This is a genomic window from Sodalis sp. RH20 (genome assembly GCF_047324205.1).
In the GTDB taxonomy this organism is placed as follows: Bacteria; Pseudomonadota; Gammaproteobacteria; order Enterobacterales; family Enterobacteriaceae; genus Acerihabitans.
The window spans coordinates 2,016,438-2,131,780 of record NZ_CP178733.1; the positions used below are offsets into that span (position 1 = coordinate 2,016,438).

The window sequence follows — 115,343 nt, forward strand, 5'->3', positions numbered from 1 at the left end:
CTGGAAACCCGCAGCGAAGTAGAGATCGTCGCCATCAACGATCTTACCTCGCCTAAGGTCCTGGCCTATCTGTTAAAGCATGATTCCAGCTATCGCCATTTTGACGGTACGGTGGATTATACCGACGACGCGATTATCGTTAACGATAAAAAAATCATCGTGTATGCCGAAAAAGACGCCAAGAATATCCCTTGGGGCACCCTTGGCGTGGAAATCGTGGTGGAATCCACCGGGTTTTATGCCTCCGCCGAAAAGTCGCAGGCCCACCTGGACGCGGGAGCGAAAAAAGTACTGATTTCCGCGCCGGCCGGAGATATGAAAACCATTGTTTTTAATGTCAACGGCGACACCATCACGGCGGAAGACCGGATTCTTTCCGTCGCGTCCTGCACCACCAACTGCCTGGCGCCGATGGCTAAAGTCCTGAGCGACAGTTTCGGCATCAAAGTGGGCACCATGACCACAATCCACGCGTATACCGGCACCCAGTCGTTGGTCGACGGCCCGCGCGGTAAAGACCTGCGCGCCTCGCGCGCGGCGGCGCAAAATATTATCCCGCATACCACCGGGGCGGCGAAGGCGATTGGCCTGGTGATCCCGGAATTAAAGGGCAAACTCAAAGGCCATGCCCAGCGAGTGCCGACCATTACCGGCTCGGTTACGGAACTGGTTTCGGTGCTGGAGAAAAAAGTCACCGTCGAGCAAGTCAATGACGCCATGAAAAAAGCGGCCGAGGGGAATGAATCTTTCGGTTATACCGACGAGGAGATTGTGTCTTCCGATATCGTCGGCACCCACTTCGGCTCGGTATTCGACGCGACCCAAACGGAAATCAGCGAGGCGGGCGATGTGCAGTTGGTGAAAACCGTCGCCTGGTACGATAATGAGTACGGCTTCGTCACCCAGTTGGTGCGGGTGCTGGATAAAGTGGCGGCGTACTGATTTTCGCCCTCTCCCCGCCGTCCCCCGCAGGAGAAGGTCAAGGAGAGGGTGAATCAAGCCAGACCGTCGGTTAGCGATTGAGGCTCGCCCCGCCGCCTTTTTTCATTACCGCGCGGATTTCAGATTCGTGCACCAGATTTAAATCGCCGCTGACGGTCAGTTTTAAGACGCTGGCGGCAATCGCAAAATCAATCCATTCCTGGGCTGCGAAGTTATGCAGCAGGCTATGCATTAAGCCGGCGCCAAACGCATCGCCCGCCGCGACGCCTTCCATGACATGCATCTTATAGGCGGTGGACTCGTAAAATGCGCCGTCTTTCAGCAACAGGCCCATCCATTGACTGTCTTCCACGGAATGAATGTTGCGCAAGACGCTGGCCACGATTTTACAGTCCGGGTATTTTTGCGTTACCGCCAGCATGCCCTCTTTGAAGGACTCTTTTTGATCGATGCCACGCGACATATCGCCGTCAAAAGCATCAATCCCGAGCGTTGCGGCGAAATCTTCATCATTGGCGATGCAAATCGCGACATAGGGCATCAGCGTCGACATGACGCGCTGGGCTTTTTCAGGCGACCACATTTTACCGCGGTAATTCATATCGCAAATAACCGGGATATCATGGGCCTGGCAATACTCACAGGCGGCGGTGACAATCCGCTCTAATTCGGCTGAAATGGCCGGGGTGATGCCGGAAAAATAAAAATAATCGATATCGCTGAAAATCGCGTCCCAGTCGAATTCCGCCTGTGTGACCTCGGCGAAAGCACTGCCCGCCCGGTCATAGACCACATTGGTGGACCGCACGCTGGCGCCTTTTTCCAGGAAATAAATGCCTAAACGATTGCCGCCGCGCAGGACTTTCGTGGTATCGACACCGTATTTGCGCAATGTCGACAGCGCGGTTTCCCCCAGCAAATTAGCCGGTAATTTGGTTAAGTAGGCCACCTCGTCGCCTAACAGGGCTAAGGACACGGCCACGTTGGCCTCGGCGCCGCCATAGGTTGCTTCCAGAACATCTGATTGCATAATGCGATTGTTGCCGACCGGCTTCAATCGCAACATCATTTCTCCCAACGTTAATACTTTCATGCTTTATTCCGTATCCTTAAATGATTTTTACAGACGACACTATGCAGATAAAAAGCGGTCGCAAGCTTGATTAAAGGTAAAAAAACGCTGTATTTGGCGAAAAATTAACCACGCCAGGGCGCCGTTCCCCTGGCCGCGGCGGCCTGAACGCCAGGGCGGGACGGCATTGAGTGGGTAAAATGAATAAAAGCCCCGCCTGAGGTGTTAACTCCCCAGTTGCCCTCGTTGAGGATTTACCCATGCCGCGCTTTCTATCGCTATTACCGTTATTGTTAGTCTGCGCCGCCGCCGCGGCGGCCCCGCTGCACTACGACATCAATACCGTACCCACCGCCGTGGTCTTATCGTGGAAAGTCCTGGGCGCGGGCAATTCCCATGCGGATATTACCGGCATAACCGGACGGCTGGACCTTAATCCCCGGCAGGACGGCAATGCCCGGGTGGAAGTGACTATCCCCGTGGGCAATATTGATGCCCATAACGGGATACTGTCCGCTGAGCTTAAAAGTCCGCTATTTTTCGATCAGGCCCGCTACCCCAACGCGACATTTACCAGCAGCCGGGTGGTGGCGGATGGCAAAGACCAGTATAAGGTGTTCGGCACCTTGCAAATCAAGACCATTAGCCACCCGGTTATCCTGGCGGCAAAATTGGTCTCCCTTAACGACCCCCGGTCCGGCGAACGCCATTTGACCTTTTATGCCGACACCGCCATTGCGCGGTCGGCCTTTGCCATGACGCGCTTTATTCCCATGGTCAGCGATCGGATCGCCATTCATATCATGGTCACCCTGCCCGACCCCTCGGTGCCATCCGGCACGCCCGCATCGGCCCTTGCCGTTGTCAACTGTCATCCTTTTCCTGTTTGCCCAGGCCAAGCCGGCCGATAAACGGCAGCCGCAGCGCCGGCGTCAGAATATCCACCCCCAGGTTTAATCCCAGGATATTGACTTCGACGCCCTCTTCCACGCCCAGGGTAAAGCCCAGCACGCCCAGCAACGATACCTGCAGGCCTTTGCCGGAAGGAGGCAACCCGACAGGATGGGTCAAGGAACGGAAATCCTTGCCGATGGCATTGGCCGGCAGGTCCAGCTTGAGCTCCGGCACTTCCCGGCCGATATGGGCCAGGAAGGTGTTGCTGTTTGGGCCGGGCCAACTGCGGTAGGTGCGGCCATAGGGATAGCGTTTGATAGCCGCTTCAATACGCGGGATCATGGCCTCGGCATGGGCGCCGCGATGATCCACCAGCAGCGTCGGACGCGCGCCGAACCAGTATCCGTCGGGAAGGGTGTAATTACGGCGCACCGCGTCAATGCCGCCCCAGCCGATGACCTCGTAGCGGCTGTATTGACTGGCTCCCGCCGGCTTAAAAATAATCCAGGGATGGACGGCCACGAGTCCACGCCAGCCAAAAGTGGGCGCGGCATAGATTTGCACGATGGCGGTGTCGCGCAGCTGTACCGGATCCGGCGCCATCCCGGTGGAATCGCGCCGTGCCGTCCGCCAATCGCCGCCGGAAAAAACGTCGCCCGCCAGCGCTGCCTTGGCCAGACTCTGCCCGAAAGACAGTAATAACACGCAGAGAAACCCAATACTGAGTAGTTTTAGAGAGCCCATATATCCTTTGTCAGCCGGCCGACCCCCGGTTAGGGGTAATAAGGGGCATGTCAGGAATAATATAAGCGCTTATGCGCGCGTGTACAAAATATACGCATCAGCGGGGCGGACAGGATGGCCCCGGCAGCGAGATGTTTTCGGCAACCGGGGCGAGAGGATAATTACGGTGGGTGTTTTCCCGGCGGCAAGGCGCCTCAGAAGTGATTAAAAATCCAGTACAGCCCGGCCGAAAGCAGGATTGACGCCGGCAGGGTCAATACCCAGGCCATCAGCAGGTTGCGCAGGGTGCCCATCTGCAGGCCGGATTTGTTGGCCGCCATGGTCCCGGCGACCCCGGATGACAGAACATGCGTGGTGGACACCGGCAGCCCGAAGGCATCCGCCGCGCCGATGGTGGTCATGGCCACCAGTTCGGCGCTGGCGCCCTGGGCGTAAGTAAGGTGCGTCTTGCCGATTTTTTCTCCCACCGTGACGACGATACGCCGCCATCCCACCAGGGTGCCCAGACCCAGGGCAATGGCCACCACCACCTTGACCCAGAACGGGATATAACGCGTTGCGCCGTCCAGCTCGTGTTTTAAGGCGTCCAGGTTTTGTCTGGAGCCAGGGGAGAGATTGAGCTGTTTTTCCGATTTCAGGCGCTTAATGGTTTCCGAAGCCAGGTACATATCGTTACGGGTATTGGATACCGACCGGGCCGGTATCTCGTTTACCGAACCATATTGTTTCAGTTCGGCGCCAATGGCCCCGGCCAGCCCGGCGAGCGCGGGAATGACGGCCGGCGTCAGGGTGTTGGTGCGGGCATAGCCGGTCAGGACGGCGCGGGCCGCCGGTTGGGGGCCGCCGGCGGGGAATTGGCGCAGCAGTTCGTGCTGCGTGGCCGTCGCCAGCGCGGCTACGCGCGGTATTTGTTCCGGCGGCATCGAGCGGTTTAACGCGTAGGCAATCGGCACGGTGCCGACCAGGATCAGCATAATCAGCCCCATCCCTTTCTGGCCGTCGTTGGAGCCGTGGGCAAACGACACCCCGGTGCAGGTTAAAATCAGCAGGCCGCGTATCCATAACGGCGGCGGCGAATTCCCCTGCGGCGCGGTATACAGCGCGCGATTTTTAACCAGCACTTTCATTACCAGCAGCAGCAGCGCGGCAAAGACAAAACCGATGACCGGCGATAAGAGCAGGGAATAGCCGATATTTATGGCCTGCGACCAATCCACGCCGCTGGTCCCGGTACGGCCGTGGATCAGCGCATTGGCGACCCCCACCCCGATAATGGAGCCAATCAGCGTATGGGACGAGGACGCCGGCAGGCCCAGCCACCAGGTGCCGAGATTCCAGATAATGGCCGAGAACAACAGGGCATAGACCATGGCGAAGCCGCTGCCGGTTCCCGCCTGCAGGATTAATTCCACCGGCAGCAAGGAAATGATGCCGAAGGCGACCACGCCGCTGGACAGCAACACTCCGAGGAAGTTGAAACACCCGGACCAGATCACGGCGACCATGGGCGAGAGCGAATGGGTATAAATCACGGTTGCCACGGCGTTGGCCGTGTCATGGAAGCCATTGACGAACTCGAAGCCCAGGGCGATTAACAGCGCCAGCCCCAGCAATAAGAACGGCACATAGCTGGTATAAGTGGCGCCGGCATCGGAAACATCGTTAAACAGATTGACGCCGGCAAAGGCGATGCCCAGCACCAGCAGCAAGACGAATAACACCACGGACGATCGGCTGTTTTTCTGGTAAATTTTGGGTTTGCCGCTGTCAAAGGAAAGGCTGGATCGGGCAGCGCTATTATCACTCATAATAATCCCCTGTCTCGCATTCTCGTGCTGGATGCCTGTCAACGACATGTTGAGCGTGTCGGGTCATTATTCAGGGTTAAGATGAATTTTTGATGACGGCCGATTTACCGGGCGGCCATTAAGCGCCGCGCCGCCGGCGCAACAGGCTGAACAGCCGGCGCCGGCCCCGCCTACACCAGGGTATTGGCTTTCAGGATGGGTTGTAATTCGGGTAACCGGCCTACGTGTTCTGCCATGGCGAACAGCCGCGGCGCATGCTGTTTAAACCAGGGTTTTCTCGGCCCCCAATGGACAAGCACCGGCCAGTAAGCGTCAATTAATGTTACAACGTCACCGAATAAATACGGCCCCGCCCCCAGCTGCGTTTCCAGCCACAGGTAAAGACGTTCGCGGTAGCGGTCGGTGCTGGCGACCAGTTCGCCGGGCTGCCCTGGCGCCCAGCGTTCCGGATAATCGCCATAGGTAAAGGTGGGATAGACATTCGCCACCAGCCAAACAAGCAACCGGTAGAATTGCCGGCGATCCGCGGTGCCGGCCGCCGGCGCCAGATGGGGGTGGCTATCGAGCAGCAGCAGCGCGATGGCGGCGCTTTCGGTCATGATGCCGCCGTCGTCCAGCACCAGCGTCGGCACCTGGCATAAAGGATTGAGCGCGGCCAGGGTATCCCGGGCCGCGCCCGGCCGATCATAGCCGTCGACATTTACCCATTGATAAGGCTCGCCCGCCAGGGCGAACATGATTTCAACAATTGCCGATCCCGCGCCCGGCGCGCCATACAGTGTGAACATGATCACCTCATGCCTGCTATAACGTGGTTGATGGTGATAACTGTAGCGCGAAATAAGCAAAATGGCCCGGCGCCGCGTACCCGATGGTCATCAGGCGGTGGGCACCGTCCCGCCGTCGATAACATACTCCGCGCCGGTAATCGACGCCGCCCGCGCGGAAGCCAGGAACGCGATCAGATCGGCCACTTCCCCGGGCTGCGCCGGGCGGCCCAACGGGATGCCGCCGAGCGACTTCATGATAATCTGTTTACCGCCGTCATAATCGGTTCCCGCCTGTGCGGCGAGCCTTTGCGCCATCGCCACCGCGGCCTCGGTTTCGACCCAGCCGGGGGAAACCCGCAGCACGCGTACGCCATGGGGGCTGACTTCCTTCGAGAGACTCTTGCTGTAGGTGGACAGCGCCGCCTTCGCCGCCGCGTAGGCGGTGGTGGACTCGGGCAGCGGCAGCTGGCGCTGGATAGACGTGACGTGGATAATCACCCCGCGGCCCTGGGCCAGCATACCGGGCAGCAGGGCGCGATCGAGCCGTACCGCCGGGAAAAGATTGAGATCAAGCGCCTGATGCCATTCATCATCTCCCAGCGCGGCAAAGCCGCCGCCCGGGGCCGTCGACCCCCCCAGGACATGAACGATAATATCCACCCCGCCCAGCCTGTCGTTAACGGCGGCGGCGACGGCGCCGCAGCCCGCGGGCGTCGTCACGTCGGCGGCGACGAACATCCCGTCGGGCAGCGACGGCGGGCGGGTACGCGCCGTGGTTATCACGTTAGCGCCGCTTTGGCGGAACAGCGCGACCACGGCGGCGCCGATACCCTTGGTGCCGCCGGTAACCAGCACGCGCTGGTCTTTCAGTGCTAAATCCATAAGTTGCTCTCCGGTGTATTAAGCGTGCCTGCGCGACGAAACGAGCTGTTTTCATCGTGACCGCACATCACGTTGCCGTAGCGCGAGTATCGCCATATACTTTCCTTACCGCAAGAACGCACGAAAAAGTAAGTGACTAACCAAATGGTAAAGCACACCTATACGCCCCTGACCGCCGCCGTCGGCGTGGAAAACGTACTGCGGCTGCTGGAAGGCCGCTGGAAGCTGGTGATCCTGTTTCATTTGTTCGGCGGACAGGTACGACGCTATTCCGATCTGGAGAAACTGATCCCGACCATATCGCAGAAAATGCTGGCCCAGCAGTTGCGTCAGCTGGAAGGCGACGGCATCGTGCTGCGCCACGTCTATCCCCAGGTACCCCCGAAGGTGGAATACCGCCTGTCGGCATGGGGGCAGGCGCTGTGTCCCGCCCTTGACGCGCTGCTGACCTGGACGGAGCAGCGCGAGCATTTATCAGCGCCGGCACAGGATGCGGCGGATGTCGGTTAAGGCGGGATCCGCGGCGTTGCACGCTTATCCCGCATTGTCGCGCGCCGTTGCACCCTTATCGCGCACCGCCCGCCCGCCTGCCTCATTTTAGTACACCCCCCTTTCCCTTAATGCCACTCCGGGCCGCTTGCGCAGCGGCGGCGCCCTGCGCGCGGCGAACATAACTGGCCTCGATCTTGCTTTGCAGTTGTACATGTATAGATAAGTTCATTCACTGCCGTTTAAGGATCGCTGTCATGCCGTTGCGCACTATCAATGAAGAGAAAGGGACCGTCGACAACGCGTTGTTGCATCAGATCTGGTCGTTAATTGATGAGAAAAAGACGATATTTTGCGATCTCAGCGATCGGATATGGGCCACGCCCGAGGTGAACTACACCGAAATAAAATCCTCGCGGGCGCATCTTGAGATCCTGAAAGCGCAGGGATTTCGCGTGACCGAGGGGGTCGCCGGCCTGCCGACCGCCATGATGGGCGAAGCGGGCGCGGGCGGCCCGGTCATTGCCATTCTCGGCGAATACGATGCCCTGCCCGGCCTGAGCCAGCAGGCGGATGCCACCCAGCCGCTGCCGCTGGAAGAAGGCGGCAACGGCCACGGCTGCGGTCATAATATGCTGGGTTCCGCCGCGCTGCTGGCGGCGACGGCGGTCAAGGATTACCTGGCCGCCCAGGGCATCGCCGGCCGGGTGCGCTTTTACGGATGTCCGGCGGAGGAAGGCGGCGCGGGCAAGGGTTTTATGGTCCGCGCCGGCCTGTTTGATGACGTGGATATCGCCATCTGCTGGCATCCCGGCGCGTTTAACTGCGTCAAGGAGCCCAATTCCCTGGCCTGCAATGAAATCAACTACCATTTTCACGGCCGCGCCTCCCACGCCTCGGCCACGCCCCACCTGGGCCGCAGCGCCCTGGACGCGGTTGAGCTGATGAACGTAGGCGTCAACTACCTGCGAGAACATATGCCGAACAGCGCGCGCATCCATTATGCCATTACCGATTCAGGCGGCTTTTCGCCGAACGTGGTGCAGGCGAAGGCGACCGTGCGTTATCTGGTGCGTACCCGTACCCTGCCCGAACTGCTGGAACTCCTGGCGCGGGTCGACAAAGTGGCCGCGGGCGCGGCGCTGATGACCGAAACCACCATGAAACGCAATATCCTCAGCGGCGATGCCAATCTGGTGGCGAACCCGGTGCTGGAAGAACTGATGCAGTCGCACCTTGAACTGCTCGGCGGACCGGGCTTTGATGAGGCCGATTACGCCTATGCGGCCCGGTTTCAGCAAACCATGTCCGCCGAGGAAATCCACAGCGCGTTTCACCGCGCGGGCAAGGCCATGGCGCCTGGGGAAACGCTGTGCGATTATGTGCTGCCCCTGGATCGGCCGGCCAGCACCATGATCGGCTCCACCGACGTGGGTTCGGTCAGTTGGGTGGTCCCGACCGTGCAGGCGCAAAGCGCCACCTATACCATCGGCACCCCCGGGCACTCGTGGCAGTTGGTGGCGCAGGGCAAATCCACGCTGGCCCACAAAGGCCTGACCCATGCGGCCAAAATCATGGCCAGCACGGCCATCAGCCTCATAAAGCAGCCGGCGCTTATCGCGGCGGCGAAACAAGAGCATCTGCGCCAGTTGAACGGTACGCCGTTTATCAATCCGATCCCCGACGATGTCATGCCTCCCTTTCCCGGCAGCCACTGATGAGCGCCATTGTGGCCGGCTGCCGATTAAACGCTAAGGAGATAGCATGGCGGAGCTAGGTTTTTTCCAGACCCTGAGTTTTGGCCCTGAGGGATGGGGGCCGATGCTGTTGTCCGGCGCGCTGATGACGGTAGCCCTGGCGGTGTCGGGTTTTTTGCTGGCGGGCGTTATCGGCGCGCTGTTCGCCTGGGCAAAGATTAGCGGCAACCGGCCGGTGCGCTGTGTCGCCGATATCTATACCACCGTTATCCGCGGCATCCCGGACCTGCTGATAATCTATCTGCTGTATTTTGGCGGCAGCCAGGCGCTGACATCGCTGGGCAGGCTGTTCGGCGATGGGCAGTTTATCAGTTTCCCCGGCTTTCTGGCGGGCATGCTGGCGGTAGGCATCGCCGCCGGCGCACAGCAGACCGAGGTCTTTCGCGGCGCGTTCCTGACCATTGCGCCTGGCGAGCTGGAGGCGGCCACGTCATTGGGCATGACCGCGTCCGTGCGCATGCGCCGCATTATTATCCCGCTGCTGCTGCGCCACGCCCTGCCGGGCATGGGCAACGTCTGGCAACTGGTGCTCAAGGCCGCGGCGCTGGTGTCGGTGACCGGCCTGGCCGAACTGATGAACAAAGCGCAAACCGGCGCCGGCTCCACCGGCAAGCCCTTTGATTTCTACTGTGCCGCGGCGCTGCTGTATCTGGTGATTTCCGCCTGTTCGGGCTGGTCACTAGGTAAAGCTGAAACCTACTACTCGCGCGGGGTAAGACGCTGATGGACGTGGCATTTCTTTGGGAGACCTTTTTGCAGCTGATCCCCGGCATCCCGCTGACGCTGAAATTGGCTTTTTACTCGGTGGCCATGGGCTTTTGCCTGGCTTTCCCGCTGGCGCTGGCCCGGCTCTCGCCCTTTATCTGGCTCAGCGCGCCGGCGCGGTTTTATGTTTTTTGCCTGCGGGGAACGCCGCTGCTGGTGCAGCTGTTTTTAATTTATTACGGCATGAGCCAGTTTGAGGCGGTGCGCAATAGCGTGCTGTGGCCCGTCCTGCGCGAACCTTATGGCTGCGCGCTGCTGTCGCTGTCGCTGTGTACCGCCGCCTACGGCAGCGAGATCCTGCGCGGCGGCCTGCTTTCGGTGCCCCATGGCGCGTTGGAGGCCGCGCGCGCCTGCGGCATGAGCCGCCTGCTGGTGGTACGGCGCATTCTGTTTCCAATGGCGATCCGCCAGGCGCTGCCGGCCTACGGCAACGAACTGATTTCGATGGTGCAATCCACCTCCCTCGCCTCGATCATCACCCTGATGGACATTACCGGCATCGCCGCGCAAATCATTTCCAACACCTACCGGGCGCTGGAGGTCTTCCTGGTGGCGGGGCTGATTTACCTGCTGATCAATCTGATCATTACCCGGCTGGTGATGTGGCTGGAATACCGACTGACCCCGCATCTGCGCGCGCGCGTCGCCACGGTCGATAAAAAGCCGCTGGAGAATGCGCATTGATTCATCCCGAACCTTTTTTTGCGCCGCAAGGCGAATTTTTCCCCATTGATACAGGAGTTAAACAATGAAATTGGTAAACCTGGTACGCGCGTTGTGCATTACCACCACTCTGGCGACCAGCTTCGGCGGTCATGCCGAAGAGGGGAAAAAATGGACGGTGGTGAAAATCGCCACCGAAGGGGCGTTCCGGCCATATAACTTTACCAAACCCGACGGTACCCTGGATGGATTTGAAATCGATCTCTACAAAGTGCTGTGCGCAAAAATGAAAGTGGAATGCCAGATTATCGTACAGCCCTTTGCCGGCGTCATCCCGGCGCTGAACGCCGGAAAATTCGATGCCATCATGGACGGTCTGTCCGCCACCGAGGCGCGTAAAAAAATCATTGATTTCTCTGCCTCCTACAGTAATGCGGGACAAACTTTCGCGGTGCTGAAAAACAGTCCGCTGGCCGCCTTGCCGGACCTGGGAACCCGGTTTTCGCTTACCAGCGATGAAGCGGGCGCAAAAGCCGAACTGGACAAACTGACCCCGCTGCTTAAAGGCAAAATCATCGGCGTGCAAGGCTCCTCCATCGGCCAGCAGTTCCTGGAAAAATATTTAAAAGGCGTGGTGACGGTGCGCGAATATAAAACCACCGAAGAGCACGATCTTGATCTTAAATCCGGCCGGGTGGATATGGTCTTCGCCTCGGTCACCTATCTGAACGGCGCCAAGACCAAGCCCGGCAACCAGGATATCGTCCTGGCCGGCCCGCAGTTTATCGGCGGTATCCTGGGCAGCGGATCGGCGGTAGGCATCCGCAAAACCGATCCGGAACTGAAAAAAATGTTTGACGACGCCATTGCCAGCGCCAAGCAGGACGGCACGCTGAAAACGCTGACCATGAAATGGTTCGGTATGGATACTACCCCGCAATAAAGCCCTTTCCCGGCCGCCGGGCCGGGACTCTCTTCTTTCGATACCCCGAATATTTGTCTTTTTTGCCGCCTATTCGGGCGTTTGATTTGCCTGCGTTCGATTTACAGTATCAGCTGATAGAAAAAAAATTTTATTCCCCGTCGGGTGTTACTTTTCATAGGTCCCTTTTGCGTGGCAAAAACATTTTTACGTAGCGGCGGTTTGCTTGATATTTATGCGTTGGGCGAACAGGGCCGGCCGGTGTATGCATCGGCGTTGGAAATAAGGGAAACGTTGCGTCTGCGGCAACGGCCGCGGATCGCCGACTGTCTGGCGATCCCCCAGCCCAACGAGGATGGCGATCGGATCGACTGGTATTCGCCGCGCGCGGGCAAGGTGTCCTCCTGGGCCGGCGCCAGCGATGCCGAACGCGCGTCCGCCCTTGCGGAATTGGAAGGCTGCCAGGCCGCCGCAGCGGGCCTTTGCCAGCGCGCCGCCGCGGCGGAAAAACCCTCACTCAGGCTGTTTGGCGCGCTGCTGTCGAAAGCCATGCGTTTTCCCGATCAGCATTATGTCTATCTGGTGGGCGGCAAACCGGTATTGACGTTCTGGGGTTTTGTCGGCACGGATAAAAAAACCGACGCCGATGCTTTTGCCAGCCTGCGTCCGCCCGTCGATAACACCGTCCTGGACCCGGCATTGGTTACCGACCTGGCGCGGGACGTTGACCGCGCTTCGCCTCGCATCGCGGCCACCGCCCCCGTGGAAAACGCGCCGGCTGCGGCTGCGGCGGCACCGGCGCTATCGTGGCGGCGCATGTGGTGGATCCCGCCGGCGCTTGCCCTGCTGGCCATATTGGCGCTGCAAATCCGCGGCTGCGTCTCCCGCCCGCCGCCTGTCCTGTCCGCCTCGGCGCTGACCGCCCTTGAGGCGGAAAAACGCGCCCTGCCCGCCGCCAGTCCCCTGACCGACGCCCCCCGGCCGCCGCTGGAAAAACAGTTTTCCAGCGCTGGGAACGGCGGGCTGAGGGCGTCAGACGCGGCCAATCCCGCCGATAAGGCGCTATCCTTAGATGCCGCCGCGGCGCAGCCAAAGCCCGCCGACGGCGCGGCGACGCAGCCGACGGCGCTGGCAATCGGCCCTGCCGACGCGGGCGATGGCCGGAACAGGGCGTCCGCCCCCGCCATAGCGCCATTGCCGGATGTGCAAGCCGCGCCGCTTCCCGCCGCCGCGGCGCCGGAGGCGCTGGTCCCGGCCGTCGCGCCGGCCGCCATCAGCAAGAACGCGCTGGTTCTGCCGCCCGAGACGGTAAAAATAGGCTCGACGGATTTTCTTAACGGCGGCTGGCGCGCCACGGTGGATATCAAGGAACCGCTGACCGGTAAGCCACCGAGCCTTAAATACCAGCTTAACCATGGCAAAGGCACGGTGAAAATCACCCATGGCGACGGGGTGACCTGCCGCACGGCGGTTGACGCCGGGCTGATGAAATCGGGCAATCTGATCATCAACAGCCGGGCCAAGGCCCGCTGCAGCGACGGCACCCGCTATCAAATGCCGGAAATCGTCTGCAGACAAGGCGCGAAGGGCGTCGCCGAGTGCAAAGGCCGTTATGACGCCAATACGGCTTTTCCGATAACGATGAAGCGCGAGAGTGAATAATAAATGCTGGCGACGATTACGGATTACCCAAAAAACATCACGCTGATTCGCGACAGCGGTATCCAGTTTCTGGATTTCGCCCTGACGCCCGGCTATAACGCCGAACTGCCCGGCAAGTTTGTCCGCCAGACCGCCAACGGACCCTTGCTGCGCCTGGATTACCACGCGCAGACCGGCAAATATTCCGTTCCGGTACCGGCGGGCGCGCCGCCGGAGGTGGTAAAGCCCGAGTTCAGTTTCAGCCTTGAGCAATCCCTGGCATTGCTGGACAAGCTCTGGCTACCGCTACCCGTGTTCCGCTTTATGCCCCCGCGCACCCTGCTGGGAGGACCGGATAATTGGGCGCGGGTGCGCATTTGCGCCCTGGATGCGCCGGACCGGCACGGCTTTACCCACCGGGTCAGCGTCGCCTTTGACACCCGGGTGTATCCGGCCGGCCATGCCGACGCCCCGGTAGCCCCCAACGAAAACGATATCCATAACGGCATCGGCTTTACCCTGGCGCACCGCAGCGACGAGCTGGGCGAATTTCTCGATCTTACCTGGGTCGACGGCTGGCTGCGCGAGGTGTTTACCCAGCAGGCATCGCGCCAGGACGATCGCAGCGCCCGGGAGATGGAGGTGGCGTTCCGTTCCTTTGAATATCAGGCCCATTATCTCAATTTGCTGGCGCTGCTGGGTGAACAGCTGCCTATGCCGGAAATAAAAATCAGCGCCGGCACGCTTCAGGAGCCGGTGGTAAAAGTGGATTTGATCCTGGATGTCGGCAATTCGCATACCTGCGGCGTCCTGGTGGAAGAACATACCGATGAGCCCAACGGCCTCAAGCTTGCCTATGAATTGCTGATCCGCGATCTGGGCGAGCCGCAGTTTTTATATAACGAACTGTTTGAAAGCCGTGTCGAGTTTGCCCAGGCGCCTTTCGGCAAACCCGGTTTCTCGCTCGAAAGCGGGCGCGACGACGCCTTTATCTGGCCCGCCATTACCCGCGTCGGCCGGGAGGCGGCGCGCCTGGCGCTGCAGCGCCGGGGCGTCGACGGATCCACCGGTCTTTCCAGTCCGCGGCGCTATTTGTGGGATGAGGAAAGTTATGCTCCCGGCTGGCGGTTCAGCCAGGGTGCTGGCGGACCGGCGCTTGAACCGCCGGCGGTGCAAGCGCCGTTTACCCACCTGATCAATGACGAGGGCCAGCCGCTGTACCTGCTGGCGCTGGACGACCGCCTGCCGGTCTTTTCGCCGCATTACAGCCGCAGCTCGCTGATGACGCTGATGCTGTCGGAACTGCTGGCGCAGGCGATAATGCAAATCAACAGCGTGGCGCAGCGGCTGAAGATGGGCCACGACGTGGCGCCGCGTCAACTGCGCACCATCGTCCTGACCCTGCCCTCGGCGATGCCGAAACCGGAGCGGGAAATCTTCCTCAGGCGGATGAACGAAGCGATTGGCCTGGTATGGAAAACGATGGGCTGGCATCGCGCGGACGAACCCTTCTCCTCCCCCAGCGACCGGGCCGGCAGCCGGGTACCGGCGCCCGAAGTGCGGATGGACTGGGACGAGGCCACCTGCGGCCAGATGGTCTATCTGTATAACGAAACCCAGGTTAACTTCGCCGGTCATACCAACGCATTTTTTGGCGCCATGGCGCGGCCGGATAAGGCATCCGCCGCCGGCAGCGCCGGCAAGACCCTACGCATCGCCTCCATTGATATCGGCGGAGGCACCACCGATTTAGCCATCACCCAGTACAGCCTGGACGACGGCAGCGGCAAAGATGTCAAAATCACCCCGCGGCTGCTGTTCCGCGAAGGTTTTAAAGTCGCGGGCGACGATATCCTACTGGAGGTGATCCAGCTGTTTGTCTTGCCCGCCCTGGAGGCGGCGCTGCTCAGCGCCGGCCTGGACAACCCCGGCATGCTGCTCGCCCGGCTGTTTGGCGGCGACGGGCGCATGGACGGGCACAGCACGCTGCGCCAGCAGACGACGCTGCAGCTGTTTATGCCCGTCGGCCGCGCGATCCTGGCGGCCTATGAGCAATTCGACCCCCTGGAAAACCGCACGGAAATCGATGCCGCCTTCGGCGAGTTGCTGACCCAGCCGCCCACGCCTGGCGTGTTGGCGTATATCCATGGCGAGGTGCAGCGCGGCCTGCCGGCGGATGCCGCGCCGTTCGATATTCTACGCGTCCCGCTCCAGATAAGGCTGGGCAAGCTGCATGATGAGTTTCTGGCCAACCGCATGACGATTACCCAACACCTGCGCTCGTTGTCTGAAGTCGTCTCGCTCCACGATTGCGACGTGCTGCTGCTTACCGGGCGGCCGGCGCGTTTCCCGGGTATCCAGGCCTTGTTCCGCCACCTGCAGCCGCTGCCCAATAACCGGATTCTGTCGCTGGACGGCTACCATACCAGCGCGTGGTATCCCTTTAACCAGCGGGGACGCATCGATAATCCCAAATCCACCGCGGCGGTTGGCGCGATGCTGTGCCTGTTGGCGCTTAGCCTGCGTTTGCCGGGGTTCTATTTCAAAGCCGGCGACTTCCAGCCCTACTCCACCCTGCGCTATCTGGGCATGCTGGACGGCAACCACACCCTGGCCGACGAGAATGTTTTTTACCGCGATATCGATCTTGACGCGCCGGATTGCGCGCTGGACGCCACCGCCAGCTTTCGCATGCGCGGCGCGTTATGCCTGGGCTTTCGCCAGCTGGATAATGAACGCTGGCCGGCCTCCGCGCTGTATACGCTGTCGATAGCCGATCCTGCGCTCGCCCGGCGCGTGGCCGGGGAAAGCGAACTGCGCATCAGGCTGGCGGTGGCGCAGGACACTTCCCGGGCGGGACCTGAGCGTTTCGAGATAGCGGAGGCGGTGCTGGAAGACGGTACGCCCGTGCCGCGGCACCATGTGCGCCTGACGTTAAATACCCTGGCCGACAGTGGTTCAGGCGCGACCGAATATTGGATCGATAGCGGGAGCATAGTGAAAAAATGAGTCAATTAATCTCTTCCCCGATACCGGCGCGGCGTAAATTAAACCCGGTTGCCAACCCGCTGGCTCCCCAATTGCAAAACCAGTTGCATAACCAGCTGCGCCAGGTACTGCAAGGCATCGACCAGGCGATCGACTGGATTGCGGCCACGCGCCGGCATGCGCCGCGCCTGGATATGGAAGCCGGCCGGCTGGGCATAAAACTGCGCCGCTGCCGCCTGCAGGCCAGCCATTTGTACAACGCGTCGCACACCGCCGGCGCCATTGGTTTTTTTGGGCAATCGGCGCGGGGAAAACTGCATCTGATCACGGCGCTGACCGTGGGGCAGGACGACCGGCTGTCCACCACGCTTGGCGGCAAACGGCTGGATGTCCTGTCCCTTATCGAGCCGCAGAGCCGGGCGTCAGGCCTGGTGCTGCGTTTCGCCCAGCGCGTACAGGCGGAAAACGCCGCCTATCCGGTCCAGCTGTCGCTGCTCAGTGAAGCGGATATCGCCATGCTGCTGTTTACCCTCTCCCTGCGTGAAGCCGGGGGCGAAAACACCGCCCGGGACCTGGACGATCGCGCGCTGGATGACCGCCTGGACCGGCTGCTCGCGCGGCGGCAGGGGGAACCGGTCGCCGGCATGAGCGGGGATGCCGTGGTGGCGATTTGGGATTATGTTTCCCGCCACGATCGGCGGCGGCAGAAACAGCTGGAGACGCGGTTCTGGCCGGCGGCGGTCGAGCTGGCGCCCTGCCTGAGCGTCGAGGATCGCGCCGAGCTGTTCTCGGTGCTGTGGCGAGGGCGCGCGGATTTGAGCGACGCCTACCGCCATTTTGCCGCTATCGCGCAGCATCTGGGCGGCGCGCAGCACGTGCTGGCGCCGCTTGGCGCGCTGGTGGACGATACGATGCGCCAGGCGGACGGCATCCTGGATATCGCGTCGCTGTCGCGCCTGCATAGCGCCGCCGACCCGCTGCTGCAGGTGATCCCCATGCTGAACGGCCGCGCGGGAAAGCCGGTTGAACTGACGATGGCCGAGCTGGCGATGCTGGCCGTTGAACTGTTGATGCCGCTGGATGCCGGCGTGAGCGGAAGCGGCGGCGCGCAGGTGGATTTTATCGATTTCGCCGGTATCGACGGCAGCCTTGAAACCACGGCGGCCACCGGCGCGGGCGGCGAGCCCGCCTACCCGCTGGCGCCGGCCCTGCTGCGCGCCCGCTGTGCTTATCTGCCCGAACGTTATACCGATGCCCAGACGGTGAATGTGCTGATGGTCTGTACCGCGGCGCAGGACCGCGCAGCGGTCGCCGAAGTCGGCAGGCTGCTGGATTATTGGGTCAGGCGCAGCCAGGGAGAAAACGCCGGGGTGCGCGGCCGGCGCAAACCCGCCCTGATCTGGGCGCTGACCCGCTTCGATCAACGTGTGGTCCACGGCACTAATTACGATGCCGCCGTGCAGCGCTATGTCGGCAATCCGGGCGATACCTGGGGCACGTTGCTGGCGCTGGATTCGCGGGGCGTCAACGCCCTGGCGGCCTACCTCGCCCCCGCGGCGCAGCGCGAGGCGGGCCTGGAGCGCCTGGGCGAACAGACGAAGGCGCTGCAGGCGGAACTGGCCGAAAACCTGCTCGGCGAATGGCAGCAGGCCGCGGCGGAGGACGCGGAGACATTACCCAAACAACACGTCGCGCACACACTGCTTAAAGCGCTGCAGGCGCGCGCCGGCATGCACGGAGAACTGCTCGAGCACCTGCTGCCCACGCGTGACGAAATGCGCCGCCTCTACCTGCAGCTACCACCGGACGCCGCCGGCCATACCGAACCGGCCGCGGACGGCGCCGGCCCCTTTGGCGTCGGCATCGCCTTCGATCTGCTCAGCGCCCCCGAGGCGCCGACCGGCCAGGTCATCAACACCGCAGACTTCACCGGCGCGACGGACGACAAAATGTTTGCCCGCAATGTGCAACGCTATTGGATAAATCATTTGCGCAACCTGCCGGAAAACGCGCCGCTGCTGGCCTTGCTCGGTATCGCCAGGCCGACCATGGCCATGTTGATGGCGGAATTGATTACCGCCGCCATCCGGCTCGATATCCTGGGGTCGCTTGAGCACATGCTGATGGATATGGCGCCGGCGGGCCTGCCGCCTGAGAGCAAGGCCGATCGGCAGGTGGCGCGGGCCTTGGCCGTATTGGGTGATTTCGTCGCCTGGCTGGGGTTTACGCGGCTAAGCGACGCGCAACGGCCCGACAGCCGCATCAATCCCGGCCATAAAATTTTTGCGCGCCCGGCGGCGCCCGCGCACGACATCGACGCGTCCCACCGTTTGACCCGGCTGAATGCCGCCCCGGTGAACAATACCGCCTTCTATGTCTACGACTGGCTGGTGGGCCTGAATATACTGATACGGCAAAATGCGGGATATGCGGGTGGAGCGGAAATCAGCCTTGAACAGCGCCAGCGCCTGGGCGCCATCATCAACCTGATCACAGCGGCCGAAGCCTAGAGCCGCTACCGGCTTGCCGGAGGCAATATCGGCCGCCGGCGGCCGGGTTGGTATTTCCGGGCGGCTAGCCGCGTCGTCGCCGGATTGTCAAATCTGCTTACTTAAAATACCGGCTGCGACGCATGAGCCGCGCGCTTAGCCGGGATATACTTATCCTCCATGGACTCTTCCGGATGGTAAGGATAAGCCATCCGCGAACGATAGGCCCCGGGCGTCTGGCTGAACTGGCGCTTGAACGCCCGGCTGAAGGACTGTTGCGAATCGAAGCCGCTTTGCAGGGCGATATCAAGGATGCTTTGGTCCTTAAGACACAGTTCCGACGCGGCGCGTGACAGCCGGCGGGTGCGAATATAGGTGCCCAGCGCATCGCCGGTCACATTGCGGAACATCCGCTGTAAATGCCATTTTGAATACCCGGATTTGGCGGCTACGTGATCCAGAGACAATGACTTATCCAGATTGTTTTCCAACCATTCCATCAAATCCTGAATAATGACCTTCTGATTCATATAGACATTCCCCGTAATTGATAACCTTGCACTTACAATATGACCGGTCGTATTTTTAGTCAACCTCTTTTTATTAACGAACGATAATTTTATCATAAGCCGTTTGCCGGCGGCACGTCAATGACAGGCGGGCGCGGGAGAAAGTGCCGATAGGACGGGGTTTGCCGCCTGCCAGCGCGGCAGGCGTGTTAACAGCCGGGGATGGATTATTGTGACGTTGTCACTGATTTTTTTCCACGCACCGTACCGCGAGGTGGGCGGCTTTCGGTACGGTCATAAAGACGGCAATCGCGCCGGTGATAAGACACAGCGAGGCAATCACCACCGCGCCCTGGTCGATGGCGAAGCCCAGCCCCCAACGACTGGCGCTGGCGCCCAGCAGCAGCGCAAACGCCCCCTGGATCAGGTAGGCCACCAAATACAGCGCGGACAGCGTGCCGCCGCGAAGACGGGCGGGCGCATACATATTGATAAGCCCCAGCCCGCCCATAAACAACAGGCTATAACCGCACCCGGCGGCGATTAAAAAGGCCAGGAACAGCAGCAGCGAATGCCAGGATACCGACATCACCAGGCATGCCATGCCCGCCACCGTGCACAGACCGCCCAGGGCAATCGCGGTACGCGACGGCATACTTTTGCAGGCCAGTCCCACCACGCCAAGCACGATGGCGAACACCGACATGGTGGCGCCGTTAAGCAGCACGTTGGCGGAACCGATCAGATCCCGCGCTATCTTGGCGCCCAGCGATAACCCCACGGTGCCGATAGAATAGGCGCATACCACCGCCGCCACCGCCGTCAGCACCACGCCGCCCAGGCCCGAGGGAACCGACGGCGTACGCGGACGCCAGCGTCCCTGCCCCGGCACCGCGCTATGGCGCGGCAAAAACCAGGCGGCGGCAAAAATAGCCAGGATGATAACCAGCAGCAGCCAGAAGTTCAGCCGCGTGGGAAAAGGCGCGTACTCTATCAGCGCGCCGCCCACCAACGTCGCCAGCGCCAGGCCCACCGCCTGCGACACCGTGGTAATGGCGCTGGCTTTTTTGGCCTGGCCCTCGGCGCTAAACTCAATCATGGCGGCGGTGGACGGCCCCGCCGACAACCCCACCCCGATGCCCATGAAGACCCGCCCGAGATAAATCCACCACAAACCCGGCGCGACCGCGAACAGCAATACCCCGATAAGCGACGCCGCCAATCCCAACAACATGGTGGTGCGCCGCCCGATATAATCGGAAATATCGCCGAAACACACCAGGATGGCCACCACCACGATGGGATAGATGGCAAAGATAGTCGACGTTTGGGTGGTGGTCAGGCCCCATTCCGAGGCATACAGCGGATAGGTCATGGCGGGCGCGGCGCTGGTCCAGATAGTATGGCCGACAACGGCGGCGGCCACCCAAAAACTGGCCCGGCGTCCGAGGGTCAAGGTCCTTCCGGTCATGATAGGCTCGCAGTCAGGAAAAGAAACGGGCGTCAGGCAAATAGCTGTGGCGATTATTCCGGCGTCGGACGGTTTAATAACGGAAAGGCCACGGCGAAAAAATCATCCAGCGGCTGCCGACAACGGGCTATTTTCATGCGCACAACCGCGCCTTCCCAGCTATTGATAACAAAACGGGCCACTTTTTCCGCATCCAGGCTGGCGATAATGGTGCCGTCCTTTTGCCCTTCGCGCAGGGTCGCGGTCACGGCGGCGGTCCATTTTTCCAGCGACTGGCAAATGGCCTGACGCAGCAGCGGCGTGTTATCCGTCATCTCGGCGGCCAGGTTGCCGATCAGGCACCCTTTTTCATAACCGAAGTCGGCGTAATAGGCGGCCATGTACTCGAAATGCGCGCGCAGACGCTCAATGGGCGGCAGGCTGGCGTCTTCAAGGATTTCACGGTTCGAGTCCTGGCCGTAAATGGAGAGCACTTCCAGCGCCAGTAATTCTTTAGCTTTGAAATAGTTATAAAAAGACCCTTTCGGCACGCCGGCGGTATCCACAATATCCTGCACGCTGCACGCGCTAAAACCGAGCGTATGAAAACGTTCCAGCGCGGCGTCGACAATTTTATCGCGTACGCTTGGTTTTGCCATAAAAAACAGAGCCTCCAGATAACGAATACCGCATGATTATATAGACGACCGGTCGTATTTTGCAAGCAAAGCGTCCCGGCGCCCCGCCCTTTACCGCCAGGGCGGCCCACGGCGCGGCGCGCTTTTCAGCCGCTGAAAAGCGCTCCTGTCATCATAGCCTATCCTGTCAGCCATCTTTGCCCGTTGGTGCGGCGGCCGCGTCCGTCCCTGGCGCGTCCTGTCCGCCCTTGAGCGTGCCGCCGGTGATGCGGCGAATCGTCCAGTAGAAGACCGGGGTAAGGATAAAACCGAACAACGTCACGCCCAGCATGCCGGCGAATACCGCGATGCCGATGGCATTGCGCATCTCCGCCCCCGCGCCCACCGACACCGCCAGCGGGGCCACCCCCATGATAAACGCCAGCGACGTCATCAGGATCGGCCGCAGCCGCAGCCGGCAGGCGCTCAGCACCGCCTGCAGCAGGCTGTCGTTTTCCAGCTCGCGGTCGCGGGCGAATTCGACGATTAAGATGGCGTTCTTGCATGCCAGCCCCACCAGCACCACCAGGCCAATCTGGGTAAAGACGTTGTTGTCGCCATGGGTCAACTGCACGCCGATCAGCGCGCACAGCAGGCACATGGGCACGGTCAGGATCACCACCAGCGGCAGCGTCCAGCTTTCGTATTGGGCCACCAGCACCAGAAACGCCAGCAGCACGCAGATGGGAAAGACATAAATGGCGGTATTGCCGGCCAGAATTTGCTGATAGGTCAGTTCCGTCCATTCAAAACTCATCCCATTAGGTAATTCCTGTTGCGCCAGGGCCTCAAGCCTGGCCTGGGCCTGGTCCGAACTGAAGCCCGGCGCCGGCGCGCCGTTGATTTCCGCCGTCAGGCTGCCGTTATAGTGGCTGATGCGATCCGGACCCGTGGTGTCGTAGGTGGTGACAAACGCGCCGATGGGAATCATCTGCCCGGCGGCGTTACGGGTCTGCAAATGGCCAATATCCTCGGCATGCATGCGAAAACGCTGGTCCGCCTGCACATTCACCTGGTAAGTGCGGCCGAAGCGGTTGAAATCATTGACATAGACCGAGCCGAGATACACCTGCATGGTCTCAAACAGATCGGTAAGCGAGACCCCTTGCGCCTTGGCCTTTTCCCGATCGACGTCGGCATGGATTTTCGGCACGCCAATCTGATAGGACGTGAACAATCCGGTCAGCGCGGGATCTTTGGCGGCGGCGGCGATGAGCCGTTGCGTTGCCTGGAACAAGGCGTCCGGCCCCCGATCGGCCTGATCCTCGATTTGCAGGCGAAAACCGCCGAGCGAGCCCAGCCCCAGGATCGGCGGCGGCGGGAACACCGCCACATTGGCTTCGGTTATGCCGGAAAGCTTTTGGTTAAGCGTCATGGCGATGGCCCCGGCCGAAAGCGACGGGTCGCGGCGGGCGCTAAAATCATCCAGCGGCAAAAAGACCACCGCCGAATTGGTGCTGCGCACAAATCCGTTAATCGACAGACCGGGAAACGCGACCGCGTGGCTGACGCCCGGCGTATGCAGCGCAATATCGCTGACCTGGCGCACCACCGCCTCGGTACGATCGAGCGTGGCGGCGTCCGGCAATTGGATCACCGACACCAGGTAAAGCTTGTCCTGCTGGGGCACAAATCCGCCAGGCGTGCGCATAAACAGCAGGACGGTCAGCGCCAGCAGCCCGCCGTAGATCAGCAGCGCCACCGACGACCGGTGCAGTACGCGCGACACCACCCCGACATAGCCATGGGACAAGCGCACAAACCCCAGGTTGAACGGCCGGAACAGCCAGCCGAACACCCGGTCGATAAAGCGCTGGAAGTTATCCCGGGCGGCGTGATGCGGGCGCAGCAGCAGCGCCGCCAGCGCCGGCGACAGCGTCAGGGAATTGAAGGCGGAGATCACCGTAGAAATGGCAATGGTCAGGGCAAACTGGCGATAAAATTCGCCGGTCAGACCGCTGAGGAAGGCGGTGGGGATAAAGACCGAACACAGCACCAGCGCGGTGGAGATAATGGGGCCGCTGACCTCGCTCATCGCCTTATGGGTGGCCTGCACCGGCGCTAATCCCAGGGCGATATTGCGCTCGACGTTCTCCACCACCACGATGGCGTCGTCGACCACGATGCCGATGGCCAGCACCAGGCCGAACATGGTCAGGGCATTCAGGCCAAAGCCCATCAGCAGCATGACCGCAAACGTGCCCACCAGGCTTACCGGCACGGCGACCAGCGGAATAATCGAGGCGCGCCAGCTTTGCAGGAATAAAATCACCACCAGCACCACCAGGATGACGGCCTCGAACAGGGTATGCACGACTTCATTGATGGACTGATGCACAAAGCCGGTGGTGTTGTAGACGATATGGTATTTAACGCCCTGGGGGAAATCCTTCGCCAGCCGGTCCATGGTGGACTGGACGTTATCCGCCATCTGCAGGGCGTTGGTGCCGGGACGCTGGAAAACGCCCAGCGCCACCGCGGGCTGGTTGTCGAGCAGGGTACGCAACGAATAGTTGTCCGAGCCCAGTTCCAGGCGCGCCACATCGCGCAAGTGGATAATCTTGCCCTGCCCGTCGGCGCGCAGGATGATATCGCCGAACTGCTCTTCGGTTTCCAGCCGTCCCTGGGTCACCACGGAAATCTGGAACTGCGCCTGGCTGGCGGCGGGCGACCCGCCTACCTGCCCCGCCGCCACCTGGATATTTTGCTCGCGCAGCGCCGCCACCACGTCGCCGGCGGTAAGGGAGCGCGCCGCCAGCTGTTCCGGATCGAGCCAGACGCGCATGGAATAGGGCCCGAGGCCGAAGACGCTGACATCACCCACGCCATACGCGCGCACCAGCGCATCCTTGACATGCAGTTGCGCATAGCTTGCCAGGTAAAGCATGTCATAACGGTTATCGTCCGAGGTCAGGTGCACCACTTCAATCAGCGTGGGCGAGGATTTATTGGTGGTCACGCCGACCCGCTGCACTTCGGGCGGCAACCTCGACAGCACCTGCGCCACGCGGTTTTGCACCAGCACCTGGGCCTTGTCGCCGTCGGTGCCCAGCGCAAAGGTGACCGTCACGGTCAGGGCGCCGTCGCTGGTGGCCTGCGAGGATTGATACAGCATGCCCTCGACGCCGTTAATCGCCTGTTCGATAGGCGAGGCCACCGTTTCGGCGATAACGGACGGATCCGCCCCGGCAAAGGTGGTATTGACCACAATGGTGGTCGGCACCACTTCCGGATATTCGGCAATGGGCAACAGCGGCAGCGCCACTAAGCCGGCGGCGAAAATCACCAGCGACAGCACCACCGCGAACCGGGGCCGGCTGACAAAAAACCGTGAAATATTCATAATAATCTCATAGATAGGTAACAGGCCATGGCGCCGCTGCCGCGGACGCCTTTAATCAGGTCACCGCTAATCATGGGGAAGCAAGGCGGCCAGCGCGGCCGGCGACGTATCCGCAGTGGCGGCGTGCGGCGCCACCACGTCTCCCGGCCGCACTTTTTGCAGCCCGTCCACCACCACCTGTTCGCCCTCGTTCAGCCCGCTTTTCACGATGCGCCACTCGCCCACCGCCTGTCCCAGGGTAATGGCCCGATATTGCACCCGCCGGTCCTTATCCAGCACCAGCACATAACGTTTGCCCAGATCGGTGCCCAGCGCCTGTTCCGGCAGCAGGGCGACCCGCTGCACCTCGGAGGACACCAGGCGCACCCGGCTGAACAGGCCCGGCGTCAGGCTGCCGTCGGCATTATCCAAGACCGCCCTGGCCGCCAGGGTGCCGCTGCGGGGATCCACCACGTTATCCAGGAAACGCAGGCGCGCGCGGTGGGGAAAACCGTTTTCGCCCATCAGGCCGATAAAGACCGCGTTATCCTTGCCGCGCTGGGCGGCGGCATATTTCAGGTAGGCCTGCTCGTCCACATTGAACGCCGCGTATATCGGGCTATCGGAGACAATGGTGGTCAGCAGGCTGTCGGTGGTCACCAGATTGCCCCGGGTGATCAGCGCCTTGGAAATGCGCCCGTCGATGGGCGCGCTCACCTGGGTAAACGACAGGTTAAGCCGCGCCGTGGCCAGCGCCGCCTGCGCGGCGGCCACATTGGCCACCGTGACTTTGGCGTTGGCCTCCTGGGCATCCAGCTCGCTGCTGGAAATCGCGTTCACCACGATCAGCCGCCGGCTGCGCTCGCGGTTGGTCCTGGCGAGCGCCGCGTTAGCCACCGCCTGCTGGAGCCCGGCCTCCAGCCGGTCCACCTCCGCCTGATAGGGCCTGGGATCAATTTGGTACAGCACCTGGCCCTTATGGACACGCGCGCCGTCGTCAAACGCGATAGCATCGATAAAACCCCCGACCCGCGGCCTGACGTCCACGCTTTGGATGGCTTCCAGCCGGCCGGTAAAATCGTCCCATTGGCGTACCGGCTGGAACATCACGGTGGTCACCGCCACCGGGATCGCCTGCTGTGTTTGCTGCGCCGGGGCGGCGGGCTTACAGCCGGCGGCCATCAGGGCAGCCAGCGCCGGCAGCAATAATAGCGGCGCAAGGCGCGCGCCGTACTTGGGTGTGCTCATGGAACATCCTCTGCCTGAAAAGATAAAAGACGATAAAAGAGAAAAAAATAATACGACCGGTCGTATTGCAGAGCATGCAGGGTAAGCGCGGGAGGGTCAATAGAGGGCGGCGGCAAAAGGCACGATATTGCCGCTGGCGCGGGTCAGCGCGGGTTAATGGCCGCCGGGGCGGGCGGCAACCGCCGGATAGGCACGTTGCCGCACGCGGTGGCGTTTAATGGGCGGGCAGGACGATAGCGCTGTCCGCCAGCGTGCCCATGTCGTTATAAACGGCGCAGGCGGCGTCCACCAGATTCATGGCAAGCGCGGCGCCGCTGCCCTCGCCCAGGCGCATTTCCAGATCAAAATAAGGCCGCAGATCCAGATGGTCCAGGGCGATCTTCGCCCCTTTTTCCGCGGAAAGGTGCGAGGGGATGAAATAAGGCCGCGCCTGCGGGGCGATGCGGCAGGCGACCAGCGCGGCGGCGTAGGACAGGAAACCGTCCAGTATCACCGGGACCCCCTCGGCGGCGGCGCCCAGCATGACGCCGGCCATGCCGCCGAGATCATAACCGCCCACTTTCGCCAGCACGTCGAGGCCATCCCGCGCATCCGGGCGGTTTACGGCGATGGCGCGCTCCACCACCTCGATTTTATGCGCCAGCATGGACTGCGGCAGGTTGGCGCCGCGGCCGACGACGTCCTGCGCCGGCGCGCCGGTTAACACGCTCACCAGCGCGGCGGCGGGCGTGGTGTTCGCCATGCCCAGCTCGCCGACGCCGAATAAGGTGATGCCCCGGCCAACCGCGTCGGCGACCAGCGCCGCGCCGGTTTCAAGTACGGTGCGCGCCTGGCCGGCGGTCATCGCCGGACCGGTGGCGATATTGCCGCAGCCGCGGCCCATGCGCCGGTCCAGCAGTCCGGGCAAAGGCTGCTCGCAGTCAATGCCCAGATCCACCACGGTGACGGCCGCGCCGGCGTTGGCCGCCAGCACGCAGATCCCGGTGGTGCCCTTGACCATATTCGCCGCCTGGATGGCGGTAACGATGCGCGGCGATACCGCCACCCCTTCTTCGTATACCCCGTGATCGGCCACCATCACCATCATCTCTTTACCCGCAAACGCCAGCGGCCGGTCGCCCATAATGCCCGACAGCTGGACGGCAAGCGTCTCCAGGCGGCCAAGACTTCCCGGCGGCTTAAGCAAGCCGTCGAGACGCTGTTCCGCCCGCGCCATGGCCTTCTCGTCCAAAGGCCGGATGGCGTCGATGACCTGTTGCAGTGTTTTCATTACCTTCTCCTGGAAAATGGGTTACGGTTTCAGCGTGCGGGCATCATGGCCCGGCCGCTGTCGTTTAACTGGTTGAGCACACAAAATCCGTCGTTAAGCGTGACCTGGGTAAAGGCGTCCTGGCGGAAGGGAAAATGCCACATGGCGGCGGGCGGCATTCCCAGCAGCGTGGCCAGCAGTACGCCGAGCACGCCCTGATGGGCCACCAGCAGGATGGCGTCCGCGCTGTCCTGTTCGCGCAGGCGCGCGGCCGCAAGCCCCACCCGCTGCGCAAACGCCTGGAACCCTTCGCCGCCGGGCGGGGCCACATGCTGCCAATCGTCGCACCAGGCCGCATAGCGCTGCGGATCCTGCGTAGCGAGATCGCGATGATGGCGTAGCTCCCAGGCGCCGAAATTCATTTCGTCCCATTCCTGCCAGGCCTCAGGCGGCATGCCGGGACGGATGATATCGGCCGTCTCCCGGCTGCGCCTGAGCCGGGAGGTCAGGACCCGCCCGAAGGGAATCTCCGCCAGTTGCCAGGCCACCCGGTGCGCCTGGAATCGTCCCTTCGGCGTCAGGACCACATCGCTGACGCCGCAGTAAACGCCGTCGCGGTTGGCCTGGGTTTCGCCGTGACGCACTAAATAGAGTCTCATAGCGGAACGGCCAGGGCCGCGAGCAAAAACAGCCATTCGAATACCTCCACGCCGCAGCCCAGGGTATCGCCGGTCTGGCCGCCCAGCACCGCGTTAATCCTGGCGCGGTAGCCGTAGGCCAGCGCCAGGACGATAAGCGCCGCAGCAAGGCCGCGCAGGCCGGCAATCGCCAGGGTCAGCAGCATGCCGGCGAGCAGCGTCACGGCAAAATGATGACCGCTGATTTTGCCGATATAGACGTTGCCGAGCCCCGTTTCGCGGGCATAGCGCTGGTGATACATCAGAATGCTTATCAGGGCGCGGCTGACCACCGGAGCGGCGATGATATAGGGCAGCGCGCCGCCGGGATGCAGGCTTAGCGCCGCCATGGCCGCCAGCCGCAGGCCGATGGCGAATACCATGGCCAGCGCGCCGTTGGTGCCGATGCGGCTGTCGCGCATGATCTCCAGCATCTGCTCGCGCTTGCGCGCCGAGAAAATACCGTCGCAGGTATCCGCCAACCCGTCGAGATGAAAGGCCCCGGTGACCATGGCATTGGCCAGCACCGCCAGCAGGGCGGCCAGCGGCGTGCCGAACGCCGGCTGCGCCAGGGCGAAGACCAGCGCGCAGCACCCGCCCACCACCAATCCCACCACCGGCATCCAGATCACGCCGCGCGCATAGGCGTCCAGCGGCAAATCCCGCGTCCAGCGCGCGGGCACAGGCAGGCGGGTCATAAATTGCAGGGTGGCCAGAAAAGACGTCATTGTGTTGCCCCGCCGCGGCGATGGTGAGTATTTACGCAGGGATTGCCGGCAGGCTGGTCCCTCTGGTCGCCGCCTTTGATCGGCACCGGAATGCCGGATATCACCAGCCAGACGTCGGTAGCGGCGGCGGCCAGCCGCTGGTTGACCCTGCCCGCGATATCGCGAAACCGCCGGGCCAGCAGATTTTCCGGTACGATGCCCATGCCAAGTTCGTTGGTGACCAGCACCACCCGGCAGCGCGCGTCGGCGCAGGCGGCGATCAGCGCGTCGATGTGCCCGGCGATATGGCGCTCGATGGCGTCGAAATCCATCGCATCGGGCGGCGTGGCGCCCGCCTGGTCAAACAGCAGGTTGGTGATAAGCGTGGTGACGCACTCCAGCAGTACCGCCTCGACCCGGCCGGCATGGGCGCGGATCACCCGGTCAAGATCGCGATGGCCCTCCCAGGTCAGCCAGTGCGCGGGACGATCGCGGCGATGTTTTTCCACCCGCTGCGCCATTTCTTCGTCGGTCACCACCGAGGTGGCGATATACAGCACCGCGCCGCCGTCGCGGGCGGCAAGGCTTTCGGCCAGGCGGCTTTTGCCGCTGCGCGCGCCGCCGGTCACCAGTATCATGCCGGTTCTCCCGTCGCCGCCTGCTCACGCATAATACGGTACAGCAGCGGGATATCGATATGGGCGCGCATCTGGCCTGCCAGCGCATCAAACGACAGCTCCTTGCGCTCGCGCCAGCCGGTCACCGGCGTATCCAGCGCATCAAGGCCGCGCCGCTCGCGCAGCGCGTCAAGCAGCGCCCGGGTAAACAACGGGCTGTCGAACAGCCCGTGAATATAGCTGCCGGCCACGTCGCCCGCGGCGTTAACCGCGCCGTCGTCCTGCCGGCAGGGGCGGCCGTTTTGCCGTAATAACGTGGCGAAGGGACGCGCGCCGGCGCCAAGCGTGGTCTGGCCCATATGGATTTCATAGCCGCTCAGCGCCAGGCCGCCCGCGGCGGCGAAGATGCCCGCCGGCAAGGCCTGTACGCCGGCCTCCACCTGGGTGGTGATTTTACGCGGCTCGAAGCGGGTGTCGCAATCAAGCAGCCCCAGGCCGTCGGTTTCGGCGATGCCCGACTCGATGCCGTCGGTGACCCGCCTGCCCAGCATCTGGAAACCGCCGCAGATGCCCAGAACCGGCACGCTCTGTCCATGGGCGCGATGGATAGCGGCATCGATGCCGTTTTCCCGCAGGTAGGCAAGATCGCCCAAGGTGTTTTTACTGCCGGGAATAATCAGCAGATCCGGCACGCCCAGCGCTTCGCCGCGCTTTACATAACGCAGCCGTACATCCGGCTGCACCGCCAGCGCGTTAAAATCGGAAAAGTTGGCGATATGCGGCAACTGCACCACGGCGATATCCAGTTCACGGGCGCCGCCCAGGCGGTATTTATCCCCTTGCAGGGCGACGCCGTCCTCATCTTCCAGCGGCTCGTCGAACCATGGCATCACGCCCACCACCGGCACGCCGGTCAGCGCCTCGATTTGCGCGATCCCGGGCTTGAGCAGCGCCAGGTCGCCGCGGAATTTATTGATAATCACCCCCTTGACCCGCGCTTTTTCATCCGGGCGCAGCAGCGCCAGGGTGCCGTAAATGGCGGCGAACACCCCGCCCTTGTCGATATCGGCCACCAGCAGCACCGGCGCGTTCGCCTGTTGCGCCATGCCCATATTGACGATATCGCGATCGCGCAGGTTGATCTCCGCCGGACTGCCGGCGCCCTCGAGCACGATAATATCGAAATCCGCCGCCAGGCTGCGGAATACTTCGCCGACCCGCGCGCGCAGCTGCGGCTTGTAGCGATGGTAATCCATGGCGTCCATGTGGCATAGCGCCTCGCCCATGACGATCACCTGCGATTTCCGATCGCTGGTCGGCTTGAGCAATACCGGGTTCATGCGCACGTCCGGCTCAATGCCCGCCGCCTCGGCCTGGAACACCTGCGCCCGGCCCATTTCAGCGCCATCGCGGGTGATCCAGGAATTCAGCGCCATATTCTGCGCTTTAAACGGCGCCGCGCGGTGGCCGTCCTGGGCAAAAATACGGCACAGCCCGGCTACCAGGACGCTTTTACCCACGTCGGACGCGGTGCCCTGCACCATGATTGACATCGTCATACTTTTGCCTCCCGGGATTGTTCGTAAAAAGCGAACAGTTCATCTTCCGTCTTCACCAGCGGCATGCCGAGCCGGGTATGCGCCTTGATGAGCCAAGGCTGGCTCAGCCCCGCGCGCGCCAGCATCGCCGCTTGCTGGAACACCTCCCGCTCGCTGCCCTCGGCCAGCAGGCGTCCCTGCGCCATGACATAGATGTAATCGCAGATATGATAAATCAGGTCGATATCATGGCTGGCGATGATGACGTGCCGGCCCTGGGCCGCGATGCGCTGGATAATGCCGATCATCGCCTCGCGGCCCTGCGGATCCAGCCCGGCGGTGGGTTCGTCCAGCAACAGGTAATCCGATTGCATCACCAGCGCCCCGGCGATGGCCACGCGTTTTTTCTGGCCATGGCTGAGGTACTGGATCGGCCGGTGGCGAAAGCCGTTGGCCCCCACCAGCGTCAACGCCTGCGCCAGGCGCGCCTGGATGACCGCTTCATCCACGCCGAGGTTGCGCAGGGCAAACGCGATATCGCTGTCGATATCGGTATAGAACAGTTGGTGATCCGGTTCCTGGAACACCATGACCACCTGCTGGCGCAGCGCCAGCAGGCTGCGTTTATCATAGTCCAGCGGCTTGCCCCGCCACAGCACCCTGCCGCTTTGCGGCTTTTGCAAACCCAGCAGGTTCATGAACAGCGTGGACTTGCCGCAGCCGTTGGCGCCAATCAAGCCGGTGACCCGGCCGCGGCTGAAATCCAGCGTTAAATCGCACAGCGCCGGCTGATCCTGTTGCCAGGAAAAACAGAGTGCTTCGGTCGCTAACATCGTCGATCCTTATAAATGGAATTCGCCCTGGTACAATTTCACCTCCAGCGCGACGGACATTTCCCGGTAGCGGGTGATGACCCGCAGCATCAGCATGCCCACCAGCATCGCCAGCGAATGATAGCCGGTACGCAGCGAACAGTAACCGAAGCGCAGCGACTGCGCCTGACGGATGGCGTTGGCCTCGTCAAGAAAGATAAAAATAAAGCGATAGCTTAGCAGGGTATGCTCGATCAAGAGCCGCGGCAGGCGGCAGCGTTTGAGGATCTGGATAATCTGGGTAAAGGGCGTGGTCAGCACGAATAAATAGGTGGCCGCCAGGGCGGTCATGCTGCGCCACATGGCCAGATTGGCCAACGCCAGGCCCTGTTTATCCAGCCCCAGGTACAGGCTTCCCAACCGCACGCTGTAGATCATACCGCCGCCGGACCAGGCAAAAGATACCGCGATGCTCAGCAGGCTGACCGCCAGAAATCCCAGCGGCACGCTGAGCCAGCGCAGATAGCGCGCCAGGTTCACACGCGCCACATAGCAGGTCAAGGGGATCAGCAGCAGCAGGGTGGCGCATTGATACAGCGGCGATGTCAGCAGCGCAATGCCCAGCAAGGCCGCATAGAGAACGAACTTGCGCATCGGATCCCGCGCCTGCCAGCGGTTTTGCCAGGACAGGCGATCGATTTCAAGCATGACGTCCGTCCCGGCCGGCGTCGTCTTCATCTTCGGGCTGGCGGCCGTCGCCGCGGCCTTCCCCACCGCGCTTGTTTTTGCCGCGGCTTTCCCTGCCGCGATAAAAACCGAGAATATAAAATACCACCCCGGTGCCGATCGAGCCTTGCAGGGTAAACAGCAGGCTTTCGATTTCACTGCTGGCGGGTTCATAAAGCGACGAAAACCAGGGTTTATAATTGGGCGCCAGGGTGCCTATCAGACCTTCCGCCTCGTTGTCCGATCCGCCGTAGCTGCCGCCATGGTTGATAAAAAACGGCATCACCATCAGCGCCACCACCAGGGAAAGCAATATCAGCATTTTTTTCATTTTAATGACTCCCGACGGTTAACAACTGCCGTTTGGTCAGTTGGTCGTAAATCATGACGGTTAACAGTCCTTCCGCGATGGCGATGGGGATTTGCGTCAGGCAGAACACGCCCATAAATTTCAGCGCCGAGCCGGTAAACCCAAACACCGGGTCGGGGAACGCCAGTCCCAGTTGCAGCGACGTCACCATATAGGTGGACAGATCGGCGAGCATGGCGCACAGGAACACCGCCACATCGCGCCGCAGGCCTAAGCGCAGCGACAGCCGCCAGACCACATACCCCACCATCGGGCCGACCACCGCCATGGAAATGGCATTGGCGCCCAGGGTGGTCAGGCCGCCGTGGGCCAGCAGCAGCGCCTGGAACAGCAGCACCACCGCCCCCAGCACCGACAGCACCCACGGCCCGAACATAATCACCGCCAGGCCCACCCCGGTGGGATGGGAACAGCTGCCGGTCACCGACGGGATTTTCAGCGCCGACAGCACAAAGATAAACGCGCCGCACAGCGCCAGCAGCACCTTGCGGTTGCTGTCCTCGGCCACAATCCGCCGCATGCGCGTCAGTCCGATCGCCAGACAGGGTAAAAACAGCAGCCACCAGGCCAGCGCCCACATCGGCGGCAGGAAACCCTCCATGATATGCATGGCGTACGCATCCTGCGGCACCACCAGCAATAACAGCGTCATGCCGGCGCCGAACGCGGACATCCCCTTGCCAATCTGTAGGTTCATCGGTTAACTCCTCGGTTATCCATTAAAATGCGCTGTTGCGGCGGCGGGCCAGCCTTTATTGACCACCACCGTGGAAAAATAAGGTAACGCCTGATCTGGCGCCAGGTCGCCCAGCGCGCGGAAGCACCTCTCCTGCGGCAACGATGCGTCCGCCATCAGCAGGGCGTGTTCCAGCAGGCCAAGGCGGCCCAGCAGCGCCTGGATGCGGGCAAAACGGCCATACACCTTCATCAGCACCACACAGTCATGGGACAGCAGCGCCTGTTCCAGCGCGCTTTCATCATCGGTGCAGGCCATCACCGCCAGCGACTGGCTTTCCATCGCCAGCGGCATTTGCGCCCGGGCGGCGATGCAGGCGAACGAGGTGACGCCGGGAATAATGTCGATGGGTATGCGCCCCTGCAGCCGCGCCAGTAAAAATACCCAGGTGCTGTACAGCATGGCGTCTCCCAGGGTAATAAAACCCACCTGCAGCCCCTGCTCCACATCAGCGGCCATTTCGCGGGCCACCGCGTCCCACACGGCATCCTTTTCCCCGGCGTCCAGGCTCATGGGAAAATGGCGCGTCCTGATATCGACCCGCGCGGCGAGATATTCGCGCACAATACTCAGCGACAGGCTGTCGCCGCCCTTGCGTCCCGCCGGCGCGTACAGCACATCCAGTTGGCCGAGCACGCGGGCGCCGCGCACCGTAATCAAATCGGCGGCGCCCGGCCCGGTGCCGATGGCATACAGCCGGCCGGTCATGGCATCACCTCTTCGGTGACGCGATCCAGGAGATGATCGACAAACAGCTGCTGGACCAGCGGGTTTTCCCCCAACCCCTGTACCCAGCACCGGCATGCGTAGCCGGCACGCTGTAGTTGGCTTTTCCAGGAATCGGGCTCCCCGGACGCCATATCGTTGATGGCGTGATCGCCCGCCACCAGCATCAGCGGCATTAAATGCACCTTGCGTACCTTCTGGGCGTTCAGCCGCGCGATGACCAACTGCAGATCGGGATAACTTTCCACCGCGCCGATAAGCGCGGGGATACCGCGCGCGGCCAGCATATGATCCAGGCATGCGTAGGCGGCAAACGCATGATGGCGGGTGCCGTGTCCCATAAACACCACCCGCTCGTCGTCGGCCAGCGCGGGCATTTGCGCCTGTAGCGCCGCCATCAGCCGCCCGTAATCGCGCTCGTCGTTAAGCAATGGCGCGCCGATATGCAGCCGGTCGAAACGTCCGCGCCAGGCCGCGGCGTGATGCAGGATTTTTTCGTACTCATCGCCGTTGATGATATGCAGCGACTGGATCGCCACATCCCGATAGCCCTGTTGCCAGAGTTTTTCCAGCGCCTGCTGCGGCGAATCGATAAACAGGCCGTCCCGCTGCGCCAGCTTGCGCATGACCATGCCGGAGGTGAAGGCGCGAAACGGGACGCGATCGGCGAATGCGGCGGCCAGCCGCCGTTCGCAGGCGTCGATATTGCGCTCGCGCGCCTCGGTGTAGGTGGTGCCGAAACTGATGGTCAACAGCGCTTTTTTCATGATGATTCCTTATTCGCCGTGCCGGCGGCGTTCAGCCACTGGTCCAGCCGGTGTGCAAACGCGTCCGGCGTGCTTATCACGTCATCCCACCGCATCAGCGGCCGGCGGATGACCACGCAGGGGATATTCAGCGCCAGGCAAGGCAAGACCTTTTCGGCGTAGCCTCCTTCCCGGCCGGATTCCTTGGTGATCATGACCTCTGGCCGGTACTGGCGGTACAGGGCCAGGTTCAGCTCGCGGTTGAAGGGACCGGTCATGGCGATCACCTGGCTGACGCCCAGGCCCAGCTCCGCGCACTGGGCCAGGATCGCGGCGGTGGGCAGCACGCGGGCTATCAGGGTTTTGCCCGGCAGCAGCCTGACGTAATCAGCCAGCTGTTTGCTGCCGGTGGTCAGCAGGATGCGCTGTCCCAGCGCCGCCGCCGTCCGGCACGCCTGCTCTATCGAATCCACCGGTAATAAACGGGGATGCGTGATGGCGTCGATATCGCTGGGACGTTCATAACGCGTCAACGGCAGCGCCAGCGCCCGGCACGCCGCCGCCAGATGTTGCGACGCCAGCTCGGCATAGGGATGGGACGCGTCGATAACCCAGCGCGCCCCCGAAAGCCACCCGGCCATGCCGGCGGCGTCCATGCGGCCCACCTGCCTGGCGCCGCCCACGCCCGCCGCCAGCGCCTCGCCGGTGGCGGTGGCCACCGACAGGCTATAGGACACCCCGCGCCGGGCCATCACCCGGCATAACGCCAGCGCGTCGGACGTGCCGCCGAGAATATGCACCTGGGGCGCCGGCGCGCGGACGGCATCCTGCGCGCAGCCCCTCCCCCCGCCGCCGTCAACCGGCTCCCGGGCTGCTGCAGGTGGGCATATCCGGCCCGCCGTCACTGCGCGTCCGCCTGGATTTGATAGCCGCGCGGCGTGATCATCAGGCCGTCACGGCAATAGGTCGCCTGGTTGCCGACAATCACCAGGCAGGTCATGTCCACCGGCGCGAAGTCCATATCCCCGAGCGTCGTCAGCCATTTTTCCTGTTTTTTACGCCCGGCGGCACGTACCACGCCCACCGGCGTGTGCGCCGATTTATAACGGCCCATCAGGGCAAAGGCGTTGGCCAGGTGATCCGGCCGGCCGTGGCTGCGCGGATTGTAAAAGCAGATCACGAAATCCGCCTGCGCCGCGCACAGGATGCGCCGTTCAATCACCGGCCAGGGGGTCATCAGATCGCTCAGGCTGATATGGCAAAAATCATGCATCAGCGGCGCGCCCAGCAGTGAGGCGGCGGCGGTGCTGGACGTGACGCCGGGGATAAGCTTCAGTTGCACATCCAGCCCCTGCGCCGTCACCAGTTCCAGGATCAGGCCCGCCATGCCGTAGATGCCGGCGTCCCCGCTACTGATCAGCGCCACCTTTTGGCCGGTGACCGCCAGATCGAGCGCGGCCTGGCAGCGTTCGATTTCCTTGCACATGCCGGTCTTGATCACCTGTTTGTCGCCGGTCAGGTGCTTGACCAGGTGGGTATAGGTTTTGTAGCCGACGATAATGTCGGCGTCGCGGATGGCGTCAAGCGCCTCCAGGGTCATCGCGGCCTGGCTGCCCGGGCCGATACCAATCACATACAGCATCAGCAGGAAACTCCTAAGGTTATGGTCACGCCCTGGGTACGCAACGTATCGCCCACCAGGCGGCCGTTGCTCATCAGCCAGGCGACGGGTTGGGAGACGCTGCCGATGCCCACCACGCGCTTCACGAAGTCCGAACCGGGGAATCGGGCGGCGGCCGGTTTCAGGGCATCGACGGAAAAAATCTCGAACGGCACGCAGCATTGATTGGCCAGATGGCGCAGCGCGGGTTCGTCGCGTTTAATCGCCACGCTGCCGATGGCGCGCAGCGCCAGCGGGTCGATATGCAGTCCCGCCAGTTGCCGCGCCAACAGGTTCGCCACGGTGGACGGCGGCGTGTCGCGGCGGCAGCCGATACCCGCCACCACACAGCGCGGCACCAGTTTGTACACCGGCACCGGCACCTCCGGCACGCTGTCGTGCAAACTGACGTACAGCAGCGCGTCCAGTTCGGGCAAATCGTCCAGATCGGTGACCAGCACCAGGCCGCGGGTATCGCAATACTCTTCCGGCCAGCGCATTTTTATCGTCGCCAGCGACGTCTGGTCCCAATACAGCCCGACGCGCCCGCCGCACACCAGCAACTGGTTGAGCTTTTTCACCGTCTGGCGAAAATCCGTCATGGTGGCGTTCAACTGCTGCGCCAGGATATCCACCGCGGCCAGCTGGTTGACATCGGTCGCGGTGGTGACAACGGGCGTGGCGCCGATCAGCCCGGCGATATAGCCGGTCAGCGCGTTGGCGCCCCCCATATGACCGGACAGCAGGCTGATGGCATGGTGGCCGCGATCGTCGATCACCACCACCGCCGGATCGCTGAACTTATCTTTAATCAGCGGCGCGATAACCCGCACCGTGAGACCGGTGGCGCAGATAAATATCAGCGCCGAATACGTATTGAACACTTCCGCCACCGTATGGGACAGCGTGCCGTGAAACGCATCAAATCCCGGCTCCAGCAAACTCTGGCTGGTAAAACAGGTCATCGGGATCAGCGCCGACAGCCGTTTGGCCAACTGAACGCCGCCGGGGGTCAGGCAAAACAGGGCGACCGACTCAGGCTTGACGATATTCATGGGTGAATTCCGCGTGATACAGTTTGGAGTAGTGGTATTCGTCGCCCAGGAAGGCGCCCACCAGGATAAGCGCCGTCTTGCCGATGCCTGCCGCGCGGACCTTGCCGGCGATATCCGCCAGCGTGCCGCGTACGGTTTTTTCCTCCGGCCAGGTGGCCTTGAAAATCACCGCCGCCGGCGTGTCGCTGGGATAACCGCCGTCCACCAGCCGCTGCGCCACGCGCTCTATAGCCTGTACCGACAGGAAAATGGCCATCGACGTGCGATGCGCGGCAAACGCTTCCAGCGCTTCCAGCGCCGGCGTCGGCGTGCGCCCCTCCATACGGGTGATAATCAGGCTTTGCGCCACTTCCGGCACGGTATACTCCACGCCAAGCTGCGCCGCAGCGCCGAGAAACGCGCTGACGCCGGGCACGGTGCTAAAACCGATATTCAGCAACGCCAGTTCTTCAATCTGTTCGCGGATCGAGCCGTACAGGGATAAATCGCCGGTTTGCAGGCGCACCACCAGCTTGCCGGCGGCGATACCCTCGCTCATATGGCCGATAATCTGCCGCAGGTTGAGACCGGCGCTGTCATAGCAGGCCGCGCCCGGCTTGCAATAGTCCAGCAGCGCGGGGTTAATCAGCGATCCGGCGTAGATCACCACGTCCGCCGCGCATAACAGCCGGTAGCCTTTCAGGGTGATCAGTTCCCGGTCGCCCGGTCCTGCGCCGACAAACCAGATCAGCCGGCGGTCAAAGGGCTCTGTCATGAGTGTTCTCCTTGAGACAGGAAATAATAAAAGCGGGATTGTTCGGTTTAAAAAAGTGTCCGCTGCCCAGCGGGGCCAGGCTGGCAACCTGCATCTGGACGCAGTCCGCGCGAACGAAGGGCGCCTGGCGCAGCGCGCCCAGCGCCTCGCCGAGGTTCTCCTGCAAAATCAGGTTAATCACCAGGCGTCCGCCCGGCACCAGCAGTTCACCGGCCCAGCCGATAATCGCCGCCAGGTTGCCGCCGCTGCCGCCGATAAAAACAGCATCGGCGCTTACCGCCAGCGGCAGCGGCGCGTCGCCGGCCACGATGTCCATACGCTCGTCCAGGGCGAATTTGGCGCTGTTGGCGCGAATCAGCGCCAGCGCGTCGGGATTGCGCTCCACCGCCATCACCCGCAGCTGGGGGTAGCGGCTGGCCGCCTCGATGCCGACGCTGCCGGTACCGGCGCCGACGTCAATCAGCAGCCGAGCCTGCGCCAGCTCCAGCCGGTCCACCGACGCCAGCCGGATTTCGCGTTTGGTCATCGGCACCGGGCCGCGGATAAATTCTTCATCTCTCATCGAGGATCACCACCACGTTCATTGCATAATGCCGCGCCACCTGCGCGGGCGGCAGCCGGTGGATACGTTCATCGGGGTAGGACAGGTTTTCGCCGATAATCATGACCCGCGGCCGCTCGCGCGCCAGGATCTCGCGGGCGATTTCATAAGGACCGATGCGTTCGTCGGTGACCATCGCCACCCTGGGGTGCAGCAGCAAAAAATCAAAATCAGGCGCGCGGCCATGGCTGCTGGTGAGATAGACATCGTTCATCGCCATGCGCAGGCGTGAAAACAGGTATTGCACCGCGCTGATCCCCGGCTCGATATGCAGGTTTTCCGCCCCCATGCGCCGGCTCAGGTAATCGCCGATGCCGTACAATAGCGGGTCGCCGGAAGCCAGCACCACCGTGTCCACGTCGGGATGGGCGTCCAGCCAGGCCGCAAGCGCCGCCAGGGACGGGCCGAACGGCCGCTTTTCGCCCTGGAACCCAGGAAAACACGCCAGCTGGCGCGGGCTGCCGATCAGCACCGAACACTGCTCGATCAGCCGCCGGGCGCCGGGCGTCAGGTAGCGGCCATCCCCCGGCCCCAGCCCGACCACGCTTAACCGGGGCGCGTGCCGGTGGCCGTTATCGTCAACCCTCCTGTTCATCGGAAGGCATCTCTCAGTTGCGCCGCCGGCCGGCTGCTGCCGAGGATCTGCTGATCGAAGGAGAACAGCAGCGCATCGCAGCGGGGCGGCGTAGAGGAAAAACGCAACAGCTCGGCCATGCGGGCGGCGACGCGCGCGGCAATGGCCGGGTATACCCGCTGCCAGCCGGCGGCGTCGATTAACGCCATCGCCTCCTCGGTGGTCACGCACGCCGCCACCTGATGCATTAGCGCGTGGGGGGCGTCGCACAAGGCCAGCCAGGCAATCAGCGTTTCCATGCGTCCGTCGGCGATATGGCTATGGGTATGGAAGATCCCCGCCGCCACCTTCACCAGTTTGCCGAAATGGCCGACCATCAGGATCTGGCGAAACCCCAGGCGCTCCGCCTCCTTAAGCATATAGCCGACAAAATTGCTCATAGTGACAACGTAACGTTTATCGATGCCCAGCCGTTCGCCGACGAAACGCTCGCCGTGGTTGCCCGGCACCAGGATCACCCGGTCCATGCCGTCGGCGCGCTTCATGCCCAGCTCAAGCGACAGGGATTTCTTCCAGCTTTCCTCCGACATCGGCGTCACGATGCCGCTGGTGCCGATAATGGAAATACCGCCCAGGATGCCCAGGCGCGCGTTATAGGTTTTCCGCGCCCGCGCTTCCCCTTCCGGGGCGAAAATCTCCACATCCGCGCCGCGATCCGGCCCGATGACCTCGCGCACCGCCGTCTCGATGGTATGACGGGGAGTGTTGTTAATCGCCGCCTGGCCGATAGCCAGGCCGATGCCGTTGCGGGTTACCCGGCCCACGCCGGCGCCGCCCTCAATGATAATGGCGGCATCGGCGCGCAGTCTTAAGCGGGCAAAAATCAGCATGCCGTCGGTGGCGTCCACGTCATCGCCGCCGTCCTTGCGAATGGCGGCGGTGGCCTCGCCGGGGCTTATCAACGGCAGCTCGACGTTCAGGCACAGCGTGACGCCGGACGGCGTCACGATGGAAACGGTATCTATCACCTGCTGGCGCAAAAGCATCTCGGCGGCGACTTTAGCCGCCGCGGTGGCGCAGGATCCGGTGGTATACCCCTTGCGCAGCGCCCGGCCATTGTGCCAGACCACGTCGTCCATCATGCCTCCCGCAGCTGATAAAGGAGGGCGTTGACGATGGCCGCGGCGATATTGCTGCCGCCTTTGCGGCCCAGCGCGGCGATGCAGGTCAACGGGCTGTCGGCCAGCGCCTGCTTGGATTCGCTGGCGCCGACAAACCCCACCGGCACGCCTATCACCCCCTGCGGCCGGTAATCCGACCGACCGACATGCTCCAGCAGGCGAAACAGCGCGGTGGGCGCGTTGCCGAACACAAACAGGCTGTTGTCCGGCTCCCGGCCGGCGCGCGCCACCACATAGTCCACCGCCGCCATTGAGCGCGTCATGCCCTGCGCCCGCGCCTGCTCGGCAATACCGGCATCGCCGATATAACAAGCCGCTTTACCGCCCAGCTGCGCCAGCGCGGTCTTATTGATGCCGGACAGCGCCATGGTGGTATCGGTATATATCGTGCAGCCCCGGCTCAGGGCGTCGGCCATGCGTTCAGCCGCGCCGGCCGAGAAATGCAGAATATCCAGCCAGTCGAAATCGGCGCTGGTGTGGATGGCGCGCAGGATGATTTTTTCCTGCCAGATATCCTGGAAACGGAAATCGGGACGCTCGCGGGCAATGATCTCCCGGATAATGGCAAAACTGGTGCGCTCGATTTGTTGCGGTTGTTTGATATAACTCATTCGCGTTACAGCTCCGGGCCTGCGCCCTGTTATACAGCCCTGTTAAGTCTCACCACCACCCTAATCCCGCGCCGCCGGCGCGGAGCAGGCACATCGTCGCCAGCATCAGCGCGGAGGCGACATACATCAAGCGGATACTGTGGATGATGTCGCCAAGGGCAATCTCGCGCCGCGCCTCGCCAATCCAGGGTTTTTCCACCCGGATGCTGAAATAATCATTGGGTCCGCCCAGCCGCACCCCCAGCGCGCCCGCCACCGTCGCCTCCGACCAGGCGCAGTTCGGGCTTTTATGCTGATAGCGATCGCGCCAGCCAATGCGCCAGGCGCCGCGCCCGTCCAGACGCAACAGGCCGGCGGCCAGCGCCAGCAGCAGCCAGCCCAATCGCGCCGGCAGCCAGTTGGCCGCGTCGTCCATTCGCGCCGATACGCAGCCGATGGCTTCGTACTGCGGCGTGCGGTACCCCACCATGGAATCCAGGGTATTGACCGCCTTATAGGCCATCGCCAGCGGCACGCCGCCGATAAACAGCCAGAACAGCGGCGCTATTACGCCGTCAACGCTGTTTTCCGCCACCGTTTCCACCACCGCGCGCATCATTTGCGGCCGCGTCAGGTGCTGGGTATCGCGGCCGACAATGTAGGACAGCTGCCGGCGCGACGCCGCCAGGTCGTCCGCGCGCAGCACGTAATAAACCGCCATGGCGGCATCGCGCAGGCAGCGGGTCGCCAGCAGGGTGTAGGTGAGCCAGGCGGTGGCCAGCCACTCCAGCGCGGGCGAAAAGGACAGCAGGCGCAGCAAGGCCCAGGTCAATCCCCCACTGCCGCCCACCACCAGCAGCCACAGCGCGCCGCCGCCGATATACAGCGCCCGGCGGCTACGGCAGCAACGGCGGATAACGCGTTGCAGGCCCGTGACGGCATGGCCTATCCAGCGCACCGGATGCGGCCAGTGCGGCGGATCCCCAAGCCACAGATCCAGCAGGTAGCCGGCGAGGTAGGCGCTCAAGGTCATAGCAGCTCGCATCCTTTATCCAGCCAGCGCCGCAGCAAGGCCGGGCGCTGGTAAAAATGCACATGCAGGTAGCTGGCGAGAAGCGTGGCGTCGCCATAACCGCCCGGCCACTGTTTTACCTCGCCGCCGGCGGCGCGTTTGGTAAGGGTAAACAGCGGCGGCTCATCGGTGATAAATTCGGAATGGTGAAATTCGTGACCGCGTAACGTTTCTCCCCTGGCGGTCAGCAGATTATCGGCCAGCGCCCGCCCCTCGCAATAGCCGAAACGCTTGAGTCCCTCGCTCATGCGGCTGACGCCGCGCAACAGGCCGACCATGGGGAAGACGCGGCCCTGCTGATCCTCCAGGGAGGTCCCCAGGTACATCAGCCCCCCGCATTCGGCGTAGATGGCCGTGCCCTGCAGACCGGCCCGCAGCAGCGCTGCCCGCATCACGCCGTTGGCCGTCAGCCGGTCGGCGAAGAGTTCCGGAAAACCGCCGCCGAGGTAAATCATCTGGCATGCCGGCAGTTCCCGATCGTTTAGCGGGCTGAACGGCACGATACGCACGCCGATATCGCGCAGGAGCTGCAGATTATCCGGATAATAGAAATGAAACGCCTCGTCCTCGGCCAGCGCCAGCGTCAGCTGCGCATAACGCGGCGCGGCGGGCGGCGCGGGCAGGCGGCCCGCCGCGGGCTGGCAGTCGGCAAGACGCAGAAGACAATCGATATCGATATGCTGTTCCACCGCATCCGCCAGTTGGTCCCATTGCGCCTCCAGGCGCGGGTTTTCCTGCGCCGGCACCAGGCCCAGATGCCGGGAGGGCAATGCCCAGTCGCTGAGCGGCGGCAGATACCCCAGCACCGGCAGATCGCAGTAGCGGGTAATGGCGGTTTTAATCAGGTTGAAATGATTGGCGGAGGATACCCGGTTTACGATAATGCCGGCGATGTTGACGGCGGGATCAAACAGTTGAAAGCCCAGTACGGTGGCGGCGGCCGAGGTGGATACCGCCTTGCCGTCGATAATAAGCACCACCGGCACGCCCAGCTGCTTGGCCAGCGCGGCGCTGCTGCAGTCGCCGCCGTCGCTGCCCAGGCCGTCGTAGAGTCCCATGACGCCTTCGATAACGCCCACGTCGGCAGTTTGCATATGCCGGTTAAACAGGCCGTTAAGCGTGTCAGCCCCCAGCATATAGGCGTCCAGGTTATGCGAGGCGATGCCGCTGACCGCCTCATGCCAGCCGGTATCGATATAATCCGGCCCGCACTTGAACGGCTGCGCCCTGAGGCCGAGCCTGGCCAGCACCCGCAGCAGGCCGAGCGTCAGCAATGTTTTCCCGGTCCCGCTTTGCGCGCCGCCAATCAGTATCGCTTTCATCCGTATCCCGTAATGCCAGGGCGGGCCGAACGGGATTGTCGTAAGCAACGGCGGCGGAAAGGCGCTATCCCGACGCAGTCGTTAGGACAACCCGCTTCCCACCGAAGGAGTTGTTACCGAGCCGGTACGGCTCTTGTTATCAGGCAGGTCTTCTGGCTTTGCGTCATCCTCCTCCGGCCCTTCCCAATCATTTTCGATCAGTGGTGACGCCGGATTCGTCGGCATTACAGCAGCGGGGGCTGCGGAGGATTCACACCTCCTTCCCTGACGGCCTTGCGGCGCGTGCAACCTGGTAACATTGGCATTGGCGCCGCGCGGAAATGGCAAATCGTTGCCGGCGGCGCCCCTGTCATCGTTAATCTAAAGTATCTGGGGAAAATATACCCCGGATTGGATCAAAAAAAATGTTCGCCGGCGGTGATTTGATTAAAATTTATTGTCGGGGGATAACACTTTTTAGCTATCGGCAATTAGCCATGCCACGGCATGGCGCGATGAGCGGCCATTTTCAGCGGCGAAAGCCATAGCATTAAATAGCGTTGTTTAAATTTAAAAAATGAGATCACGATCGGCTGGAAATAATAACGTCACAATAATTAAAGCGACAAAAGGGAAAAAGGATTAATTACGCGGCATGGCGATATTTTTCGCCGGGCTGTTATTCAGCGCGGATAAACGCTGCTCACGATACGCCTGGGGGGTAATGCGATAGGCCTGGCGAAATACTTTGCAAAAATAGCTGGCCTGGGAAAAACCGAGGTTGCGCGCAATGACGGCGATGGACCAGTCGCTTTGCTCCAGCATCTGGCGCGCGCTTTCCATACGCTGCTGGTTCACGTAGGCGTTAAAACCCACGCCTTGGTATTTTTTGAATAATTTGCTGAAATAATAAGGGCTGAGATAGACCATCGCCGCCACGTCCTCAAGACGCAGGTCCTCGGAGTAATGACTGTCGATATAACGCAGCACCTTTTTCATTTTGCCGTCATGCGCGCTTGGGATCGCCGCCCGGTGCCCGGCGCTCGCCGGCGCGTGTTCTTTAATCACCACGAAATCAAGCTGTTGCTTAAGGTAATTATCAACGATGATTTTCAGCAGATCGGCGGAAGACAGCAGCCGGTCGTAATCGATAACCGGAATGTTCTCGAAATGCTCGGCCAGCACGCCGTTCTGGCGCCAGGTGAAGGAACTGCTCTCCTGCACTTCGGGCAGCTTGACGGTATCATTGATGCGCACTTGGCCGCACAGCACAAATCCCACCAAATGGCCGCCGATGACCAGGGGAATGGAAAAATCGGTCAACCCGGCGTGACAGCGGTAGATACAGGGCTGATTGGATTTAGAGGCTTCAAGTCCGCCGCAGCGGTCGCTCATGCGGCAGCGGCGGCCCATTTCCGGATCCTGGCGCAATGATTGGCAAAACGGGGTGAAATGATATAAATCCGAAACTTCCTCGCCGTGGATATTGACTACCACTACAGCCAAATTGGTGGCATTAGCGAAATCATGCGCGATTTTATTTATCAGTTCTGAATCCATAAAACTACCGGAATTCATATTATGCCCTCTCGCGCTTTACTTATTTTTAATAAACCAGTAACAAAAAAGATATATTTCGCCTGATTGTTACGTTTTAATGAAAGATGCAGCGATTACGACGCAATATCTTAAAGCCGTTTGGGATTTAATCATTTTTTCCTTATTCAAAACCGTGCTCTATCACACAATTATAGGATTGCGCCGGCACCCGGTCCTGAAGCCGGGTGCCGGCCGGGTTGCCCGGGGTTTAAGATTGCAGCGGCGGTTGTCCCGCCGCGTCCTGTTTAATATTGCCGGGCAAATGGGGCGCTATCAGGAAGCGGTATACCGCAGCGCCCAGGATCGCCCCGACGATGGGGGCGGCGATGGGCACGATAAAGTAGGGAATCTCGCGGCCTCCGGTCATCGCCACCTCGCCCCAGCCGGCAAAAAAGGTGAACAGCTTGGGGCCGAAGTCACGCGCCGGATTCATGGCGAAACCGGTCAATGGCGCGGTGGACGCACCGATCACCGCCACCAGGATACCGATCAGCAACGGCGCCAGCGGACCTTTGGGCACGCCGTTGCCGTCATCGGTCAGCGCCATGATAAGCCCCATCAGGATGGAGGTGATGACGGTTTCCACCAGCGCGGCCAGCCCGACGCTGATGGCGCTTGCCGGATAAGTGGAAAAGATGCTGGCCAGGAACAGGCTCTCCTGGCTGCCGCGCACCATCTGGTGGGCCTGCTCGTAGAGGCCGAACATATTATGGTACAGCAGATAGGTCAGCGCCGCGCCAAAGAAGGCCCCCGCCACCTGGGCCAGGATATAGGGCAGCACTTTCCTGCCCTCGAAATTAGCCAGCAGCCACAGGGCAATGGTTATCGCCGGATTCAGATGGGCGCCGGAAATACCCGCGGTCAGATACACCGCCAGCGCAATGCCCAGCCCCCACACCACGCAAATCTCCCACAGGCCGAAGCTGGCGCCGGCAAGCTTGGCCGCGCACAGCACGCTGGTGCCGAAAAACATAAACAGCCCGGTACCGAGCAATTCGGCAACACATTGCCCTTTTACCGTTCGTAGAGTGTCGCTCATCGTAATTTTCCTGTATGAGGTCGAAATGAAATAATTATTAGCGTGAAATCGCATTGCTTCCGACTGACATTTTGTCTATTTTTAAAAAATGTTTTAATGAACATAAGGCCTTCAAGGCAATACGCTATATGCCCCCATGGCGTTTAGCAAAGTTATTTATCAATCAAATGAGATCTCGCCTGCAATTATCTTTTTACGTAACAAAAACAAGACATAAAATTTCGTTTTTTAAAATATAAAATAATCGCCACAGTCGATAATTTTTATGGGTCATAGGCGCTGCAAGCCTTGCCGTGCAAGGCATTGCCGTTTTTTCGCCATACTACATTATTGCTCTGGCATTATTTTTTACCGTTAACGTGTCGCCGGCAAAATCACAGCCTGGCCTGAATTTCAAGATCAATTATTGAATTATGGAAGGTAAAAAATTAATTGGTGTTATTGCACAAGTCGATAAAAACCAGCCAGGGCGCCGCATTTTCAAACTGAAATGACAATTTTTTGCTATGCCACCGCCAATCATTTCTTCTATTTTCACCCTAATCAAGCCACTATTTTTTATCGCTTATGCGTATATTTTACCTCGGACATCCTCAGAATTTTAATGATTGGTCGAGGTAATAAAAATGCAACAAGAAGCCCTGGGCATGGTGGAAACCAAAGGTCTGACCGCCGCGATTGAGGCGGCCGATACCATGGTGAAATCGGCCAATGTGTTATTGGTCGGTTATGAAAAAATCGGTTCCGGTCTGGTGACGGTTATCGTGCGCGGCGACGTCGGCGCGGTGAAAGCCGCCACCGATGCCGGCGCCATGGCGGCGGCCAACGTCGGTGAAGTGATCGCCACCCATGTCATCCCACGTCCCCACGCGGATGTGGAGAAATTTTTGCCTAAAGGTACCCGCGAATGAACACCGATAAGGTCATCGAGGCGATCCTGGCCCAGGTGATGGCGAAAATCGGTGACGACGCCCCCGCGGCGCCCCCTTCTCTCTCCCCATTGGAACGAGGTCCGGATATGTCGGAAAACACCTGTAACCTGACGGAATTCGTCGGCACGGCCATGGGCGACACCATCGGTTTGGTGATCGCCAATGTCGACAGCGCAGTGCTGACGGCGATGAAACTGGAAAAACGCTACCGCTCGATCGGTATTCTCGGCACGCGCATCGGCGCGGGTCCGCACATTATGGCGGCGGACGAGGCGGTCAAGGCGACCAATACCGAAGTGGTCAGCATCGAATTACCCCGCGACACCAAAGGCGGCGCGGGACACGGCTCGCTGATCATTTTCGGCGGCGAGGACGTGTCCGATGTGAAACGGGCGGTGGAAGTGGCGCTCAAGGAACTGGACCGGACGTTCGGCGACGTCTACAGCAATGAGGCGGGCCATATCGAGCTGCAGTATAGCGCCCGCGCCAGCTACGCGCTGGAAAAAGCCTTCGGCGCGCCGATCGGCAAAGCCTGCGGCGTGATAGTCGGCGCCCCCGCCGCCATCGGCGTGGTGATGGCCGATACGGCGGTGAAATCCGCCAACGTCGATGTGGTTTCCTACAGCTCCCCGTCCAACGGCACCAGCTTCAGCAACGAAGTGATCCTAGTGGTCTCCGGCGATTCCGGCGCGGTGCGCCAGGCGGTGACCTCCGCCCGTGAAATCGGCAAGACCCTGCTCGGCACGCTCGGCGCGGTGCCGCATAACGATCGTCCGTCTTATATTTAACTCCTTGTGGGGGATGGCATGAAATCCAAGCGATTTGAAGCGCTGGCGAAACGGCCGGTTAACCAGGACGGTTTCGTCAAAGAGTGGGTCGAGGAAGGCTTTATAGCCATGGAAAGTCCCAACGACCCCAAGCCGTCGATCAAAATCGTCGACGGCAAGGTTACCGAACTCGACGGCAAGGCCCGCGCCGACTTCGATCTGATCGATCACTTTATCGCCAACTACGGCATTAACCTGGCGCGGTCGGAAGAAGTCATGGCGATGGATTCGGTACAACTGGCAAAAATGCTGTGCGACCCCAACGTGTCGCGCGCCGATATCATCCCGCTGACCACCGCCATGACGCCGGCGAAAATCGTCGAAGTGATGTCGCAGATGAACGTGGTGGAGATGATGATGTCGATGCAGAAGATGCGCGCCCGGCGCACTCCCTCGCAGCAGGCGCACGTCACCAATATCCAAGACAATCCGGTGCAGATTGCCGCCGACGCCGCCGAAGGGGCCTTCCGCGGCTTTGACGAACAGGAAACCACCGTGGCGGTGGCGCGCTACGCGCCGTTTAACGCCATCGCGTTGCTTATCGGCTCGCAGGTCGGCCGGCCGGGCGTGCTGACGCAATGCTCGCTGGAGGAAGCCACCGAACTGAAACTCGGCATGCTGGGCCATACCTGCTATGCCGAAACCATTTCGGTTTACGGCACGGAACCGGTGTTTACCGACGGCGACGATACGCCCTGGTCGAAAGGATTTCTCGCCTCCTCCTACGCCTCGCGCGGCCTGAAGATGCGCTTTACCTCCGGTTCCGGCTCGGAAGTGCAGATGGGCTACGCCGAAGGTAAATCCATGCTGTACCTGGAAGCCCGCTGTATTTTTATTACCCGCGCCGCCGGGGTGCAGGGGCTGCAAAACGGGTCGGTAAGCTGTATCGGCATCCCGTCGGCGGTCCCCTCGGGCATCCGCGCGGTGCTGGCGGAAAACCTGATCTGCTCGTCACTGGATCTGGAGTGCGCCTCCAGCAACGACCAGACCTTCACCCATTCCGATATGCGCCGTACCGCGCGTTTGCTGATGCAATTCCTGCCCGGCACCGACTTTATCTCCTCCGGTTATTCGGCGGTGCCGAACTACGACAATATGTTCGCCGGCTCCAATGAAGACGCCGAGGACTTCGATGACTACAACATCCTGCAGCGGGATCTGAAAGTGGACGGCGGGCTGCGCCCGGTGCGCGAGGAAGACGTGGTGGCCATTCGTAATAAAGCGGCGCGCGCGCTGCAGGCCACGTTCGCCGGCATGGGCCTGCCGCCCATTAGCGACGAGGAGGTCACCGCCGCCACCTATGCCCACGGTTCGAAGGATATGCCGGCGCGCAATAAGGTGGAGGACATGAAGTTCGCCCAGGAGATTATCGAGAAGAACCGTACCGGACTGGAAGTGGTCAAGGCATTGGCCGAAGGCGGTTTCACGGACGTGGCGCAAAGCGTGCTGGATATCCAGAAAGCCAAGATTGCCGGCGATTACCTGCATACCTCGGCCATTATCGTTGGCAACGGCCAGGTCCTGTCGGCGGTGAACGACGTGAATGATTACGCGGGTCCGGCCACCGGATACCGTTTGCAGGGCGCACGCTGGGAAGAAATCAAAAACATTCCCAACGCGCTCGATCCCAGTGAGTTGGGTTAACCAAGGCGGCCATGATGGAAATTAACGAAACACTATTACGGCAAATCATAGGCGACGTGCTCAGCCAGATGCAGCCGCTGGATAACCAGGTCTCCTTCGCCCCCGCGCAGGCGGCCAAACCCGCCGCCGCGGCGCCCACCGGCGACGGCAAGACCTGCGATTTTCTCAAGGTGGTGGACGACGCCCGGCCCGGCACCCATAAAGACGAGGTGATTATCGCGGTCGGCCCCGCGTTCGGCCTGTCGCAGACCGTCAATATCATCGGCCTGCCCCATAAGCAGATCCTGCGCGAACTGATTGCCGGCATCGAGGAGGAAGGCGTGCGCGCCCGGGTGATCCGCTGCTTTAAATCCTCCGACGTGGCGTTTGTGGCGGTGGAAGGCAACCGGCTGAGCGGGTCGGGCATTTCCATCGGCATCCAGTCCAAAGGGACGACGGTTATCCACCAGCGCGGCCTGCCGCCGCTGTCCAACCTGGAGCTGTTCCCCCAGGCGCCGCTGCTGACGCTTGAGACCTACCGGCATATTGGTAAAAACGCCGCGCGCTACGCCAAGGGCGAATCGCCGGATCCTGTGCCGACGCTCAACGATCAGATGGCCCGGCCGAAATACCAGGCCAAATCCGCGGTGCTGCATATCAAGGAAACCAAGTATGTGGTGACCGGCAAGCAGCCGCAGGAACTGAGCGTCGCCCTCTGAACGCCACGACTTTAACCTCTACGCGCCCGCCGCGGGCGATGCGCGAATTAAGGTAACGACGATGAATGCTGAAGCAATTGAAACCATGGTGCGTGACGTGCTGGCACGCATGAACAATCCGGACGCGGTGCAAACGCCGGCCCCGGCGTCCAGCGCGCCCAAGGCCTTCACGGCCGGCGTGGCGGATTATCCGCTGACCAATAAGCACCCGGACTGGGTCAAGACCGCCACCGGCAAAACCCTGGACGACCTGACGCTGGCCAACGTGCTTAACGGCCGCGTCACCGCCCAGGACGTGCGGATCACCCCGGAAATCCTGCGCATCCAGGCGGATATCGCCCGCTCCGCCGGACGTTCCCTGCTGGCGATGAACTTCGAGCGCGCCGCCGAACTGACGGCGGTGCCGGATGAGCGGGTCCTGGAAATCTATAACGCCTTGCGTCCGTTCCGCTCAAGCCAGGAAGAATTACTGGCGATAGCCGGTGAGCTTGAGTCGCGCTACAACGCGACGATTTGCGCCGGTTTTGTCCGCGAGGCCGCGGGGTATTACCTGCAGCGTAAAAAGCTCAAGGGCGATGATTAACACCGGGGAACCGGCGGGCGGGAGCAACAGATGGGTTATATCGTAGGGGTGGATATCGGTAATGCCTCCACCGAGGCGGCGCTGGCGCAGGCCTCCGCCAGCGGGGCATTGACATTTATCGCCAGTTCGCTGGCGGAAACCACCGGTATCAAAGGCACCAAACGTAACGTGTTCGGGATTATGCAGGCCCTGAACGCGGTGGTGGCGCGGGCCGGCATCAGCATTGCCGACCTGACGCTGATACGGCTCAACGAAGCAACGCCGGTCATCGGCGACGTGGCGATGGAAACCATCACCGAAACCGTGATTACCGAGTCCACCATGATCGGCCATAACCCCAAAACGCCGGGCGGTCTGGGGCTGGGAGCCGGTATTACCATCGGCTTCGACGAACTGCTGACGCGCTCCGTGGAGGAGCCCTATATCGTCATAGCCCCCGCCGCGCTCGATTTTGCCGATATCGCCGCGATGATCAACGCGGCGGTCAAGGCCGGTTTTCGTATTACGGCGGCTATTTTGCAGCGCGACGACGGCGTGTTGGTCAGCAACCGGCTGGACCAGCCCATCCCCATCGTCGACGAGGTGCGTCATATCGAGCGCATCCCGCTCGGCATGCCCGCGGCGGTGGAAGTGGCCGCCCCCGGCAAGGTGATTACCCAGTTGGCCAATCCTTACGGCATCGCCACCGTGTTCAAGCTGAACGCCGACGAAACCCGCGCCATCGTGCCGGTGGCCCGTTCGCTTATCGGCACCCGCTCCGCGGTGGTGGTGAAAACGCCCAAAGGCGACGTCAAGGCGCGCACCATCCCGGCCGGACATCTGGAGCTGTATGCCGGTAACCGGGTAACGCGCATCGATGTGCACCAGGGAGCGGAAAAAATCATGGCGGCGGTGTCCGCCCTCGGCCGGCTCGACAACGCCGGCGGCGAATCCGGCACCCATATCGGCGGCATGCTGGAGCAGGTGCGCCAGACCATGGCGGAACTGACCAATAAGGATCCGTCCGCCATCGCCATCCAGGATCTGCTGGCGGTGGATACCTTCGTGCCGGTAAACGTTAAAGGCGGCCTGGCCGGGGAATTCTTTATGGAACAGGCGGTGGGCATCGCCGCGATGGTGAAATCCGATCGGCTGCAGATGATGGACATCGCCGACGCGCTGCAACAGCAGACCGGGGTCAGGGTCGCCATCGGCGGCGCCGAGGCGGAGGCCGCCATCCTCGGCGCGCTGACCACGCCGGGCACGCAGCGGCCGCTGGCGATCCTCGATCTGGGTGCCGGCTCCACCGACGCCTCGATCATCGACGGCAACGGCCGCATCGTCGCCACGCACCTGGCGGGCGCCGGCGATATGGTGACGCTGCTGATCAATTCCGAACTGGGGCTTGAACAGCGCCAACTGGCGGAGGACATCAAAAAGTATCCCCTGGCCAAGGTGGAGAGCCTGTTCCATATCCGCCATGAGGACGGCAGCGTGCAGTTTTTCGACCACCCCCTGCCGGCCGACGTGTTTGCCCGGGTGGTGGTGGTCAAGGAGGACGGCATGGTGCCCCTGCCGGCCGATCTGGCGCTGGAAAAAGTGCGCGTGGTGCGGCGCAGCGCCAAGCAACGGGTGTTTGTCGCCAATGCCCTGCGCGCGCTGGCCCAGGTCAGCCCGACCGGCAGCATTCGCGATATTCCCTTCGTCGTGCTGGTGGGCGGCTCCGCGCTGGACTTTGAAATACCGCAGCTGGTGACGGACGCGCTGGCCCATTTCCACCTGGTGGCCGGCCAGGGCAACGTGCGCGGCTGCGAAGGCCCGCGCAACGCCGTTGCCACGGGACTGGTGCTGTCATGGACCGGGGAGGCGGCGCATGAGCCTGCCTGATATCAGCCATCCGGCCATCATCGTCAGCCTGTGCGGCGGCGGGCGTCCCGGCTGGCAACAGTTGCTGCTGGGCATGGAAGAGGAAGGCATCCCGTATGCGCTGCATGACGCCGGCGATGACGCCACCCCGCTGGCCCTCCTGGCGCACCAGGCCTCGAACGCATCGCCGCTGGCGGTGGGCGTGGCGGTCGGCGCGCAGGATATCGCGGTGCACGATCCGCATTTACCCGCCGACCGCCCGCTGTTTGTCCTCAGGGACTATACGCGGCTGCCGGCGCAAGAAATCCGCCGGCTGGGCTGCAACGCGGCACGGCTGGTGAAAGGGTTACCGTTTAAATAATGCCGGGCAATCAACCACATCACGTCGCCCACAACAGGAGAGAAAGCATGAACAACGCATTGGGATTAATTGAAACTAAAGGGCTGGTCGGCGCCATTATCGCCGCGGACGCCATGGTCAAATCGGCCAACGTCCAACTGGTGGGCTATGAAAAAATAGGCTCGGGTCTGGTAACGGTCATGGTGCGCGGCGACGTCGGGGCGGTCAAGGCGGCGGTGGATGCCGGCGCGGCGGCGGCCCAGGGCATCGGCAACGTGGTCTCCACGCACGTTATTCCCCGTCCGCATTCGGATGTCGAGGGCTTTTTGCCCACCGCCACCCCGGTACTGGGTGAATAACCTGAAGGTGACCGCGTGAAAACCTCACTGGGTTTGCTTGAAGTCGCCGGTCTGGCGCTGGCCGTCAAGGCGGCCGACACCATGGCCAAGGCGGCGAACGTTGCCCTGACCGGCATCGAAAGGACCAACGGCTCGGGCTGGATGCTGATCACCATTACCGGTGACGTGGCGGCGGTCAATTCGGCCATTGCCAACGGCGCGGCGCTGGCGCGCCGGGAAAACGGCTGGGTGGCGCAACGGGTTATCGCCCGTCCCGCGGACGGTCTGGACGGCTGGCTGGACGGCGCGATAAAAACCCGGCCCGCCGACGGCGGCAACAATGCCCTGGACCGGCATGACGATATCGCGTCCGGCGCGCCGGCGGAATCAGGCGCGGTTGCGCTCGCAAGCCGCGCGGCGCCACCCGCGGCCAGTATCCCGGCAGCGGCGGATATCGCCCCGGCCGGCGCGATCGCGGCGGGAGAGGAACTCGCCGCACCGCCGGCGGCGATCCTCACCGCCCCGCCGGTAAAACCGGCGGCGGAAGTACGCGGCGAACCGGCAATGTTGCCGGACCTGCCTGGGCTGGTGCCGGGCGAATGTAATTTATGTCACGACCCGGCATGTCCGCGCCGCAAAGGCGACCCCCGCGCGACATGTATTCATGACGGAGAAAGAGGCTAAGTCAGATGGAAACATTGGAGTTGCAGTCCCTGGTGGAAAACGTACTGCTCGATATGCGGCGGCGCCCCGTGCCGCTTGGCGTATCGAACCGGCATTTGCATCTGTCCCTTGAGGATTATGAACATCTGTTTCCCGGCCGGCCGCTGATCTTCAAAAAGGATTTGTATCAGCCCGGACAGTTCGCCTCCGAGCAGGTGGTCAACCTCGTCGGTCCGAAAGGCACGCTGAAAAACGTGCGCATCCTCGGCCCGCTGCGCGGCCGGTCCCAGGTGGAAATTTCCCGGACCGACGCCCGGCTGCTGGGTATTGCCGCGCCGCTGCGCCTGTCAGGCAACCTGGACGCCACGCCGGGCATCCGGCTGGTCAGCGCCAGCGGCGAGCTGGAATTACCCCATGGCGTGATCGTGGCGCAACGGCATATCCATATGTCGCCCCTTGATGCGTTGCTGTTCGGCGTTAAGCCGGGCGATGTGGTGCGCGTAGCCCTGAACGGCACCGGCCGCCGGCTGATCTTTGACGATGTGGTGATCCGGGTGGGCGAGCATATGCGCCTGGAAATGCATATTGATACCGACGAGGCCAACGCGGCCGACGCCGGTGACAAAGGCGCCACCGCGGTTTTGCTGGGGCGCTGAGGATGGTTTGGGAAGGCGGGCGCGAACAATGGCTGGCGGAATGCGTCGTCCGGGTACTGCAGCGACTACAACAGCGCCAGCGGGCTGAGCTGGTGCTGCCGCTGCCGCGCTTAATCCGCGACTGGCCCGCGAACGCCGCGCTGAACCATGCGCGTCTGCGGGTGACGCACACCACGCCGGCTTTTTGGCAACGGCTGGCCAGCGGCGGGGACGAAGATGCGGCGTTTGACGCGCTGAGGCGGGCCTGGCGCGACGGCATGCAGGTATGGCTTGAAATCGATAACGCCTGCTTCGGCCTGCTGCCGGTCGCCGGGCTGCTACGGCTGCCGCTGCGTTTTTGCGCGCCGGACGGCAGGCCGGTTCACCTGCTGGCGCGCCGGGTGGCGGGCTACGCCGATGTCCGACCGCTGCCGCCGGGATATCTCGTCGTGGCGCGCCATGTCCTGCTGACCGCATTGGCCAGGGATGAAATTGTTAAACGTCGTCTTCAACTTTACAGGCAGGACTAGAACATGCAACTGGCTCGCGTAATCGGTTCGGTGGTGTCGACGCAGAAAGCGCCTTCGCTGCTGGGTAAAAAATTGATGGTGGTGGAACCGGTCAATGTCGACGGTTCGGCCCCCAGCGGCTTCACGCAGCAGGAGGTGGCGGTGGATTCCGTCGGCGCGGGCGAAGGCGAAATCGTGCTGCTGGCGCGGGGGGCGTCGGCGCGCTGGGTATTCGCCGAGCCCAACCAGGCCATCGACCTGGCGATTGTCGGCATCGTCGACACCATTGTTCCTTAACAGAGGCCGGATCGGGAGCGGGTTATGAGCATCTATACCAAAACCGGCGATAAAGGCACCACCTCGCTTATCGGCGGCCAACGCATTAAAAAATACCACCCGCGCGTCGACGCCTACGGCACGGTGGATGAACTGAACGCCTGCCTGGCGGTGGCCGCCCATCAGGTGCGCGACGCGCAAAACCGACGTCTGCTGCGCGCCATCCAACAGCAGTTGTTCTGGCTGGGCGCGGAATTGGCCGACGAACGGCCCGGCCTGCGATCCGATAGCGTCCAGCGCCTGGGCGCCGAACAGATAACGCAGCTGGAGCAGGCCATCGATCGCTGCATGGCGGCGCTGCCGCCGGTCACGGGCTTTGTACTGCCCGGCGACAGCCCGGCCGGCAGTCAACTGCATTTGGCGCGCACCGTGGCCAGGCGCGCCGAGCGGCTGCTGGTGCATTTGGCGGACGAGACGCCGGTGCGCGGCGAGGTGCTCGGTTTTATCAACCGGTTATCGGACTGCCTGTATGCGCTGGCCCGCTTTGAGGATCGCTGTGCCGAAACCGACGCCGTGGTCGGCGAGGTGCTACGGCGCTATCAGGCAAGCGCGGGGTCCACCGCCGGCCAGGCCGGGGCGGACCCCGCCCCGCCTGACGGCGAAACGCCCGGCGCGCCGGAGGACCTTGACTTTCTGCTGGTCCATCGCCTGTTGCGCGCGGCGATGGCGGCGGCCGGCGAACTGGCGGTGGCGGTGGTGATGGCCGTTGTGGATCGGCACGGCAATCCGGTCATCACCTATCGCATGAGCGGCGCGCTGCTGGCCGCCATCGATCTGGCGCCGAAAAAGGCCTGGTCCGCCGTGGCGCTGAAAACCGCCACCCATGAACTTGGCCCGGACATCCAGCCCGGCGCCGCACTGTATCAATTAGAAGCCTCATCGGGCGGCAGGATTGTCACCTTTGGCGGCGGATATCCGCTTTACCGCGCGGGCCTTCTTATCGGCGGGCTGGGCATCAGCGGCGGCACCGTCGACCAGGACCGGCACATCGCCCAATGGGCTATCACTCAATGTCATGTGGGGAAAGAGTCATGAATACAAATGAACTGGAAACGCTGATCCGCACCATAGTGCGCGAAAAACTCGAGCCGGCGCGGCGGGAAAAAACCACCTCGGCCCTGTTCGACCAGGTCGATGAGGCGATCGATGCGGCCCACGCGGCGTTCCTGGCCTATCAGCAGTGCCCGCTGAAAACGCGCAACGCCGTGATCGCCGCCATTCGCCATGACCTGGTGCCGCATCTGCAGGTGCTGGCCGAGCGCGGCGCCGAGGAAACCGGCATGGGGCGGGTAGAGGATAAGCTGCTGAAAAACCGCGTGGCGCTGGAAAAAACGCCCGGCGTGGAAGACCTGGTCACCGAGGCCATCACCGGCGACGAAGGCATGGTCTTATTCGAGTACTCGCCGTTCGGCGTGATCGGATCGGTGGCGCCCAGCACCAATCCCACCGAGACCATTATCAATAACTGTATCAGCATGCTGGCCGCCGGCAACGCCATCTTCTTCAGTCCGCATCCCGGGGCCAAAAATGTGTCGCTGTGGCTTATCGAGCAGATCGAAGCCATTATTTTCACCGCCTGCGGCATCCATAACCTGGTGACCTGCCTGCGCGAGCCAAGCTTCGAGTCCACCCAACAGATGATGAAACACCCTCTGATTGCCCTGCTGGCCATCACCGGCGGTCCCGGCATTGTCAACATGGCGCTGAAAAGCGGCAAAAAAACCATCGGCGCCGGCGCCGGCAACCCGCCGAGCCTGGTGGATGAAACCGCCGTGCTGGATAAAGCGGCGCAGGATATCGTCAGCGGCGCCTCCTTTGACTACAACCTGCCCTGCACCGCCGAAAAAAGCCTGATCGTGGTGGAAAGCGTGGCCGACGCCCTGCTGTCCGAAATGCAAAAATGCGGCGCGCTGATGGTCGCCGGCGGCGATATCGACAAGCTGCGCAACGTCGCCATTATCGACGGCCACGCCAATAAGGCGCTGGTGGGCAAAAGCCCGCTGGCGCTGCTGCAGGCCGCCGGCCTGCCGCGGCCCGACAAGGCGCCGCGCCTGCTGCTGGTCGAGGTCGGCGCCGAAGACCTGTTTGTCTCGGTGGAACAGCTGATGCCAATCCTCCCGGTGGTGCGCGTACGTGATTTCGACAGCGGCCTGCAGCTGGCGCTCAAGGTCGAAGGCGGCCTGCACCACACCGCCACCATGCATTCGCAAAATGTCTCGCGGCTCAATAAGGCGGCCAGGCTGCTGCAAACCTCCATTTTTGTCAAAAACGGCCCGTCCTATGCCGGGATCGGCGTGGGCGCCGAAGGGTTTGCCACCTTCACCATCGCCACCCCCACCGGCGAAGGCACCACGTCGGCGCGCACCTTCGCCCGCCATCGTCGCTGTGTGTTGACGAATGCGTTCTCCATCCGTTGAACAAATTGCGTTGAGGTAAAGGAAAGACGATGAAACGTTTTGTCATCCCGACCCGCGTCTACAGCGGCATCGACAGCCTGGAGCGCCTAGAGCGCTACCGCGGCAAGAAAATCTGGGTGGTCTGCGACGGCTTCCTGGCCAAGGGCGGCGCCATCGCGCGCCTGCTGGCGCATCTGGACGCCGACCGGGTCAGCCTGTTCAGCGAGATCATGCCGGATCCGCCCATCGCCACCGTGGTGGCCGGTATCGCACAGCTGCAATCGGTCAGGCCGGACGTGGTAATAGGGTTCGGCGGCGGGTCCGCCATCGACGCCGCCAAGGCCATGGTGTTTTTCGGCCGCCGGGTGGGCATCGCCATCGACACCTTTATCGCTATTCCCACCACCAGCGGCACCGGCTCGGAAGTGACCAGCGCCAGCGTGATAAGCGATCCGGTGCAGGGCATCAAATATCCCCTGTTCGACGATGCCATTTATCCCGATATCGCCCTGCTCGATCCGCAGCTGGTGGTATCGGTGCCGCCGGCGGTCACGGCCAATACCGGGATGGACGTATTGACCCATGCCATTGAGGCGTATGTGTCCACCGGCGCCAGCGATTTCAGCGACGCGCTGGCGGAGAAGGCCGCGCAGCTGGTGTTCCGCTACCTGCCGGCCGCGTATGCCACGGGAGACTGCCTGCGCACGCGGGAAAAAATGCACAACGCCGCGACCCTGGCCGGCATGGCCTTCAGCCAGGCCGGGCTGGGTTTAAACCACGCCATCGCCCATCAGTTCGGCGGGCAGCTGCATGTGGCGCACGGTCTGGCCAACGCGCTGCTGCTGACCGAAGTGATCCGCTTTAACAGCGCGGACGCGCGGGCGACGAAAAAATATGCCCGCCTGGCAAGGCTCTGTGGCCTGGCCGCCCGGCAAAACGACGATCGGGCCGGGCTAAATCAGTTGCTCAACCATATCAGCCAGTTAAAACGCACCATCGGCATCCCCGCCGGCCTGGGCGCGCTGGGCCTTGGCGCGGAAAAAATACGCCTCGCCACGCCCCCTATGATCCGGGCGGCGTTAAGCGACGCCACGTTAACCACCAATCCGCGCCCGGCATCGGATAACGATATCGGGGCGATTATCGGCGCCGTGATATAGCGAAAAACAGGACATTATGAATAGCGAGATAAAAACCGAGCGGGTCATTCAGGAATATGTTCCCGGCAAACAAATTACGCTGGCGCATTTAATTGCCAATCCCAATAAGGATATTTATAAAAAACTGGGGCTGAATGAGGATGACAATGCCATCGGCATTCTCACCATCACGCCCAGCGAAGCCTCGATTATCGCCAGCGATATCGCCACGAAATCCGGCGCGATAAAGATTGGCTTTATCGACCGTTTTACCGGCGCGGTAATTATTTGCGGCGATGTGTCCTCGGTGGAATATGCCCTGAAACAGGTGCTGTATACCCTGGGTGAGATGATGAAATTCACCCCCTGCGCGCTGACCCGGACCTGAGCCATGAAACGGTTGATGCTGCTCGGACCCAGTCAGTCGGGGAAAACCACGCTGTTGCAATGCCTGCGGGGCGATCCGCTGGTCTACCGCAAAACGCAGTCCATGGTTTACCTGGCCGACGCCATTGACAGCCCGGGGGAATATATCGAGAACCGCCATTTTTACAGCGCGCTGCTCTCAAGTTCCTATGAAGCGGATATCGTCGCTTTGGTACAAAGCCTCGACAGTGAAAACAGCTATTTTTCACCCATGTTCGCCACCCTGTTTAATAAACCGGTTATCGGCATTATCACCAAGGGCGACATTGCGGTCGATGAAAGACAAAAAGCCTTCGTTATTCATCAATTAAAGCAGGCCGGCGCGGATCCGCTGTTTCTGGTATCGGCCACCCGGCGGGAAGGTATTGCGCCACTGCTGACGTATCTGGAATAACAGTTTCGGAGTAACAGATGACACACCTAATTATGGCGGTGAATGCCGGCAGCTCGTCCCTTAAGTTCGAATTATTTGCCATGCCGGAGGAAATCACCCTGGCCAAGGGGCTGTTTGAAAGGCTGGGCAGCGGCAGCGCGCGCTTTACCCTGCGCGCGGACGGGGGCACACATCAGGCCGACGTAGCGCTTAACGATCACCAGCAGGCGGCGGAGTATTTACTGGATACCCTGCTGCAACGCGGCATCGTCGACTCCCTGGCGCATATCGACGGCGTCGGCCACCGGGTGGCCCACGGCGGCGAATATTTCAAGGATTCCGCACCTATCGACGCCGCCGCGCTGGAGGAAATCGACGCACTCGGCGCCCTGGCGCCGATCCATAACCCGGTTAACGCCAAGGGTATCCGCGCGTTCCAGCGGCGTCTGCCGCACGCGGTCTGCGTGGGGGTGTTCGATACCTCTTTTCACCAGACCATCAGCGAGGCCGGCTATCTTTATCCGCTGCCCTACCGTTATTACCGTGATTACGGCATCCGCCGCTACGGTTTTCACGGTACCAGCCATAAATACATCGCCGAAACCTGCGCCGGTCTGCTGGGGCGGAGGGACCTGCGCATCATCTCCTGCCATCTGGGCAACGGGGCCAGCATCTGCGCCATTAACGGCGGCCGGTCGGTCGCCACCTCCATGGGATTTACGCCGCTGGCCGGACTGATGATGGGCACGCGCTGCGGCGATATCGATCCGTCGATAGTGCCGTTTATCGCCTTGCGCGAAAATAAATCTGCACAACAATTGCTTGAGATCATGAATAACGCGTCCGGGCTGCTGGGCGTCTCTGGGATCTCCAATGACTGTCGTGATATCGTAAGCGCCGCCGAGTCGGGCAATCACCGCGCGACGCTGGCGTTGGCCATGTTCACCGATCGCATCCGCAGCGCTATCGGCGCGTACGCAACCGAAATGGACGGCGTGGATGTGGTGATTTTTACCGCCGGCATCGGCGAGAACGCCGCCGGCATCCGCCGGCAAATCTGCCGTAATCTCGGGTTCCTGGGCATCCGTGTCGACGAAAACAAAAACAAGCGTCACGCCACGTTTATCCAGCAGGACGGCGCGCCGGTTATCGTCGCGGTGATCCCCACCAATGAAGAATTGATGATCGCCCGCGATGTCATGCGTGTCGGTCTGGCGCAACCAAAAGAGGTGCAACATGTCGGGTAAGGTATGGCTGGTGGGCGCCGGTCCGGGCGATCCCGGGCTGATAACCGTGATGGGGCTGGACTGCCTGAAGCGCGCCGACGCGGTGGTCTACGATCGCCTGGTCAATCCCCTGCTGCTGAAAGAAGCCGCCGCGCACTGCGTGCTGATCGACGTGGGCAAACGCGCCGATCACCATCCGATCCCGCAGGATCGGATTAACGCCATTCTGATCGAACAGGCGAATATGGGCCGCGAGGTGGTGCGGCTGAAAGGCGGCGATCCTTTTGTCTTCGGCCGCGGCGGCGAAGAGGCCGAGGCGCTGGTGCGCGCCGGCGTTACCTGCGAGGTGGTGCCGGGTATTACCTCGGCCATCGGCGGGCTGGCGCGCGCCGGCATCCCGGTGACCCATCGTGACTTCGCCTCCTCGTTTCATGTTATTACCGGGCACCTGCGCGACGGCAAGGATCCGCATAACTGGCGGGTGCTGGCGCAGCTGGACGGCACGCTGATTATCCTGATGGGTATGTCGCGGCTGGCGGATATCTGCCGGCAGCTTATCCTCCATGGCCGGGACGCGGATACACCTGCGGCGGTGGTAATGAACGCCAGCCATCCGGAACAGCGCACCGTGCTGGCCACCCTCGGCACGCTTGCGCAAGAAAGCGCGCGGGCGGGAATGGCGGCGCCGTCGCTGATTGTCATCGGCGACGTGGCCGCGCTGACCTTGCTGCAATCGTTATGATGACGGCGGCGCGGCCGCCTGTTATATAATATTGGCGATATCATTGGCTGCGCGGCGTCCATGGCCTTGCCGCCAACCCGATAGATCTGCAGGGAGTTATTTATGGCGCAAGCCAATCAGCACGGCGGCAACGTACTGGACATGGCGTTAGCCTCGGGGGTGGATGAAGCCTCGATCGTGGATTTCAGCGCCAATATCAATCCGCTCGGCATGCCGCCTAGCCTCAGGCGGGCGCTGGCCGAAACGTGGGCGCTGGCGGAGCGCTATCCCGATCCGCTCTATCGCCGGCTGCACGCCAGGCTTGCCGCGCACCATGGCTGCCCGGCATCCTGGATCCTGGCGGGCAACGGCGCCACCGAGCTGATTTATGATCTCGCGTTCCTGCTGCGCGGCAAAACCGTGCTGCTGTTAAGCCCGGGTTTCGCCGAATATCGGCTCGCCCTGGAGGGCATGGACTGCCGCATCAGGGAATATCGGCTGGCGGAGCACGATGATTTTCGCCCCGACCCTCGCCTGTTGGCGGCGCTCGGCCCCGGCATCGACTGCCTGTTTCTCTGCACGCCCAATAATCCCACCGGCCAGCTGATTGAACCTGATCTTATGCAGGCCATCACCCTGCGCTGCCGCGAACTGGCGATTACGCTGGTGGTGGATGAGGCTTTTATGGATTTCATCCCCGGCGGCGTCAGTATGATTGATAGCCTGTCCGGTTTGCCTGCGGTATTTGTTCTGCGTTCGCTGACCAAATTTTACGCCATCCCCGGCCTGAGGCTGGGCTATATGGTCAGCAGCGACGGGCAGGCGGTGGCGCGGTTGCGCGAACGCCGCCCCCCCTGGACCATAAACGCCTTCGCCGCGCTGGCCGGTGAAGTGGTACTGGACGATGCGGATTATCAGCGTGATTCAAGGCAATGGCTGCAAGAGCAGCAGGCATACCTGTTTACAGGACTTAACGCCCTGCCCGCGCTCAAGGTCTGGCGGCCGGCGGCCAATTTTCTCTTTTTTCGCTGCCTGCGCCCCGGCCTTGATTTACAGGGTCTGCTGCTGCGACAGGGCTTGTTGATCCGCAGCTGCGCCAACTATGCCGGCCTGTCCGGCGAGTATTATCGTGTGGCTATCAAGGATAAGGCGGATAATCGCCGCTTGCTCGACGCCTTGCGCAAGGTGTTTGCCCATGATTAAACAATGCTGTCATTCCAGCGGCCCGTGGTATACCCATGGCTGAGGCACGCTGCCCCGCTTCCTGCGGCGAGCTGCTGCAGGGCTGGATTAACGGCGGCGAAAAGCTGGTGTCCTGCCCTATCGACTGGTTTAGCGAGGTGGAAGTGCGCGCGGGGCCGCCTATGGCGGATGAACGCCCGCTCAGCCGGCGCATGCTCGATCAGGTTATCAAGCATTTTGGTGTCAATCCCGGTGACGTGCCGCCGCTGCGCATCGAGCGCCGGTCCACCATTCCCATCGCCAAGGGGCTGGCGAGCAGCACCGCCGATATTGCCGCCACGGCGGTGGCCACCGCGCGCTGGCTTGGGCGGGAGCTTGATGAAATGACCCTGGCGCGGCTTTGCCTGCGGCTGGAGCCCACCGACAGCACGGTATTTAAAGCGCTGACGCTGTTTGACCACCGCCGGGGCACCTGCCATATTTCCCATCACTGGTTGCCCCAGCTCGATATCCTTATCCTGGAAAGCCCGCATACGCTTACCACCGCCGCGTCACATCAGCAAATTCACGATGATCAGCTTCGCGCGCAGGCGCAGCCGCTGCAAAATGCCTGGCTATTGTTCCAGCAAAGCTGCGTCGCGCACTCTCACGGCCAGCTGGGCGCCGCCGCCACCCTCAGCGCCCGGGCGCGTAATGCGCTGTTGCCGAAACCCGGGTTCGAGACGCTGCTGCGCATTGTGGAACAGCAGGATCTCTACGGCCTGAACGTCGCCCACAGCGGCACCGTGGTGGGCCTGCTGCTCAATGCGAGGACACATGACACCGACAGGCTTATGGCCGCCCTGGCGGAAACCGGCCTCCTGCGCCACTACACCCGCCAGCATATTACGCGCCTGGTAGCGGGCGGCGTGCGTTAGCCCTATCAAAAAACAACATGCCCTATTAGGCAATTGACTACTTCATACCAGGCAATATACTTAGTATTACTTCCTATGTGATTATATTTTACTGGCTTTGATAAAATGTTTATTAATTTTATTTTTCAACCTATAACGAAGGGCTGACCTGCCGATATTTCTTGAAAGATATAAGGTCATCGCCCTCATTTATAAGATTCAAATATAATTTTGAGATAGCAATATAAGGAAGTGATTATTCCCGTTGCAGTTAATAAGCCAGAATATGACAGGGACACCGGGCAGCATCCCTGGAGGCGACGCCAGTGAAATAAATTTTTTTCAGGTTTTTTTACTATCGCAATTTTTATATTGATAAATTGATTATCCCATCCATTTCAACAACGACGAGATATTAATTGAAAAATACTCATATTTTATGAAATCGCACATATTATAACGAGGAATTATACATGAAAAATTCATTTGTAAGTAATTGCAATCAACCCACTCTAGCCCCCCCATCAACAGCGGTAAATATACATTTAGAAAACGTTACGTCAACCACCGTCACGATACTCTGGGATATTAGCGAAGGCGCGCCAGTTCAATATTGGCAGATTTTCGACAGTGAGAGAAATGTGGTCATAAAATACATTCCGGGATTTCCCCATAGACTTTTTCTTACCGATTTATACCCCTATACCTTCTATACTATATTTATTGTTGGCATAGGCTACGACGGCACACCGAGCAGGCTCAACCGGCCTTTTCACTTTTTCACGAATGCGTTACCGGGTTCGTCGCGCCCGGGATGCGACCCGCACCGACATTGCCAGCCGCCGCGCCCGCCCTATAATCCGCCGCATCAGCACTGCGAGCCGCCGCGTCCGCCCTATAATCCGCCGCATCAGCACTGCGAGCCGCCGCGTCCGCCTTATTATCCGCCGCATCAGCATTGCGAGCCGCCGCGCCCGCCCTATTATCCGCCGCATCAGCATTGCGAGCCGCCGCGCCCGCCCTATTATCCACAGTATCAGCCTTGCAAGCCGCCGCGCCCGCCCTATAATCCGCCGCATCAGCACTGCGAGCCGCCGCGTCCGCCTTATTATCCGCCGCATCAGCATTGCGAGCCGCCGAGCCCGCCCTATTATCCACAGTATCAGCCTTGCAAGCCGCCGCGCCCGCCCTATTATCCGCCGCATCAGCATTGCCAGCCGCCGCGCCCGCCCTATTATCCGCCGCATCAGCCTTGCAAGCCACCGCGCCCGCCTTATTATCCGCCGCATCAGCATTGCGAGCCGCCGCGCCCGCCCTATTATCCGCCGCATCAGCCCTGCGAGCCGCCGCGCCCGCCTTATTATCCGCCGTATCAGCATTGCGAGCCGCCGCGCCCGCCTTATTATCCGCCGCATCAGCCCTGCGAGCCGCCGCGCCCGCCTTATTATCCGCCGCGTCCGTCTGGTGAACATCAACGATATTAATTTACTACTAAATAACACCCTCCCAGCTGCCCGTTTAACGGGCAGCAAAAACAGGCAAACCAATAATGGGTTTTTTTTATTAATTTTATACTTTATCAATAAATAAAGATTATTAATTGAAATTGATGACAGGGGGAAAAACTCAATCCAGCATTTTAGCTATAATCATAATGATAAGCCAACATTTAAATAGTGAACATTGAGGGTATTATAATGCAAAATCAATTTTCCCTGGACCGCAATGCCCCTGTATTTTTGCGCCCGGCGGTTCCCGTAAACCTGAATCTCGCCATACTTACCGCGACCACCGCTATTTTAACCTGGGACGCTGGCCAGGGCGGCGCGCCCACCGCCTATTACCGCGCATTGCACGCGGGGTTTCCCGGGGGTTGGATAGCACAGACCCGCGGCGATGAGACATCCGTATCAATTTGTTATCTATCCCCGAATACACGCCATGATTTTTATATTTTTGCCGTGAGCTTTGACAATATATTAAGCGTAGCATCGGAACCGCTTAACTGTTTTACGCCGGAACAGGTTTATTCGTGGCCATCTGACGCCTGCGGCGCGGATTAATGTTACCCGCCAACGATGCCTTTACACCCACGCCGTTACCTCAGCGCCTGGGTGGACACAATGCGATCTATTTTAGCGATCCGTTTACCGTCCCAGATAAACTCATAATGCGCGCTTTGCTGGACGCTTTTCACTCCTTTCGGGGTAAACAGTCCCCAGCAGACCGCGCCCGGCCGGCGGACCGAACGATAGCGCAGCGCAGCACATCCATTGGCTTTCAAAGAGCGCCCCAGCTCCCTGGCGGCGGTATAGCTAAGCGGATCATAGACCACGTTGGCAAGCGGCAGCACCAGCGCGTCGTAAGCCGGCGCCGGATCGAAAATAAACACCAGGCCGCGCATCACCAGGCGATCATATTTCAGTCCATCGATAAACTGCCAGTAGCGCTCCTGGTGATAGGCCACCTCCGCCAGGGCGGTGGCCATCTCATCGGCAAGATACAACATGCCGAACGTGCCGTCGGAAAAACGGCTGCCCAGCGGATTAACATGGGTAAACGGCGCTACCGCGTAGGAACAGCCCGCAATGCCGAACGGAATTTCCCCGGCGGCCAAAAACGCCAGGTCGCCGGTTTCATTTTGCAGCCTGGGGTTGGTCAATGCCTGTAGCGCATAAAGGATGTCGAACTCTGCCTCGTCGGCCACATCCTCAAATAACGCGATCGGCGGATATTTAGAAGTAATCAGCCGGTAGCCGCGCTGTTGCGCGATCTCCAGGGCGGGCAGTCTGGGTGGGGCCGTAACTACCATTGCCCCCCCCGCAGCGCGTCCAGCTGTTTATGGACTTCGTATAACGTGCCGAAATGGCCGGTGCTGAGCATATCCAGCGGCCTGCGCCCGCTAAAATAAGGATTATGGTTGTTCAGCGCCATAAAACCATACACGTTTTCGGGGTTTTCGAATAACGTGCGCAGCGAGGCGTGGATATTGAGCAGGTAGCTCAAACGCTCCAATTGATCGTTGGTCAGCTGGGCTGCGGCCGGATCTTTCCTGAATTTATAAAAGGACGCTTTTGAGATCTGCAAAATGGCCTGCGCCTGTTCAGGGGTGCACCCCCATTTATCAAGGATAGCCATCACCGTTTTAAGCCCAACGGCGGCGACATGCCGTTTCTCGTCGTTAAACGGTAATTTGTGCGGCAATACCATTACTGAGCCCTCCGCTGTCGTCTTGGTCTTATTATGGACCAATTATCAATATTAGTCTACCTAAAGACTATGACGGGCGCTGAAACCACAGATCGGGCAGGATATCCAGCGATAGGGTTAAGCTATGAGGAAATACCTCTTTATCGCGGTACATAAACCTGATGGTGCCAAGCGAGGCGGTATAGGTTAATTCATTTCTGGCGGCCACATTCAGTAAGGTACAAGGCACGGTGCCGACACGCGATGCCAGCGTATTCTGCCTGACCAATTGGATATCATTAAGCTGGAAGAGCGGATTGGTCCCCGCGTTCTGCAGGCTGCAGCTATCGGCAAGATGCTCCAGCCGCTTGAGGGCCGGATCGTAGCTTTTATCGGCCGCCAGCGCCGACATCATCTGATTGAGCGCAATGATAAATTCATCATAAATCTGCCGGAGCACCTTCTTTTGGATTGTATAAGTCGCGATTGCCCTCACCGCGGAACGTTTATCTAAACTGTCGCTGTTGCTTCGGGCGGCATAGTCCTCGACGGCGTGAATAATATCGTATAGATGGAGTTGTTGTCCCTGCCCTTGGCCCGCATTGCAGCCCGGGTCTTTCTTTTTAACGAGCAAATATTCGCCAAGCGTGGTATTCATGGTCCAGGGTCGCAAGGACTTATTCAGCCGCAGGTAAAAGGGCTTTTGCGCAGGGGGATAGATAATAACTTCCGCGGTTTTTTGCTGATTAAATAACCGCAGATTCTGTTTATAGTCCCCCGGGGATACAATAAACGTACTGATCTCCTCCCCCGCTTTTATCCTTTGATAACCGTGGAAGCGATCGACGGCATTCTTGAGGATTTTGCTTAGCGATTCCACTTGGTCGCCGACGTGTTTCGGCAATCGTTTCAAAAAGCCGGCAATCACGTAGTTAAGCTCGTTGGCTATCAGGTTAAACGCCGGCTCCGCTTCCTGCCCCCGCCCTGTTTCAGCGTTGCCTGCGGGCAATGTAATCAGGGGGGACGACTCAATTTTCAACGTCGCCCCGTCCAGGCGATAATGTCTGGCCGCGGCATTGCGGGTGACGGGCAGCGTCTGCTTGAGCTCCTCGGTTAACGGCAAGGGAAAACACAGCAGGGTATTACCCGGTGCCGGTGTCATGGCAATGGGCATAATTTTGCTCTCCTGATAAGAAAATAAGGAGAAGCCGAGGTATTTTTGCTGCAGGTTAACCTGCCTGTCGTTGACGGGTTGCCCGGAAAAATGGGTTGTGACCTCATCCGTCTGCTTATTGATATCAAAAATATTTACCGCGCCGCCTGCCCCCAAGGCGGTGCGCGGCAGCACCATAAAGGTGTTTGGATCGGCCATAAAACCCACCTGTGCCCGCAGCTCGCTTTTGGCTTCCAGCAGCAGGGTTGCCCCCTGGCCGCGGCAGGTTTTGGTTATCGCTTGCCGGATCAATTTCGCGAAATAAGGTGCGAGATGCTGTTCGCGATGCAGGGCTGCGCTTTGCGGAATAAAAATAGCGTCAAGCAGCAGGCCGATTTCCTGTTCGCAGACATCGATACTAAAATTGAATTGCGCGTTTTTGTTAGCCACCAGTATGGCATTCGCTTCTAAGGGCAATACCGTAGAGAAATCAATATTATTATAATTTAATAATTTACCATTCTCTTCTAAACCTTGGCCGGTTCCTAGAATAGCAATTAATGTCTTATAATTAATTTTGTTATAATTTAATTTGATACTTCCGTTGTCATTTTTGGTCAACGTTAACGATTGCCCCCGGCTATACCGGACCATGGCGCCGGTAAACCAGCCGGGCATAAAGGGCAGTCCGGCCGCGGCGATACCGAGAAAAAAAGAAGCATCGAACAATTTGTTCAGGGAAATCGATTCATTTTTTCCCAGCAAGGATAAGGTGTATCTTATTTTGTCGCTGATATCCTCCTTAGCGCTGAGATAAGAGGAAGCAGAAGCAAATAATTTGTTCATTTCTTTATTATTTACGAACTTATTTATTTCGCCGAACTCACGGGTGAAGGCATGAGTCCCGGTTTGTGGCGCGGCGACGCGTGGGGGCTGGGCGATTTTTCTGGTCAGGGTTTGCGCCAGGCATCGTACCCCGGGGTCCACCGCTTGCGCCAGTGCGATACCGGCACGTCTGCGATCGCCACGGTAGTTCAATGCTCTGGCGCGCTTTAGTCTCACCCTGAAATTATCAATGGTTTTAGCCAATAACGGGATCCGCCGGCTGCTGAATTTTCCCCAGCGGTAGTTGGTAAAAGGCTGGCCTGAAAATACCTTATCATAGGGGTTGTTTCCGGAGCCTGACGAAAAATTCTGCGGCGGTTTTTGGCTTAAATGCCTGATAGTGGCCTTCACGGCATCCACATGGTCGGCATCCAGGTAAAAAACGTTTAATTTCCCGTTGTGATTCACCGTTAGCTTAACCCTATTGAGTATTTGGCAAGCGGATAAAATGTTAACTGCCCCGGATAGGGGTAACCGGAGTTTTATCTCCCGGCGGCCCCGGGTGTGATCGTAACCCTGTGCCGGGATCGCCAGAAAAAGGCTGCCCTCTTTAAAGACCAATTCTACCGTCTTCCCATCATGGCTGTATAAGCATAGATCATCCGGCATCCGTCCCGCTTGCGGCAATTTTTTCAGTAAAATGCTGATATTGAAACAGGCATCGAATCCGGCATTGACGTCGAGGGTAGTCGTGGTGCTGTCGGTATTCAGCGTTAATTTATAATAATCGGCCGCGCCTTTTTTTTTCCCTATCAGGCTGCCCTTATCATTGACGATTAATCGATCAAAGCGCAGGTCGTCATGGTCTTTAAAATCAACCGTGGCAATATAAAATTTTTTCGTCCCCTTGACCTTCTGCCAGGCGCCTTTGAAAAAATCCTTTTGCTTGCCTTTTACCAGTACTATCCTCCCTTCCTGGTCAAGGGTTATGCCTTGCTGCAAAAAGAAACCATCGCGCAGGGAACCGCTATAAACATACTGGGCGGCATCAAGCGCATAATCCGCGCCGGCGAGATCATAACGCAACGTGCTTTTTATAAGCACAAGATCAGACTCACTGTTTATATCAGGTAACGCTTTCGTACGACGTAGCATAAATGTCGCTAAGGGGGGATCGTTCTCCTTTGTTCCGCTTACGGCATTTAAAGCATCAGGAATCGATGCATATTGCAATGATAATTTTTCACCGTCATTTCTCGCGGTTTGAAAATTACGCCGCAACGTAGAATTTTTAGACAGGCAGAATTTTATGGCAAATGATTCAGATATATCATCCACATTATCCTTATAACAAGGATATGTATTATCTACATATTTCATAACCCTCCCTATGTTAGAGATTATTATTAACCGACTCTATTATTAGCGCAAGGAAACTGCATATTGACTGCGCCAGAATTCGCGCCGGTAATTATCAGCGTTAGCATTGGCAAGTGCTAATGAAATAATTTGATCAATATCTCAATTTTTTGCTAATTTCTGTATTTATCGGTCTCGATGCGCATATAACAGACAATAAATAGGCGCTGCGGAATAGGAGGAAGAGACGGATACCAGGAGCGGGAATGCCGCCGGCAACGGCAACGGCCATGTTGCGGCGCGGGAAGGGCCGCCGCACGTCCGGTTTGCAGGGGCTTAAACCCGCTTCATGGCGACGATAAACAGGCGCGGGAACGCCAGCAATACCTTGCCGTCGGCGCGCGCCGGATAAGCGTTAACCAGCGCCTGTTGATAGCGTGCGATAAACGACGCCTGCAGCGCATCGTCCAGCCGCTCCAAGAACGGGCGCAGGCCGGTGGCGCGCAGCCATTCCACGATCGCCCCCGCCGACGGCATGACATGGAAATAGGTGGTGCGCCAGATATCCACCGATAGCGCATCGGGCGCCAGCAGATCATAATAATCCCGCGCGCTTACTATCTTTACCCGGATACCCGCCGCATCGCCGATATGCTGCCGCCAGGGCGCTTCCTGAGCGATACGCCGCATTTCGCTGTGACTGGGCTCCTCACGGTTATCCGGCATTTGCACCGCCAGGCAGCCGCCCGGCGCCGTCATGGAAAACAGCCGGGGAAACAGGGTCTCATGGTCCGGCACCCATTGCAGCGAAGCGTTGGCGTAAATAATGTCCTGAGCGGCGTCCGGCCGCCAGGCGGTGATATCCTCCTGGCTGAACCGGCACTGCGGCAGGCGCGCGCGCGCGTTGCCCAGCATGGCGGCCGAACTGTCGATACCGGTTATCACCGCCTGCGGAAAGCGCTCATGCAGCCCCTGGGTGGAGTTGCCGGGGCCGCAGCCGAGATCCGTTATCCGCGCAGGCGACGTCAGCGGAATGCGCGACAGCAGTTCAAGCGCCGGGCGGGTTCTCTCCGCCTCGAATTGTCGGTAAAGGGTGGGATTCCAATCTGTCATGGCGCGGTCCTCATCAATTAACGCCCCCGGCGGGCAAAACGCTCACGGTTCTCGCTACGGGCAATGTCGGATTTTTTCAGCGCTACGTAGCAGGCGCCGGCGCCGCCGTGGCAGGCCTGCGCGCTGCAAAACGCCTGTACTTGGTCAAACTGCGCCAGCCAGCGCGCCACGAAGCTGCGCACAATATTGGCATGACTGTCGTGATTACGCCCTTTCCCGTGAATAATCAATACCGTGCGCACGCCCGCGCGTTGCAGGCGCAGCATAAAGGCAAACAGATTCAGCCGGCAGGTCTCCACGGGCGCGCGGGTCAGGTTCAGGGTGGCCTCGATGGGATAGCGGCCGCCGCGCAGCTTATCAAGCACACCTTGCTGAATGCCGTCCCGCTTATAACTCAGGGGAAGATCGAGCGGGATGACGTCATGCAGGGCGGTGACAAGGAAATTATCGACAGCGTCGTCTGGCCGGCGCCTCGCCACCGGGGGTTTATGCCGCAGGAAAACCACGTTGGCCGGATCCTTTAGCGGTTTGACATCGTCCATGGCCTCTTTAAACAGATCTTCATCATTACAGGTCATTGTTGTCACTCGCGCTTACCGGGGCGACCGGTTTCGCCCTGGTGTTAATCAGTCACACATCACTTGCAGTACCGGTTTACTATAGACCGGCGGCGGCGTAATTTCACGGCCGGTCTATTTTCCTCCCCGACGGCGGCGGCCGCTCAGAGAGACGCGAAGGCGCGGCCGATCATCCTGGCCGACGCGGCGTAGGCCCGCTGTTCCTCAGGCGCCAGCGTCACCGGCAGCGTGCGCTCAATGCCCCCGGCCCCGACGATGGCCGGTTGGCCGATATACACCCCTTCCCGCTCATCCCACGCCGACACCGGGAATACGGTCTGCCCGTCGGACAGCACCGCGTCCACCAGCCGCGCCGTGGCGGTGCCGATGCCGAAACTGGTCCAGCCCTTGCCCTGCAGAATTTCCCAGCCCCCTGCGCGCACCTGATCTTTCATTGCCGCCAGATCGGGCTGTTTATCGCCGGCCCATTCGCTGACCGGCAGCCCGCCGATGCGCACGGTGCTCCAGGCGACAAATTGGGATTCGCCGTGTTCGCCCATCACGTAGCCGCTGACGCTTTTGGGATCCACCGCGAAAAACTCGCCGACCACCCTTTTCATACGCGCGGTATCCAGCGACGTGCCGGTGCCGAACACCCGTGATGCCGGCAGGCCGCTTTCCCGCTGGATGACGGCGGCAATCACGTCGCAGGGATTGGTGATACTGATAATGACGCCGCTAAAACCGCTCGCCATGATGCGCGGCACCACCTGCGAGACCGTGGCGCTGGTTTCCACCAGCTCTTCCATCCGGTCTTCACGCAAAAGGGTCGTCGGCCCGATCGCCATGACCACCACCCGCGCCCGCTGCAGCGCGGCATAATCATTAACGACGATATGCACCCTGGACGCGACCAGGGACGCCATATCGCGCAGTTCCAGCCCCTGGCTGCGCGCCTTGGCCTCATTAGTGTCGATTAAGACGATTTCGTCGCACAGTCCCTGGGTCACCAGGGAAAATGCCGTATCGGCCCCCACATGGCCCGCGCCGATAATGCCTACTGTCCGCCCCATAGCTGTTATCCCCTGATGTTAAAGGTGTTTCATCCCCGTGTTTTTTTTTACCTTACACCTTTTAAAACGCAAAACCCACCGGCAAAATGTCCCCCGCGCCCGGGATATTTTAGCTAAATGTGCACCAGGGTCGCTGGACACTTTATCATCGACACCAATTGATGGTAAAATTGACCCAAATCAAGTAATGCATGAGCGGCGAGATATGATCATCCAGGAAAAGCGTATTATCAGACGAATCCAGTCTGGCGGTTGTGCGATCCACTGTCAGGATTGTAGTATCAGCCAATTATGTATTCCTTTTACCCTCAATGAGCACGAGCTGGACCAGCTCGACAATATCATCGAGCGCAAAAAACCCATTCAGAAGGGCCAGGCGCTGTTCAAGGCCGGCGACGAGCTTAAATCGCTCTACGCCATCCGTTCCGGCACCATCAAAAGCTACACCATCACCGAGCAGGGCGACGAGCAGATTACCGGCTTTCATCTGGCGGGCGATCTGGTGGGCTTCGACGCCATCGGCGCCGGCCAGCATCCCAGCTTCGCCCAGGCGCTGGAAACCTCGATGGTATGCGAGATCCCCTTTGAAACCCTCGACGACCTGTCCGGCAAGATGCCCAACCTGCGCCAGCAGATGATGCGGCTCATGAGCGGCGAAATTAAGGGCGATCAGGATATGATCCTGCTGCTGTCTAAAAAGAACGCCGAGGAACGGCTGGCGGCTTTTGTCTATAATCTGTCGCGGCGTTTTGCCCAGCGCGGCTTCTCACCCCGTGAATTTCGCCTGACCATGACCCGGGGCGATATCGGCAACTATCTCGGCCTGACCGTCGAGACCATCAGCCGCCTGCTGGGCCGGTTCCAGAAAAGCGGCATGCTGGCGGTGAAAGGTAAATACATCACCATTGAAGACGGCGAAGCGTTGTCGGAGCTGGCCGGCACGCCGCAAAAGGTAAGTTGATAACAAGCATTTAGCCTCCGGCCGGGGACATAATTTTCTATTTTATTGATCCGGCTTCACTTCTCTTCTGTCCGTGATTGTTCCAATGAGTTACTCTTATTTTAACATTCTGTGGCATTACAGAAATGAAGGAGTCTCTTAATGGCCAAGTATCGCAATTTATTAGTCGCAATCGATCCTAACCAGGATGATCAGCCCGCCCTGCGCCGGGCCGTGTATCTGGTGCATCAATTGGGCGGTTCCATCAAAGCCTTCCTGCCCATCTATGATTTTTCCTACGAAATGACCACGCTGCTCTCCCCCGACGAACGCACCGCGATGCGCCAGGGCGTCATCAGCCAGCGTACCGCCTGGATAGAGGAGCAGTGCCAGCACTACTTGAGCAGCGGCGTGCCCATCGAAATCAAGGTGGTGTGGCATAACCGTCCGTTCGAAGCCATTATCCAGGAAGTCATCGCCCATAAACACGACCTGGTGCTGAAAATGGCCCATCAGCACGACAGGTTTGAATCAGTGATATTTACCCCGACAGACTGGCATTTGCTGCGCAAATGCCCCTGCCCGGTCTGGATGGTGAAGGATCAGCCGTGGCCGGAAGGCGGCAAGGCGCTGGTGGCGGTCAATCTCTCCGGCGAGGAGCCGTATCACGATCCCCTGAACATCAAGCTGGTCACCGAAACCCTGGCCCTGGCGAAACAGGTGAACCAGACCGAGGTTCATTTGGTGGGCGCCTACCCGGTCACGCCCATTAATATCGCCATTGAACTGCCGGATTTTGATCCCAGCGTCTATAACGACGCCATTCGCGGCCAGCATTTGATCGCGATGAAAAGCCTGCGCCAGAAATTCCAGCTGGATGAAAAATTCACCCATGTGGAAAAAGGCCTGCCGGAGGAAGTCATTCCCGATCTGGCCGAGCATCTGGATGCCGGTGTGGTGGTGCTGGGCAGCATCGGCCGCACCGGGTTTTCCGCCGCGTTCATCGGCAATACCACCGAATTGGTGATCGATCATCTGAAATGCGATTTGCTGGCTATCAAGCCGGACGACTATGTCTCGCCGGTGACGCTGGAAGGCGGCGATAAGTACGAATAAAGATCGGCGTGGGTTATTGGCTTATGCCGCCAATGCTCCCGTTATGCACCGGCCCGGTTATGCGCTCCAGGCGCAACCGGGCCTCGATCCGCTCCCGGCGGCTCGTGCCGGGGTCATTGGCGCCGTCAGCGCGCTTTATGCCGGGTTAAATGTCGCTTTACGCATTGCATTTATGCAGAAATTGCGTTGCTGTTGCCTTGGTGGACGGGACGTTGCATCAAGATACCGACAGTCGATAGTTTCCCCGAAACATGCCTGCTTCCATAAATAAAAAACACCATGTCATGCAGACTATGGTGTTGACGTTGATCCGGCATAGAGTGCGCTGGCTTTGCAAATCACGGCTGGATGAGCCGCCGGGAGCGGCGAAAGGACGGGCTGCGCCTGGAGCGCATCCCGTACGGTCCAAAGCTGTGATGCAGTGAAGCCAGGGACCGCGCAGCGGCGCGCGATCTGCCGGACGCACGGAGGTTAAGGAGGGCCAGGCGTATGGCCCTCCTTATCGCTTGCCTGCGCCCGGCTAAGCATATAGTCACCCAACGGATGGCAAGCGAAACCTTCACTGGCGCACCATAAAACACCGAGCAAGCGAAACCTTCTCGGCACTATCCCATCACATCATAACGCGCGCAAGATCGCCTCGACGCTGGCCTTGGCATCGCCAAACAGCATCTGGGTGTTTTCCTTGAAGAACAGCGGATTCTGCACCCCGGCGTAGCCGGTGTTCATGGAGCGCTTAAACACGATCACATTCTGCGCTTTCCACACTTCCAGTACCGGCATCCCCGCAATCGGACTGCGCGGATCTTCCTGCGCCGCCGGGTTAACGGTATCGTTGGCGCCGATCACCAGCACGGTGTCGGTGCTGCTGAAATCCTCGTTGATCTCATCCATTTCCAGCACCACATCGTAAGGCACCTTGGCTTCCGCCAGCAGCACATTCATATGCCCGGGCAAACGCCCCGCCACCGGATGGATGCCGAAGCGGACCTTGATGCCGCGGGCAATCAGCTTGGCGGTGATATCATGCACCGGATACTGGGCCTGCGCTACCGCCATGCCGTAGCCGGGGGTGATAATGACGGTACTCGAGCCTTTTAACAGCTCGGCCACTTCTTCCGCCGTGGTTTCGCGATATTCGCCCATCTCGGTTTCTTCGCCGCCGCCGGAGCCGTCGGTGCCGAACCCGCCGGCAATCACGCTCAGGAACGAGCGGTTCATGGCTTTACACATGATATAGGACAGGATCGCCCCCGATGACCCTACCAGGGCGCCGGTCACGATCAGCAAGTCGTTGCTGAGCATAAAACCCGCCGCCGCCGCCGCCCACCCCGAATAGGAGTTCAGCATCGACACGACCACCGGCATATCGGCCCCGCCGATGGAAGCCACCAGGTGCCAGCCGAACACCAGCGCGATAATGGTCATCAGCAGCAGCGCGATGGATTGCAGGGCGACGCTTTCGGTCCTGACAAACAGCACCAGCAGCAGGAACGACACGACCAATGCCGCCAGGTTCATATGATGGCGGTACGGCAACATCAGCGGGCGCGAGGAAATTTTACCGCGCAGTTTGCCAAACGCCACAATCGAACCGGTAAAGGTGACCGCACCGATAAAGATGCCTAAAAACACTTCGGTCAGATGGATATTTTCCATCACCGCATTGATGATATCGCCATGATCGAGATAGCTGTTAAAGCCCACCAGGACAGCGGCCAGGCCGACAAAGCTGTGGAGGATGGCCACCAGTTCGGGCATTTCGGTCATTTCGACCTTACGCGCCAGGTAAACCCCGATGCTGCCGCCTATCACCATGGCGACGATGATCCAGCCGACATTGCCGGCATGGGGGCCAAAAATGGTGGCGATAAGCGCAATCGCCATCCCGCTGACACCAAACAGATTGCCCTGCCGTGAGCTTTCGTGTTTGGACAACCCCGCCAGGCTGAAAATAAATAAAATAGCGGCAACTATATACGCCGCCGTCACTAATCCTTCAGACATGGGTTTACCCCTTAATTTTTACGGAACATTTTCAGCATGCGCTGAGTCACGGTGAAGCCACCGAAAATATTGATACTGGCAATCAGCACGGCGATAAAGGAAAGGAAAGACACCCATCCGCCATGGCCGATTTGCAGCAGCGCACCAACAACAATTATCCCGGAAATAGCGTTGGTTACCGACATCAGCGGCGTGTGCAACGCGTGACTCACGTTCCAAACAACGTAATAACCCACGATACAGGCCAGGGCAAACACGGTGAAATGCGACAGGAAATCACGCGGCGCCACGTTGGCCAGCCAGCCGAATAAAATAATCGCCAGCGCAATCAGGCCATATTTCAGGGCCGGCGAACTGGGTTTGGCAACCGGTTTCGGCAGCGGAGCGGCGGTCGGCTTCTGCGGCTGGGCGGAAACCTGGATCGGTGGAGCCGGCCAGGTCAGTTCGCCGTCTTTGACTACCGTGACGCCGCGAATGACCGTATCGTCGAAGTCCACCAGGATCTCGCCGTTTTTTTCTTTGCACAGCAGTTTCAGCAGGTTGACCAGGTTGGTGCCGTAGAGCTGGGAGGACTGGGTCGGCAAACGGCTCGGCAGATCGGTATAACCGATAATCCGCACGCCGTTATCGGTAACGGTGATGGTATCGGCCACGGTCAGCTCGCAGTTGCCGCCGGTTTGCGCGGCCAGGTCGACAATCACGCTGCCCGGTTTCATCGAGGCGACCATCTCTTTGGTGATAAGCTTCGGCGCCGGCCGGCCGGGGATCAGCGCGGTGGTGACAATGATATCCACATCCTGCGCCTGGGCGGCGAACAACGCCATTTCGGCCTTGATAAACGCCTCAGACATCACTTTGGCATAACCGTCGCCGCTGCCCGCCTCTTCTTCAAAATCCAGCTCAAGGAATTCCGCGCCCATGCTCTGGACCTGCTCCTTGACTTCGGGACGGGTATCGAAGGCGCGCACTATGGCGCCCATGCTGCCCGCCGCGCCGATGGCGGCAAGCCCGGCGACGCCCGCGCCGATAATCATCACTTTGGCCGGCGGTACTTTACCCGCCGCCGTAATCTGGCCGGTGAAAAAACGGCCGAATTCATGGGCGGCTTCCACTATGGCGCGGTAACCGGCGATATTGGCCATGGAGCTCAGGGCGTCCAGGGACTGCGCGCGGGAAATGCGCGGCACCGAATCCATCGCCATTGCGGTGATCTTGCTGGCGCTGAGTTTTTCCAGCAGCGCAGGATTCTGCGCCGGCCAGATAAAACTGACCAGTGTGCTGCCCGGTTTGATGAGCGGGATTTCATCATCCAGCGGCGCATTGACCTTGAGGATGATATCGGATTGCCAGACATCGGCGGTATCTGTAACAGAGGCGCCGGCCGCCAGAAAGGCCGCGTCTTCAAAACTGGCCAGTTTGCCTGCGCCGCTTTCAATCGCCACGGTAAAGCCGAGTTTGAGCAACTGCTCTACCGTTTTGGGCGTTGCGGCAACGCGGGCCTCATTGGCCAGGCGTTCTTTTGGTACACCAATACGCATAGCTTTCCCTTTTTTAACCGTTTTTTTTGAAGATAACCGTCATCCTGACCCAAAAGTCAAATGTGTCATACGGTAGACCCTGGGATCACCCTACAAGAGCCACACAATAACCTACTGAAAATAGTTTCAGCGGTCTATATTTTGTGCGGACAAACAGCATTTTCCCCTAAAATTGGCGTACTGTTTGCCCCTGCTCAAGCAATTGTTATTCACAGTGACATAAATTGCTGAGACACTCACCATTATTACATGCCATAATCGCCAGCTAATCTGTTATACATCAACAGTTCAGCATGTTTAGCCTGAAAGCGTTTGTCGAAAGGATTTTTTATGAAGCTGAAGAACACATTTTTGGTCTCTGCGTTACTCACTTTGACGGCGTTATCCGCGCAGGCAGCCCAAGAGCTGACGCCGGAAAAAGCCGCCAGTCTGCAGCCGTTTGACCGGATTACGATTACCGGGCGGTTTAACGCCATTGGCGACGCCAACGATGAGATTTCGCGCCGCGCCGATGCCAAAGGCGCCTACGCCTATTATATCCAGGGCATTAACGACGCCAACAACAGCGGCAACTGGCGCGTCACCGCGGACCTGTATCATAAGGACGCCCCCGCCGCCTCGCAGGAAACCCAATACCGCTATTTTAACGGCGTAAAAGAACTGCCGCGCCAGGAAGCCAACCTGCTGGAACCGTATGACACCGTCAGCGTAAAAGGCTTTTTCCATAGCCAGCCTGATATCAACGACGCCATTTCCAAAGCCGCCCAGGCCAAGGGCGCGGCCTCATTCTTTATCGTGCGCCAAATTGACGCCAACGAAGGCGGCAATCAGTTTGTTACCGCCTACGTGTACAAAGCCGACGCCGCCAAGCGCGTAGTACAAAGCCCGGACGCCATCCCCGCCGATTCGCAGGCGGGTAAAGCCGCGCTGGCCGCCGGCGGCGCCGCCGCCGCCAAGGTCGAAATTCCCGGGGTGGCTTCCTCCGAGTCACCGAGTCGTACCGTCGGCCGGTTCTATGAAACGCAATCCACCACCGGCGGTCGTTACACTGTAACGCTACCCGACGGCACCAAAGTGCAGGAAGTCAATAAAATCACCGCGGCGCAGATGGTGCCTTTCGATTCCGTGACCTTCACCGGGCATTACAACAGTTCAACCGACGTGGCGCATGAAGTCGCCCGGCTCGGCGCGAAAAAAGGCGCCAAATATTATCATATTACCCGGCAATGGGAACAAAACCAGAGCGGCGGCAACCTGACCGTCAGCGCCGATTTGTTTAAATAGCGAATCCGCCGTCCGGCGTGTCGTTGGCAGGCCGGAATGCAGGACAATGAGAATGACGCGCAGCGCGATGGGCAAGGAAACTTGCCCATTTTTATTGGCTGCCGTCAGGCGGCGGGATTTTCGCTTACCAGCGGCAGCACCACGGACAATCGCTCGTCATGCTGGTTAAGCAACAGCTGCTCGCCAAATTCCTGCTGGATTGCGCCGAGCTGCGCGCGATCCAAGGAATACGGCAGCTTGATATCAAAGCGTCCGATACCCTGCTGCTGCGCCAGGGCAATCAGCCTGATGACATTGGTTTCATCATTGACCTGGGTGGACAGGACTTGCAGCGCCAGGGCCTTCAACTGCTCCTGCCGGGTTTGGACATGTTTCTGCGGGGTTTTAGTGACAATGCCGAAGATGGGCATTACGCCATAAATCGCGTCGATGAAACTCCAGCGTTTTTTGCAACTAGCCGAAAGATAATTCGTATAATCAAAGCAGAGTTTTTCGCCTTGACCGGCCGTCGCACGCAGATGATTAGCCATCTAGCCCGTTCCTCTCGTGACCAACCGAAGTTGAATGCCCGTGTTCGAAAAAGTGGCGATTATTATAGCATATCGCGATCAATAATAGGCGAATCAGCGCCAGATGCGCCCATCACTTAATGGTAAAATTTTGTGCCGCCGGTCCTCCCTTATCGCCGCCGCGGTTCGGCCGCCGGTAAATCGCACCGGTAAAAACCATTAACGCTTATCCGATGGCGCAACATCAATACAGGCGGTATGCTCATGGCGGCTACCGATAACCTTCACCTATTTTGAGCAGATTACTGGCGTTATGAACACGATCGTTTTTGTTGAAGATGATACCGAGGTCGGCAACCTGATTGCCGCGTGGCTAGGCAAACATGACTTCGAGGTAACCATAGAACCCCGCGGCGACCGGGCGCAGGAGGTGATAACCCGGCTTAACCCCGACCTGGTGCTACTGGATATCCTGTTGCCGGGCAAGGACGGCATGACCATCTGCCGCGATCTACGCCCGGTATACGAAGGTCCGATCGTGCTGCTGACCTCCCTGGACAGCGATATGAATCATATTCTGGCGCTGGAGATGGGCGCCAACGACTATATCCTTAAAACGACGCCGCCGGCGGTACTGCTGGCGCGCCTGCGCCTGCACCTGCGGCAGAATACGCTTATCCCGCGCCCCGCCGCGCAGACGCCGGCCACGACCGGCAGCGTGCTGCACTTCGGCCAGTTGAGCATCGATCTGATTAATCGCGAGGTGATTTTAGGGACCGAAACCATCCTGCTCTCGACCTCGGATTTCGAGTTGCTATGGGAGTTGGCCACCCACGCCGGCCATATTATGGACCGCGAGGCTTTGCTCAAAAACCTGCGCGGCGTCAGCTATGACGGTTTGGACCGCAGCATCGACGTGGCTATTTCCCGATTGCGGAAAAAACTTCATGACAACGCGCTGGAGCCGTTCCGGATTAAAACCGTGCGTAATAAAGGCTACCTGTTCGCACCGAATGCGTGGGAGAACGCCGGGTCATGAGGAAACTGTTCATTCAATTTTATCTGCTGCTGTTCGTCTGTTTTCTGGTCATGACCTTACTGGTCGGGCTGGTGTATAAGGTGACGGCCGAACGCGCCGGCAGGAAATCAATGGACGACCTGATGAAAAGCTCGATTTATCTGCTGCGCAACGAGCTGCGCGCCACGCCGCCGCGCGATTGGAATAAAACCATCAATAAGCTGGATCTTAACCTGTCGTTTCAATTGCATATTGAACCGCTGAAAAAGTACCAGTTGAATCCCCATGATGATCTGCGCCTTAGACGTGGCGAAATCGTCGCCCTGGACGATGAATACACTTTTATCCAGCGCATACCGCGCAGTAATTATGTGCTGGCGGTCGGCCCCATACCCTATCTGTTTTTTATTCATGAAATGCGGTTACTGGATTTGGCGCTGCTGGTCTTTATCGGACTCTCCCTGGCGTTTCCGGTATTTATCTGGATGCGGCCGCACTGGCAGGACATGCTGCGGTTAGAAACGGCGGCGCAGCGCCTGGGCGCAGGGTTCCTGGAAGAACGCATCCATTTCGACAGCGCATCAAGCCTGCTGCGTCTCGGCGTAGCTTTCAACCAGATGGCGGATAATGTTAATACCCTGATCGCCAGTAAAAAACAGCTTATCGATAATATCGCCCACGAGTTGCGCACCCCGCTGGTGCGGCTACGCTATCGATTGGCCATGAGCGAAGGACTGTCCACCGCGGAGCAGGAACGGCTGAATCATGATGTCAGCCAGCTGGAAGGCTTGATCGATGAGCTGTTAACCTTCGCCCGGCTCGACCGGCCCCAGGTCACGCTTAACCTGGCGCCCATGAACCTGCCCGCCTGGCTTACGGAAAAACTCAAGGACATCAGGTTATTGCATCCGGAACGTATTATCGGCCAGGAAATCACCGCCTCCGGCGATTTCGGCCAGGTCGATGCGCGGCTAATGGAACGGGTGCTGGATAATCTGGTGAATAATGCGCTGCGCTACAGCCGGGAAGCCGTTATGGTCCGGCTCGGCATCGAGCGAGGTTACGGCTTCCTGCAGGTTGACGACGACGGGCCGGGCATTCCCCAGGATGAGCGCCTGCGCGTGTTCGAGCCTTTCGTCCGTCTCGACCCCAGCCGCGACCGCAGCACCGGCGGCTGCGGGCTGGGTCTGGCGATCGTACGCTCCATCGCCCTGGCGCATGAAGGCCAGGTGGCGGTGAACGAGAGCCCGCTCGGCGGGGCCAGCTTTTTATACCGCTGGCCGGTTAACCAGGGCGCGCGCGACCCGCTGGCGCTGAAAAGCCTGCTGTAACCTGCGTGGCCGCGGGATGTCAGAAGATATCCGTGGTCGAGGTGGTGGATGGATATACGGAATTGTATGTTGTAACTAAAATACAGCGGCGAGGGTGGTACCTCTTTGTTTCTCCGCCTGTACATTCGGTTACACGCCGAAACCAAACACTCACGGACAACGCGGCTTTAAATCCTTATTGTGTCTTCACCGGCCCCGAATCGGGGTTGTAAATAGAAACCGCAATTCTGAGGATTTGACAATGAAGAAAGTACTTGCACTGGTTATTGCTGCCGCCATGGGATTGTCCACCGCTGCGTTTGCCGCCGATACCACTACGACTACCGCTCCTGCCGCGACGACCACCACCACGACTACCGCTGCACCGGCTAAAACCACCACGACTACTCACAAGAAACACGTGAAGAAAGTGAAAAAAGCAGCCCCTGCGCAAACTGCCCAGGCCGCTAAAAAACACGTGAAGAAAGTGAAGAAAGCCGCTCCGGCGCAGACTGCCCAGGCCGCTAAAAAACACGTGAAAAAAGTGCAGCATAAGAAAGCCGCTCCGGCCGCTGCCGCTGCCACCACGACCCCTGCATCATAAGATGCGCCGCGCCTGAACCTGGTTTAACGCCGTTCAGGCCGGAGTCGGAATATCATGGCTGTCAGAGCTGATGAAATAGTCATTTTAGCGCATTATTATTGACTCACCGACACCCGGTTCGCCGGGTGTCGGTTTCTTAAGGCTTCGTCTATGCTGCGCCGATATAGGTATGAAATCATCCTGGGTTGCCTGATTATTTGCGCCGTTGTCAGCACCTTCTTTTTTATTTAAGTCCCTTCCCTTGCCCAGCGCCTGCGTATTTTCCGCCTTAACGGCGATCTGTTTTAGCGTGCTGAAACACAACGATTTTTCTCTGTATTCCCCTATTTATAAGCTATATTGAGATAATATTTTTTCATGGATGATATCAGCACTTATCATAAGGCAAGCTTGTATATGCGTATTGTTCCGCTGTTGCTGTGGTGTTTGTTGCCTCTCGCTACCTTTAACGCCGCATCGGCCGGACTGAGTAAAGAACAGAAGGCGCTGTTTTTCGGCCATGACCACCGCCAGGCCATCACCCAGCCGGATGAATGGCCGTGGCAGGCCATCGGACAGGTGGAAACCGCCAGCGGCAATCTCTGCACCGCCACTCTGATTTCGCCGCACCTGGCGCTGACAGCCGGTCATTGCGTGCTGACCGCGGGCGGCGTTATTGATAAAGCGGTGATGTTGCGTTTCGTGGCGGAAAACCAGCTCTGGCGTTATCAGACCAGCGCCATTGATACATTGGTCGATAAACAGCTGGGTCAACGCCTGAAACCCTCCGGCGACGGCTGGATCGTGCCGCCCGATGCGGCCGCATTGGATTTCGCCCTTATCCGCCTGACCAAAACATTTAAAAAAATCAAACCACTGCCGCTGTGGCAGGGCGACCATCAGGAACTGACCCTGCAGCTAAAGCAGGCCAATCACCAGGTCACCCAGGCCGGATATCCCGAGGATCACCTGGATACGCTCTATCGTCATCAGGATTGCCTGGTGACCGGCTGGGCGCAGTCGGAGGTGTTATCCCATCGCTGCAACACCCTGCCGGGCGACAGCGGTTCGCCGTTGATGCTGTATACCCTTACCGGCTGGCGTTTAATCGCAATCCAGAGTTCCGCCCCGCTGGGCAAGGACCGTTATCGGGCGGATAACCGCGCGCTGGCGGTGACCGCCATTCAGGATGGCCTGTCGGCATTGGCCGACAAACCGGGGAAAACCTTGGCGAAGTGAAGGATTTTCAGCGTAGCCCGTTACATTTCCCGATTAACCCGCTATCTGTTCCATCGCCTGCAAGATGCGTTTTTCCGAGACGGGATAAGGCGTGCCGAGCTGCTGGGCAAAATAGCTGACCCGCAGTTCCTCAATCATCCAGCGGATTTCCCTGACATCCTCATCTTCGCGCCGCAGCGGCGGCAGCTTGTCCAGCCACTGACGCCAGGCTTGCTGCACCTGCTCGACTTTCAACATCTGGGCGCGATCGCGATGCACATCGTTGGGCAGTTTTTCCAGGCGGCGTTCCAGGGCCTGCAGATAACGCAGCGTATCGGGCAGCCGTCGCCAGCCGTTGCCGGTGACGAAACCGCGATAAACCAGGCCGCCCAGCTGCGCCTTGATGTCCGACAGCGCCAGGGCCAGACTGATATCCACCCGTCCTTTCAGGCGTTTATTGATGGCGAACACCGCCGTCAGGATTTGCTCCACCTGCCCGGCAATCTCCACCACCGTCGGGTTCAGGTTGGCGCGCACGTATTCCTGCAGTTCGGCAAACTGCTCCTCGCGCCAGACCAGGCCGCCGCGCTGCTCGATAAGCTTGTCGACGCCGCAGGTAATGCAGTCGTCAATCAGCTCCATCACCTTGCCGAATGGATTGAAATACAGCCCCAGCTTGGCTTTGTTAGGCAATTTTTCATGCAGGTATTTTATCGGCGAGGGGATATTGATCAGCAACAGGCGCCGGATGCCCTGCCACATCGCCCGGCGCTGATCGTGCTCGGTTTCAAACAGGCGGATAGCCACGCTGTCTTTTTCATCCACCAGCGCCGGATAAGCCTTGAGCGAATAGCCGCCTCTTTTTTGCTCATAGCGCTCGGGTAAATCGCCAAAGCTCCACAGATGTAAATCACGCTGCTCCAGGCCGTCGTCGGCCACGGCGGAAAGGGTTTGCTGCACATTGTCTTTTAGCTGCAGCTTCAGCGCGTCGAGATCCCGGCTTTCTGCCAGCGTCTTATGTTTATCATCCACCACCCGGAACGAGATTTTCAGATGATCCGGCACCTGATCCCACTGCCAGGCGTCGCGATAGATGCCCACCCCGGTCATGCGCTTGAGCTCGCGCTCCAGCGTATCGAGCAGCGGCCCGTCGGCGGGCGTGGCCCTGCCGAGAAAGGCTTCGGCGTAATTGGGCGCCGGCACAAAGTTACGCCGTAACGGCTTAGGCAGCGATTTAATCAGCGCAATGATAAGCTCCCGCCGCACGCCCGGGATCTGCCAGTCAAAACCGGCGGCGGTGACCTGGTTAAGTACCGGCAGCGGGATATGCACAGTGACGCCGTCCGCGTCCGCGCCGGGTTCGAACTGATAGCTGAGTTTTAATTTCAGATTGCCCTGGTGCCAAACGTTGGGGTAATCCAGGGCGCTTATCGCATCCGCGCCCGGATTGATCAGCATGCTTTTTTCAAAGTTAAGCAGATCAGGGTCCTGTTTGGCCGCGTCTCGCCACCAGCTGTCAAAATGCCGCGCCGAGACCACCTCCGCGCCGATGCGCCGATCGTAAAAGGCAAACAGCGTCTCGTCATCCACCAGGATATCGCGGCGGCGTGATTTATGCTCCAGCTCCTCCACCTCCGTCAACAGCTTGCGGTTGGCATGGAAAAACGCGTGCCGGGTCTGCCACTCGCCGGCCACCAGCGCGAAACGAATAAACAGTTCACGGCACAGCGCCGGATCGATAGCGCTGTAATTGACCTTGCGGCCGGCCACGATGGGCAGCCCCAGCAAGGTGACTTTCTCCACCGCCATCACCGATCCGGCCGCCTTTTCCCAATGCGGCTCGCTGTAGCTGCTTTTAACCAGATGCGGGGCCAGCGGCTCTATCCATTCCGGATCGATGCGCGCGGCAATGCGCCCCCACAGCCGGGTGGTCTCCACCAGTTCGGCCACCATGGTCCATTTAGGCGGTTTTTTAAACAGCCCCGAACCGGGGTAAATGGCAAAACGGGCGTTGCGCGCGCCGGTGTATTCTTGTTTTTCAGCGTCCTTTTGCCCGATATGGGACAGCAGGCCCGACAACAGGGCGCAGTGCAGGCCGCGATAATCCGCGGGCTGGGTATTGACCGGCAGCCCGAGGGTTTTTACCGTCTGTCGCAGCTGGGTATAGACATCCTGCCATTCGCGTACCCGCAGGTAGCTGAGGAAATCGACCCGGCACTGACGGCGAAACTGGCTGGAGGACAGCGTCTTCTGCTGTTCCTGCACATAATCCCACAATTTGACGAAGGCGATAAAATCCGATTCTTTATCGGCGAAACGGCGGTGTTTTTCGTCGGCGGCCTGTTTTTTATCCATCGGCCGCTCGCGCGGATCCTGGATGGACAACGCGGCGGCGATCACCATCACCTCGCGCACGCAGGCATTATTACGCGCTTCAAGCACCATCCTGGCCAGCCTGGGGTCGAGCGGCAGCTGCGCCAGCTGGCGGCCCAGCGGGCTAAGCCGGTAGCCGCGCGCGGATTCTGCCTCCAGCGCCCCCAGCTCCTCCAATAACCGCACGCCGTCCTGGATTTGCCGCTTGTCCGGCGCTTCCACAAACGGGAAGGCGGCGATATCGCCAAGGCCGAGCGCGGTCATCTGCAGGATGACCGAGGCCAGATGGGTGCGCAGGATTTCAGGATCGGTAAATTCCGGCCGGGAGAGAAAATCCTGTTCTGAATACAACCGGATGCAGATACCGTCGGATATGCGGCCGCAGCGCCCTTTGCGCTGGTTGGCGGAGGCCTGCGACACCGCCTCGATGGGCAGCCGTTGCACCTTGGTGCGGAAACTGTAGCGGCTGATGCGCGCGGTGCCGGGGTCGATAACATATTTAATGCCGGGCACGGTCAACGAGGTTTCCGCCACATTGGTCGCCAGCACGATACGCCGGCCGCTGTGGGACTGGAATACCCGGTTCTGTTCGCTATTGGACAGGCGGGCGTACAGCGGCAGCACCTCGGTATGGGGCAGGTTGAGCTTGCTCAGGCCATCGGCGGTATCGCGGATTTCACGCTCGCCGCTCATAAAGATCAGAATATCCCCCGGCGCCTCGTGGCTGAGTTCATCCACCGCGTCGAAAATGGCCTGGGACACATCACGGTCGCCGTCCTCCTCGCTCTCCACCACCGGACGGTAGCGCACCTCCACCGGATAAGTGCGTCCGGAAACCTCGATAATCGGCGCGTTGTTAAAATGGCGCGAAAAGCGCTGCGGGTCGATGGTCGCGGATGTGATAATCACCTTTAAGTCCGGACGTTTCGGCAATAGCTGATGCAGATACCCGAGGATAAAATCGATATTCAGGCTGCGTTCATGCGCTTCGTCGATAATCAGGGTGTCGTACTGCAGCAGTTGCCGATCCTGCTGTATTTCCGCCAGCAGGATACCGTCGGTCATCAGCTTGACCAGCGTGTTGTCGCTTATCTGATCGTTAAAACGCACCTTATACCCCACCGCCCCGCCCAACGGCACCGCCAGCTCCTGGGCGATGCGATCGGCCACGCTGCGCGCCGCCAGGCGCCGGGGCTGGGTATGGCCGATGAGACCGGTGATGCCGCGCCCCAGCTCCAGGCAGATCTTGGGGATCTGGGTGGTCTTGCCGGAGCCGGTTTCACCGGCGACAATCACCACCTGGTTATCGCGGATGGCCTGGAGAATATCCTGGCGTTTCTGGCTGACCGGCAGATTTTCCGGATAGGTTATGGCCGGGCGGGCGGCCAGGCGGTTTGCCGCGCGCTGCGCGGACGCCTGGATATCGGCGGCGATTTGCTCGGCGATAGCGGTCTGCGCCTCGGGCCGGGTGACTTTTTGCGCCCCCTGCAGACGGCGACGTAAAACTGTTTTATCGCGGAGCATAACCGACTCCAGCGAAGCGGACAGTGCCGCCAGCGATGACTTCACGATACCTTTCCTTATACTGCGACCGGATACAGGCGCTGTTCCGGCCCGAATAGAATGTGCTTATGCCGTTAGTTTACCATATCCCCGGCGCCGGCTTTAGCCGCCTTTCCCATCGTTCAGGAAATTCGAACAAACAGCTCGAAATATTGCGCTATCACTGCGGGAGGATAATCAATAGAGTGTTTCTCAACGCCTAAGGGTTAATGACCTATTGAATTATAAGGAACATCTGATGAGCAAAGTATTAATTCTTAAATCGAGTATTCTTGCCACGTTTTCCCAGTCCAACCAGCTGGCCGACTTCTTTATCGAACAATGGCAAAAAAACCACAGCGGCGACGAGATTACGGTACGCGACCTGGCCGCGCAGCCGGTACCGGTGCTGGACGGCGAGCTGGTCGGCGCCCTGCGCCCGGCCGACGCGACCCTGACGCCCCGCCAGCAGGAAGCGTTGGATTTATCCGATGAATTGATCAATGAGCTGCAGGCCAACGACGTGATCGTCATTGCCGCGCCGATGTACAACTTCAACATCCCTACCCAGTTAAAGAATTATATTGACCTGATTGCGCGCGCCGGCGTGACCTTTCGCTACAGCGAACAAGGCCCTGAAGGCCTGGTAAAAAACAAAAAAGCGGTGGTGCTGACCACCCGCGGCGGTATCCATAAAGACACCCCCAGCGATCTGGTGACGTCCTATCTGCGCCTGATGCTGGGCTTCCTCGGCATCACCGACGTGGAATTCGTGTTTGCCGAAGGCGTGGCCTACGGTCCGGAAGTGGCGGGCAAAGCCCAGGAAGACGCTAAAGCCGCCATCAGCCAGTTTATCGCCGCCTGATGCCGTGACGGCGGCCATGATGGGTAAGGTCTTCAAGACACCCTGCATCCCGACGTCCCTGGAATACAATCCGCGCGCGGCGCCCTGGCCATCAGTGACGCTGCACGCTTACAGAGTGCAAAAGCGCATCCCGGATGCGCTTTTTTATTTGGCCGGCACGCAAGGCTGCGTCTGCGTGTCCTGGCACAGCGTCGGCTGCAGCAGCGCCACGCTCTGTTTGTCCGCCTTGATGGTAATGTCGTGTTCGATTTTCACGTTCATGTTAATGGTAATCGGTTCGCTGGGCATCGCCAGCTCAATGCGCGGCACGCAGGCGGCGGCGCCCAGCGTCAACAGCAGGCCGGCCAGCTTATATCCTGTGTTCATCTCTCTCTCCTTGCTGCCCCGGCGGGGACGGTGCCGGCCTGTTTTTCCAGGGCCTGCTCCACGTTGGTGCCAAAGCGCAGGCTGCGCCACAGCATGAAAATATTTTCCTGATGATGGTAATTCAACCTGACCTCGCGCTGGGCATTGATTTGCGGATTGGTGCCGATAAAATGCGCCAGTAAATCCAGCTCGCCGTCGCGGTTCACGTTGACATCCGCCCGCAGACGGCTGATTTCCATATAACGCAGCCAGTTGATGGCCGCGCCTGTGGCCAGGTTGCGGCTGCCGATGGCGTCGGCGAATTGTTTATCCAGTCGCAAAGCCATCCGGTTGTCGCCGGCGACCCAGCCGCCGCGGATATACCCCGCCCGATCGCTAAAATGCAGCGGCAGCTCGCCGCTGACACGGCCGGAGAGGGCAAACTGTTTAGGTTTAAGCGCGGTAATCAGTTCGCTCATCTCAATGGATTTGACGCTGAGCACCGCGGCGTCGCGCTGAGGCAGGCTTAGCGGCGTAAGGTGGATCTTGCCGCCCAGCGCGTCCACATCCACGCCGGTGAGCGTCAGCGGACGACGTTCATCATAAGGGTAATACCCCTGTAGTCCTATCGCCAGGTTATTCAGCGTCACCGGGGTGATAATCGTCGCGACACGCAGGCTGACCGGCTGTTTTACGCCCAGTTGCCAGCGCTGGTCCTGCAAACGATAAGAAAGCCCGAGCGCAACGCCCGACAGATGATTTTCGCCCACCCACACCTCTCCCTGGCCGACGGTGGCATGTCCGCCGGCCAGGAAGCCTTGGCCGATAGCGGCGGAAAACGCGCTTTGCGCGTTGAATTGCCCGTCGCGCAGGGTAATGCGCAAATCCGGCGCCAGTAAGGTCTGAAAGACCTTCAGCGGCTGTTTCGGCCACCAGGCCTGCCCGCGCAGTCGGTTGCCGTCCCAGCGGCCGTTCAGGCGCACCGGCCCGGTAACGCCGGCCTGAAGCTGGCCTTGCCACAGAAAATCCTGCGGCGTGGTGCCGGTGAAACGCAGCGTCATCACCGGCCGGGGCAAATAGCCGCCGCGGGCAATATCGATCCGGCGGGCATTGACCCGCAGCGCGCCGCTGAAGGCCGGATTATGCTCCCCACGGCGCCAGCGCAGCGGCGCCGTAAGCGCCAGGCGCGGGACGGCAACGCTGACCAGACCGTAGTGGATTTGATCGAGGCCGCTGGACAACTCCGTCAGTTCAATCTGGTCCGCCAGCCAGGATCCGCGTCCCGCGATATCCCACCGCGCCTCGAACGGCGTCAGGTTGCCCCCGCCCCAATAACGCCAGCGCCACTCGCCCTTATCGGGCAGGAAATCCAGCGCGCGGCCGTCCATATGCAGGGTGAAGTGCCCGTAATCCGGCACGTTAGCCTGTAAGATGGCCTGCAATCGCCCGCTGAGGCCCCGGGATGACACCTGCACGCCGGCCAGGGGCAGACGCGCGCTGTTAATGCTCAGCGCCTCGGAAATCAGTCCGGTGACGCGCAATAACGCCCCGGGCAGCAGCGCCAGGGTCGGATCGGTCAGCAATCCACGCAACTGGCCGGGAATCGACGCGCTTAACGAGAGCCCCCCCTGGTTAGCCGTGCCGGTAAAACGGAAATCCAGCGCATTGTCACTCAGGCGCAGCGGGCCGGGGCCGACGGTCAATACGGCATTGGCCCTGCCGCGCAGGCCCTGGGTCAGCATATTCATGCGCGCCGTTAATCCCAGCGCGTCGGGACCGTCCAGCCAATGCGCCAGGGTCAGGGCGATATTGCCCGATAGGGGCTGGGTGGCATAGGGCCAGCGCCACTCGCCGTCGGTAATCTGTAGGTCATCGCCGGCGATGCGCCAGGGCAAGCGCGCCAGCCTGATATCGGTTTGACCGTCGGTCACCAATAACGCCCCCTGCCGCTGCCGCCAGCTGATATCGGCGTTCACCGGCCTGCCGTCGGGCAAAACCAGGCCGGCGGTCAGTTCGCCCTGTTCCGGCGGCATCATCACCTGGGGCGACAACGTCATATCCCCGGTTAACCCGATGCGCAGCGCCCCGGATAATACCGCCGGTCGCGCGGGAAATAGCGGTGCCGGCTGGGGCGGCGCGGCTAACGACGCCGGCGCGGGGTTCTGTAAGCCGAAGGGCGCGTTGAAGACCGGCAGCGCCGGTAAGGCCCGCGGGGGCTGCGGCTGCGCGCCGGTAAACGTCAAGTCGCTTATCGACAGTTGACGATCGCGCAACGACAAGGCCAGGCGCAGATGTTCATTGTGGTAATATGCCCGGGTGCCGGCGGCAAGATGCTCCAGTTCCAGTCCGCCGGCATAGGCCTGCCAGGGCGCCACCGTCAGGCGGCCGATGCCGAGCGTAAAGCGCGGCAGAACCTGCTCGACGGCCGCCCAGGTCAGCGGCTCGCCGCTTTCTTCACGCGCGCGGGGCGCATTACAGGTGCTGTCCACCGTTACCTGGCCGGCGAGGATGCGCCATGCGCCGTCCTGGCGCCGGGCGCTGATATTCTGGCCGGTTATCCAGACGCAGGACGGACGGTTTAACGCAAAGCCGGGCAAAATCACCGTCCCCTGATGCCAGCGCGGCCGGCCGGTCAGGGTAATATCGACATCGGCGGGCAGCACCAACCGCGCCGCCACCGGCAGCCAGAGCGGTAAAAAAAACCACCCCACTGCCACCGACAGCCCAAGAAGCGCCAGCAGCAACAGGGCAACCGCTCCGGAACGGCTTAGAAAAAGGCCTGTGCGCCTGTATGCGCCTGATGCGTCGGTCATGACATTCCTTATTGTCCCTAAGCCTGCAAGATACCATAATTATATTCCACGCAACATTTTAGGTGATACGGCACAAACGCGTACTTTTATCCGTCTGAGAAGGATACATTGAATGATACCGCGCCACCTGCCGGCCGATCTTATGGAGTAGGACTGATGAAACTAGCCGTCTACAGCACTAAAAATTACGATCATAAATTTTTGTCACAGGTAAATGAACATGTTGGCTTTGAAATAGAATTTTTCGAATTTCAATTGACGCCGCGTACGGCCAAGACCGCTGAAGGCTGCGATGCGGTGTGTATTTTTGTCAATGACGACGGCGGGCGCGACGTACTGGAGGCCTTGGCCGAAATGGGCGTAAAGCTGCTGGCGCTGCGCTGCGCCGGCTTCGACAATGTCGATCTGGCGGCGGCCAAAGAGCTTGGCATTCAGGTGGTGCGGGTACCCGCCTATTCGCCCGAAGCGGTGGCGGAACATGCCATCGGCCTGATGATGTGCCTGAACCGGCGCATTCACCGCGCCTACCAGCGCACCCGCGACGCCAATTTTTCCCTTGAGGGCTTAATCGGCTTTAATATGCACAACCGCACCGCCGGGGTGATCGGCACCGGTAAAATCGGTGTCGCCACCATGCGCATCCTGAAAGGCTTCGGCATGCGCCTGCTGGCGTTTGATCCCTACCCCAGCGCCCAGGCCCTGGCGCTGGGCGCCGAATATGTGGATTTAAAGACCCTGTTCGCGCAATCGGATGTGATCACCCTGCACTGCCCGCTGACGCCGGAAAACCACCATCTGCTTGACCGGGAAGCCTTCGCGCAAATGAAGGACGGCGTGATGATTATCAACACCAGCCGCGGCGGCCTGATCGATTCGCAGGCGGCCATAGAAGCGCTGAAGCTGCAGAAAATCGGCGCGTTGGGCATGGACGTTTATGAAAATGAGCGCGATCTGTTTTTTGAGGATAACTCCAACGACGTAATCCAGGATGATGTGTTCCGCCGCCTCTCCGCCTGTCACAACGTGCTGTTCACCGGCCACCAGGCGTTCCTGACCGAAGAAGCGCTGACCAGCATCGGCGAGGTTACGCTGGAAAACCTGCGCCAGCTAAGCCAGGGCGAGCACTGCCCGAATCTGGTTACCGCCTGATACCCGGCCGGCCCCGCCTGATGATACGCGGGGCCGGCCTAAACGCGGCTGGGGGTTACCTGGCGTCAGTGATTAAGCCCATTCTCTCGATTAGCAGGCTCATTTTATCGATATAAGGACCCAGCCGGGTCAAATTCTCCTGTACCTCGGCTCTTATTGCCTCCAGCGGATAAGCGTCATTATTCAGTTCCCGCAGCCATTGCACATATCGGTCCATTACGTCCATCAGACGGTCGAACTGCCTCGGGCAGTTGATCTGTGTCGCGCCCCCATCCTCCCTCGCGCCGGCATTGATATCCTGTAGCAGGGCCTGCACATCCCGGCATAGCGCCTCGATACTTTCGCCAAACGCGCCGCATGCGGCAAGAAAATGGCTGGCAGACCATGAGCTCCCGGCAGCCAAGGCGGCGCCCGGTTCGCAGCACCTGATTTTTACCGGCACGACAGCGCCGGCGTCTTGCCCGGCGACAGCGGCGTCGCGCTTGCGCTGCCGGCCGATGCCGGCAGGCGCGAGGCTGATGTCGGCGGGCGCGTGGCTGACGGCCCGCGGCCAAGGCGCCCGCCGCCGGGCAGCATCATCTCCCGCCGGGGATAAACCGGCGGCATCAGGCATGGCGGGAGGGGAGAGTTTATTCAGAAATGGGTTCATAATAGCGTTTTATCCTTGATGGACGGGTAGCGATCCTGGCCCCTGTCAACGGCAGTTGCCAGCAGGACCACGATGTTATGCCATCAGGGGGCTCCCCGTAACGCTATCGGACCGGCGTTGCCCGAGGGTTCAGGCAAGAACGTATTGCCTGGCTGGGGATGGGAGCGGGATGCTTAAAAACGCTTGCCGTTGGCCAGTTGGCACATGCCCACCGTGGTGCCGTCAAGCTGGCGCGCCAGGGTCATTGTGCCGCCCGCGTTCATGCAGCGGGGGGTATTGGGCACGTCCACGCGCTGCGGCAGGCTGGCGGTGGTAGCCTGCTGGCCCATCTGCTCGGGCTCGTCATTATTGGAACTGCTGCAGGCGACTAATAATAGCGCGGATGTTGCCATCAACCACCGTGAAAACGTCATTAATCAGCTCCGTAATAATTGTACTAGGAATAGTCTGAAGCTTGCATTCTAGTCGCACAGCGTCTTGACGTCGAGTCTTGCGGGGCCGGTTTTACAATTATCCGCGCGCTTCATCGCACAAAAGCAAAAATCCCCTAGGGTTGCTACTGGTATACTGGCGCCCATAAGGGGTAACCCAATGATTTATGGGTTATCAACCGTGAACAGAAAAGGTACAGCATGATCACCACAGACGGGAATAACGCAGTCGCTTCGGTGGCCTATCGCATTAATGAAGTTATCGCCATTTATCCGATTACGCCCAGTTCCACCATGGCGGAGCAAGCCGACGCCTGGTCCGAGGCGGGCACCGCCAATATCTGGGGCGATGTTCCCCGCGTCGTGGAGATGCAGTCCGAAGGTGGCGCCATCGCCACGGTGCACGGCGCGCTGCAGACCGGCGCATTATCCACGTCCTTTACCTCGTCGCAGGGTTTGCTGCTGATGATCCCGACGCTGTATAAACTGGCGGGTCAGCTGACGCCGTTTGTCCTGCATGTGGCGGCCCGTACCGTGGCCACCCACGCGCTGTCGATTTTCGGCGACCATTCGGACGTGATGGCGGTACGCCAGACCGGCTGCGCGATGCTCTGCGCCGCCAGCGTACAGGAAGCGCAGGATTTCGCCCTGATATCACAGATCGCCAGTCTCAATAGCCGGCTGCCGTTTATCCATTTCTTCGACGGTTTCCGCACCTCGCATGAAATCAATAAAATCGCGCCGCTGGCGGACGCGACGCTGAAAAGCCTGCTGCCGCAGGAGGCCATCGACGCCCATCGCGCCCGCGCGCTGACGCCGGATCGCCCGGTGATTCGCGGCACTTCGGCCAATCCGGATACCTATTTCCAGTCGCGCGAAGCCACCAACCCCTGGTACCACCAGGCTTACGACCATGTGCGCCAGGCCATGGACGCCTTCGCCGGCGCCACCGGCCGCCAGTATCGTCCTTTTGAATATTACGGCCATCCCGAGGCCGAGCGCGTGATTATCCTGATGGGGTCGGCCATCGGCACCTGTGAAGAAGTTATTGATACCCTGCTCGCCCGGGGTGAAAAGGTCGGCATCGTCAAGGTGCGGCTCTATCGCCCGTTTCGCGCCGATGCGTTGCTGGCCGAGATCCCGCCGGGCGTCAAGGCCGTCGCGGTACTCGACCGCACCAAGGAACCGGGGGCGCTGGCCGAACCGCTTTACCTGGACGTGATGACCGCGCTGGCGGAAGCCTACAGCCAGGGACAGCGGGATAGCCTGCCGCGTACCATAGGCGGGCGCTACGGCCTGTCGTCGAAAGAGTTCGATCCGGCCTGCGTGCTGGCGATTTTCAACGAGCTGTCCCTGCCGCGGCCCAAGCCGCGCTTTACCGTGGGCATCTATGACGACGTCACCAACCTGTCCCTCCCCCTGCCGCAAGCGGATTTGCCGCGCCTGGCAAAGCTGGAGGCGCTGTTCTACGGACTCGGCAGCGACGGCACGGTGTCCGCCACCAAAAATAATATTAAAATTATCGGCAACAGCACCCCGCTGTTCGCCCAGGGCTATTTTGTGTATGACTCGAAAAAAGCGGGCGGCCTGACGGTTTCCCACCTGCGGGTCAGCGAAAAACCGATTAACTCCGCCTACCTTATCAGCCACGCCGACTTTATCGGCTGCCACCAGTCGCAGTTTATCGATAAATACCAGATGGTGGAGCGGCTGCGCCCCGGCGGTATCTTCCTGCTGAATACCCCCTATGGCGCCGATGAGATCTGGGCGCGCCTGCCGCAAGAAGTGCAGGCGCTGCTGAAGGCGCGCCAGGCGCGGTTTTATATCATCAACGCGGCGCAGATTGCCCGCGAATGCCAACTGGGCGCGCGCATCAATACCGTAATGCAAATGGCGTTCTTCCAGCTGGCCGCGATTCTACCTGCGGACAGCGCGCTGGCGGAGCTGCAGTCGGCCATTGCCCGCAGCTACCGCAGCAAAGGCCAGGAACTGGTGGAGCGTAACTGGCAGGCGCTGGCCGCCACGCGCGAAGCCCTGTTCGCCGTGCCGCTGGAAGACGTTAACGATCGCAGCCCCATGCGTCCGCCGGTGGTCTCCGACGCCGCGCCGGACTTTGTCAAAACCGTGACCGCCGCCATGCTGGCGGGCCTGGGGGACGCCTTGCCGGTCTCCGCGCTGCCGCCCGACGGCACCTGGCCGGTCGGCACCACCCGCTGGGAGAAACGCAATATCGCCGAACAAATCCCGCTCTGGAAGCCGGATTTGTGTACCCAGTGCAACCATTGCGTCGCCGCCTGTCCCCATGCCGCCATCCGCGCCAAGGTCGTGGCGCCGCAGGCCATGGCCGCCGCCCCCGCCGGCCTGGCTTCGCTGGACGTGAAATCCCGTGATATGCGCGGCCAGAAATATGTGCTGCAGGTGGCGCCCGAGGACTGTACCGGCTGTAACCTGTGCGTCGAGGTGTGCCCGGCCAAGGATCGGCAGGATCCCGCCATCAAGGCCATTAACATGGCCTCGCGGCTGGAGCATGTGGAGGAGGAAAAAATCCATTATGACTTTTTCCTGGATCTGCCCGAGATGGCCGTGTCCCAGCTGGAACGCATCGATATCCGCACCTCACAGCTGATTACACCGCTGTTCGAATACTCCGGCGCCTGTTCCGGATGCGGCGAAACCCCCTATATCAAGCTGCTGACCCAACTGTACGGCGACCGGCTGTTAATCGCCAACGCCACCGGCTGTTCCTCCATTTACGGCGGCAACCTGCCGTCCACCCCCTACACCACCAATGCGGAAGGCCGCGGTCCGGCGTGGGCCAATTCGTTATTCGAGGATAACGCCGAGTTCGGCCTGGGCTTTCGCCTGACGGTGGATCACCATCGCCGGCGCGTGCTGCGTTTGCTTGAAGAGCACGCGCCCCGGTTGCCGGCGGATCTGGTCGGCGAACTGCGGGCGGACGGCGTGGCGGTGGAAACGCGGCGCGGGCAGATAACGCGGCTTCGCGCCGAACTGCGCCCGCTGCTGCAAACGCAGAGCGTCGACGCCGGCTTGCGCCAGCTGGCGCAAGACGCCGATTACCTGGTGGATAAATCCATCTGGCTTATCGGCGGCGACGGCTGGGCCTATGATATTGGTTTCGGCGGGCTGGATCACGTTATGAGCCTGACGGAAAACGTCAATATACTGGTGCTGGATACCCAATGTTATTCCAATACCGGCGGCCAGCAGTCGAAGGCCACGCCGCTGGGCGCGGTGACCAAATTCGGTGAACAGGGCAAACGCAAAACCCGCAAGGATCTGGGCGTCAGCATGATGATGTACGGCCATGTCTACGTGGCGCAGATTTCACTCGGCGCCCAGCTTAACCAGACGGTGAAAGCCATCCAGGAAGCGGAAGCCTATCCGGGCCCGTCGCTGATCATCGCCTATAGCCCGTGCGAGGAGCATGGGTATGATCTGGCGCTAAGCCACGATCAGATGCGCCAGCTTACCGCCACCGGCTTTTGGCCGCTGTACCGGTTCGACCCCCGCCGCGGCGACGAAGGCAAATTGCCGCTGGCGCTGGACTCGCGCCCGCCCAGCAGCGATTTGAGCGCCACACTGCTTAACGAGCAGCGCTTCCGGCGGCTGAATACCCAGCAGCCGGAGGTGGCCGCGGCCCTCTACCAGGCGGCGGAAAAAGACCTAAAGGCGAAATATGACTTCCTGGCCCGCATGGCGGGTAAAACCGACGCGGCGGAATAGCCGACCGCCGGCGTTACGTTATCAACGCTGCGGGCCGGCAGGCGGTGAATATCGACGCCATGAGGCGGCATGGACTTTCCAGTCGCCGCCCCAGGGGTTATTATTAAGCATAATTTAGCGATTATTCAGGTACGCAATGGATCAGGGCGACGTGACCTTCGCGGTGCAACAGCCGGCGCAGGACGTTTTTTATCTCTCATGGGTGGCCTATATTCGCCCCGTGGTGCTGTTTCTGGTAATGGGCGCCATCGGCCTTATCGTGTCGCAGTCTGCGCGCGACGCCAATTTCATCCTGGTGGGCTACGGCATCCTGTTTGTGGCTATTATCAAGGTAATCTACGATTTTGCCTGGCGCAGGCGTTTCGTATTTTATTATGATGATGACGGCGTCTGGGTGTTCCGCGGCCTATTGCCGTGGAAAAAAGGCGTCGGCGGCGTCAAATGGCGCGATATTGACGAGGCCACGTTTGACACCGGGTTTTTCAGCTGGCTGACCAAGTCGTACCGGGTCCGCGTCGGCCACCGCTTTACCCAATCGAACGAAATCCTGGTAACCCACATCAAGCGCGGCAACCAGGCGGCGGCGGTCATCAACCAAAAGCTGATGCAGGATTTCCCCAACTGAAAGTGTTCAACGTCGCCGCCATAATCGCGTACAATCCCCGACAAGAGTCCTAACATCGCGGCGCCGCGGGCTTGGCGGCGCGCCGGTAACAGTCAAAGGCATAACCACCGTGGTCGACCAAAAAGAGCAGTACAACCTGAACAAGTTACAAAAACGCCTGCGCCGCAACGTCGGGCAGGCCATTGCCGATTTTAATATGATCGAAGACGGCGATCGCATCATGGTATGCCTTTCCGGCGGCAAGGACAGCTACACCATGCTGGAAATCCTGCGCAATCTACAGCAAAGCGCGCCGATCAGCTTCTCGCTGGTGGCGGTCAACCTGGATCAAAAGCAGCCGGGCTTTCCCGCTGATATCCTGCCCGCCTATCTCGATGCCTTGGGCGCCGAGTATAAAATCGTTGAAGAAAATACCTACGGTATCGTCAAAGATAAGATCCCCGAGGGTAAAACCACCTGCTCCCTGTGTTCGCGCCTGCGGCGCGGCATTTTATACCGTACCGCCACCGAGCTTGGCGCCAATAAAATTGCCCTGGGGCATCATCGCGACGATATCCTGCAGACACTCTTCCTGAATATGTTCTACGGCGGCAAGTTAAAAGGCATGCCGCCGAAATTGATGAGCGACGACGGTAAACATATCGTCATCCGCCCGCTGGCCTATTGCCGCGAAAAGGATATCGAGCGCTTTGCCGAGGCGCGCGCCTTTCCCATTATCCCCTGCAACCTGTGCGGTTCGCAGCCCAACCTGCAGCGGCAGGTGATAGGCAATATGCTCAGGGACTGGGATAAACACTACCCGGGGCGCCTGGAGACCATGTTCCGCGCGATGCAAAACGTGGTGCCGTCCCATCTCGCCGACGGCAGGTTGTTTGATTTCAGGCAATTGCATGCCGGAGGCGACATCATCGACGGCGGCGATATGGCGTTTGACCCGCTGGAACTGCCGGCGCAGCCCGCGGGCTGGCTGGCGGAGGATGACGTTGATGCCCTGCCGCCTGTCGGCGCGCGCCTCGACGTCGTGGAAATAAAATAGCGCGGCTACCACATATGCGGCGGCGGGTCCTGTATCGGCTTGGGGTCGGGATTATAGGGCGGCTCCAGGGGCGGATCCGGCAGTGGGTTCGGGATCGGCGGCGGATCGGTCGGGATGGGTTCTTCCGGTATCGGATCGCCTGGAATGCTCATTCGATACGGAACCGGTGCCTGGCGCACCCGGGGTGTCATAGTCATAGGCATACTGTCCACCTCTTTAAAGGGTCTTATCAAAGCAGCGCGTTTGCTGCGGACTCACTTTAAGGATAGTGGGCAATTGGGGTAAGGACAAATCCCCGCCCTGCCGCCCGGTTAATATGCCCGCCGGGGAAAAACCAAAAAAAAATGCCAGGTTAATAAACCCGGCATCGTATGAATTAAATATGCTATGCAATAATTCAAAAAAGGAAGTAAGACAATATGGAGCGCAACGCCCATCGCTTGACGTTGCATTCACCTGCGGGATCGATAGTGCCCCATCCCGCGCCCCTGCTTTTTGATATTGCTCAATATTAGCCGGCTTTTTTGCGTTTTTTACGTAAATTTTGCCGCGCATCGCCGCCACGCTATGCATATGGCTATAACCATTTACGCCGTTTTAACCATAGCGCCACACAAAGCACCAAGATAATTAACGCCAGGCAGAAGATACTGAAACCATAACGCATATTGCCGCCGGGGATGCCGCCCAGGTTGACGCCAAACAAACCGGTAAGAAAGGTGGTCGGCAGGAAAACCATGGCCATCAGCGACATGGTATAACCGCGGCGGTTTATCGACTCGGCGGTAATCCAGTTAATTTCATCGGCAATCACCGCCGTGCGGGCAATACCGCCGTCGATATCGTCGATGCCGCGCCCCAGGCGATCGGCGATATCCTGCATGCGCCTGCGGTCGTCATCCCCCATCCAGGGCAAATGCTCGCTGGCCAGGCGGGCGAAGACATCGCGCTGCGGCGCCATATAGCGCCGCAGGACAATCAGCTGCTTGCGCAGTTTCGACAGCTGGCCGCGCGGCGGGATCTGCTGGTCCAGCAGATCGTTTTCCAATACGATGATACGGTCATGCATATCTTCAATAAACTCGCTGGTGTGATCGGTCAGGGTATCGCACATATCCACCAGCCAGTTGCCGCTGTCCACCGGCCCCTGTTTTTTCTGCAATTCGTCAAGCATCTCCTCCACCGCCTGGATCGGCTGGTTACGGGTGGTGACGATCAGTTTTTCCGTGATATAGATACGCAGGACAATCAGCTCTTCCGGGTATTCCTCGGTATTGAAGTTAATGCTGCGCAAAATTATCAGCGCGCCTTCGGGTATGCGGTTAACCCGCGGCCGCGTGCTGTTGCCGGCCAGCGATTCGCGCACCGGATCGGGTATCAGCGGCGACGTGGCCAGCCATTCCATGCTGGCCTGGTGTTCCGTATCCAGGTGCAGCCAGCAGGGATGGAGGCAATGCGCAATGTCCGAGGCCTCGATAGGCGTAATGCCGCCCTGGCCGTCTAATTGTCCGGCGTAGACTACGCCGTTGATATGCAAGGCTTCACGATCGAGTACTTCCAACTTTTTTTCCTTATTCGGCACGATTCGGCACGGCTTGATGTCAAGTCTAGCGCCAAACGGGAAGATATAAAGAATTATAAAACATCGAGGTTACGGCACGTGATGCCGGCACCCCCGCTATGCGCGCGGATTGACGTCGCAAACGCGGTTTTTGCCCCGGCTTTTGGCCGCGTACAGCGCGGCATCGGCGCTGCGGATAAATGCGGCGGGCGTATCTTCCGGTCTCACCGGCATGGCGGCGTGGGCACCGGCGCTGATTGTCACCACGCCAAAGGGGCTGGCGTCATGGGGGATTTGCAATTCATGCACCGCCCTGACCACCGTCTCGGCAAACGTACGCGCGCCGGCGAGATCCGTGCCGGGCAGAATAACGGCGAACTCTTCCCCGCCGTAACGCGCCACCAGATCGTTCACCCGGCGCGGCAGCGCCAGCAGCGTTTGTCCTACCCGCTGCAAACATTCATCCCCCGAGACGTGGCCGTAGATATCGTTATATTTTTTAAATAAGTCGATATCGAGCAGGATCAGCCCCAACGGCGTCAGGTCGCGACAGGCGCGCTGCATCTCATTTTGCAGCACGATATCAAACTGGCGCCTATTGGCCAGGCCGGTAAGACCGTCATGCAGGGCCTGGACAGCCAGCTTTTGATTTAATTCCGTCAATAAGTCCCGGGCGATAAGCAAGTCTTTTTCCGAGCGCAGGCTGAAGGTAATTTGCCGCAGCAGCGCCCATGCCAGCAGGGTTAAAATGATCAGGATCCCCGCCCCGCCCGCCGCAAAAATAATACTGTCGGTACGCCAGCCGCGCAAAACTTCATTTTTAGACAAACCCGCCGCGATGACCAGCGGATACTGATCCAGCTTGGAATAGCCGAAAATGCGTTCCACCTTATCGTAATAAGAAATAAGCGTCGCATTGCCGGATTTGGCCCGCGGCAGCACATCGGTAAACAACGGGCTTTTGGCCATGCTCCGGCCGATGGCGCTTTCCTCATAGGGCCGGCGATATAAAATGGTGCCATCGGCCAGCATTAATACCAGGGCGGTGTCATTGTCGATGGCGAAATGATTGTAATACTCCTGGAAATAGCTGACATAGACCGTCGCCAGCGCCACGCCGCCGAAGCTGCCGTCCTGGTTATTTATCCGGTGCGACACCGGAATGACCAGATCCCCGGTGGACCGGCTGCGGATCACCTTGCCTATATATAAGCTATTGTCATTATGAGCTTGGTGATATTTGAAATATTCGCGATCCGCATTATTGGCATGAGGCGGAATAATACCCGAAGCCGTCACCAGCCAGTGCCCCTGGGCGTCATAAATAAACCCGCCGTGCAGCTGAGGCAGGAGTTTAATCTGCTCACTCATGACTTTTTGCAGGCGCGGCAGGCGCGCCTGCGACAGGCCGTCCGTGTCCAGGCGTTCCATCAAATCCTGCAGCGTAATATCCACCTGCAAAAAGGTGTCTTCCGCATGCTGGGAAAGGGCGCGCGACAGATTGGCGGAATCTTGTTCGGCATTCAGCAGATCGCGCCCATGCGCATTCCAGATTTGCCAGGTATCAAGGAAAATAATGGCGCAGGCCACCACCACAATAAAAATAGCGGCGTGGATCAGCAGCGAAGCATGGTTGACGACCTTATGCAGCAGGCGTAAGGCACCATTCGGCGAATAATCCATCTATTCCTTGATTTTACGGGTTTTACATCAGCTGCGACGGCGTACTGTTATGCGCAGGAGGCAGGGAATTTCAGTTAAGTATTAAACTAATTAATGTAATTTGCAATTAATAACCCCACCCGGACAAGCCGGAGGAATAGACCGCGGAATTTCCAGGCCATGCGCGACAAGCGGAGTCCGCAAAACCCGTCAGAAACGCCGCTCGCGTATTTGCCCCAGAAAGGCGTTGACGGCGACGGCAGATGCCGTCCAGCAAAATAATAAAGCGCGACGAAGAGCAATAACCCGCAGAACTTCAGCGGGTTAACAGGGCTATGCGCCAAGCGGCGGACAGTGATAAAGCAACGGCGCGGACTTAGTGCCTGAGGATATACATCGTCTGGCTATAAGCCACATCTTCCGGATTGGTTATCGGATATCCCTGCACCCAGGGTTTGATCAAACGGCCGTTGGTATATTGGTAAATGGGCGCAATCGGCGCTTGCTCGGCTATCATATCTTCCGCTTTATTGTAATCCGCGCTGAGGCGCTGCGGATTGGTTTGCCGGCTGGCCTCGGCGAGCAGGCGATCATAGGCGGGATCATTAAACTTGGCGATATTGCCGCTATGGGTGGCGGTCAATAATGACAGGAAGGTGGAAGGCTCGTTGTAATCCCCTACCCAGGAAGCGCGCACCACGTCAAAGTTACCGGTATTGCGGCTGTCGATATAGGTTTTCCATTCCTGGTTCTCCAGCTTGACGTTTACCCCCAGCTTTTTCTTCCACATCGAGGCCACGGCGATAGCGATTTTTTCGTGACTTTCCGACGTGTTATACAGCAGGCTCAGGGTCAGCGGTTTCTCCGGGCCGTAGCCTGCCGCTTTCATCAGCACTTTTGCCTCGGCGTCCAGCTCTTCCTGGGAATGCCGCTGCAGGAAATTCTGCTGCGGCGTGAAACCCGCGGTGACATCCGGGGTAAAATGCCAGGCGGGTTTTTCGCCGGTGCCGACCACTTTTTCGGCGATAATTTTACGATCAATGGCATAGGACAGCGCCTTGCGCACCCGCACATCGTCGGTGGGCGCGCGCCGGGTGTTGAACGCGTAATAGTAGGTGCCCAACTGGTCCGGGGTATAAACCTGGCCGGGAATATCCTTTAGCAACTGCTGGTAGCGGTTTTTGGGGAAGGATTCGGTGATATCAATATCGTTGGCCAGGTAGCGATTCAGGGCGGACGATTCCTGATTGAGCGGAATAAAGGTTACCTGGGTTAATACCGTATGCTGATGATCCCAGTAATGTTCATTGGGCGTGAGGACGATTTTTTCATTTACGACCCTCTCGTGCAGGGCGAAGGCGCCGTTGCCCACCAGGTTGCCGACCTTGGTCCAGTCGTTGCCGTATTTTTCCACCGTGGCGCGATGCACCGGGAACAGGCTGAAATTGGCAGTCAGGCTGGCAAAATACGGCACCGGTTTGCTGAGTTGCACCTTCAGGGTGTAATCATCCGGCGCGCTGACCCCAAGCCGTTCTGCGGGAAGTTTCCCGGCGGTGATGTCTGCTGCGTTTTCCAGGCCGGCCAGTTCGGCGAACCAGGCGAAGGAGGACAGGTTTTTCGGGTCGGCGAGACGCCGCCAGCTGTAGACAAAATCATTTGCCGTGACAGGGTCACCGTTTGACCAGCGCGCGTCGTGGCGCAGGTGGAAAATAAAGGTGCGGTTATCGTTGGTTTGCCAGCGGGTCGCCACCCCCGGGATAAGATTGCCCTTGGCGTCCTCATTGACCAGTCCTTCAAACAGATCACGCACCACTTGGGCTTCGGGCAGGCCGACCACTTTGATCGGATCGAGGGAAGCCGGTTCATCTTTGATATGGCGCACGATGTGCTGCTGTTCGGCCAGCTGCGTGCCTTCGGGTACCGTGGCGGCCCAGAGATTGCCGCTCAGGGCGATAATAAACGACGCACATAAGGTAGGGTTGAAACGCGGCATGGCATTATCCTTGTTATCGTAACCGGTGCAGAGCGGCCCGGCGCTTTCCCGGTGTTTTTCCTGCCAGGGATAATAACGCCGGACGTTTTGCGCTAAAGTAGATGAATCAATGTAACGTATTATTTTCGGTCAGGAAACAGTATGGAGTTATTTCAACCACGCGCGCGGCGGGGAAAGCTGCCTTCCCTGGGCGAGCCCTACGGCCGGTCGGTGCTGGGCGCGCCGTTGCTTTTTTTCCCGGCCGCCGCCCCGGCCCCGGATACCGGGTTGATTATCGCCGGTACCCATGGCGACGAAACCGCAAGCGTGGTGGCGCTGTCGTGCGCGCTGCGCACGCTTGGCCATCCTGCGCGTCATCATGTGATCCTGGCGGTAAATCCGGACGGCTGCCAATTGGGATTGCGGGCTAATGCTAACGGCGTGGACCTGAACCGCAATTTTCCCGCCGCCAACTGGCGGCCGGAGGAGACGGTGTACCGTTGGACCAGCAGCGCGGCGGAGCGGGATGTCTTGCTGTCCACCGGCGCCGGACCGGGCTCGGAGCCGGAAACGGCGGCGTTATGCCGATTGGTGGCGCGACTCGCCCCCGCCTGGGTGGCGTCTTTTCATGAGCCGCTGGCCTGCGTGGAAGAGGCCGTGCCATCGCCTTTGGGCGCCTGGCTGGCGGCGCGGCTGGCGCTGCCCTTGGTGACAAGCGTGGGCTACGAGACGCCGGGTTCGTTCGGGAGTTGGTGCTCAGATCGTGGTCTGTCCTGTATTACCGCCGAGCTTCCCGCCGTGTCGGCCGACGCCGCCACCGATCGTTACCTGGCGGCGCTGGTTGAGCTGCTGAACTACGATGGGAATGCCGGGCGCGAGACGCTTATCCTTTAACCAGCCGGTTTTAAGTCCGGTATCGGCGGCCATACCCTGCCATGGGTGTTCGGGTGGACGGGAAAACCACGCCCGATTCGACCCCATCGGCACGGTGTCCCTTTAACACGTCTTGTGTAGGTTTGGCGATCGCCGTCCTGGTAATATTGGGCTTTCGCGAAGATGAATGTCGCCATGGTGATGTCGCTGCGGCGGGGGTTTCGCTTGCTGTGCGTGAGGGTGCCATGCGTTAGGGCGCGCCAGGGCATATGTCGCTTTGGCGAAGGTTTCGCTTGCCGTGCGTGAGGGTGCCAGCGTTAGGGCGCGCCAGGGCATATGTCGCTTTGGCGAAGGTTTCGCTTGCCGTGCGTGAGGGTGCCAGCGTTAGGGCGCGCCAGGGCATATGTCGCTTTGGCGAAGGTTTCGCTTGCCGTGCGTGAGGGTGCCATGCGTTAGGGCGCGCCAGGGCATATGTCGCCTTGGCGAAGGTTTCGCTTGCCGTGCGTGAGGGTGCCATGCGTTAGGGTGCGCCAGGGCATATGTCGCTTTGGCGAAGGTTTCGCTTGCCGTGCGTGAGGGTGCCAGCGTTAGGGCGCGCCAGGGCATATGTCGCCTTGGCGAAGGTTTCGCTTGCCGTGCGTGAGGGTGCCAGCGTTAGGGCGCGCCAGGGCATATGTCGCCTTGGCGAAGGTTTCGCTTGCCGTGCGTGAGGGTGCCAGCGTCAGGGTGCGCCAGGGCATATGTCGCCTTGGCGAAGGTTTCGCTTGCCGTGCGTGAGGGTGCCAGCGTCAGGGTGCGCCAGGGCATATGTCGCCTTGGCGAAAGTTTCGCTTGCCGTGCGTGAGGTGTTCATATGTAGTGCCGGGCGCCGGCAAGCGACAAAGAGGCCGTACCGCGACGGCCTCCTTGACCTCCGCGCGCCCGGCAGATCGCGCGTCGCTACGCGATGCCTTCCGCCGCCAGTTCCCCCGTTATGCACCGGCCCGGTTAGCGCTCCCGGCGCAACCGGGCCTTTCGCCGCTCCCGGCGGCTCATGCCGGGGTCACAGGCGCCGTCAGCGCGCTTTATGCCGGTCCACATGTCGCTGTTGGCCATGCGTTTTATGAAGTGACTGCGGCGCTGTTGCTTAGGATAGGGACTGGCGTCGGGATAGGATTGACCATCATGGGATGCAATTGCTGTGGAATGCAGCTGACACAACGAAATGTTGGACATGCAGTCTTGCAGTCTTGCAGTCTTGCAGTCTTGCAGTCTTGCAGTCTTGCAGTCTTGCAGTCTTGCAGTCATCATTCAACTTTAAGCTTAAGTTTTAACAGTAAGCATTACGCTTTCAACCATTAGCCATTAGCCATTAACCATCAGGCTGTACACTTTAGCGCAAAATGAATACTGAGACCTTTCCCGGTAAGCACATACCGCTAAGAACCCCAAAACGCGGTTTTACTCACAGGCGATGGTGTTGACGTGGTGCCGGCATAGAGTGCGCCGGCAGCGCGCATCACGGCTGGATGAGCCGCCGGGAGCGGCGAAAGTCCGGTTTGCGCCGGGAGCGCATACCGGGCGGTCCACAAGCCGGGATGGGTGATGCCGGGCACCGCGCAGCGGCGCACGACCTGCCGGACGCGCGGAGGTCAAGGAGGCCGTCGCGGTACGGCCTCTTTGTCGCTTGCCGGCGCCCGGCACTACATATGAACACCTCACGCACGGCAAGCGAAACCCCCACTGGTGCAACATAAGCCATTTTGCCTTCCGCAAATGACCCCCCGCCGCGGCAACATAAGCCATTTTGCCATCCGCAAATGAAACCCCTGCCGCGGCCACATAAGCCGTTTTGCCATCCGCATATGAAACCCCCACCGCGGCAACATAGGCCATTTTGCCATCCGCAAATGAAACCCCCGCCGCGGCCACATAAGCCATTTTGCCATCCGCAAATGCGCCCCCGCCGCGACAAAATAAGCCTCCCCGCCAGCCGCCAGCGCCCCCGCCACGATTGGTGACTTCACTTACAAAGTTTGGCGAAAAGAGCGGCGGACGGCAGACGAAGCCATTTTAGTCCAGGGTGATGGAGCCGCAGCCGAAATTGAGGTGCGGTTCGGCATCCAGCGCCAGCCAGGTCGGACCGTCGAGATCGATAAACCGCGCCCCGGGCGTCAGCGGCAGCGCGGCGGCGATAGCGCGCGAGGTGCACAGCATGCAGCCGAGCATAATGCCGAAACCCTGTTCCCGCGCCTGTTGCGCCAGCAGCAGGGCTTCGGTAAGGCCGCCGGTTTTATCCAGCTTGATATTGATCATCTCGTAATTATCCCGTAATGCGGGCAACTGCTGGCGGGTGTGGCAGCTTTCGTCGGCGCAGATGGGCAGCGGATGGATAAAATGCTGCAGCGCGGCATCCTGCTCTGCGGGCAGCGGCTGTTCAAGCATGGCCACGCCCAAATCCGCCAGCAGCTGGCAGCGGGACGCCAGCCCTTCCGGTTGCCAGGCCTCGTTGGCGTCGACAATCAGCGTGGCGTCCGGCACCGCGGCGCGGATGGCCACCATGCGCTCGGTGATAAGCCGGTCGTCAAGTTTGATTTTCAGCAGCCGGGCCCCCGCCTGCCAGTAACCCAGCGCCGCCTCGGCCATGCGCTCCGGATCGTTGATGCTCAGCGTTTGCGCCATGGCGATGGTTGCCGGCAGCGCCACGCCCGCCCTTTGCGCCAGGGTTTGGCCGGCCAGCTGGCGTTCCAGGTCCCAGAGCGCGCAATCGACGGCGTTGCGCGCCGCGCCGGCCGGTAACAGCTGCTGTAATACGTCGCGGGTGATATCCTGTTCCACCGGATGAACCACGGCGGCGAGCTGTTCCATGACCGACTGCTCAGTTTCGCCATAGCGGGGATAAGGCGTGCATTCGCCAATGCCCCGGACGCCGTCCTGTTCTATCTCCACCACCACTACCCGGGCTTCGGTACGGCTGCCGCGCGCAATAACAAACGGCGTATGCAGCGGCCATGCCTCCGGATAGAAACGCATTACTCTCATTGTGACCCCTTAGATAAGCAATAATAAATCAAAACTAAACAACCCTGCCGGCAAACACAAGGTCATGAAGATATTTACGCGGCGCGGCGCGGGCGTCAGCTTTCACCCTCTTCGCCGGATTTTTTGGCGCTAAGGCCGTATTCGCGCAGCTTATTGGCAATGGCGGTATGGGAAACGCCCAGGCGTTTGGCCAGTTTGCGCGTGCTGGGATAGGTTCGGTAAAGGCGGGTCAGCACGGAACGTTCGAAGCGTTTGCTGATCTCATCCAGGGACCCGTCGAGGATTTCCTCCGCCATGGGCTGCGTCAGGTCGAAATCCGGCAGATCAATATCGGCGACGCGCAGTTCGTCCCCGTCCAGCTGGGCCATGGCGCGGGTTAAAACATTTTTCAGCTGGCGTACATTGCCCGGCCAGGCATAGCGGTTAAGCATAGCGGCCAGGTCGGGCGCGACCCGCGGGCGGGGGATGCCCTGCTCATCGCAGAACTGGGCGATAAACAGCGCGGCCAGCGGCATGATATCGTCCGGCCGGTCGCGCAGCGGCGGCAGGCTGAGCGTCAGCACGTTCAGGCGATAATAAAGATCTTCGCGAAACTGTCCTTTATGGACCAGTTCCAGCAGGTTTTTCTGGGTGGCGCAGTAGACGCGCACATCCACGTGCATTTCACGATCCTCGCCCACGCGGCGGAACGTGCCGTCATTAAGAAAGCGCAGCAGTTTGTTTTGCATGCTCGGCGACATCTCGCCAATTTCGTCGAGCAAGACCGAGCCGCCGCCGGCCTGTTCAAAAAAGCCTTTTTTGCCCTCAAGGGCGTTGGGATAGGCGCCGGCGGCGTGGCCGAACAATTCGCTCTCCGCCACATCATCCGGCAACGCGGCGCAGTTCAGCGCCAGGAACGGGTGTTTGCCGCGCCGGCTGCGCAGGTGGCAGGCATGGGCCAGCAAATCCTTGCCGGTGCCGGTCTCGCCGGTAATCAACAGCGGCGCATCCAGCATCGCCAGCCGTCTGGCGCGATCGAGGGTTTGGCGCATGGCCTGGCTGACGGCGATGATATGGCTGAATTCGCTATCATCGTTCGGCGCGTGTTCCTGCAGTTGGCGTCCCATGCGCACGGCGGATTTCAGCAATATCACCCCGCCCACCGTGGCGGGCTGTCCGTCTTCGCCGGTCAGCTGAACGGGGGTGATTTCCAGCAGATAGTCCTGGCCCTGGATCACCACCCGCAGGCTTTCGGCGGCCTGCCGGCCGCCCTCAAGCCAGCGCACGACGTTAAAACCGCCGATCAGCTGGTTTACCGGCTGTTGGTGCAGTTGATCGGCGCGTTGGCCGAACAGGGCCAGCGTGGCCGGGTTAGCCAGTTCCACCCGGCCTTTGAGGTCGATGGACAACACCGGCTCCGGCATGGCGGCCAGGATGGCTTCCAGCGCGCGGTGCTCGCGCTCGGAGGGCATAAACGCGACGGTATGCACGTCGCAGACGCCGGGGATGCGGCGGATTTCCGCCATCAGCGCCCGAAAGGTGTCGATTTCAAGCGTAGTCAGATTAAGATGGATCCGCCCGCTGGGGTCGATTTCAATACCGCGCAAATCGATACCGCGCGCTACCAGTAAATCCAGCAATTCCCTGGCCAGACCGAGGCGGTCCTGACAAATAACTTCCAAACGCATGTACGCCTCTTACCCGTGATGACAATATTGGCTACATAATACGTGGCGACGCGTCCGGGATGAAGTCATCTGTCACAAAAAGTTGCCAGGATGGAAAATTTTCCGCCCGGCGCGGGCCACGGCGCAGCGGACGGGAGCATCAGGGGGCGGGTTTACGCTCCATCAGGCTTTTCAACTGGCCGATAATTTCCCGCCTATAGTCCCCCAGGCGCGGTTTGTCGCCCTCTATCCAGGGCAGCGGACGACACAGTTCCATGGCCTTGATGCCCAGGCGCGCGGTCAGCAGGCCCGCGCCCATGCCCTGGGCAACACGGGCGGAGAGGCGCGCGGTCAGGTCCTGCGACATCCAGTCCAGTCCCACTTCGCGCACCCATTCGCTGACGCCGGCAAAGGCGATGTTCAGCAATACCAGCCGGAATAACCGGATGCGGCTGAAATACCCCACTTCAATGCCATACAGCGCCGCCACCCGGTTGATAAGCCGCAGATTGCGCCAGGCGATAAACCCCATGTCTACGATGGCCAGCGGACTGACCGCGATCATCAGCGCGGACTCGGCCGCGGAACGGCTGATTTCCGCCCGCACCCGGCCATCGATGACCGGCTGCACTATTTTGGCGTACAGCATAACCACTTCACGATCGCTGTGGGTATCGTGCAGCATCGCCTGCCAGCGCCGCAATGCAGGATGGGCATCGTCAATTCCGGCCTGGCTGGCCAGGCGCAGGCAGAACGCGCGACCCTGGCCCAGCGCGTGGCTGCGCAGCAGCTCCCCGGCCCGGTCGCGTTCCCCGGCCCGTTGGCGCAGGCGATATAACCGCCGCCATTCGGTGGCCAGCGACCCGGCGCCCGCCAGGACAAACAGGGCGCCGGCGCCCAGCCCGCCCAGCGCCAGCCAGTCGTGCTGCTGCCAGGCGCGCGCGGCCCACAGCGCCCCCTGCGCCCCCGCGCTGACGACCAGCAGCCCGGTGCCGGCAATGACCATGCGGCGCCAGATACTGCGTTTCGGCCGCAGGGCGTTGACCAGCAGTTGCTCCGCCCGCCCTTCCTCATCCTGCTCCTGCTCCGGCGGCGTCAGCGGATGAAACTGCGCATCCTGTAACTGCTCAAAGGTGAGCTTGGCGCGCAGCGCGGGCTCCGCCGGCGGCGCCAGCGGCTTGTCCGGCTGTGGTGGAAAATCGATACGGGGCTTTACGGGATCGTTCATCGTAGTTTATCTCCCAATAAAAACTCCATCACCGCATCCAGGCGGATGTGCGGCAGCGGCCGGTCGGGGTCCATGGCGCGCGGACGGAAATTTTCGAAGGCGAATCCCTGTTCGCGCCAGAAGGCGGCGCCCGGCAAACGGGCCGGCACGTCGCCCGGATAAAAGGTCAGCGGCTGGTTGTCCTCCAGACGATGTCCGTTCAGGGCGGTAATGGCGCCGCCCTGATGATCGACCAGGCCGTTTTGCGTGGCCTGCACCGAGGCCAGTCCCGCACAGTCCATGGTGATGCCTTCGAACGCGGCATTTTGCCAGGCGTCCTGTACCAGTTGCTGCAATAGCGACACCAGGTTGGCCTGCTGATCGGTGGTGACGTGATCGGCCTTGCTGGCGGCAAACATCAGCCTGTCGATACAAGGCGAAAACAGACGGCGGTACAGGCTGCGCTTGCCGTAATGAAAGCTTCTCATCAATTGGGTCAGGGCCAGGCGCATATCGTTAAAGGCATGGGGGCCGCTGTTTAGCGGCTGCAGGCAGTCGACCAGCACGATTTGCCGATCGAACCCGGTAAAGTGCTGCTTATAAAAGCCCTTGACCACTTCCTGGCAGTAATAGTGATATCGCGCGCGCAGCATGCCGAGATTGGACGTTTTTGCCGCCTGTGCCAGCCGTGCCTCGCCGTCGTCCGTCACATCGGGCCAGGGGAAAAACTGCAGCGCCGGCGCGCCGGCCATATCGCCCGGCAGGACAAAACGCCCGGGCTGGATAAAGTGCAGGCCCTGGCGCTTGCAGTGCAGCAGGTAATCGGTATAGGCGCCGGCGATATCCGCCAGCGCGCGCTCATCGGCCGGCGCCAGTGGGTCAAGCGCGGCGCACTTCGCCAGCCACGGCGCCGCCCATTGCGCCCTATCGCCCTGCAGCAGGCCGTGCATCTGCCGCGACCAGGACAGGAAGTCCTGCTCCAGCATCGGCAAATCCAGCAGCCATTCGCCGGGGTAATCGACAATTTCCAGATACAGCGTGCCGGTATCCTTGATATGGCGCCAGAGGGAATCGCGTGAACGATAGCGCAGCGCCAGGCGCATTTCGCTTACGCCGCGCGTCGGCACCGGCCAGGCGGGCGGCGTGCCGTACAACGCGGCGATGCCCTCGTCATAGGCAAAGCGCGAAATGCCCAGATGGCGCTGGGGCACCCGCTTGGCCCCGAGCAAACGGCCGTCGCGCACGGCCGAAAACATCGGCAGGCGCGCGCCGTTATTGACCATCAGCAATTGATTGACAAAGGAGGTGATAAACGCGGTTTTGCCGCTGCGGCTCAGTCCGGTAACCGCCAGGCGCAAATGGCGGTCCAGGCCGCGGTTCAGCAACGCGCCGAGATCATTTTGCAGCCGGCTCATAACGCTTTCAATGGGTAAGGGGCATAAAAAAAGCAAAAAAACCGCACCGTGGCCTGAGCGAACATATATTCCTCCTGGTTGAAAGAAGTCTATTATGTCGCCCAATGGCCTAACAAACAAATTTCCGCCGCCGATGCCGGACGGGCGAGCTCACCTCCGGGCCGGCGCCGCGCCAACCGAGTAGTCCATGTGCTGCAAATCCGCCATAAGCGACGGGCCGGTCGGCTCCCACCCGAGCTGCCGGCGCGTCCAAACGCCTGAAGCCCGCAGATCCATGCCGGCGAACATGGCGAACCAGCCGAAATGCGGTGCCGCGTCCCCGCCCGACAGCGAAACCACGGGCACGCCAAGTCCCGCGCCGACCCATTGCGCGATGTCGCGCGCCGGTATCCCTTCTTCGGCCACGGCATGATAGCGCGCGCCCCTGCTGCCCTTGTCCAGGGCGAGCACATAGAGCTTCGCCACATCAAGCACATGGGCCGCCGGCCAGCAGTTGGCGCCGTCGCCGACATAGGCCGCCACGCCCTTTTCACGCGAGATGGCGATAAAGGGCGTAATCAGCCCCTGTTTAACGGTGTCGTGGACCTGAGGAAGCCGCACCACGCGCACGTCTATCCCATCCTCGAGCAGCGCATGGCCCGCCAGCTCGGACGCCACGCGCGGATTGGGATGGTTGGCGTTAAAGACATCCTCCGTCGCGGGCTGGCCGTGGCCGGCATCGCCCATGCCGGTACCGGAGGTAATGATAAGGGGGCGATCGGTGCCTTTAAGCGCGGAGCCCAAGGCGGCGATGGCACGCCGGTCCTTTTCGCAGTTCGCCGCGAAGTGGGCGAAATCATGATCGAATGCGGTATGGATAACGGCGTCGGCCGCGGCTGCCCCGGCGCGCAGGCTGTCGAGATCTTCCAGGGCGCCGCGATGGGCTTGCGCGCCGGCCGCCTCCAGGGCTTGGGCGCCGGCGTCGGATCTTGTCAAGCCGAGGACATGATGTCCGGCCGCCAGCAGTTCGGGTACAATGCGCGCGCCGATAAAGCCGGTCGCGCCAGTGAGAAATACGCGCATGAAATACCTCCTGTGTGGTCGTGCAGCAAGTATTCTCCTAAAGTCCGGGCGATAAAAGTAGTGGCTTTATCCTAGTATAAAGAGTAACAGGATCGCGGTATCCCCCGGCACGCCATCCCTTACGCGCCTTGGCATGACATACAGTGCCGGCAAGGCGTTACAGCTGGCGAAAGCGATTGCGCACGCCGAAGGTGTCGGAGGTGACGTAACGCTCTACCTCGCGCAGTTGCTGCTCGCTGTCCTGCAACTGCAATTCCAGCAGTTCGATCTGCTGGGCCGGCGGCATGCGCGAGCGGCCGGCCGGCGCTTCGTCAGCCGGCGCCGGCTCGAGCCAGTAGGCCAGGATGGCATAGGCGGCGAGGGTCAGCAAAAACAGGCCGAAGAACATCGACAGCACCACGATAATGCGCACCAGTTTCACCGGTACGTCCAGATAATGCGCCACCCCGGCGCAGACGCCTTTGAACATGCCTTCTTCCGGCCTGAGGT

The 115,343-nt window shown here is 60.3% G+C and carries 100 protein-coding genes, 3 pseudogenes and 1 riboswitch (2 of these 104 cut by a window edge); of the genes and pseudogenes, 44 read left to right on the top strand and 59 right to left on the bottom strand.

Going from position 1 to position 115,343, the window contains the following annotated elements; all coding sequences use genetic code 11:
• Window positions 1-942, top strand: partial view of a type I glyceraldehyde-3-phosphate dehydrogenase gene (gene gap / locus ACL2XM_RS09345; protein WP_413732771.1) — the 3' portion only. 60 nt of this gene lie to the left of the window's left edge; 942 of the gene's 1,002 nt are visible here — the last part of the coding sequence; its start codon lies beyond the left edge, outside the window; the stop codon is at window positions 940-942.
• A gap of 70 nt (window positions 943-1,012) precedes the next feature.
• Here gap and ACL2XM_RS09350 read toward each other — a convergent pair whose 3' ends face one another.
• On the bottom strand, window positions 1,013-2,035 hold the full coding sequence (locus ACL2XM_RS09350) for a PfkB family carbohydrate kinase (RefSeq protein ID WP_410015093.1): 1,023 nt from the start codon (window positions 2,033-2,035) through the stop codon (window positions 1,013-1,015).
• Between the two features lie 239 nt (window positions 2,036-2,274).
• Here ACL2XM_RS09350 and ACL2XM_RS09355 point away from each other — a divergent pair, with 239 nt between their 5' ends.
• The gene (locus ACL2XM_RS09355) at window positions 2,275-2,925 is read left to right on the top strand and encodes a YceI family protein (protein WP_413732772.1); all 651 of its coding nucleotides are present in this window, start codon (window positions 2,275-2,277) and stop codon (window positions 2,923-2,925) included.
• On the opposite strand, the gene ACL2XM_RS09360 is transcribed toward ACL2XM_RS09355, so the two are convergent.
• The 4 genes from ACL2XM_RS09360 to ACL2XM_RS09375 form a co-directional block, all read right to left on the bottom strand.
• The gene (locus tag ACL2XM_RS09360; protein WP_410015095.1) at window positions 2,879-3,652 is read right to left on the bottom strand and encodes a DUF3750 domain-containing protein; all 774 of its coding nucleotides are present in this window, start codon (window positions 3,650-3,652) and stop codon (window positions 2,879-2,881) included. The genes ACL2XM_RS09355 and ACL2XM_RS09360 overlap by 47 nt on opposite strands.
• Before the next feature lie 194 nt (window positions 3,653-3,846).
• Window positions 3,847-5,460, bottom strand: a complete 1,614-nt coding sequence (locus ACL2XM_RS09365) for an inorganic phosphate transporter (protein ID WP_410015096.1) — start codon at window positions 5,458-5,460, stop codon at window positions 3,847-3,849.
• A 170-nt stretch (window positions 5,461-5,630) separates the two neighbouring features.
• Entirely contained in the window at window positions 5,631-6,248 is a 618-nt protein-coding gene (locus ACL2XM_RS09370) for a glutathione S-transferase family protein (protein ID WP_410015097.1), read from the bottom strand.
• 90 nt (window positions 6,249-6,338) lie between these two features.
• The gene (locus ACL2XM_RS09375) at window positions 6,339-7,112 is read right to left on the bottom strand and encodes an SDR family oxidoreductase (protein WP_413722854.1); all 774 of its coding nucleotides are present in this window, start codon (window positions 7,110-7,112) and stop codon (window positions 6,339-6,341) included.
• A gap of 144 nt (window positions 7,113-7,256) precedes the next feature.
• On the opposite strand from ACL2XM_RS09375, the gene ACL2XM_RS09380 reads away from it, so the two are divergent.
• From ACL2XM_RS09380 to ACL2XM_RS09415, 8 genes are all read left to right on the top strand, one after another.
• Complete coding sequence (locus ACL2XM_RS09380) at window positions 7,257-7,622, top strand: winged helix-turn-helix transcriptional regulator (protein ID WP_413733212.1); 366 nt, start codon at window positions 7,257-7,259, stop codon at window positions 7,620-7,622.
• A 236-nt stretch (window positions 7,623-7,858) separates the two neighbouring features.
• Window positions 7,859-9,319: a M20 family metallopeptidase gene (locus ACL2XM_RS09385; protein ID WP_413732773.1), complete on the top strand. Its 1,461-nt coding sequence runs from the start codon at window positions 7,859-7,861 to the stop codon at window positions 9,317-9,319.
• Window positions 9,320-9,365: 46 nt separating this feature from the next.
• Entirely contained in the window at window positions 9,366-10,082 is a 717-nt protein-coding gene (locus ACL2XM_RS09390) for an ABC transporter permease (RefSeq protein ID WP_410015100.1), read from the top strand.
• A complete protein-coding gene (locus tag ACL2XM_RS09395) occupies window positions 10,082-10,807 on the top strand; it encodes an ABC transporter permease (RefSeq protein WP_410015101.1) in 726 nt (241 codons plus the stop codon). The genes ACL2XM_RS09390 and ACL2XM_RS09395 overlap by 1 nt, the downstream gene beginning before the upstream one ends.
• Window positions 10,808-10,871: 64 nt before the next feature.
• On the top strand, window positions 10,872-11,729 hold the full coding sequence (locus ACL2XM_RS09400; RefSeq protein WP_413732774.1) for a transporter substrate-binding domain-containing protein: 858 nt from the start codon (window positions 10,872-10,874) through the stop codon (window positions 11,727-11,729).
• A gap of 171 nt (window positions 11,730-11,900) precedes the next feature.
• On the top strand, window positions 11,901-13,370 hold the full coding sequence (locus ACL2XM_RS09405) for an SrfA family protein (protein WP_413732775.1): 1,470 nt from the start codon (window positions 11,901-11,903) through the stop codon (window positions 13,368-13,370).
• Window positions 13,371-13,373: 3 nt separating this feature from the next.
• Window positions 13,374-16,358: a virulence factor SrfB gene (locus ACL2XM_RS09410; protein WP_413732776.1), complete on the top strand. Its 2,985-nt coding sequence runs from the start codon at window positions 13,374-13,376 to the stop codon at window positions 16,356-16,358.
• Window positions 16,355-18,847 (top strand): virulence factor SrfC family protein, encoded by a 2,493-nt coding sequence (locus ACL2XM_RS09415; protein WP_413732777.1) that lies wholly within the window; start codon window positions 16,355-16,357, stop codon window positions 18,845-18,847. Before ACL2XM_RS09410 ends, ACL2XM_RS09415 begins: the two co-directional genes overlap by 4 nt.
• 197 nt (window positions 18,848-19,044) lie before the next feature.
• Here ACL2XM_RS09415 and ACL2XM_RS09420 read toward each other — a convergent pair.
• The 28 genes and pseudogenes from ACL2XM_RS09420 to ACL2XM_RS09555 form a co-directional block, all read right to left on the bottom strand.
• A pseudogene (locus tag ACL2XM_RS09420) lies at window positions 19,045-19,356 on the bottom strand (helix-turn-helix domain-containing protein); the annotation flags it as partial.
• A 220-nt stretch (window positions 19,357-19,576) separates the two neighbouring features.
• The gene (locus tag ACL2XM_RS09425) at window positions 19,577-20,791 is read right to left on the bottom strand and encodes an MFS transporter (RefSeq protein ID WP_413732778.1); all 1,215 of its coding nucleotides are present in this window, start codon (window positions 20,789-20,791) and stop codon (window positions 19,577-19,579) included.
• Window positions 20,792-20,859: 68 nt separating this feature from the next.
• The gene (locus ACL2XM_RS09430; protein ID WP_410015107.1) at window positions 20,860-21,444 is read right to left on the bottom strand and encodes a TetR family transcriptional regulator C-terminal domain-containing protein; all 585 of its coding nucleotides are present in this window, start codon (window positions 21,442-21,444) and stop codon (window positions 20,860-20,862) included.
• Window positions 21,445-21,610: 166 nt separating this feature from the next.
• Window positions 21,611-24,805, bottom strand: a complete 3,195-nt coding sequence (locus ACL2XM_RS09435) for an efflux RND transporter permease subunit (RefSeq protein WP_413732779.1) — start codon at window positions 24,803-24,805, stop codon at window positions 21,611-21,613.
• A gap of 66 nt (window positions 24,806-24,871) precedes the next feature.
• A complete protein-coding gene (locus ACL2XM_RS09440) occupies window positions 24,872-26,032 on the bottom strand; it encodes an efflux RND transporter periplasmic adaptor subunit (RefSeq protein ID WP_413722848.1) in 1,161 nt (386 codons plus the stop codon).
• 214 nt (window positions 26,033-26,246) lie between these two features.
• A complete protein-coding gene (cobT, locus tag ACL2XM_RS09445; RefSeq protein WP_413722847.1) occupies window positions 26,247-27,302 on the bottom strand; it encodes a nicotinate-nucleotide--dimethylbenzimidazole phosphoribosyltransferase in 1,056 nt (351 codons plus the stop codon).
• Between the two features lie 29 nt (window positions 27,303-27,331).
• Entirely contained in the window at window positions 27,332-27,940 is a 609-nt protein-coding gene (locus ACL2XM_RS09450; RefSeq protein WP_413732780.1) for an adenosylcobalamin/alpha-ribazole phosphatase, read from the bottom strand.
• Entirely contained in the window at window positions 27,937-28,686 is a 750-nt protein-coding gene (gene cobS, locus ACL2XM_RS09455; protein WP_410015112.1) for an adenosylcobinamide-GDP ribazoletransferase, read from the bottom strand. The genes ACL2XM_RS09450 and cobS overlap by 4 nt, the downstream gene beginning before the upstream one ends.
• 74 nt (window positions 28,687-28,760) lie before the next feature.
• Window positions 28,761-29,303, bottom strand: a pseudogene (gene cobU, locus ACL2XM_RS09460) (bifunctional adenosylcobinamide kinase/adenosylcobinamide-phosphate guanylyltransferase); the annotation flags it as partial.
• Entirely contained in the window at window positions 29,300-30,841 is a 1,542-nt protein-coding gene (locus ACL2XM_RS09465; protein ID WP_413722845.1) for a cobyric acid synthase, read from the bottom strand. The pseudogene cobU and the gene ACL2XM_RS09465, both read right to left, overlap by 4 nt.
• The gene (locus ACL2XM_RS09470; protein ID WP_413722844.1) at window positions 30,838-31,653 is read right to left on the bottom strand and encodes an ATP-binding cassette domain-containing protein; all 816 of its coding nucleotides are present in this window, start codon (window positions 31,651-31,653) and stop codon (window positions 30,838-30,840) included. The genes ACL2XM_RS09465 and ACL2XM_RS09470 overlap by 4 nt, the downstream gene beginning before the upstream one ends.
• A gap of 9 nt (window positions 31,654-31,662) precedes the next feature.
• Complete coding sequence (locus ACL2XM_RS09475; protein ID WP_413732781.1) at window positions 31,663-32,340, bottom strand: energy-coupling factor ABC transporter transmembrane protein; 678 nt, start codon at window positions 32,338-32,340, stop codon at window positions 31,663-31,665.
• Window positions 32,333-32,689: an energy-coupling factor ABC transporter substrate-binding protein gene (locus ACL2XM_RS09480; RefSeq protein ID WP_413728432.1), complete on the bottom strand. Its 357-nt coding sequence runs from the start codon at window positions 32,687-32,689 to the stop codon at window positions 32,333-32,335. Before ACL2XM_RS09480 ends, ACL2XM_RS09475 begins: the two co-directional genes overlap by 8 nt.
• Window position 32,690: 1 nt before the next feature.
• Complete coding sequence (gene cbiM / locus ACL2XM_RS09485) at window positions 32,691-33,425, bottom strand: cobalt ECF transporter S component CbiM (protein WP_413722842.1); 735 nt, start codon at window positions 33,423-33,425, stop codon at window positions 32,691-32,693.
• Window positions 33,426-33,440: 15 nt separating this feature from the next.
• Window positions 33,441-34,172 (bottom strand): cobalt-factor II C(20)-methyltransferase, encoded by a 732-nt coding sequence (locus ACL2XM_RS09490; RefSeq protein WP_410015118.1) that lies wholly within the window; start codon window positions 34,170-34,172, stop codon window positions 33,441-33,443.
• A complete protein-coding gene (gene cbiK, locus ACL2XM_RS09495; RefSeq protein ID WP_410015119.1) occupies window positions 34,169-34,957 on the bottom strand; it encodes a sirohydrochlorin cobaltochelatase in 789 nt (262 codons plus the stop codon). Before cbiK ends, ACL2XM_RS09490 begins: the two co-directional genes overlap by 4 nt.
• Complete coding sequence (gene cobK / locus ACL2XM_RS09500) at window positions 34,954-35,736, bottom strand: precorrin-6A reductase (RefSeq protein ID WP_413732783.1); 783 nt, start codon at window positions 35,734-35,736, stop codon at window positions 34,954-34,956. Before cobK ends, cbiK begins: the two co-directional genes overlap by 4 nt.
• Window positions 35,737-35,837: 101 nt before the next feature.
• Window positions 35,838-36,578 (bottom strand): precorrin-3B C(17)-methyltransferase, encoded by a 741-nt coding sequence (locus ACL2XM_RS09505; RefSeq protein WP_413722839.1) that lies wholly within the window; start codon window positions 36,576-36,578, stop codon window positions 35,838-35,840.
• Complete coding sequence (cbiG, locus tag ACL2XM_RS09510; RefSeq protein ID WP_410015122.1) at window positions 36,578-37,651, bottom strand: cobalt-precorrin 5A hydrolase; 1,074 nt, start codon at window positions 37,649-37,651, stop codon at window positions 36,578-36,580. The genes ACL2XM_RS09505 and cbiG overlap by 1 nt, the downstream gene beginning before the upstream one ends.
• A complete protein-coding gene (locus ACL2XM_RS09515; RefSeq protein WP_410015123.1) occupies window positions 37,632-38,405 on the bottom strand; it encodes a cobalt-precorrin-4 methyltransferase in 774 nt (257 codons plus the stop codon). The genes cbiG and ACL2XM_RS09515 overlap by 20 nt, the downstream gene beginning before the upstream one ends.
• A complete protein-coding gene (locus ACL2XM_RS09520) occupies window positions 38,389-38,967 on the bottom strand; it encodes a decarboxylating cobalt-precorrin-6B (C(15))-methyltransferase (RefSeq protein WP_410015124.1) in 579 nt (192 codons plus the stop codon). The genes ACL2XM_RS09515 and ACL2XM_RS09520 overlap by 17 nt, the downstream gene beginning before the upstream one ends.
• On the bottom strand, window positions 38,957-39,601 hold the full coding sequence (locus ACL2XM_RS09525) for a cobalt-precorrin-7 (C(5))-methyltransferase (RefSeq protein WP_413722838.1): 645 nt from the start codon (window positions 39,599-39,601) through the stop codon (window positions 38,957-38,959). The genes ACL2XM_RS09520 and ACL2XM_RS09525 overlap by 11 nt, the downstream gene beginning before the upstream one ends.
• A complete protein-coding gene (gene cbiD / locus ACL2XM_RS09530) occupies window positions 39,598-40,722 on the bottom strand; it encodes a cobalt-precorrin-5B (C(1))-methyltransferase CbiD (RefSeq protein WP_413732784.1) in 1,125 nt (374 codons plus the stop codon). Before cbiD ends, ACL2XM_RS09525 begins: the two co-directional genes overlap by 4 nt.
• Complete coding sequence (locus ACL2XM_RS09535; protein WP_413722836.1) at window positions 40,719-41,372, bottom strand: cobalt-precorrin-8 methylmutase; 654 nt, start codon at window positions 41,370-41,372, stop codon at window positions 40,719-40,721. The genes cbiD and ACL2XM_RS09535 overlap by 4 nt, the downstream gene beginning before the upstream one ends.
• Window positions 41,373-41,421: 49 nt before the next feature.
• The gene (gene cbiB, locus ACL2XM_RS09540) at window positions 41,422-42,384 is read right to left on the bottom strand and encodes an adenosylcobinamide-phosphate synthase CbiB (RefSeq protein WP_413722835.1); all 963 of its coding nucleotides are present in this window, start codon (window positions 42,382-42,384) and stop codon (window positions 41,422-41,424) included.
• Complete coding sequence (locus ACL2XM_RS09545) at window positions 42,381-43,745, bottom strand: cobyrinate a,c-diamide synthase (protein ID WP_413732785.1); 1,365 nt, start codon at window positions 43,743-43,745, stop codon at window positions 42,381-42,383. Before ACL2XM_RS09545 ends, cbiB begins: the two co-directional genes overlap by 4 nt.
• 124 nt (window positions 43,746-43,869) lie before the next feature.
• A riboswitch (cobalamin riboswitch) is annotated at window positions 43,870-44,053 on the bottom strand.
• Window positions 44,054-44,366: 313 nt separating this feature from the next.
• A complete protein-coding gene (gene pocR, locus ACL2XM_RS09550; RefSeq protein ID WP_410015130.1) occupies window positions 44,367-45,302 on the bottom strand; it encodes a transcriptional regulator PocR in 936 nt (311 codons plus the stop codon).
• 229 nt (window positions 45,303-45,531) lie between these two features.
• Window positions 45,532-46,362: an MIP/aquaporin family protein gene (locus ACL2XM_RS09555; protein WP_413722833.1), complete on the bottom strand. Its 831-nt coding sequence runs from the start codon at window positions 46,360-46,362 to the stop codon at window positions 45,532-45,534.
• Window positions 46,363-46,988: 626 nt separating this feature from the next.
• Between ACL2XM_RS09555 and pduA the strand changes: the two genes are divergently transcribed.
• The 21 genes and pseudogenes from pduA (at window position 46,989) to ACL2XM_RS09660 (ending at window position 64,092) form a co-directional block, all read left to right on the top strand.
• Window positions 46,989-47,273 (top strand): propanediol utilization microcompartment protein PduA, encoded by a 285-nt coding sequence (gene pduA / locus ACL2XM_RS09560; RefSeq protein ID WP_331119187.1) that lies wholly within the window; start codon window positions 46,989-46,991, stop codon window positions 47,271-47,273.
• Window positions 47,270-48,082, top strand: a complete 813-nt coding sequence (gene pduB / locus ACL2XM_RS09565; protein ID WP_410015132.1) for a propanediol utilization microcompartment protein PduB — start codon at window positions 47,270-47,272, stop codon at window positions 48,080-48,082. The genes pduA and pduB overlap by 4 nt, the downstream gene beginning before the upstream one ends.
• 18 nt (window positions 48,083-48,100) lie before the next feature.
• Window positions 48,101-49,765, top strand: coding sequence for a propanediol dehydratase large subunit PduC (pduC, locus tag ACL2XM_RS09570; RefSeq protein ID WP_410015133.1), 1,665 nt, complete (start codon window positions 48,101-48,103; stop codon window positions 49,763-49,765).
• A 14-nt stretch (window positions 49,766-49,779) separates the two neighbouring features.
• Window positions 49,780-50,463 carry a propanediol/glycerol family dehydratase medium subunit gene (locus ACL2XM_RS09575; RefSeq protein ID WP_413733213.1) on the top strand — a complete coding sequence of 228 codons (684 nt, stop codon included), beginning with the start codon at window positions 49,780-49,782 and terminating at the stop codon, window positions 50,461-50,463.
• Between the two features lie 61 nt (window positions 50,464-50,524).
• A complete protein-coding gene (pduE, locus tag ACL2XM_RS09580; RefSeq protein ID WP_410015134.1) occupies window positions 50,525-51,046 on the top strand; it encodes a propanediol dehydratase small subunit PduE in 522 nt (173 codons plus the stop codon).
• 30 nt (window positions 51,047-51,076) lie between these two features.
• Complete coding sequence (locus ACL2XM_RS09585) at window positions 51,077-52,912, top strand: diol dehydratase reactivase subunit alpha (RefSeq protein ID WP_410015135.1); 1,836 nt, start codon at window positions 51,077-51,079, stop codon at window positions 52,910-52,912.
• The gene (locus tag ACL2XM_RS09590) at window positions 52,899-53,252 is read left to right on the top strand and encodes a glycerol dehydratase reactivase beta/small subunit family protein (protein ID WP_410015136.1); all 354 of its coding nucleotides are present in this window, start codon (window positions 52,899-52,901) and stop codon (window positions 53,250-53,252) included. Before ACL2XM_RS09585 ends, ACL2XM_RS09590 begins: the two co-directional genes overlap by 14 nt.
• Window positions 53,253-53,299: 47 nt before the next feature.
• Window positions 53,300-53,590, top strand: coding sequence for a BMC domain-containing protein (locus tag ACL2XM_RS09595; RefSeq protein ID WP_331119175.1), 291 nt, complete (start codon window positions 53,300-53,302; stop codon window positions 53,588-53,590).
• 15 nt (window positions 53,591-53,605) lie between these two features.
• Window positions 53,606-53,857 (top strand): annotated as a pseudogene (locus ACL2XM_RS09600) (BMC domain-containing protein); the annotation flags it as partial.
• A 401-nt stretch (window positions 53,858-54,258) separates the two neighbouring features.
• Window positions 54,259-54,888, top strand: a complete 630-nt coding sequence (locus ACL2XM_RS09605) for a phosphate propanoyltransferase (RefSeq protein WP_410015137.1) — start codon at window positions 54,259-54,261, stop codon at window positions 54,886-54,888.
• Window positions 54,889-54,890: 2 nt separating this feature from the next.
• Window positions 54,891-55,397, top strand: a complete 507-nt coding sequence (gene pduM / locus ACL2XM_RS09610; RefSeq protein ID WP_413728440.1) for a PduM family microcompartment protein — start codon at window positions 54,891-54,893, stop codon at window positions 55,395-55,397.
• Between the two features lie 3 nt (window positions 55,398-55,400).
• A complete protein-coding gene (locus tag ACL2XM_RS09615; protein ID WP_410015139.1) occupies window positions 55,401-55,673 on the top strand; it encodes a EutN/CcmL family microcompartment protein in 273 nt (90 codons plus the stop codon).
• Window positions 55,674-55,697: 24 nt separating this feature from the next.
• On the top strand, window positions 55,698-56,747 hold the full coding sequence (locus tag ACL2XM_RS09620) for a cob(I)yrinic acid a,c-diamide adenosyltransferase (RefSeq protein WP_413732787.1): 1,050 nt from the start codon (window positions 55,698-55,700) through the stop codon (window positions 56,745-56,747).
• Window positions 56,744-58,129 (top strand): aldehyde dehydrogenase family protein, encoded by a 1,386-nt coding sequence (locus tag ACL2XM_RS09625; RefSeq protein ID WP_413732788.1) that lies wholly within the window; start codon window positions 56,744-56,746, stop codon window positions 58,127-58,129. The genes ACL2XM_RS09620 and ACL2XM_RS09625 overlap by 4 nt, the downstream gene beginning before the upstream one ends.
• A gap of 29 nt (window positions 58,130-58,158) precedes the next feature.
• On the top strand, window positions 58,159-59,268 hold the full coding sequence (locus ACL2XM_RS09630) for a 1-propanol dehydrogenase PduQ (RefSeq protein ID WP_413732790.1): 1,110 nt from the start codon (window positions 58,159-58,161) through the stop codon (window positions 59,266-59,268).
• Between the two features lie 16 nt (window positions 59,269-59,284).
• Window positions 59,285-59,635 carry a BMC domain-containing protein gene (locus ACL2XM_RS09635; protein WP_331119159.1) on the top strand — a complete coding sequence of 117 codons (351 nt, stop codon included), beginning with the start codon at window positions 59,285-59,287 and terminating at the stop codon, window positions 59,633-59,635.
• A gap of 3 nt (window positions 59,636-59,638) precedes the next feature.
• Entirely contained in the window at window positions 59,639-60,067 is a 429-nt protein-coding gene (locus ACL2XM_RS09640) for a EutP/PduV family microcompartment system protein (RefSeq protein ID WP_413722827.1), read from the top strand.
• 17 nt (window positions 60,068-60,084) lie between these two features.
• A complete protein-coding gene (locus ACL2XM_RS09645; protein WP_413732791.1) occupies window positions 60,085-61,293 on the top strand; it encodes an acetate/propionate family kinase in 1,209 nt (402 codons plus the stop codon).
• The gene (gene cobA / locus ACL2XM_RS09650) at window positions 61,283-62,014 is read left to right on the top strand and encodes a uroporphyrinogen-III C-methyltransferase (protein ID WP_413722825.1); all 732 of its coding nucleotides are present in this window, start codon (window positions 61,283-61,285) and stop codon (window positions 62,012-62,014) included. The genes ACL2XM_RS09645 and cobA overlap by 11 nt, the downstream gene beginning before the upstream one ends.
• Before the next feature lie 102 nt (window positions 62,015-62,116).
• Entirely contained in the window at window positions 62,117-63,196 is a 1,080-nt protein-coding gene (cobD, locus tag ACL2XM_RS09655; RefSeq protein ID WP_413732793.1) for a threonine-phosphate decarboxylase CobD, read from the top strand.
• A gap of 35 nt (window positions 63,197-63,231) precedes the next feature.
• Window positions 63,232-64,092, top strand: a complete 861-nt coding sequence (locus tag ACL2XM_RS09660) for a GHMP kinase (RefSeq protein WP_413732794.1) — start codon at window positions 63,232-63,234, stop codon at window positions 64,090-64,092.
• Between the two features lie 770 nt (window positions 64,093-64,862).
• On the opposite strand, the gene ACL2XM_RS09665 is transcribed toward ACL2XM_RS09660, so the two are convergent.
• From ACL2XM_RS09665 to ACL2XM_RS09695, 7 genes are all read right to left on the bottom strand, one after another.
• Window positions 64,863-65,543: a hypothetical protein gene (locus ACL2XM_RS09665; protein WP_413732796.1), complete on the bottom strand. Its 681-nt coding sequence runs from the start codon at window positions 65,541-65,543 to the stop codon at window positions 64,863-64,865.
• A 626-nt stretch (window positions 65,544-66,169) separates the two neighbouring features.
• A complete protein-coding gene (locus tag ACL2XM_RS09670; protein WP_413722821.1) occupies window positions 66,170-66,883 on the bottom strand; it encodes an RES family NAD+ phosphorylase in 714 nt (237 codons plus the stop codon).
• Window positions 66,877-67,281, bottom strand: a complete 405-nt coding sequence (locus ACL2XM_RS09675) for an antitoxin Xre-like helix-turn-helix domain-containing protein (protein WP_410015150.1) — start codon at window positions 67,279-67,281, stop codon at window positions 66,877-66,879. Before ACL2XM_RS09675 ends, ACL2XM_RS09670 begins: the two co-directional genes overlap by 7 nt.
• Window positions 67,282-67,348: 67 nt before the next feature.
• On the bottom strand, window positions 67,349-70,618 hold the full coding sequence (locus tag ACL2XM_RS09680) for a hypothetical protein (RefSeq protein ID WP_413732797.1): 3,270 nt from the start codon (window positions 70,616-70,618) through the stop codon (window positions 67,349-67,351).
• A gap of 315 nt (window positions 70,619-70,933) precedes the next feature.
• Window positions 70,934-71,710, bottom strand: a complete 777-nt coding sequence (gene tam / locus ACL2XM_RS09685) for a trans-aconitate 2-methyltransferase (RefSeq protein ID WP_413732799.1) — start codon at window positions 71,708-71,710, stop codon at window positions 70,934-70,936.
• Between the two features lie 17 nt (window positions 71,711-71,727).
• Window positions 71,728-72,288 carry a DNA endonuclease SmrA gene (gene smrA, locus ACL2XM_RS09690; RefSeq protein WP_410015153.1) on the bottom strand — a complete coding sequence of 187 codons (561 nt, stop codon included), beginning with the start codon at window positions 72,286-72,288 and terminating at the stop codon, window positions 71,728-71,730.
• Window positions 72,289-72,431: 143 nt separating this feature from the next.
• A complete protein-coding gene (locus ACL2XM_RS09695) occupies window positions 72,432-73,340 on the bottom strand; it encodes an L-lactate dehydrogenase (protein ID WP_413722819.1) in 909 nt (302 codons plus the stop codon).
• Window positions 73,341-73,548: 208 nt separating this feature from the next.
• Between ACL2XM_RS09695 and fnr the strand changes: the two genes are divergently transcribed.
• Both fnr and uspE read left to right on the top strand, forming a co-directional pair.
• Window positions 73,549-74,301: a fumarate/nitrate reduction transcriptional regulator Fnr gene (fnr, locus tag ACL2XM_RS09700; RefSeq protein ID WP_331119250.1), complete on the top strand. Its 753-nt coding sequence runs from the start codon at window positions 73,549-73,551 to the stop codon at window positions 74,299-74,301.
• A 141-nt stretch (window positions 74,302-74,442) separates the two neighbouring features.
• Complete coding sequence (gene uspE / locus ACL2XM_RS09705) at window positions 74,443-75,396, top strand: universal stress protein UspE (protein WP_410015155.1); 954 nt, start codon at window positions 74,443-74,445, stop codon at window positions 75,394-75,396.
• Window positions 75,397-76,014: 618 nt separating this feature from the next.
• On the opposite strand, the gene pntB is transcribed toward uspE, so the two are convergent.
• Both pntB and pntA read right to left on the bottom strand, forming a co-directional pair.
• On the bottom strand, window positions 76,015-77,403 hold the full coding sequence (gene pntB, locus ACL2XM_RS09710; protein ID WP_410015156.1) for a Re/Si-specific NAD(P)(+) transhydrogenase subunit beta: 1,389 nt from the start codon (window positions 77,401-77,403) through the stop codon (window positions 76,015-76,017).
• A gap of 11 nt (window positions 77,404-77,414) precedes the next feature.
• Window positions 77,415-78,941: a Re/Si-specific NAD(P)(+) transhydrogenase subunit alpha gene (gene pntA / locus ACL2XM_RS09715; protein WP_410015157.1), complete on the bottom strand. Its 1,527-nt coding sequence runs from the start codon at window positions 78,939-78,941 to the stop codon at window positions 77,415-77,417.
• Between the two features lie 330 nt (window positions 78,942-79,271).
• Here pntA and ydgH point away from each other — a divergent pair, with 330 nt between their 5' ends.
• Window positions 79,272-80,225: a DUF1471 family protein YdgH gene (gene ydgH, locus ACL2XM_RS09720; RefSeq protein ID WP_410015158.1), complete on the top strand. Its 954-nt coding sequence runs from the start codon at window positions 79,272-79,274 to the stop codon at window positions 80,223-80,225.
• Window positions 80,226-80,329: 104 nt separating this feature from the next.
• Here ydgH and ACL2XM_RS09725 read toward each other — a convergent pair whose 3' ends face one another.
• Entirely contained in the window at window positions 80,330-80,755 is a 426-nt protein-coding gene (locus tag ACL2XM_RS09725; protein ID WP_410015159.1) for a hypothetical protein, read from the bottom strand.
• A 292-nt stretch (window positions 80,756-81,047) separates the two neighbouring features.
• Between ACL2XM_RS09725 and rstA the strand changes: the two genes are divergently transcribed.
• The 4 genes from rstA to ACL2XM_RS09745 all read left to right on the top strand — a co-directional run bounded on the left by rstA (window position 81,048) and on the right by ACL2XM_RS09745 (window position 84,884).
• Window positions 81,048-81,773 carry a two-component system response regulator RstA gene (gene rstA / locus ACL2XM_RS09730; RefSeq protein WP_410015160.1) on the top strand — a complete coding sequence of 242 codons (726 nt, stop codon included), beginning with the start codon at window positions 81,048-81,050 and terminating at the stop codon, window positions 81,771-81,773.
• Entirely contained in the window at window positions 81,770-83,083 is a 1,314-nt protein-coding gene (gene rstB / locus ACL2XM_RS09735; RefSeq protein ID WP_413732801.1) for a two-component system sensor histidine kinase RstB, read from the top strand. The genes rstA and rstB overlap by 4 nt, the downstream gene beginning before the upstream one ends.
• A gap of 241 nt (window positions 83,084-83,324) precedes the next feature.
• The gene (asr, locus tag ACL2XM_RS09740) at window positions 83,325-83,666 is read left to right on the top strand and encodes an acid resistance repetitive basic protein Asr (protein WP_413722817.1); all 342 of its coding nucleotides are present in this window, start codon (window positions 83,325-83,327) and stop codon (window positions 83,664-83,666) included.
• A gap of 396 nt (window positions 83,667-84,062) precedes the next feature.
• Window positions 84,063-84,884 (top strand): trypsin-like serine peptidase, encoded by an 822-nt coding sequence (locus ACL2XM_RS09745; RefSeq protein WP_413732803.1) that lies wholly within the window; start codon window positions 84,063-84,065, stop codon window positions 84,882-84,884.
• Between the two features lie 33 nt (window positions 84,885-84,917).
• Here the strand turns inward: ACL2XM_RS09745 and hrpA are convergent, their stop codons facing one another.
• Complete coding sequence (gene hrpA, locus ACL2XM_RS09750; RefSeq protein WP_413732805.1) at window positions 84,918-88,805, bottom strand: ATP-dependent RNA helicase HrpA; 3,888 nt, start codon at window positions 88,803-88,805, stop codon at window positions 84,918-84,920.
• Window positions 88,806-89,037: 232 nt separating this feature from the next.
• On the opposite strand from hrpA, the gene ACL2XM_RS09755 reads away from it, so the two are divergent.
• Window positions 89,038-89,643, top strand: a complete 606-nt coding sequence (locus ACL2XM_RS09755) for an FMN-dependent NADH-azoreductase (protein WP_410015165.1) — start codon at window positions 89,038-89,040, stop codon at window positions 89,641-89,643.
• Window positions 89,644-89,787: 144 nt separating this feature from the next.
• On the opposite strand, the gene ACL2XM_RS09760 is transcribed toward ACL2XM_RS09755, so the two are convergent.
• Both ACL2XM_RS09760 and ACL2XM_RS09765 read right to left on the bottom strand, forming a co-directional pair.
• Window positions 89,788-90,009: a YnbE family lipoprotein gene (locus tag ACL2XM_RS09760; RefSeq protein WP_413732807.1), complete on the bottom strand. Its 222-nt coding sequence runs from the start codon at window positions 90,007-90,009 to the stop codon at window positions 89,788-89,790.
• A complete protein-coding gene (locus ACL2XM_RS09765; RefSeq protein ID WP_413732809.1) occupies window positions 90,006-92,732 on the bottom strand; it encodes a YdbH family protein in 2,727 nt (908 codons plus the stop codon). Before ACL2XM_RS09765 ends, ACL2XM_RS09760 begins: the two co-directional genes overlap by 4 nt.
• A gap of 225 nt (window positions 92,733-92,957) precedes the next feature.
• Between ACL2XM_RS09765 and ACL2XM_RS09770 the strand changes: the two genes are divergently transcribed.
• A complete protein-coding gene (locus ACL2XM_RS09770) occupies window positions 92,958-93,950 on the top strand; it encodes a 2-hydroxyacid dehydrogenase (protein WP_413730459.1) in 993 nt (330 codons plus the stop codon).
• Window positions 93,951-94,005: 55 nt separating this feature from the next.
• Here the strand turns inward: ACL2XM_RS09770 and ACL2XM_RS09775 are convergent, their stop codons facing one another.
• Together ACL2XM_RS09775 and ACL2XM_RS09780 are read right to left on the bottom strand one after the other, a co-directional pair.
• Complete coding sequence (locus tag ACL2XM_RS09775) at window positions 94,006-94,599, bottom strand: hypothetical protein (RefSeq protein ID WP_413728452.1); 594 nt, start codon at window positions 94,597-94,599, stop codon at window positions 94,006-94,008.
• A 173-nt stretch (window positions 94,600-94,772) separates the two neighbouring features.
• Complete coding sequence (locus ACL2XM_RS09780) at window positions 94,773-94,991, bottom strand: DUF333 domain-containing protein (RefSeq protein ID WP_410015170.1); 219 nt, start codon at window positions 94,989-94,991, stop codon at window positions 94,773-94,775.
• A 240-nt stretch (window positions 94,992-95,231) separates the two neighbouring features.
• Between ACL2XM_RS09780 and nifJ the strand changes: the two genes are divergently transcribed.
• From nifJ to ttcA, 3 genes are all read left to right on the top strand, one after another.
• On the top strand, window positions 95,232-98,774 hold the full coding sequence (gene nifJ, locus ACL2XM_RS09785; protein ID WP_413730461.1) for a pyruvate:ferredoxin (flavodoxin) oxidoreductase: 3,543 nt from the start codon (window positions 95,232-95,234) through the stop codon (window positions 98,772-98,774).
• A 136-nt stretch (window positions 98,775-98,910) separates the two neighbouring features.
• Entirely contained in the window at window positions 98,911-99,399 is a 489-nt protein-coding gene (locus ACL2XM_RS09790; protein ID WP_413732810.1) for a hypothetical protein, read from the top strand.
• A gap of 100 nt (window positions 99,400-99,499) precedes the next feature.
• Complete coding sequence (ttcA, locus tag ACL2XM_RS09795; protein WP_413733214.1) at window positions 99,500-100,435, top strand: tRNA 2-thiocytidine(32) synthetase TtcA; 936 nt, start codon at window positions 99,500-99,502, stop codon at window positions 100,433-100,435.
• A 5-nt stretch (window positions 100,436-100,440) separates the two neighbouring features.
• On the opposite strand, the gene ACL2XM_RS09800 is transcribed toward ttcA, so the two are convergent.
• The 5 genes from ACL2XM_RS09800 to ACL2XM_RS09820 all read right to left on the bottom strand — a co-directional run bounded on the left by ACL2XM_RS09800 (window position 100,441) and on the right by ACL2XM_RS09820 (window position 105,651).
• Window positions 100,441-100,632, bottom strand: a complete 192-nt coding sequence (locus tag ACL2XM_RS09800) for a hypothetical protein (protein ID WP_410015173.1) — start codon at window positions 100,630-100,632, stop codon at window positions 100,441-100,443.
• A 19-nt stretch (window positions 100,633-100,651) separates the two neighbouring features.
• Window positions 100,652-101,008, bottom strand: coding sequence for a hypothetical protein (locus ACL2XM_RS09805; RefSeq protein ID WP_413732812.1), 357 nt, complete (start codon window positions 101,006-101,008; stop codon window positions 100,652-100,654).
• Window positions 101,009-101,012: 4 nt separating this feature from the next.
• Window positions 101,013-101,996, bottom strand: a complete 984-nt coding sequence (gene zntB / locus ACL2XM_RS09810; RefSeq protein ID WP_410015175.1) for a zinc transporter ZntB — start codon at window positions 101,994-101,996, stop codon at window positions 101,013-101,015.
• A gap of 117 nt (window positions 101,997-102,113) precedes the next feature.
• Complete coding sequence (locus ACL2XM_RS09815) at window positions 102,114-103,679, bottom strand: diguanylate cyclase (RefSeq protein ID WP_413732813.1); 1,566 nt, start codon at window positions 103,677-103,679, stop codon at window positions 102,114-102,116.
• 355 nt (window positions 103,680-104,034) lie between these two features.
• Complete coding sequence (locus ACL2XM_RS09820) at window positions 104,035-105,651, bottom strand: ABC transporter substrate-binding protein (protein WP_410015177.1); 1,617 nt, start codon at window positions 105,649-105,651, stop codon at window positions 104,035-104,037.
• A gap of 141 nt (window positions 105,652-105,792) precedes the next feature.
• On the opposite strand from ACL2XM_RS09820, the gene mpaA reads away from it, so the two are divergent.
• On the top strand, window positions 105,793-106,524 hold the full coding sequence (gene mpaA, locus ACL2XM_RS09825) for a murein tripeptide amidase MpaA (protein WP_413732814.1): 732 nt from the start codon (window positions 105,793-105,795) through the stop codon (window positions 106,522-106,524).
• A gap of 2,031 nt (window positions 106,525-108,555) precedes the next feature.
• Here the strand turns inward: mpaA and ycjG are convergent.
• The 6 genes from ycjG to pspC all read right to left on the bottom strand — a co-directional run.
• Window positions 108,556-109,524: an L-Ala-D/L-Glu epimerase gene (gene ycjG, locus ACL2XM_RS09830; protein ID WP_410015179.1), complete on the bottom strand. Its 969-nt coding sequence runs from the start codon at window positions 109,522-109,524 to the stop codon at window positions 108,556-108,558.
• 95 nt (window positions 109,525-109,619) lie between these two features.
• A complete protein-coding gene (tyrR, locus tag ACL2XM_RS09835; RefSeq protein WP_413732815.1) occupies window positions 109,620-111,191 on the bottom strand; it encodes a transcriptional regulator TyrR in 1,572 nt (523 codons plus the stop codon).
• 139 nt (window positions 111,192-111,330) lie between these two features.
• Window positions 111,331-112,398, bottom strand: coding sequence for a YcjF family protein (locus ACL2XM_RS09840; protein WP_413730468.1), 1,068 nt, complete (start codon window positions 112,396-112,398; stop codon window positions 111,331-111,333).
• Window positions 112,395-113,792: a YcjX family protein gene (locus tag ACL2XM_RS09845; protein ID WP_413732817.1), complete on the bottom strand. Its 1,398-nt coding sequence runs from the start codon at window positions 113,790-113,792 to the stop codon at window positions 112,395-112,397. The genes ACL2XM_RS09840 and ACL2XM_RS09845 overlap by 4 nt, the downstream gene beginning before the upstream one ends.
• Window positions 113,793-113,942: 150 nt before the next feature.
• A complete protein-coding gene (locus tag ACL2XM_RS09850; protein WP_413732819.1) occupies window positions 113,943-114,854 on the bottom strand; it encodes an SDR family oxidoreductase in 912 nt (303 codons plus the stop codon).
• 157 nt (window positions 114,855-115,011) lie between these two features.
• On the bottom strand, window positions 115,012-115,343 hold the 3' portion of the coding sequence (gene pspC, locus ACL2XM_RS09855) for an envelope stress response membrane protein PspC (RefSeq protein ID WP_410015184.1). It continues 28 nt past the right edge of the window; 332 of the gene's 360 nt are visible here — the last part of the coding sequence; its start codon lies beyond the right edge, outside the window; it ends in the stop codon at window positions 115,012-115,014.

What these genes read in the sequence shown, in the direction of transcription:
- ACL2XM_RS09350 (WP_410015093.1), bottom strand. Translation starts at nt 2,035, where the DNA reads ATGAAAGTATTAACGTTGGGAGAAATGATGTTGCGATTGAAGCCGGTC.
- ACL2XM_RS09355 (WP_413732772.1), top strand. Translation starts at nt 2,275, where the DNA reads ATGCCGCGCTTTCTATCGCTATTACCGTTATTGTTAGTCTGCGCCGCC.
- ACL2XM_RS09360 (WP_410015095.1), bottom strand. Translation starts at nt 3,652, where the DNA reads ATGGGCTCTCTAAAACTACTCAGTATTGGGTTTCTCTGCGTGTTATTA.
- ACL2XM_RS09365 (WP_410015096.1), bottom strand. Translation starts at nt 5,460, where the DNA reads ATGAGTGATAATAGCGCTGCCCGATCCAGCCTTTCCTTTGACAGCGGC.
- ACL2XM_RS09370 (WP_410015097.1), bottom strand. Translation starts at nt 6,248, where the DNA reads ATGTTCACACTGTATGGCGCGCCGGGCGCGGGATCGGCAATTGTTGAA.
- ACL2XM_RS09375 (WP_413722854.1), bottom strand. Translation starts at nt 7,112, where the DNA reads ATGGATTTAGCACTGAAAGACCAGCGCGTGCTGGTTACCGGCGGCACC.
- ACL2XM_RS09380 (WP_413733212.1), top strand. Translation starts at nt 7,257, where the DNA reads ATGGTAAAGCACACCTATACGCCCCTGACCGCCGCCGTCGGCGTGGAA.
- ACL2XM_RS09385 (WP_413732773.1), top strand. Translation starts at nt 7,859, where the DNA reads ATGCCGTTGCGCACTATCAATGAAGAGAAAGGGACCGTCGACAACGCG.
- ACL2XM_RS09390 (WP_410015100.1), top strand. Translation starts at nt 9,366, where the DNA reads ATGGCGGAGCTAGGTTTTTTCCAGACCCTGAGTTTTGGCCCTGAGGGA.
- ACL2XM_RS09395 (WP_410015101.1), top strand. Translation starts at nt 10,082, where the DNA reads ATGGACGTGGCATTTCTTTGGGAGACCTTTTTGCAGCTGATCCCCGGC.
- ACL2XM_RS09400 (WP_413732774.1), top strand. Translation starts at nt 10,872, where the DNA reads ATGAAATTGGTAAACCTGGTACGCGCGTTGTGCATTACCACCACTCTG.
- ACL2XM_RS09410 (WP_413732776.1), top strand. Translation starts at nt 13,374, where the DNA reads ATGCTGGCGACGATTACGGATTACCCAAAAAACATCACGCTGATTCGC.
- ACL2XM_RS09415 (WP_413732777.1), top strand. Translation starts at nt 16,355, where the DNA reads ATGAGTCAATTAATCTCTTCCCCGATACCGGCGCGGCGTAAATTAAAC.
- ACL2XM_RS09430 (WP_410015107.1), bottom strand. Translation starts at nt 21,444, where the DNA reads ATGGCAAAACCAAGCGTACGCGATAAAATTGTCGACGCCGCGCTGGAA.
- ACL2XM_RS09435 (WP_413732779.1), bottom strand. Translation starts at nt 24,805, where the DNA reads ATGAATATTTCACGGTTTTTTGTCAGCCGGCCCCGGTTCGCGGTGGTG.
- ACL2XM_RS09440 (WP_413722848.1), bottom strand. Translation starts at nt 26,032, where the DNA reads ATGAGCACACCCAAGTACGGCGCGCGCCTTGCGCCGCTATTATTGCTG.
- cobT (WP_413722847.1), bottom strand. Translation starts at nt 27,302, where the DNA reads ATGAAAACACTGCAACAGGTCATCGACGCCATCCGGCCTTTGGACGAG.
- ACL2XM_RS09450 (WP_413732780.1), bottom strand. Translation starts at nt 27,940, where the DNA reads ATGAGACTCTATTTAGTGCGTCACGGCGAAACCCAGGCCAACCGCGAC.
- cobS (WP_410015112.1), bottom strand. Translation starts at nt 28,686, where the DNA reads ATGACGTCTTTTCTGGCCACCCTGCAATTTATGACCCGCCTGCCTGTG.
- ACL2XM_RS09465 (WP_413722845.1), bottom strand. Translation starts at nt 30,841, where the DNA reads ATGACGATGTCAATCATGGTGCAGGGCACCGCGTCCGACGTGGGTAAA.
- ACL2XM_RS09470 (WP_413722844.1), bottom strand. Translation starts at nt 31,653, where the DNA reads ATGTTAGCGACCGAAGCACTCTGTTTTTCCTGGCAACAGGATCAGCCG.
- ACL2XM_RS09475 (WP_413732781.1), bottom strand. Translation starts at nt 32,340, where the DNA reads ATGCTTGAAATCGATCGCCTGTCCTGGCAAAACCGCTGGCAGGCGCGG.
- ACL2XM_RS09480 (WP_413728432.1), bottom strand. Translation starts at nt 32,689, where the DNA reads ATGAAAAAAATGCTGATATTGCTTTCCCTGGTGGTGGCGCTGATGGTG.
- cbiM (WP_413722842.1), bottom strand. Translation starts at nt 33,425, where the DNA reads ATGAACCTACAGATTGGCAAGGGGATGTCCGCGTTCGGCGCCGGCATG.
- ACL2XM_RS09490 (WP_410015118.1), bottom strand. Translation starts at nt 34,172, where the DNA reads ATGACCGGCCGGCTGTATGCCATCGGCACCGGGCCGGGCGCCGCCGAT.
- cbiK (WP_410015119.1), bottom strand. Translation starts at nt 34,957, where the DNA reads ATGAAAAAAGCGCTGTTGACCATCAGTTTCGGCACCACCTACACCGAG.
- ACL2XM_RS09505 (WP_413722839.1), bottom strand. Translation starts at nt 36,578, where the DNA reads ATGCTGTATGTGATTGGTATCGGCCCGGGCAGCCAGGCCGCGATGACC.
- cbiG (WP_410015122.1), bottom strand. Translation starts at nt 37,651, where the DNA reads ATGAATATCGTCAAGCCTGAGTCGGTCGCCCTGTTTTGCCTGACCCCC.
- ACL2XM_RS09515 (WP_410015123.1), bottom strand. Translation starts at nt 38,405, where the DNA reads ATGACAGAGCCCTTTGACCGCCGGCTGATCTGGTTTGTCGGCGCAGGA.
- ACL2XM_RS09520 (WP_410015124.1), bottom strand. Translation starts at nt 38,967, where the DNA reads ATGAGAGATGAAGAATTTATCCGCGGCCCGGTGCCGATGACCAAACGC.
- ACL2XM_RS09525 (WP_413722838.1), bottom strand. Translation starts at nt 39,601, where the DNA reads ATGAACAGGAGGGTTGACGATAACGGCCACCGGCACGCGCCCCGGTTA.
- cbiD (WP_413732784.1), bottom strand. Translation starts at nt 40,722, where the DNA reads ATGATGGACGACGTGGTCTGGCACAATGGCCGGGCGCTGCGCAAGGGG.
- ACL2XM_RS09535 (WP_413722836.1), bottom strand. Translation starts at nt 41,372, where the DNA reads ATGAGTTATATCAAACAACCGCAACAAATCGAGCGCACCAGTTTTGCC.
- cbiB (WP_413722835.1), bottom strand. Translation starts at nt 42,384, where the DNA reads ATGACCTTGAGCGCCTACCTCGCCGGCTACCTGCTGGATCTGTGGCTT.
- ACL2XM_RS09545 (WP_413732785.1), bottom strand. Translation starts at nt 43,745, where the DNA reads ATGAAAGCGATACTGATTGGCGGCGCGCAAAGCGGGACCGGGAAAACA.
- pocR (WP_410015130.1), bottom strand. Translation starts at nt 45,302, where the DNA reads ATGAATTCCGGTAGTTTTATGGATTCAGAACTGATAAATAAAATCGCG.
- ACL2XM_RS09555 (WP_413722833.1), bottom strand. Translation starts at nt 46,362, where the DNA reads ATGAGCGACACTCTACGAACGGTAAAAGGGCAATGTGTTGCCGAATTG.
- pduA (WP_331119187.1), top strand. Translation starts at nt 46,989, where the DNA reads ATGCAACAAGAAGCCCTGGGCATGGTGGAAACCAAAGGTCTGACCGCC.
- pduB (WP_410015132.1), top strand. Translation starts at nt 47,270, where the DNA reads ATGAACACCGATAAGGTCATCGAGGCGATCCTGGCCCAGGTGATGGCG.
- pduC (WP_410015133.1), top strand. Translation starts at nt 48,101, where the DNA reads ATGAAATCCAAGCGATTTGAAGCGCTGGCGAAACGGCCGGTTAACCAG.
- ACL2XM_RS09575 (WP_413733213.1), top strand. Translation starts at nt 49,780, where the DNA reads ATGGAAATTAACGAAACACTATTACGGCAAATCATAGGCGACGTGCTC.
- pduE (WP_410015134.1), top strand. Translation starts at nt 50,525, where the DNA reads ATGAATGCTGAAGCAATTGAAACCATGGTGCGTGACGTGCTGGCACGC.
- ACL2XM_RS09585 (WP_410015135.1), top strand. Translation starts at nt 51,077, where the DNA reads ATGGGTTATATCGTAGGGGTGGATATCGGTAATGCCTCCACCGAGGCG.
- ACL2XM_RS09590 (WP_410015136.1), top strand. Translation starts at nt 52,899, where the DNA reads ATGAGCCTGCCTGATATCAGCCATCCGGCCATCATCGTCAGCCTGTGC.
- ACL2XM_RS09595 (WP_331119175.1), top strand. Translation starts at nt 53,300, where the DNA reads ATGAACAACGCATTGGGATTAATTGAAACTAAAGGGCTGGTCGGCGCC.
- ACL2XM_RS09605 (WP_410015137.1), top strand. Translation starts at nt 54,259, where the DNA reads ATGGAAACATTGGAGTTGCAGTCCCTGGTGGAAAACGTACTGCTCGAT.
- pduM (WP_413728440.1), top strand. Translation starts at nt 54,891, where the DNA reads ATGGTTTGGGAAGGCGGGCGCGAACAATGGCTGGCGGAATGCGTCGTC.
- ACL2XM_RS09615 (WP_410015139.1), top strand. Translation starts at nt 55,401, where the DNA reads ATGCAACTGGCTCGCGTAATCGGTTCGGTGGTGTCGACGCAGAAAGCG.
- ACL2XM_RS09620 (WP_413732787.1), top strand. Translation starts at nt 55,698, where the DNA reads ATGAGCATCTATACCAAAACCGGCGATAAAGGCACCACCTCGCTTATC.
- ACL2XM_RS09625 (WP_413732788.1), top strand. Translation starts at nt 56,744, where the DNA reads ATGAATACAAATGAACTGGAAACGCTGATCCGCACCATAGTGCGCGAA.
- ACL2XM_RS09630 (WP_413732790.1), top strand. Translation starts at nt 58,159, where the DNA reads ATGAAACGTTTTGTCATCCCGACCCGCGTCTACAGCGGCATCGACAGC.
- ACL2XM_RS09635 (WP_331119159.1), top strand. Translation starts at nt 59,285, where the DNA reads ATGAATAGCGAGATAAAAACCGAGCGGGTCATTCAGGAATATGTTCCC.
- ACL2XM_RS09640 (WP_413722827.1), top strand. Translation starts at nt 59,639, where the DNA reads ATGAAACGGTTGATGCTGCTCGGACCCAGTCAGTCGGGGAAAACCACG.
- ACL2XM_RS09645 (WP_413732791.1), top strand. Translation starts at nt 60,085, where the DNA reads ATGACACACCTAATTATGGCGGTGAATGCCGGCAGCTCGTCCCTTAAG.
- cobA (WP_413722825.1), top strand. Translation starts at nt 61,283, where the DNA reads ATGTCGGGTAAGGTATGGCTGGTGGGCGCCGGTCCGGGCGATCCCGGG.
- cobD (WP_413732793.1), top strand. Translation starts at nt 62,117, where the DNA reads ATGGCGCAAGCCAATCAGCACGGCGGCAACGTACTGGACATGGCGTTA.
- ACL2XM_RS09660 (WP_413732794.1), top strand. Translation starts at nt 63,232, where the DNA reads ATGGCTGAGGCACGCTGCCCCGCTTCCTGCGGCGAGCTGCTGCAGGGC.
- ACL2XM_RS09665 (WP_413732796.1), bottom strand. Translation starts at nt 65,543, where the DNA reads ATGTTCACCAGACGGACGCGGCGGATAATAAGGCGGGCGCGGCGGCTC.
- ACL2XM_RS09670 (WP_413722821.1), bottom strand. Translation starts at nt 66,883, where the DNA reads ATGGTAGTTACGGCCCCACCCAGACTGCCCGCCCTGGAGATCGCGCAA.
- ACL2XM_RS09675 (WP_410015150.1), bottom strand. Translation starts at nt 67,281, where the DNA reads ATGGTATTGCCGCACAAATTACCGTTTAACGACGAGAAACGGCATGTC.
- ACL2XM_RS09680 (WP_413732797.1), bottom strand. Translation starts at nt 70,618, where the DNA reads ATGAAATATGTAGATAATACATATCCTTGTTATAAGGATAATGTGGAT.
- tam (WP_413732799.1), bottom strand. Translation starts at nt 71,710, where the DNA reads ATGACAGATTGGAATCCCACCCTTTACCGACAATTCGAGGCGGAGAGA.
- smrA (WP_410015153.1), bottom strand. Translation starts at nt 72,288, where the DNA reads ATGACCTGTAATGATGAAGATCTGTTTAAAGAGGCCATGGACGATGTC.
- ACL2XM_RS09695 (WP_413722819.1), bottom strand. Translation starts at nt 73,340, where the DNA reads ATGGGGCGGACAGTAGGCATTATCGGCGCGGGCCATGTGGGGGCCGAT.
- uspE (WP_410015155.1), top strand. Translation starts at nt 74,443, where the DNA reads ATGGCCAAGTATCGCAATTTATTAGTCGCAATCGATCCTAACCAGGAT.
- pntB (WP_410015156.1), bottom strand. Translation starts at nt 77,403, where the DNA reads ATGTCTGAAGGATTAGTGACGGCGGCGTATATAGTTGCCGCTATTTTA.
- pntA (WP_410015157.1), bottom strand. Translation starts at nt 78,941, where the DNA reads ATGCGTATTGGTGTACCAAAAGAACGCCTGGCCAATGAGGCCCGCGTT.
- ydgH (WP_410015158.1), top strand. Translation starts at nt 79,272, where the DNA reads ATGAAGCTGAAGAACACATTTTTGGTCTCTGCGTTACTCACTTTGACG.
- ACL2XM_RS09725 (WP_410015159.1), bottom strand. Translation starts at nt 80,755, where the DNA reads ATGGCTAATCATCTGCGTGCGACGGCCGGTCAAGGCGAAAAACTCTGC.
- rstA (WP_410015160.1), top strand. Translation starts at nt 81,048, where the DNA reads ATGAACACGATCGTTTTTGTTGAAGATGATACCGAGGTCGGCAACCTG.
- rstB (WP_413732801.1), top strand. Translation starts at nt 81,770, where the DNA reads ATGAGGAAACTGTTCATTCAATTTTATCTGCTGCTGTTCGTCTGTTTT.
- asr (WP_413722817.1), top strand. Translation starts at nt 83,325, where the DNA reads ATGAAGAAAGTACTTGCACTGGTTATTGCTGCCGCCATGGGATTGTCC.
- ACL2XM_RS09745 (WP_413732803.1), top strand. Translation starts at nt 84,063, where the DNA reads ATGCGTATTGTTCCGCTGTTGCTGTGGTGTTTGTTGCCTCTCGCTACC.
- ACL2XM_RS09755 (WP_410015165.1), top strand. Translation starts at nt 89,038, where the DNA reads ATGAGCAAAGTATTAATTCTTAAATCGAGTATTCTTGCCACGTTTTCC.
- ACL2XM_RS09760 (WP_413732807.1), bottom strand. Translation starts at nt 90,009, where the DNA reads ATGAACACAGGATATAAGCTGGCCGGCCTGCTGTTGACGCTGGGCGCC.
- ACL2XM_RS09770 (WP_413730459.1), top strand. Translation starts at nt 92,958, where the DNA reads ATGAAACTAGCCGTCTACAGCACTAAAAATTACGATCATAAATTTTTG.
- ACL2XM_RS09775 (WP_413728452.1), bottom strand. Translation starts at nt 94,599, where the DNA reads ATGAACCCATTTCTGAATAAACTCTCCCCTCCCGCCATGCCTGATGCC.
- ACL2XM_RS09780 (WP_410015170.1), bottom strand. Translation starts at nt 94,991, where the DNA reads ATGGCAACATCCGCGCTATTATTAGTCGCCTGCAGCAGTTCCAATAAT.
- nifJ (WP_413730461.1), top strand. Translation starts at nt 95,232, where the DNA reads ATGATCACCACAGACGGGAATAACGCAGTCGCTTCGGTGGCCTATCGC.
- ACL2XM_RS09790 (WP_413732810.1), top strand. Translation starts at nt 98,911, where the DNA reads ATGGATCAGGGCGACGTGACCTTCGCGGTGCAACAGCCGGCGCAGGAC.
- ACL2XM_RS09800 (WP_410015173.1), bottom strand. Translation starts at nt 100,632, where the DNA reads ATGACTATGACACCCCGGGTGCGCCAGGCACCGGTTCCGTATCGAATG.
- ACL2XM_RS09805 (WP_413732812.1), bottom strand. Translation starts at nt 101,008, where the DNA reads ATGCATAGCGTGGCGGCGATGCGCGGCAAAATTTACGTAAAAAACGCA.
- ACL2XM_RS09815 (WP_413732813.1), bottom strand. Translation starts at nt 103,679, where the DNA reads ATGGATTATTCGCCGAATGGTGCCTTACGCCTGCTGCATAAGGTCGTC.
- ACL2XM_RS09820 (WP_410015177.1), bottom strand. Translation starts at nt 105,651, where the DNA reads ATGCCGCGTTTCAACCCTACCTTATGTGCGTCGTTTATTATCGCCCTG.
- mpaA (WP_413732814.1), top strand. Translation starts at nt 105,793, where the DNA reads ATGGAGTTATTTCAACCACGCGCGCGGCGGGGAAAGCTGCCTTCCCTG.
- ycjG (WP_410015179.1), bottom strand. Translation starts at nt 109,524, where the DNA reads ATGAGAGTAATGCGTTTCTATCCGGAGGCATGGCCGCTGCATACGCCG.
- tyrR (WP_413732815.1), bottom strand. Translation starts at nt 111,191, where the DNA reads ATGCGTTTGGAAGTTATTTGTCAGGACCGCCTCGGTCTGGCCAGGGAA.
- ACL2XM_RS09840 (WP_413730468.1), bottom strand. Translation starts at nt 112,398, where the DNA reads ATGAACGATCCCGTAAAGCCCCGTATCGATTTTCCACCACAGCCGGAC.
- ACL2XM_RS09845 (WP_413732817.1), bottom strand. Translation starts at nt 113,792, where the DNA reads ATGAGCCGGCTGCAAAATGATCTCGGCGCGTTGCTGAACCGCGGCCTG.
- ACL2XM_RS09850 (WP_413732819.1), bottom strand. Translation starts at nt 114,854, where the DNA reads ATGCGCGTATTTCTCACTGGCGCGACCGGCTTTATCGGCGCGCGCATT.